At 49.3% G+C, this 104,536-nt stretch carries 117 protein-coding genes and 1 pseudogene; 73 read left to right on the top strand and 45 right to left on the bottom strand.

Going from position 1 to position 104,536, the window contains the following annotated elements; all coding sequences use genetic code 11:
* Positions 1 to 1,160 (bottom strand): Re/Si-specific NAD(P)(+) transhydrogenase subunit alpha (gene pntA, locus IQ217_RS04015; RefSeq protein ID WP_194018991.1); only part of this gene is annotated, 1,160 nt, incomplete at its 3' end.
* A 119-nt stretch (positions 1,161 to 1,279) separates the two neighbouring features.
* On the opposite strand from pntA, the gene IQ217_RS04010 reads away from it, so the two are divergent.
* Together IQ217_RS04010 and menB are read left to right on the top strand one after the other, a co-directional pair.
* Entirely contained in the window at positions 1,280 to 1,663 is a 384-nt protein-coding gene (locus tag IQ217_RS04010) for a zinc-ribbon domain containing protein (RefSeq protein WP_194018990.1), read from the top strand.
* Between the two features lie 150 nt (positions 1,664 to 1,813).
* The gene (menB, locus tag IQ217_RS04005; protein ID WP_194018989.1) at positions 1,814 to 2,641 is read left to right on the top strand and encodes a 1,4-dihydroxy-2-naphthoyl-CoA synthase; all 828 of its coding nucleotides are present in this window, start codon (positions 1,814 to 1,816) and stop codon (positions 2,639 to 2,641) included.
* 84 nt (positions 2,642 to 2,725) lie between these two features.
* Here menB and IQ217_RS04000 read toward each other — a convergent pair whose 3' ends face one another.
* From IQ217_RS04000 to IQ217_RS18795, 4 genes are all read right to left on the bottom strand, one after another.
* Positions 2,726 to 2,989 (bottom strand): hypothetical protein, encoded by a 264-nt coding sequence (locus IQ217_RS04000; RefSeq protein WP_190599435.1) that lies wholly within the window; start codon positions 2,987 to 2,989, stop codon positions 2,726 to 2,728.
* A gap of 364 nt (positions 2,990 to 3,353) precedes the next feature.
* On the bottom strand, positions 3,354 to 4,316 hold the full coding sequence (gshB, locus tag IQ217_RS03995) for a glutathione synthase (RefSeq protein ID WP_194018988.1): 963 nt from the start codon (positions 4,314 to 4,316) through the stop codon (positions 3,354 to 3,356).
* A 79-nt stretch (positions 4,317 to 4,395) separates the two neighbouring features.
* Positions 4,396 to 4,659 carry a glutaredoxin 3 gene (gene grxC / locus IQ217_RS03990; RefSeq protein WP_190599433.1) on the bottom strand — a complete coding sequence of 88 codons (264 nt, stop codon included), beginning with the start codon at positions 4,657 to 4,659 and terminating at the stop codon, positions 4,396 to 4,398.
* A 111-nt stretch (positions 4,660 to 4,770) separates the two neighbouring features.
* Positions 4,771 to 5,076, bottom strand: a complete 306-nt coding sequence (locus IQ217_RS18795) for a hypothetical protein (RefSeq protein WP_228023917.1) — start codon at positions 5,074 to 5,076, stop codon at positions 4,771 to 4,773.
* Between the two features lie 6 nt (positions 5,077 to 5,082).
* Between IQ217_RS18795 and IQ217_RS03980 the strand changes: the two genes are divergently transcribed.
* The 3 genes from IQ217_RS03980 (at position 5,083) to mazF (ending at position 7,085) form a co-directional block, all read left to right on the top strand.
* Entirely contained in the window at positions 5,083 to 5,973 is an 891-nt protein-coding gene (locus tag IQ217_RS03980; RefSeq protein ID WP_194018987.1) for an alpha/beta fold hydrolase, read from the top strand.
* A 501-nt stretch (positions 5,974 to 6,474) separates the two neighbouring features.
* A complete protein-coding gene (gene mazE, locus IQ217_RS03975; protein WP_190599430.1) occupies positions 6,475 to 6,741 on the top strand; it encodes a type II toxin-antitoxin system antitoxin MazE in 267 nt (88 codons plus the stop codon).
* A complete protein-coding gene (gene mazF / locus IQ217_RS03970) occupies positions 6,738 to 7,085 on the top strand; it encodes a type II toxin-antitoxin system toxin ribonuclease MazF (RefSeq protein WP_190599429.1) in 348 nt (115 codons plus the stop codon). Before mazE ends, mazF begins: the two co-directional genes overlap by 4 nt.
* Positions 7,086 to 7,106: 21 nt before the next feature.
* Here the strand turns inward: mazF and IQ217_RS03965 are convergent, their stop codons facing one another.
* Positions 7,107 to 8,477 (bottom strand): cytosine deaminase, encoded by a 1,371-nt coding sequence (locus IQ217_RS03965; RefSeq protein ID WP_194018986.1) that lies wholly within the window; start codon positions 8,475 to 8,477, stop codon positions 7,107 to 7,109.
* 152 nt (positions 8,478 to 8,629) lie between these two features.
* Between IQ217_RS03965 and IQ217_RS03960 the strand changes: the two genes are divergently transcribed.
* From IQ217_RS03960 to IQ217_RS03950, 3 genes are all read left to right on the top strand, one after another.
* Positions 8,630 to 9,058 (top strand): GtrA family protein, encoded by a 429-nt coding sequence (locus tag IQ217_RS03960; protein WP_190599427.1) that lies wholly within the window; start codon positions 8,630 to 8,632, stop codon positions 9,056 to 9,058.
* A 35-nt stretch (positions 9,059 to 9,093) separates the two neighbouring features.
* Positions 9,094 to 10,536 (top strand): hypothetical protein, encoded by a 1,443-nt coding sequence (locus tag IQ217_RS03955; RefSeq protein WP_194018985.1) that lies wholly within the window; start codon positions 9,094 to 9,096, stop codon positions 10,534 to 10,536.
* A gap of 618 nt (positions 10,537 to 11,154) precedes the next feature.
* Positions 11,155 to 11,331, top strand: coding sequence for a (2Fe-2S)-binding protein (locus IQ217_RS03950; protein ID WP_190599425.1), 177 nt, complete (start codon positions 11,155 to 11,157; stop codon positions 11,329 to 11,331).
* A gap of 71 nt (positions 11,332 to 11,402) precedes the next feature.
* Here the strand turns inward: IQ217_RS03950 and IQ217_RS03945 are convergent, their stop codons facing one another.
* From IQ217_RS03945 to IQ217_RS03915, 7 genes are all read right to left on the bottom strand, one after another.
* On the bottom strand, positions 11,403 to 11,945 hold the full coding sequence (locus IQ217_RS03945; protein WP_194018984.1) for a DUF192 domain-containing protein: 543 nt from the start codon (positions 11,943 to 11,945) through the stop codon (positions 11,403 to 11,405).
* 36 nt (positions 11,946 to 11,981) lie between these two features.
* A complete protein-coding gene (locus IQ217_RS03940) occupies positions 11,982 to 12,863 on the bottom strand; it encodes an alpha/beta fold hydrolase (protein WP_194018983.1) in 882 nt (293 codons plus the stop codon).
* A 45-nt stretch (positions 12,864 to 12,908) separates the two neighbouring features.
* The gene (locus IQ217_RS03935; protein ID WP_194018982.1) at positions 12,909 to 13,253 is read right to left on the bottom strand and encodes a histidine triad nucleotide-binding protein; all 345 of its coding nucleotides are present in this window, start codon (positions 13,251 to 13,253) and stop codon (positions 12,909 to 12,911) included.
* A gap of 51 nt (positions 13,254 to 13,304) precedes the next feature.
* On the bottom strand, positions 13,305 to 13,472 hold the full coding sequence (locus IQ217_RS03930; RefSeq protein WP_190599421.1) for a PCP reductase family protein: 168 nt from the start codon (positions 13,470 to 13,472) through the stop codon (positions 13,305 to 13,307).
* Between the two features lie 134 nt (positions 13,473 to 13,606).
* Complete coding sequence (locus tag IQ217_RS03925) at positions 13,607 to 15,334, bottom strand: succinate dehydrogenase/fumarate reductase flavoprotein subunit (RefSeq protein ID WP_194018981.1); 1,728 nt, start codon at positions 15,332 to 15,334, stop codon at positions 13,607 to 13,609.
* Positions 15,335 to 15,510: 176 nt separating this feature from the next.
* Positions 15,511 to 15,774 (bottom strand): DUF6761 family protein, encoded by a 264-nt coding sequence (locus IQ217_RS03920; protein ID WP_199309817.1) that lies wholly within the window; start codon positions 15,772 to 15,774, stop codon positions 15,511 to 15,513.
* 129 nt (positions 15,775 to 15,903) lie between these two features.
* Positions 15,904 to 16,440: an SH3 domain-containing protein gene (locus IQ217_RS03915; RefSeq protein WP_194018980.1), complete on the bottom strand. Its 537-nt coding sequence runs from the start codon at positions 16,438 to 16,440 to the stop codon at positions 15,904 to 15,906.
* Positions 16,441 to 16,593: 153 nt separating this feature from the next.
* Here IQ217_RS03915 and IQ217_RS03910 point away from each other — a divergent pair, with 153 nt between their 5' ends.
* Entirely contained in the window at positions 16,594 to 17,598 is a 1,005-nt protein-coding gene (locus IQ217_RS03910) for an NAD(P)/FAD-dependent oxidoreductase (RefSeq protein ID WP_194018979.1), read from the top strand.
* On the opposite strand, the gene IQ217_RS03905 is transcribed toward IQ217_RS03910, so the two are convergent.
* The 5 genes from IQ217_RS03905 to purC all read right to left on the bottom strand — a co-directional run bounded on the left by IQ217_RS03905 (position 17,584) and on the right by purC (position 25,313).
* Complete coding sequence (locus IQ217_RS03905; protein WP_194018978.1) at positions 17,584 to 18,447, bottom strand: universal stress protein; 864 nt, start codon at positions 18,445 to 18,447, stop codon at positions 17,584 to 17,586. The two genes, IQ217_RS03910 and IQ217_RS03905, sit on opposite strands and share 15 nt — an antisense overlap.
* 99 nt (positions 18,448 to 18,546) lie before the next feature.
* A complete protein-coding gene (locus IQ217_RS03900) occupies positions 18,547 to 20,043 on the bottom strand; it encodes a SulP family inorganic anion transporter (RefSeq protein WP_194018977.1) in 1,497 nt (498 codons plus the stop codon).
* 48 nt (positions 20,044 to 20,091) lie between these two features.
* The gene (gene prfC, locus IQ217_RS03895; RefSeq protein ID WP_194018976.1) at positions 20,092 to 21,735 is read right to left on the bottom strand and encodes a peptide chain release factor 3; all 1,644 of its coding nucleotides are present in this window, start codon (positions 21,733 to 21,735) and stop codon (positions 20,092 to 20,094) included.
* Between the two features lie 114 nt (positions 21,736 to 21,849).
* A complete protein-coding gene (locus tag IQ217_RS03890; RefSeq protein ID WP_338116525.1) occupies positions 21,850 to 24,333 on the bottom strand; it encodes a BamA/TamA family outer membrane protein in 2,484 nt (827 codons plus the stop codon).
* Positions 24,334 to 24,566: 233 nt separating this feature from the next.
* Positions 24,567 to 25,313, bottom strand: a complete 747-nt coding sequence (gene purC, locus IQ217_RS03885) for a phosphoribosylaminoimidazolesuccinocarboxamide synthase (RefSeq protein WP_194018974.1) — start codon at positions 25,311 to 25,313, stop codon at positions 24,567 to 24,569.
* Between the two features lie 165 nt (positions 25,314 to 25,478).
* Here purC and IQ217_RS03880 point away from each other — a divergent pair, with 165 nt between their 5' ends.
* Positions 25,479 to 26,225: an HAD family hydrolase gene (locus IQ217_RS03880; RefSeq protein ID WP_194018973.1), complete on the top strand. Its 747-nt coding sequence runs from the start codon at positions 25,479 to 25,481 to the stop codon at positions 26,223 to 26,225.
* On the opposite strand, the gene spkF is transcribed toward IQ217_RS03880, so the two are convergent.
* The 3 genes from spkF to thyD form a co-directional block, all read right to left on the bottom strand.
* Positions 26,222 to 27,709 carry a serine/threonine-protein kinase SpkF gene (gene spkF, locus IQ217_RS03875; RefSeq protein ID WP_194018972.1) on the bottom strand — a complete coding sequence of 496 codons (1,488 nt, stop codon included), beginning with the start codon at positions 27,707 to 27,709 and terminating at the stop codon, positions 26,222 to 26,224. The genes IQ217_RS03880 and spkF overlap by 4 nt on opposite strands.
* A 150-nt stretch (positions 27,710 to 27,859) precedes the next feature.
* The gene (locus IQ217_RS03870) at positions 27,860 to 29,086 is read right to left on the bottom strand and encodes an ATP-binding cassette domain-containing protein (protein ID WP_194018971.1); all 1,227 of its coding nucleotides are present in this window, start codon (positions 29,084 to 29,086) and stop codon (positions 27,860 to 27,862) included.
* A gap of 77 nt (positions 29,087 to 29,163) precedes the next feature.
* Positions 29,164 to 30,087 (bottom strand): thylakoid membrane protein ThyD, encoded by a 924-nt coding sequence (gene thyD, locus IQ217_RS03865; protein ID WP_194018970.1) that lies wholly within the window; start codon positions 30,085 to 30,087, stop codon positions 29,164 to 29,166.
* 174 nt (positions 30,088 to 30,261) lie between these two features.
* Here thyD and IQ217_RS03860 point away from each other — a divergent pair, with 174 nt between their 5' ends.
* Complete coding sequence (locus tag IQ217_RS03860; RefSeq protein ID WP_190599409.1) at positions 30,262 to 30,783, top strand: bifunctional nuclease family protein; 522 nt, start codon at positions 30,262 to 30,264, stop codon at positions 30,781 to 30,783.
* A 140-nt stretch (positions 30,784 to 30,923) separates the two neighbouring features.
* Positions 30,924 to 33,305 carry a DNA helicase PcrA gene (gene pcrA / locus IQ217_RS03855; RefSeq protein WP_338116526.1) on the top strand — a complete coding sequence of 794 codons (2,382 nt, stop codon included), beginning with the start codon at positions 30,924 to 30,926 and terminating at the stop codon, positions 33,303 to 33,305.
* A gap of 43 nt (positions 33,306 to 33,348) precedes the next feature.
* Here the strand turns inward: pcrA and IQ217_RS18790 are convergent, their stop codons facing one another.
* From IQ217_RS18790 to IQ217_RS03835, 4 genes are all read right to left on the bottom strand, one after another.
* The gene (locus tag IQ217_RS18790; protein ID WP_228023915.1) at positions 33,349 to 34,284 is read right to left on the bottom strand and encodes a hypothetical protein; all 936 of its coding nucleotides are present in this window, start codon (positions 34,282 to 34,284) and stop codon (positions 33,349 to 33,351) included.
* 311 nt (positions 34,285 to 34,595) lie between these two features.
* Positions 34,596 to 35,549, bottom strand: a complete 954-nt coding sequence (locus tag IQ217_RS03845) for a PRC-barrel domain-containing protein (protein WP_190596196.1) — start codon at positions 35,547 to 35,549, stop codon at positions 34,596 to 34,598.
* Positions 35,550 to 35,770: 221 nt separating this feature from the next.
* Positions 35,771 to 36,199 carry an urease accessory protein UreE gene (locus IQ217_RS03840; RefSeq protein ID WP_194018968.1) on the bottom strand — a complete coding sequence of 143 codons (429 nt, stop codon included), beginning with the start codon at positions 36,197 to 36,199 and terminating at the stop codon, positions 35,771 to 35,773.
* 151 nt (positions 36,200 to 36,350) lie between these two features.
* Positions 36,351 to 36,827, bottom strand: a complete 477-nt coding sequence (locus tag IQ217_RS03835) for a DUF4168 domain-containing protein (RefSeq protein ID WP_190596193.1) — start codon at positions 36,825 to 36,827, stop codon at positions 36,351 to 36,353.
* Between the two features lie 147 nt (positions 36,828 to 36,974).
* Between IQ217_RS03835 and rsmH the strand changes: the two genes are divergently transcribed.
* Positions 36,975 to 37,877: a 16S rRNA (cytosine(1402)-N(4))-methyltransferase RsmH gene (rsmH, locus tag IQ217_RS03830; RefSeq protein ID WP_194018967.1), complete on the top strand. Its 903-nt coding sequence runs from the start codon at positions 36,975 to 36,977 to the stop codon at positions 37,875 to 37,877.
* A gap of 113 nt (positions 37,878 to 37,990) precedes the next feature.
* Here the strand turns inward: rsmH and IQ217_RS03825 are convergent, their stop codons facing one another.
* Together IQ217_RS03825 and ctpC are read right to left on the bottom strand one after the other, a co-directional pair.
* A complete protein-coding gene (locus IQ217_RS03825) occupies positions 37,991 to 38,677 on the bottom strand; it encodes a Uma2 family endonuclease (protein ID WP_194018966.1) in 687 nt (228 codons plus the stop codon).
* A 45-nt stretch (positions 38,678 to 38,722) separates the two neighbouring features.
* Positions 38,723 to 39,994: a carboxyl-terminal processing protease CtpC gene (ctpC, locus tag IQ217_RS03820; RefSeq protein ID WP_194018965.1), complete on the bottom strand. Its 1,272-nt coding sequence runs from the start codon at positions 39,992 to 39,994 to the stop codon at positions 38,723 to 38,725.
* A 114-nt stretch (positions 39,995 to 40,108) separates the two neighbouring features.
* Here ctpC and IQ217_RS03815 point away from each other — a divergent pair, with 114 nt between their 5' ends.
* The 3 genes from IQ217_RS03815 to IQ217_RS03805 all read left to right on the top strand — a co-directional run bounded on the left by IQ217_RS03815 (position 40,109) and on the right by IQ217_RS03805 (position 42,888).
* Entirely contained in the window at positions 40,109 to 40,918 is an 810-nt protein-coding gene (locus IQ217_RS03815) for a cell division protein FtsQ/DivIB (RefSeq protein ID WP_194018964.1), read from the top strand.
* A 248-nt stretch (positions 40,919 to 41,166) separates the two neighbouring features.
* Positions 41,167 to 42,459 (top strand): cell division protein FtsZ, encoded by a 1,293-nt coding sequence (ftsZ, locus tag IQ217_RS03810; protein WP_194018963.1) that lies wholly within the window; start codon positions 41,167 to 41,169, stop codon positions 42,457 to 42,459.
* A gap of 156 nt (positions 42,460 to 42,615) precedes the next feature.
* A complete protein-coding gene (locus tag IQ217_RS03805; RefSeq protein WP_190596205.1) occupies positions 42,616 to 42,888 on the top strand; it encodes a septal ring lytic transglycosylase RlpA family protein in 273 nt (90 codons plus the stop codon).
* On the opposite strand, the gene IQ217_RS03800 is transcribed toward IQ217_RS03805, so the two are convergent.
* The gene (locus tag IQ217_RS03800; protein ID WP_190596181.1) at positions 42,885 to 43,529 is read right to left on the bottom strand and encodes a histidine phosphatase family protein; all 645 of its coding nucleotides are present in this window, start codon (positions 43,527 to 43,529) and stop codon (positions 42,885 to 42,887) included. The genes IQ217_RS03805 and IQ217_RS03800 overlap by 4 nt on opposite strands.
* A 188-nt stretch (positions 43,530 to 43,717) precedes the next feature.
* On the opposite strand from IQ217_RS03800, the gene IQ217_RS03795 reads away from it, so the two are divergent.
* The 7 genes and pseudogenes from IQ217_RS03795 to IQ217_RS03765 all read left to right on the top strand — a co-directional run bounded on the left by IQ217_RS03795 (position 43,718) and on the right by IQ217_RS03765 (position 53,058).
* A complete protein-coding gene (locus IQ217_RS03795) occupies positions 43,718 to 44,767 on the top strand; it encodes an anthranilate phosphoribosyltransferase family protein (RefSeq protein WP_194018962.1) in 1,050 nt (349 codons plus the stop codon).
* A gap of 135 nt (positions 44,768 to 44,902) precedes the next feature.
* A complete protein-coding gene (locus IQ217_RS03790; protein ID WP_190596177.1) occupies positions 44,903 to 46,243 on the top strand; it encodes a CmpA/NrtA family ABC transporter substrate-binding protein in 1,341 nt (446 codons plus the stop codon).
* 93 nt (positions 46,244 to 46,336) lie between these two features.
* Positions 46,337 to 47,164 carry a nitrate ABC transporter permease gene (gene ntrB / locus IQ217_RS03785; RefSeq protein ID WP_190596175.1) on the top strand — a complete coding sequence of 276 codons (828 nt, stop codon included), beginning with the start codon at positions 46,337 to 46,339 and terminating at the stop codon, positions 47,162 to 47,164.
* Positions 47,165 to 47,237: 73 nt separating this feature from the next.
* A complete protein-coding gene (locus IQ217_RS03780) occupies positions 47,238 to 49,250 on the top strand; it encodes a nitrate ABC transporter ATP-binding protein (RefSeq protein ID WP_194018961.1) in 2,013 nt (670 codons plus the stop codon).
* A 79-nt stretch (positions 49,251 to 49,329) separates the two neighbouring features.
* Positions 49,330 to 50,157, top strand: a pseudogene (locus IQ217_RS03775) (nitrate ABC transporter ATP-binding protein); the annotation flags it as partial.
* 263 nt (positions 50,158 to 50,420) lie between these two features.
* On the top strand, positions 50,421 to 50,690 hold the full coding sequence (locus IQ217_RS03770; protein ID WP_190596171.1) for a DUF1830 domain-containing protein: 270 nt from the start codon (positions 50,421 to 50,423) through the stop codon (positions 50,688 to 50,690).
* A 217-nt stretch (positions 50,691 to 50,907) separates the two neighbouring features.
* Positions 50,908 to 53,058, top strand: coding sequence for a molybdopterin oxidoreductase family protein (locus IQ217_RS03765; protein WP_194018960.1), 2,151 nt, complete (start codon positions 50,908 to 50,910; stop codon positions 53,056 to 53,058).
* A 140-nt stretch (positions 53,059 to 53,198) separates the two neighbouring features.
* Here IQ217_RS03765 and IQ217_RS03760 read toward each other — a convergent pair whose 3' ends face one another.
* Positions 53,199 to 53,639 (bottom strand): DUF29 domain-containing protein, encoded by a 441-nt coding sequence (locus IQ217_RS03760; RefSeq protein WP_228023914.1) that lies wholly within the window; start codon positions 53,637 to 53,639, stop codon positions 53,199 to 53,201.
* A 67-nt stretch (positions 53,640 to 53,706) separates the two neighbouring features.
* Here IQ217_RS03760 and IQ217_RS03755 point away from each other — a divergent pair, with 67 nt between their 5' ends.
* Complete coding sequence (locus tag IQ217_RS03755) at positions 53,707 to 54,195, top strand: nitrate reductase associated protein (protein WP_194018958.1); 489 nt, start codon at positions 53,707 to 53,709, stop codon at positions 54,193 to 54,195.
* 53 nt (positions 54,196 to 54,248) lie between these two features.
* Here the strand turns inward: IQ217_RS03755 and IQ217_RS03750 are convergent, their stop codons facing one another.
* The gene (locus IQ217_RS03750) at positions 54,249 to 56,729 is read right to left on the bottom strand and encodes a hypothetical protein (protein ID WP_228023913.1); all 2,481 of its coding nucleotides are present in this window, start codon (positions 56,727 to 56,729) and stop codon (positions 54,249 to 54,251) included.
* Between the two features lie 164 nt (positions 56,730 to 56,893).
* On the opposite strand from IQ217_RS03750, the gene IQ217_RS03745 reads away from it, so the two are divergent.
* Entirely contained in the window at positions 56,894 to 57,802 is a 909-nt protein-coding gene (locus tag IQ217_RS03745; RefSeq protein WP_194018956.1) for an FkbM family methyltransferase, read from the top strand.
* A 209-nt stretch (positions 57,803 to 58,011) separates the two neighbouring features.
* Positions 58,012 to 58,968: a glycosyltransferase gene (locus IQ217_RS03740; protein ID WP_194018955.1), complete on the top strand. Its 957-nt coding sequence runs from the start codon at positions 58,012 to 58,014 to the stop codon at positions 58,966 to 58,968.
* Between the two features lie 67 nt (positions 58,969 to 59,035).
* Here IQ217_RS03740 and lysS read toward each other — a convergent pair whose 3' ends face one another.
* The 3 genes from lysS to def all read right to left on the bottom strand — a co-directional run bounded on the left by lysS (position 59,036) and on the right by def (position 61,600).
* The gene (gene lysS, locus IQ217_RS03735; protein WP_194018954.1) at positions 59,036 to 60,568 is read right to left on the bottom strand and encodes a lysine--tRNA ligase; all 1,533 of its coding nucleotides are present in this window, start codon (positions 60,566 to 60,568) and stop codon (positions 59,036 to 59,038) included.
* Positions 60,569 to 60,621: 53 nt separating this feature from the next.
* Positions 60,622 to 60,819, bottom strand: coding sequence for a hypothetical protein (locus IQ217_RS03730; protein ID WP_194018953.1), 198 nt, complete (start codon positions 60,817 to 60,819; stop codon positions 60,622 to 60,624).
* Positions 60,820 to 61,036: 217 nt separating this feature from the next.
* Positions 61,037 to 61,600, bottom strand: coding sequence for a peptide deformylase (def, locus tag IQ217_RS03725; protein WP_194018952.1), 564 nt, complete (start codon positions 61,598 to 61,600; stop codon positions 61,037 to 61,039).
* Positions 61,601 to 61,729: 129 nt separating this feature from the next.
* Here def and surE point away from each other — a divergent pair, with 129 nt between their 5' ends.
* From surE to ftsH4, 4 genes are all read left to right on the top strand, one after another.
* Positions 61,730 to 62,407: a 5'/3'-nucleotidase SurE gene (surE, locus tag IQ217_RS03720; protein WP_194018951.1), complete on the top strand. Its 678-nt coding sequence runs from the start codon at positions 61,730 to 61,732 to the stop codon at positions 62,405 to 62,407.
* 240 nt (positions 62,408 to 62,647) lie between these two features.
* Positions 62,648 to 63,289, top strand: coding sequence for a Uma2 family endonuclease (locus IQ217_RS03715; protein ID WP_194018950.1), 642 nt, complete (start codon positions 62,648 to 62,650; stop codon positions 63,287 to 63,289).
* 44 nt (positions 63,290 to 63,333) lie between these two features.
* A complete protein-coding gene (gene hypE / locus IQ217_RS03710; protein ID WP_194018949.1) occupies positions 63,334 to 64,371 on the top strand; it encodes a hydrogenase expression/formation protein HypE in 1,038 nt (345 codons plus the stop codon).
* Between the two features lie 131 nt (positions 64,372 to 64,502).
* The gene (ftsH4, locus tag IQ217_RS03705) at positions 64,503 to 66,389 is read left to right on the top strand and encodes an ATP-dependent zinc metalloprotease FtsH4 (RefSeq protein ID WP_194018948.1); all 1,887 of its coding nucleotides are present in this window, start codon (positions 64,503 to 64,505) and stop codon (positions 66,387 to 66,389) included.
* 108 nt (positions 66,390 to 66,497) lie between these two features.
* On the opposite strand, the gene IQ217_RS03700 is transcribed toward ftsH4, so the two are convergent.
* The 5 genes from IQ217_RS03700 to IQ217_RS03680 form a co-directional block, all read right to left on the bottom strand.
* The gene (locus tag IQ217_RS03700; protein ID WP_194018993.1) at positions 66,498 to 67,478 is read right to left on the bottom strand and encodes an ATP-binding cassette domain-containing protein; all 981 of its coding nucleotides are present in this window, start codon (positions 67,476 to 67,478) and stop codon (positions 66,498 to 66,500) included.
* 59 nt (positions 67,479 to 67,537) lie between these two features.
* Entirely contained in the window at positions 67,538 to 68,179 is a 642-nt protein-coding gene (locus IQ217_RS03695) for a DUF3386 domain-containing protein (RefSeq protein WP_194018947.1), read from the bottom strand.
* Positions 68,180 to 68,323: 144 nt separating this feature from the next.
* Positions 68,324 to 69,055 carry an urease accessory protein UreF gene (locus tag IQ217_RS03690; protein ID WP_476718264.1) on the bottom strand — a complete coding sequence of 244 codons (732 nt, stop codon included), beginning with the start codon at positions 69,053 to 69,055 and terminating at the stop codon, positions 68,324 to 68,326.
* A gap of 49 nt (positions 69,056 to 69,104) precedes the next feature.
* A complete protein-coding gene (gene argB, locus IQ217_RS03685) occupies positions 69,105 to 69,998 on the bottom strand; it encodes an acetylglutamate kinase (RefSeq protein ID WP_190596141.1) in 894 nt (297 codons plus the stop codon).
* Between the two features lie 282 nt (positions 69,999 to 70,280).
* Complete coding sequence (locus tag IQ217_RS03680; protein WP_194018946.1) at positions 70,281 to 71,582, bottom strand: ABC transporter substrate-binding protein; 1,302 nt, start codon at positions 71,580 to 71,582, stop codon at positions 70,281 to 70,283.
* 181 nt (positions 71,583 to 71,763) lie between these two features.
* On the opposite strand from IQ217_RS03680, the gene IQ217_RS03675 reads away from it, so the two are divergent.
* Entirely contained in the window at positions 71,764 to 72,126 is a 363-nt protein-coding gene (locus tag IQ217_RS03675) for a c-type cytochrome (protein WP_190596137.1), read from the top strand.
* Between the two features lie 79 nt (positions 72,127 to 72,205).
* On the opposite strand, the gene IQ217_RS03670 is transcribed toward IQ217_RS03675, so the two are convergent.
* Both IQ217_RS03670 and IQ217_RS03665 read right to left on the bottom strand, forming a co-directional pair.
* Entirely contained in the window at positions 72,206 to 72,598 is a 393-nt protein-coding gene (locus tag IQ217_RS03670; RefSeq protein WP_194018945.1) for a DUF1823 family protein, read from the bottom strand.
* Between the two features lie 91 nt (positions 72,599 to 72,689).
* Complete coding sequence (locus IQ217_RS03665; protein WP_228023911.1) at positions 72,690 to 73,667, bottom strand: metallophosphoesterase family protein; 978 nt, start codon at positions 73,665 to 73,667, stop codon at positions 72,690 to 72,692.
* On the opposite strand from IQ217_RS03665, the gene IQ217_RS18785 reads away from it, so the two are divergent.
* Both IQ217_RS18785 and IQ217_RS03660 read left to right on the top strand, forming a co-directional pair.
* Positions 73,666 to 73,845, top strand: a complete 180-nt coding sequence (locus IQ217_RS18785; protein WP_228023910.1) for a hypothetical protein — start codon at positions 73,666 to 73,668, stop codon at positions 73,843 to 73,845. The two genes, IQ217_RS03665 and IQ217_RS18785, sit on opposite strands and share 2 nt — an antisense overlap.
* Positions 73,846 to 73,862: 17 nt before the next feature.
* Positions 73,863 to 74,471: a chorismate lyase gene (locus tag IQ217_RS03660; RefSeq protein ID WP_190596132.1), complete on the top strand. Its 609-nt coding sequence runs from the start codon at positions 73,863 to 73,865 to the stop codon at positions 74,469 to 74,471.
* 31 nt (positions 74,472 to 74,502) lie between these two features.
* Here the strand turns inward: IQ217_RS03660 and IQ217_RS03655 are convergent, their stop codons facing one another.
* Positions 74,503 to 74,973: a Dps family protein gene (locus tag IQ217_RS03655; protein WP_190596130.1), complete on the bottom strand. Its 471-nt coding sequence runs from the start codon at positions 74,971 to 74,973 to the stop codon at positions 74,503 to 74,505.
* A 496-nt stretch (positions 74,974 to 75,469) separates the two neighbouring features.
* On the opposite strand from IQ217_RS03655, the gene rplC reads away from it, so the two are divergent.
* The 33 genes from rplC to rplY all read left to right on the top strand — a co-directional run bounded on the left by rplC (position 75,470) and on the right by rplY (position 94,013).
* Entirely contained in the window at positions 75,470 to 76,111 is a 642-nt protein-coding gene (gene rplC, locus IQ217_RS03650) for a 50S ribosomal protein L3 (RefSeq protein WP_190596128.1), read from the top strand.
* A gap of 39 nt (positions 76,112 to 76,150) precedes the next feature.
* Entirely contained in the window at positions 76,151 to 76,783 is a 633-nt protein-coding gene (gene rplD, locus IQ217_RS03645) for a 50S ribosomal protein L4 (RefSeq protein ID WP_190596127.1), read from the top strand.
* On the top strand, positions 76,776 to 77,081 hold the full coding sequence (locus IQ217_RS03640; RefSeq protein WP_028947551.1) for a 50S ribosomal protein L23: 306 nt from the start codon (positions 76,776 to 76,778) through the stop codon (positions 77,079 to 77,081). The genes rplD and IQ217_RS03640 overlap by 8 nt, the downstream gene beginning before the upstream one ends.
* Before the next feature lie 42 nt (positions 77,082 to 77,123).
* Positions 77,124 to 77,954, top strand: coding sequence for a 50S ribosomal protein L2 (gene rplB, locus IQ217_RS03635; RefSeq protein WP_190596123.1), 831 nt, complete (start codon positions 77,124 to 77,126; stop codon positions 77,952 to 77,954).
* 32 nt (positions 77,955 to 77,986) lie between these two features.
* Positions 77,987 to 78,265, top strand: coding sequence for a 30S ribosomal protein S19 (rpsS, locus tag IQ217_RS03630; protein ID WP_010871975.1), 279 nt, complete (start codon positions 77,987 to 77,989; stop codon positions 78,263 to 78,265).
* 15 nt (positions 78,266 to 78,280) lie between these two features.
* Positions 78,281 to 78,646, top strand: a complete 366-nt coding sequence (rplV, locus tag IQ217_RS03625) for a 50S ribosomal protein L22 (protein WP_190596121.1) — start codon at positions 78,281 to 78,283, stop codon at positions 78,644 to 78,646.
* A 29-nt stretch (positions 78,647 to 78,675) separates the two neighbouring features.
* The gene (gene rpsC / locus IQ217_RS03620) at positions 78,676 to 79,398 is read left to right on the top strand and encodes a 30S ribosomal protein S3 (RefSeq protein WP_190596119.1); all 723 of its coding nucleotides are present in this window, start codon (positions 78,676 to 78,678) and stop codon (positions 79,396 to 79,398) included.
* Positions 79,399 to 79,450: 52 nt separating this feature from the next.
* Positions 79,451 to 79,870, top strand: a complete 420-nt coding sequence (gene rplP / locus IQ217_RS03615; RefSeq protein WP_028947555.1) for a 50S ribosomal protein L16 — start codon at positions 79,451 to 79,453, stop codon at positions 79,868 to 79,870.
* A gap of 1 nt (position 79,871) precedes the next feature.
* Complete coding sequence (gene rpmC, locus IQ217_RS03610; RefSeq protein WP_190596117.1) at positions 79,872 to 80,093, top strand: 50S ribosomal protein L29; 222 nt, start codon at positions 79,872 to 79,874, stop codon at positions 80,091 to 80,093.
* Positions 80,094 to 80,100: 7 nt separating this feature from the next.
* Positions 80,101 to 80,346 carry a 30S ribosomal protein S17 gene (gene rpsQ / locus IQ217_RS03605; protein WP_010871970.1) on the top strand — a complete coding sequence of 82 codons (246 nt, stop codon included), beginning with the start codon at positions 80,101 to 80,103 and terminating at the stop codon, positions 80,344 to 80,346.
* Between the two features lie 23 nt (positions 80,347 to 80,369).
* Entirely contained in the window at positions 80,370 to 80,738 is a 369-nt protein-coding gene (gene rplN / locus IQ217_RS03600) for a 50S ribosomal protein L14 (RefSeq protein WP_010871969.1), read from the top strand.
* Complete coding sequence (rplX, locus tag IQ217_RS03595) at positions 80,739 to 81,086, top strand: 50S ribosomal protein L24 (RefSeq protein WP_190596115.1); 348 nt, start codon at positions 80,739 to 80,741, stop codon at positions 81,084 to 81,086.
* A gap of 97 nt (positions 81,087 to 81,183) precedes the next feature.
* Positions 81,184 to 81,726 (top strand): 50S ribosomal protein L5, encoded by a 543-nt coding sequence (gene rplE / locus IQ217_RS03590; protein WP_190596113.1) that lies wholly within the window; start codon positions 81,184 to 81,186, stop codon positions 81,724 to 81,726.
* Between the two features lie 91 nt (positions 81,727 to 81,817).
* A complete protein-coding gene (rpsH, locus tag IQ217_RS03585; protein ID WP_190596111.1) occupies positions 81,818 to 82,219 on the top strand; it encodes a 30S ribosomal protein S8 in 402 nt (133 codons plus the stop codon).
* Positions 82,220 to 82,278: 59 nt separating this feature from the next.
* Complete coding sequence (gene rplF / locus IQ217_RS03580; protein WP_190596110.1) at positions 82,279 to 82,818, top strand: 50S ribosomal protein L6; 540 nt, start codon at positions 82,279 to 82,281, stop codon at positions 82,816 to 82,818.
* A gap of 3 nt (positions 82,819 to 82,821) precedes the next feature.
* Positions 82,822 to 83,184 (top strand): 50S ribosomal protein L18, encoded by a 363-nt coding sequence (gene rplR / locus IQ217_RS03575; protein WP_190596108.1) that lies wholly within the window; start codon positions 82,822 to 82,824, stop codon positions 83,182 to 83,184.
* 39 nt (positions 83,185 to 83,223) lie between these two features.
* Entirely contained in the window at positions 83,224 to 83,745 is a 522-nt protein-coding gene (gene rpsE / locus IQ217_RS03570) for a 30S ribosomal protein S5 (protein WP_190596106.1), read from the top strand.
* A gap of 68 nt (positions 83,746 to 83,813) precedes the next feature.
* A complete protein-coding gene (gene rplO / locus IQ217_RS03565; protein ID WP_190596104.1) occupies positions 83,814 to 84,257 on the top strand; it encodes a 50S ribosomal protein L15 in 444 nt (147 codons plus the stop codon).
* Positions 84,258 to 84,358: 101 nt separating this feature from the next.
* Positions 84,359 to 85,687: a preprotein translocase subunit SecY gene (gene secY / locus IQ217_RS03560; protein ID WP_190596102.1), complete on the top strand. Its 1,329-nt coding sequence runs from the start codon at positions 84,359 to 84,361 to the stop codon at positions 85,685 to 85,687.
* A 165-nt stretch (positions 85,688 to 85,852) separates the two neighbouring features.
* Entirely contained in the window at positions 85,853 to 86,416 is a 564-nt protein-coding gene (locus tag IQ217_RS03555) for an adenylate kinase (RefSeq protein ID WP_190596100.1), read from the top strand.
* A 119-nt stretch (positions 86,417 to 86,535) separates the two neighbouring features.
* Positions 86,536 to 86,763, top strand: coding sequence for a translation initiation factor IF-1 (gene infA, locus IQ217_RS03550; protein WP_010871959.1), 228 nt, complete (start codon positions 86,536 to 86,538; stop codon positions 86,761 to 86,763).
* A 137-nt stretch (positions 86,764 to 86,900) separates the two neighbouring features.
* The gene (rpmJ, locus tag IQ217_RS03545; protein WP_010871958.1) at positions 86,901 to 87,017 is read left to right on the top strand and encodes a 50S ribosomal protein L36; all 117 of its coding nucleotides are present in this window, start codon (positions 86,901 to 86,903) and stop codon (positions 87,015 to 87,017) included.
* An 82-nt stretch (positions 87,018 to 87,099) separates the two neighbouring features.
* Complete coding sequence (gene rpsM, locus IQ217_RS03540) at positions 87,100 to 87,483, top strand: 30S ribosomal protein S13 (RefSeq protein ID WP_010871957.1); 384 nt, start codon at positions 87,100 to 87,102, stop codon at positions 87,481 to 87,483.
* A 48-nt stretch (positions 87,484 to 87,531) separates the two neighbouring features.
* Positions 87,532 to 87,924 (top strand): 30S ribosomal protein S11, encoded by a 393-nt coding sequence (rpsK, locus tag IQ217_RS03535; protein WP_010871956.1) that lies wholly within the window; start codon positions 87,532 to 87,534, stop codon positions 87,922 to 87,924.
* A 108-nt stretch (positions 87,925 to 88,032) separates the two neighbouring features.
* Positions 88,033 to 88,977, top strand: a complete 945-nt coding sequence (locus IQ217_RS03530) for a DNA-directed RNA polymerase subunit alpha (RefSeq protein WP_190596096.1) — start codon at positions 88,033 to 88,035, stop codon at positions 88,975 to 88,977.
* A gap of 77 nt (positions 88,978 to 89,054) precedes the next feature.
* Positions 89,055 to 89,405: a 50S ribosomal protein L17 gene (gene rplQ, locus IQ217_RS03525; protein WP_194018943.1), complete on the top strand. Its 351-nt coding sequence runs from the start codon at positions 89,055 to 89,057 to the stop codon at positions 89,403 to 89,405.
* A 17-nt stretch (positions 89,406 to 89,422) separates the two neighbouring features.
* Positions 89,423 to 90,250: a tRNA pseudouridine(38-40) synthase TruA gene (gene truA, locus IQ217_RS03520; RefSeq protein ID WP_190596093.1), complete on the top strand. Its 828-nt coding sequence runs from the start codon at positions 89,423 to 89,425 to the stop codon at positions 90,248 to 90,250.
* 64 nt (positions 90,251 to 90,314) lie between these two features.
* Positions 90,315 to 90,770, top strand: a complete 456-nt coding sequence (rplM, locus tag IQ217_RS03515) for a 50S ribosomal protein L13 (RefSeq protein WP_010871952.1) — start codon at positions 90,315 to 90,317, stop codon at positions 90,768 to 90,770.
* The gene (rpsI, locus tag IQ217_RS03510) at positions 90,770 to 91,183 is read left to right on the top strand and encodes a 30S ribosomal protein S9 (protein WP_010871951.1); all 414 of its coding nucleotides are present in this window, start codon (positions 90,770 to 90,772) and stop codon (positions 91,181 to 91,183) included. The genes rplM and rpsI overlap by 1 nt, the downstream gene beginning before the upstream one ends.
* Positions 91,184 to 91,229: 46 nt before the next feature.
* Complete coding sequence (rpmE, locus tag IQ217_RS03505; RefSeq protein WP_190596091.1) at positions 91,230 to 91,475, top strand: 50S ribosomal protein L31; 246 nt, start codon at positions 91,230 to 91,232, stop codon at positions 91,473 to 91,475.
* Between the two features lie 387 nt (positions 91,476 to 91,862).
* Positions 91,863 to 92,042, top strand: a complete 180-nt coding sequence (locus IQ217_RS03500; protein ID WP_194018942.1) for a DUF2949 domain-containing protein — start codon at positions 91,863 to 91,865, stop codon at positions 92,040 to 92,042.
* 296 nt (positions 92,043 to 92,338) lie between these two features.
* A complete protein-coding gene (locus tag IQ217_RS03495; RefSeq protein WP_190596088.1) occupies positions 92,339 to 93,670 on the top strand; it encodes an adenylosuccinate synthase in 1,332 nt (443 codons plus the stop codon).
* 46 nt (positions 93,671 to 93,716) lie between these two features.
* A complete protein-coding gene (gene rplY / locus IQ217_RS03490) occupies positions 93,717 to 94,013 on the top strand; it encodes a 50S ribosomal protein L25 (RefSeq protein ID WP_041425930.1) in 297 nt (98 codons plus the stop codon).
* A 457-nt stretch (positions 94,014 to 94,470) separates the two neighbouring features.
* Here rplY and bfr read toward each other — a convergent pair whose 3' ends face one another.
* A complete protein-coding gene (gene bfr / locus IQ217_RS03485; RefSeq protein ID WP_194018941.1) occupies positions 94,471 to 94,944 on the bottom strand; it encodes a bacterioferritin in 474 nt (157 codons plus the stop codon).
* A gap of 188 nt (positions 94,945 to 95,132) precedes the next feature.
* Between bfr and sipA the strand changes: the two genes are divergently transcribed.
* The 7 genes from sipA (at position 95,133) to IQ217_RS03450 (ending at position 101,534) form a co-directional block, all read left to right on the top strand.
* Complete coding sequence (gene sipA, locus IQ217_RS03480; protein WP_194018940.1) at positions 95,133 to 95,378, top strand: regulatory protein SipA; 246 nt, start codon at positions 95,133 to 95,135, stop codon at positions 95,376 to 95,378.
* A 36-nt stretch (positions 95,379 to 95,414) separates the two neighbouring features.
* Positions 95,415 to 95,840 (top strand): hypothetical protein, encoded by a 426-nt coding sequence (locus IQ217_RS03475; RefSeq protein ID WP_194018939.1) that lies wholly within the window; start codon positions 95,415 to 95,417, stop codon positions 95,838 to 95,840.
* Between the two features lie 209 nt (positions 95,841 to 96,049).
* The gene (acpP, locus tag IQ217_RS03470; RefSeq protein WP_190596080.1) at positions 96,050 to 96,283 is read left to right on the top strand and encodes an acyl carrier protein; all 234 of its coding nucleotides are present in this window, start codon (positions 96,050 to 96,052) and stop codon (positions 96,281 to 96,283) included.
* Positions 96,284 to 96,479: 196 nt separating this feature from the next.
* Positions 96,480 to 97,730 carry a beta-ketoacyl-ACP synthase II gene (gene fabF / locus IQ217_RS03465; protein ID WP_194018938.1) on the top strand — a complete coding sequence of 417 codons (1,251 nt, stop codon included), beginning with the start codon at positions 96,480 to 96,482 and terminating at the stop codon, positions 97,728 to 97,730.
* A gap of 122 nt (positions 97,731 to 97,852) precedes the next feature.
* The gene (gene tkt / locus IQ217_RS03460; RefSeq protein ID WP_194018937.1) at positions 97,853 to 99,865 is read left to right on the top strand and encodes a transketolase; all 2,013 of its coding nucleotides are present in this window, start codon (positions 97,853 to 97,855) and stop codon (positions 99,863 to 99,865) included.
* Between the two features lie 156 nt (positions 99,866 to 100,021).
* Positions 100,022 to 100,849 (top strand): TPM domain-containing protein, encoded by an 828-nt coding sequence (locus IQ217_RS03455; protein ID WP_194018936.1) that lies wholly within the window; start codon positions 100,022 to 100,024, stop codon positions 100,847 to 100,849.
* A gap of 55 nt (positions 100,850 to 100,904) precedes the next feature.
* Complete coding sequence (locus tag IQ217_RS03450) at positions 100,905 to 101,534, top strand: Uma2 family endonuclease (RefSeq protein ID WP_228023909.1); 630 nt, start codon at positions 100,905 to 100,907, stop codon at positions 101,532 to 101,534.
* Positions 101,535 to 101,617: 83 nt separating this feature from the next.
* Here IQ217_RS03450 and IQ217_RS03445 read toward each other — a convergent pair whose 3' ends face one another.
* From IQ217_RS03445 to IQ217_RS03435, 3 genes are all read right to left on the bottom strand, one after another.
* Entirely contained in the window at positions 101,618 to 102,130 is a 513-nt protein-coding gene (locus tag IQ217_RS03445) for a hypothetical protein (protein WP_194018934.1), read from the bottom strand.
* A gap of 98 nt (positions 102,131 to 102,228) precedes the next feature.
* Positions 102,229 to 104,034, bottom strand: coding sequence for an ABC transporter ATP-binding protein (locus tag IQ217_RS03440; RefSeq protein WP_194018933.1), 1,806 nt, complete (start codon positions 104,032 to 104,034; stop codon positions 102,229 to 102,231).
* A 179-nt stretch (positions 104,035 to 104,213) separates the two neighbouring features.
* Positions 104,214 to 104,351, bottom strand: coding sequence for a hypothetical protein (locus tag IQ217_RS03435; RefSeq protein ID WP_194018932.1), 138 nt, complete (start codon positions 104,349 to 104,351; stop codon positions 104,214 to 104,216).
* Positions 104,352 to 104,536: the final 185 nt, after the last annotated feature.

Genomic DNA, 104,536 nt, shown 5'->3' with positions numbered 1-104,536 from the left:
GGCCAGGTAACTTTGCCTTCATGGGAGACTAAAGCTCCCCGGATTACCTCGTCTTCCACATCCACCTTAAAGTCTTCCGAGCCCCCCATGTCCTTGAGCAAATGCCAAAGATTAGTGCCATACAGTTGGCTGGATTGACTGGCCATGCGACTGGGTAAATCGGTGTAGCCAATGATGGTTACGCCTTGGTAATCGTAAACCTCACCGGGTTTAGTAACTTCACAATTTCCTCCTTGCTCCGCCGCTAGATCTACCACGACGGAACCGGCCCGCATGGATTTCACCATTGCTTCGGTAATTAACTTGGGAGCAGGACGGCCGGGAATGAGCGCTGTGGTTATGATAATGTCCACCTCCTGGGCCTGGGCTGCAAATAACGCCATTTCCGCCGCAATGAATTCTTCACTCATGGTCTTGGCGTAACCCCCCTGCCCCGTGCCATCTTCCTTAAAGTCCAGCAGAAGAAACTCGCCGCCTAAACTTTCCACCTGTTCTTTGACCACTGGGCGGGTATCAAAGGCCCGTACGATCGCCCCTAAACTTTTGGCCGCCCCGATCGCCGCTAGACCGGCCACCCCGGCCCCAATGACTAGAACTTTGGCCGGGGGAACTTTCCCTGCCGCGGTAATTTGCCCGGTGAAAAAGCGTCCAAACCGATTAGCCGCTTCAATTACAGCCCGATAACCGGCAATGTTGGCCATGGAACTAAGGGCATCTAGCTTCTGGGCCCGGCTAATACGGGGCACCGCATCCATGGCTAGCACGGTGATATTTTTAGCGGCCAATTGCTCCAGCAGTTCTGGACTCTGGGCGGGCCAAATGAAACTAATTAGGGTTTTACCCTCCGGCAACTCTTCCACTTCCTCCGGAGCAGGGGGACGCACCTTGAGAATAATATCCGCTTGGTTAAATAACGTTTGGCGATCGCCAACTATTTGACAACCGAGGGCTTCGTAGAGTGCATCAGCAAAATCAGCCCGACTGCCGGCCCCCGTTTCTAGCAGGAGGTCAAAGCCCAACTTTTGTAGCTTTTTCGCGGTGTCAGGGGTCATGGCCACCCGACATTCCTGGTCAAAGCACTCCCTGGGCACCCCAATCTTTTTCGGGGCTGGGGCAGAAGTAAGGGGAGCAACAGCAGTGGCTGGGGCGGCAATGGTCATGGAAAAAAAATTGGAATAAACACTGGGTTCCTAACTTGCATACTAAAGCGATCATCAAAGTTTTGGGCCAATTTCTTAGAATTGAACAGTTAAGATTGTTTGACAACCAAGTTTTAGCCATGACTAGGCGTAAGGCAAAAAAGCAAAAATTGGAAGCCGCCAGACTCCGTCGAGTTAAGCAAAGAGGCCCCATAAATCCCTGTGATCCCAACGTTATCCCACCGGCGGAAGCCATCATGGCCAATCCCCAGGCATTGAGCCATAACAACACCTATGGACCCATGCCCAGATTCTATGTGGACCAATTGGTGCAATGTCGTCAGTGCGGCAAAGAAGAGGTCTGGAGGGCCGAGGCCCAGCAATGGTGGTACGAAGTGGCCAAGGGCAATATCAATTCCAAGGCCGTACTCTGTCGAGCCTGTCGAGCTGTGGAACAACAAAGGAAAGCAGAGGCCAGAAAGGTACACCAAAATGGCTTAGCCCTGAAGGAAAAACTTGATTAGCCTGATTTTAGGATTGGGCGCAATGGTCATGGGGTATATTGATTGTCGCTTCAGATTCCCTATTACTATCCAACGGCGATCGGGCACAAGGAGAGTGAAACCTTCACCCTGCAACCGTAAGATAGGTAAGGATTGCTCAGGAGGGAACCCATGGATTGGCACGTTGCAAAAAATTACGAGGATATTCTCTATTACAAAGCCGGTGGCATCGCCAAAATTGTCATCAACCGTCCCCATAAACGCAACGCCTTCCGTCCCCAAACCGTTTTTGAACTCTATGATGCGTTTTGTAACGCCCGGGAAGATAGCCGCATTGGTGTAGTGCTACTAACCGGATCTGGGCCCCACAGTGATGGCAAGTATGCGTTTTGTTCCGGTGGTGACCAATCTGTCCGGGGGGAAGGGGGTTATATCGACGATCAAGGCACTCCCCGCCTCAACGTGCTTGATTTGCAACGGTTAATTCGCTCCATGCCCAAGGTTGTCATCGCCCTAGTAGCTGGCTATGCCATTGGCGGTGGCCACGTTTTGCATCTGGTGTGTGACCTAACCATTGCTGCGGATAACGCTGTTTTTGGCCAAACTGGGCCGAAAGTCGGTAGTTTTGACGGAGGCTTTGGTTCCAGTTACTTAGCTCGTATTGTCGGGCAAAAAAAAGCTAGGGAAATTTGGTATCTCTGTCGGCAATACTCAGCCCAGGAAGCCGAACGCATGGGCATGGTCAACACCGTTGTCCCCGTCGATCGCCTGGAGGAAGAAGGCGTCCAATGGGCCAAGGAAATTCTGAGCAAAAGTCCTTTGGCCATCCGTTGTCTCAAAGCCGCTTTCAACGCTGACTGTGACGGCCAAGCTGGGCTACAAGAACTAGCTGGCAATGCCACCCTGCTTTATTACATGACCGCCGAGGGTAGTGAAGGCAAACAAGCCTTTTTGGAAAAACGCTCCCCTGATTTTAGCCAATATCCCTGGTTGCCCTAACTCCCACAATGAACGTTCCGCGCCATCGGTCCCAAGCTATCTAGTAAGTCCTAACCAACCCCGCCATACCCAAAAACGTCTTGCCTAGGCCGCTTCGGCCGTGATCATAGTTTCTGAGGGCTCTTCCACCGCATCGTCCTTGGTGGTGAGGGCATAGGCATGCTCCAAATGAACCACATCTTCAAGGTTTTCCCAAGAACCAGCAAAGGGCCTTGCCGCCAGAGCACAAGCTTTCCATTGGGCCTGTACTGGCACATTGAGTTGGTTACAAATGCCGCCCCGCCTACCTTCAGCTTGGTAGTAACGGCAATAGCGGCAGGAAGAAGTGACAAAATTGGCAGTTTTCATGGGGGTGCGTGGGGAAATTAGGCAGTTATTAAAGTGTTTGAAAAATATCAGCTCGAACTTTCTAGATGTTTATATTTTGCCCTATTCAACCGAGGGGGCAGATCTCGATTAAACTGTTACCCTGTCTGCGTTTACCTGCCCAATGGGAGCAAATTCTCTTCAGGTTGTCTTAATATTCGTTTTACAAATCGATACGTTTGGCGCAGTGCCCAGCCTTAGCGGGTAACAAAATCTTTAAATAATCAAATAGGATGGAACAAAAAAAGACGGGGATCAAGAAAAAACAAGACTAAAATGACTGGTTGCCCAACCAATAATCTTTTTTTAATCAAACTTACTGAGATTGAGCTATCTCGATCCCAGGCTAAAATTGCTTTTCTAACCAGTAAATTACCTTTTCCCCCAGGCACACTCCTTCGAGGCGGTCGATCTCCCGGATTCCCGTAGGACTCGTAACATTAACTTCTGTTAGGTATCCTCCGATAACATCAATGCCGACAAGATATAGACCGTCGGCCTGCAATTTGGGTTTTAGTAAAGCGCAAATTTCTGCTTCCCTGGGGGTAATGGTGGTGGGGGCAACTCGACCACCGACTGCCATATTGCCTCGGAATTCCGCCCCACTGGGAATGCGATTGACGGCACCAATGGGATCACCATCCAGCAAGATAATCCGTTTATCACCGTCCTTGGCAGCAGGTAAAAAACGTTGCACCATTACCGGTTCCCTACCCTGTTGAGTACTAATTTCCACCAGGGAGTTAAAGTTACGATCGCCAGGATCTAGGAATAAAATTCCCTCCCCAGCCTTACCGCCCAAGGGTTTTAACACCGCCGCCCCCTGCTCTTCCAAAAATTGACGGATCAGACCCTTGTCCAAACTAACTACTGTGGGGGGCATCACCGCCGCAAATTGCAGGGTGTACATTTTTTCGTTGGCTTCCCTTAGTCCCTGGGGAGAATTGATCACCATGGTTTCAGTAGGGGCCAGTAATTCCAAAATAAAAGTGGCATAAAGGTACTGGACTGTTACCGGGGGATCCTTACGCATAAACACCGCTTGGCATGCGGTCAGGTCCATCCACTGGGAATCAGACACTTCGTACCAAGGTTGGAAGACTTGCCAGTGGCCATCCACCAAACTCACCGGCTGAAGACGGACCGCCGCCAACTTAGCCCAGGCCTGGCCATTGATAACTGCCAAATCTCCCACTGATGTGACGAAGACTTCATGACCCAATTTTTGGGCCGCCTCCATCATGGCCACGGTGGAATCATGGCCCGGATCGAGTTTTTCTAGGGGATCGACAATAAAAGCCAGTTTCACAGTGGAAATATCCTTGGGATGGGGGCAGAAGCCGTAATGATTAAAGTCAAATAGTACAAATAAAGATTGGCTCGCCCAACTATTGGAGCAGGGGGTCTAATTTGCCGGCACTTTCCAGGGCATAGATATCATCACAGCCGCCAATGTGTTGGTCGTCAATAAAAATTTGGGGCAAGCTCCTTCTACCGTTGGCCCTCTCTGCCATGGCCTCTCTCGCTTCGTTATCGCCGTCAATGCAATATTCTTGAAACTCTACCCCTTTGCGTTTCAATAGCGCCAGGGCTCTCATGCAAAAGGGGCAGGTGCTCCATGTATAAATTTCAACTTTTGCCGAAACAGCCATGGCCATGCTTAATGTAAAGATTTGTACAGTTCTGATTATAGCTGACCCCGTTCGTGGTTAGTGGGGAGCGACAAGCAATAATTGACTGACTCCCATGGGCTATGCTCAACATCAAGGTAACAATGGGCCGTTGGCGATCGCCGCAATGTGGGAAAGCAGACCCATGGTCTCCATTGGCGCTGGCACCATTTCCCCGCGAAAGTCGAGAATTTGTACTAAAACCAGATAGGCCACAGCTAAAATAATCGAGATGGCACCGGTGACAATGGCCACAATTTTGCCTGAATCCATAGTGAGCTCCGCCCCAATTTTTCTGGAGAGATCATTTTCGCCTGATCCTACCACGGGTTCCCCAGAGGGTTTTGGAGCAGACTTGTTCATCCCTAACCACCGATCGCCACTTTTGGCCAGCACCATTTGACTATGATTTCTTCCTTAACCCTCCCCGTACCGGCATTTACCGAAGCAACGTCCTGGGAATGTTGGCGACAAATGCAACAGGTTTCTGTTACCATCTCCGGCCCCAGTCAGTCCAGTGCCATAGCGGTGGATACCAACTTTATCGATCAAGGGCAGGGGGAACCCATGGTTTTTCTCCATGGCTTTGACAGTTCGGTGTTGGAATTTCGCCGCCTACTACCCCTAATAAAAAAAGATTTTCGGGCGATCGCCGTTGATCTGTTGGGATTTGGCTTCACAACTAGATCTAAAACATTAGCGCCCACCCCAGCCAACATCAAAATTCACCTAGACCATTTTTGGCAAAAAATTATTCAAGAACCCATTACCTTAGTGGGGGTATCCATGGGGGGAGCAGTGGCCCTAGATTTTTGCCTCAGCTTTCCCGAACGGGTCAAAAAACTAGTGCTAATAGATAGTGCTGGTCTAGCCAAGCAACCCTTTGCCAGTCGGTTAATGTTTCCACCGGTGGATCGCTGGTTAACTAAATTTTTGGCCAATCCTAAGGTGCGACAAAGCATTGGCCAGGCCGCCTATTACGACCGGAGTTTGGCCAGTGAGGATGCTCGCCGCTGTGCAGAAGCCCATTTAGCCTGTGCCGGTTGGAGTGAGGGACTGATTGCCTTCACCAAAAGCGGTGGCTATGGCTCCTTTTCCCAGCAGTTGGGGCAAATTACCTCACCGAGTCTGATTATTTGGGGTAAACAAGACAAAATTTTAGGCACTAAAGCCCCGGAACAATTCCGTCGCCTGTTGCCCCAGAGCCAACTACTCTGGCTTGATGCCTGTGGCCATGTGCCTCACTTGGAACAACCGGAAGCTACCGCCGCTGCCCTCAGACAATTTTGTCTATGACCACCAAGATCTAAGATCTACTCCCTGGTTTTTAGAATTGAGATCAATAAAGGATAACTGCATCCAGCCGGGGGGATTTTCTTTAGGAAAGAATGGAAAAGGAGTATTATCGTTTACTTTGGTTGGTGCCCCATGCTGGTTCAAAACTTGGAACAAAATTAATTTACAAGTGAACTTATCACCCCAATTATCATCTTCAAGTAATGATTTTTACTAGTACATACTTTGCTCGTTGTCTGGGGTTGAAGAGCCTGTGCAATAAAGGTTTTCTAAACATTGACAATACATGGTCTGACTAATTATGGTTGTCGAAGTTAAAAACAATTATAAAGGTGACTATCCCCACGAATTGTTTACTTTTCTGCTAATATGTCCTATATCCGACCAAAGATTATTTTCTCTTCAGTATCTATTTTGCACTGGTTCATCATTGCCTAAGATAATGTTGAAAATTTAAAATTCTTTTGGTTGCCAAGGGTCCACATTTCACACTGCTACATAATGTCTATCAATGCTTACAAACTAGCTACGACATTGACAGAAGATGGCACGCTCCTGCTCCAGGATTTGCCGTGTCCAGCTGGTACTTCCGTAGAAGTTATTGTGTTGGTTGCTCCCCAGGGAATGGTTCTTCCCCAAGCTGAGAGGGCCCAAGGCCCTGCCCCCGGCAAAGTGGGGGAATCTGGGGCTGACTATATGGCCGCCACCGCCGACACTATGACCGAATGGAATTCTGAAGCTGATAATTCTGCATACCGACACCTATGAACACAATTTACGAACAATTTGACGTCGTCATTGTCCCAGTTCCCTTCACGGATAGGCAATCTGATATTCGTCGCCCCGCTTTAATTTTGTCCGACGCCTCCGCTTTTAATAACCGCATTGGTCACAGTGTTATGGCTATGATCACTTCGGCTAAAAATGCGCCTTGGCCCCTCGATACTCCCATTGAAGATACCCGTTCAGCGGGCTTATTCACTCCTTCGGTGGTGAGAATGAAACTGTTTACTCTGGAACATAAGTATATTCTTGACTGCGTTGGTTCCCTCTCCAAGCAAGACCGCTTGATGGTTAAAAGCGCCTTTCCCCACGTTTTTAAGCTTAATTAAGTTAATCAATTCATCGGGTTTTTATGACCCCACTGCCCCAAACCCCATCAAATCATCCAATTCTTGGTATTCCGGTGGGCGATGATGGGTGGGTTTTCCCCTGCGTATTACTAGGCGATCGCCTTGGGAGCGGGAGAAAAGCTCACTGAAGTAACGGGCTGGAAAGATGACAAAATCCGCTGGGCCATCCACAGCAAGGCAACCTTGGTCTGCCAGGTCCATTAATTGGGCCGGGGTGCGATTGACGGTGGCACACCAACGACCGTAGGGGGGATCCAATTGGCCAATGCGTACGGATTGGTTCAATACCTCCAGGCCATCATGGTCACCAAAGGGAAAAAACGGATCTCGACAATTATCACTGGCAAATACAAGGGGAATGCCCTGAGCTTGAATGTCATGAACTTTGGTAATGCCCCGCCAGGCCGGTTTCTGGGGCTGATCGCGGCCCTGGAGATACAGGTTGCACAGGGGCAAACTAATGATGGCAATATTGGCCTGTTTGACTAAATTCAAGGTTTGCTGGACTTGCTGGGGGGATTGCACATCCAAACTGCAACAGTGCCCACAGACAATTTGACCGGTGAAACCAACTTTTAAGGCGATGGCGGCTACTTGATGTAACACTCGAGAGCGGCGATCGCCATTTTCATCAACGTGGAGGTCAATGGCTAAATTCCTGGCCTGGGCAAGGGTAAATAGGCGCGTCAACTGGGCTTCCACTTGGGGGCAAGCATAGGCCACTCCCCCTAAAATCCCTCCCCACTCCGCCATCTGATCGGCCAATTTTTCTGCCTCTGGAGTGAGGTAATAGTCGGTGCTTACCATGGCTACTCCCTGCAAAGTCAGGCGATCGGCCCAGGTCTGGCGTAGTTGACGAAAAACTTCCCAAACCATTTGCCCCCTCTGCCCTGCCGATTCTAGATGAGTCCGCACCGCCACTGTGCCATGGGCGTAGCTACACTGGAGACCAAATTCCATTCTGCGGTAAATATCCTCCGGTTGTTGATGGTGGGCCGCATCCCGTTCGGTGCCGGCAATGGCCCCGGCAAAGGTTCCATCCCCATTAGGCGATCGCCCCCAGATATGCCCCTTATCCAGGTGGGTATGCATATCCACAAAACAGGGCAGGATCATCCTTTGCTTCAGATTCAACCTGGGTATGGCGTCATCTTTAATAACTTCATTAACGTTTTCCCTCTGCCCAACAGCAATAATATTTTTGATTTTGCCGTCGGCAATTTCTAGATGATAAAGTCCTAAATCTTCCCAGAGCCTAGGAAAATGAATTTCTTGGGGGTAATTTACCCTAGTTTTGATTAAATTGGGGGGAATGTGGGCATTTTCAAGCCAATAATGGCTGTCACTGGGGAAAACCAGAGGGGAAGACATAAAAACAATAATTAGTTTGCCGTTGGATCAACTCAGGGCTTTGCGTTATCCTCCAAGGGAAAAATTCAGCTCCTGTTTGAGATTAGATACCAATTTTCCTAGAACATTGACCAGTATAATAGCCGGATTATCTGCCCTTTACTGACTTTGCCATGATTACCAGGGAAACTTTGCCCATTTATCTACAACGCCTGTGGCGGAATGCAATGGTGCGCTGGTGGATCATCGGCATTATCGCCATGGTCTTTAACGTTGTCCTGCTGGATTGGTTTAAGGTGTCCCTCGGCATGACCCTCACCTGGGCTTCTGTCCTCTCTGCTGAAGTTATTACCATCATTCGTTACGGGGCGATCGACTTGTGGGTCTTTCGTAATCCCAGCCTTTCTTGGCAACGCTGTTGGGAATACCATGTGGCCAACTTTAGTGGCTTTTTTCTCTGGAGTCTAATTATTGTGATTTTGGGCAATAAGCTGGGCTGGGATCATAAAATAGCGGCGATCGTAGCCACCATGATTACCGTTTTTTGGAGTATGGCCACCAACTTTCTTTGGGTCTGGCGTAAACCAAAAAAGAAAGCTTAATTTGGAACCCATTGGTGTGATGGAAGGGATAGATAATGGTAGGTAAGATTTTTTACTTCATTAACGACGAGAAAAACCTTAAATACTGCTTTTTAATTGCAATAGCTGTTACTTTAGGGATTTTTTTGCTCAAGTTCTTTGTCACTGGCTTTGGGGTGTACGGTGATGGATTAGGCTATTACACCCCCTTGAGGTCTTTATTATTTGATGGCAACCTCAGGGTAGATAACGAATATAGTTATTACGCTGAAACCGCAGGCCAATTCAACAGCAGTCCCCGGGTATTTGGACCCATTCCAGAATACAGCAAATACACGGTGGGGCTAGGCATTGTTCTGTTACCGTTCTTTGCCTTAGGCCATCTTGTTGCTCTGATTTTACATCAGTTCAATAACGCCATTCCCGTCAATGGTATGTCCTGGCCATACGAGTTATTTTACTGTTTAGGAAGCGTTGGTTTAGGCATCGCTGGTTTAGCTTTAAGTTATTTATTCGCCCGGCGTTATTTTTCCCATCTCAGTTGTTTATTGGCGGTTACAGGAGTTTGGTTTGCTTCACCATTGAGTTACTACCTATTCATAGAAGTGTCCATGTCCCACGCCGTTTCTGCTTTCCTAATTGCCTTATTTTTATATGGCATATTCACCAAACCTTGGTTAACCAATGGCCGTTGGCAAATTATTCTCGGGCTGGTGATCGCCTTTGCCGCTTGGGTACGGCCCCAGGATGTACTGTTTTTTATCGCACCGATATTGGTGGCGGCAATCGGTTTTGAAGGGGAATTATCGAATGAAAAAGAAGATAATTTAACAACTATTAATTGGAGAAAAAGAAGTCAAACTATTTTTAGAAATATTACTCAGGTAAAATTTTGGCAACCGCTGCTAGTGATTCTGACAGTGGCGGTAATAATGCAAATTCCCCAGCTATTAATTTATCTTTGGCAGTATGGCGGCATTGACCGCATTCCCTATTTAGAAGAGGGGCAAGCTACAGGCCATGGGGGCAGCTTTAATTGGTTGCAACCATCCCTTTGGCAAGTGTTATTCTCCGGTCATCGGGGCCTATTTATTTGGCATCCCATAACCTTACTAGCTGTAGTTGGCTTAGTGCTGGGTTGGCAACTATTGCCCCGTTTAAACACCATTTTTTTGGTAACTTTCCTAGCTCAAGTTTATTTTATTGCCGCTTGGTGGTCCTGGTGGCAGGGAGCTAGTGTGGGGGGGAGAATGTTTAGTAATTGCACTTTTTTATTTGTGTTTGGGATTGCCAGTTTTTGGCAGAAGTTTCCCCGTCAACGCTGGCAGAAATGGGCAGTTTTTGTCACAGCTCTTTTTGCTTTTTGGAATCTGCTAATTGTTTTGCAGTATCAGTCCGGCATGATTCCACCAGAAGCTCCGGTCACGTTGGTAGAGCTATATCAAAATCAATTTAAGGTGATTCCTTTCTTTGTTAGCCATCTTCTGGAAAAATTTTAATTATGAATAATAGCAGAAGGTCGTTGATTAGTTAAGTATAATTAAAAAGTATTACAGCATATTGAGTGGCATCGGGGTTACTGAGTCATGAAAGTTATGATTTGCAACGGTTGAAGAATTTGCCTGGGGGACACCGTAAAAAAAGAGCAGATTCTGGATCGCCCGATAATTTTGGCGTGGCTAATCTCTTGCACAGACCAAATGCTTGTCAGGCAAGGGATTGAGCAAGTTTAGTATTTTCCCTAGAAATGGGCTCTGAAGCTTTGGCAGGCAGCCTTTCTTCATAATGGGAGGGCAATGGAAATCCTTCTTGAGAATTTTAAGATACTCAGCCTGGAAATTTGAGCGGGCTATATCAAGGAAAAACCCAGTCTGGGAACTTGAAACGCAGCAAAAATTTGCAAATAATTTAATTAATTATGAAGCCTTATAAGCCATAAATATTCCTATTCATAGAGATAAATTTAACTAGGGATACCACGTTTTAATTTAAATTTTTCTGCGATCTATGAAAAATAACCAACAAAAAATTGTTTTTTCTGCCTTCTTGGGGCATAATGAAAATAATTTGCAATAGTCTTTGTTAAATCTCTTATAACAGTTCACAGAAGAACCCTTATGTACATCTGCGTTTGCCGGGGTATCAGCGATAAAGAAATTGAAGCCGCCGCTCAACGGGGCATAACCTCCCTGGAAGAATTGTCCGAGTCCACGGGAGTAGGGGCTGATTGTGGTGTGTGCCAGGGCCATGCTTGCCAGGTGCTAGAGGCGATCGCCAGAAGGAAATTAGCTTAGGTGGGAGTCGGGATAAATTGAGTATTAAGTTGAAAAAATACAAATACTAACGATAAGCTTCAATCTACAAACTATTTGACGGGTACATCCCCAGATAAGGGCAGAAATTCCAGTACTTGGTTAACTTCCAAACCCAGTTCTTGAGCCCTTCCTGCCTTCAGTTCCAGCACCTGATTAACCTCTTGGCCGAGGGGGCCGTAGTTGGGACAGGGGTCCGCTTTGCAGGGAGGCACGTTGGGAATAATTTGTTTAATCTGCCCATCCCGCAGAAAGATCATATCCAAGGGAATCAAGGTATTTTTCATCCAAAAACGGGCAATTCTTGGCTCAGGGAAAGTGAATAACATTCCCCGATCGCCAGCTAATTCAGTGCGAAACATCAAACCTTGGGCCTGTTGGGTGGGAGTTGTGGCCACTTCTAGCAAAATTGTTTCCGAGCCAATCGTTACCTGCGCCGTCAGGGGCAAAGATTCCACCACCGGCGATCGAGAGTAGCTAGGACTACACCCCACCGTCCCCATTGCCAATCCAACACCAAAGCCAATGGTTACCAAAGTCCGCAGAATAGATTGGGCTTTAGATTGACCTAAGTTACGGAAAGTCAACGGGGTCATGGCAAACGATGGGGATCAACCCCAAGGGATAGGGGACTAACCAATGGTAGCTAACCAATCCCGCATCAGCCGATTGACGGTGGACGGATCTTCATCGTGGGGACAGTGCCCTGCTGGTAAAAAATGTTCCGTTAACTGGGGATAATGTTGCCGAAACTTGATGCTTCTTTCCTTGACCCGCATCCAGGGATCCCCCTCTCCCCAAATGACCAACAGGGGCGCTTGCAACTTAGCCAGCAATTTGTCCACCATTTCCCCCTGGGGAGATTTGAACACTGAGGCAAACACCTGGGCTGCCCCCGCATCGCAGGAAGGACGGTAAATTTCTTCCACCAGGCGATCGGTCACCGCCGTTTGATCTACGTAAACTTTTTGTAGGGTCTTCCGAATGGTGGGTTTGCGGCGCAAATATTGGAATAGCAAATAACTGGGTAGGGGCTGGAGCATCAAACTTTGGATCATTTTTTGCGCCAAATTGATACTGCGCTCACTAATTTGATCCCCAAATGGCCCGGCGCTGTTGAGCAAGACCACCCCAGCAATTTTGTCGCCACCTTTAGCCGCCGTACAGAGGGCAGCGTAGCCCCCCAGGGAATTGCCCGCCACCACCGTTTTTTCGCCAATCACCTGGTCAATAAAATCCAGTAACTGTTGTTCCCACAGTTGACCACTATATTCCTGGGCGGGTTTAGCCGATCGCCCAAAGCCCAACAGATCAATGGCCCACACCTGGAATTGCTCCTGGAGTTCTTCAATGTTTTTACGCCAATGGTCAGTGGAGGCGCCAAAACCGTGCACTAGCAGTAAAGAGGGCCGATCCGGCTGGGGTTGTCCTGCCCGGACATAGTAAATTTGGTGCCCTTGCCATTGCCAATAATTACCCGTTGGTGCGGTGATCTGGGGCGAAAAGGACTGCATCTTGTTAAGAATTGTTAAGTGAGCTTATTTTCCCATCATAACCCTTTAGCCCGGAGGCCAGCTAAAAGGGCGATCGCCGAGGATATGGAGGTGGAGATGGAACACAGTTTGTCCCACTTCGGCCCCGTTATTGATGACCAGCCGAAACTGATCGCCAATGCCTAAATCCGCCGCCACTTCCTTCGCCTTCAGCAAAAGATGTCCCAGTAGGGCATGGTCTTCCGGGGTTGCCGCCGACAATTGGGGCAGAGGCTTTTTGGGAATTAGGAGCACATGGACTGGAGCCTGGGGGTTAACGTCCTTAAAAGCTAGACAAAGGTCATCTTCATAGACGATTGCCGCTGGAATTTCCCGACGAATAATTTTGCCAAAAATGGTATCTTCTGCCATGGTTTGAACCTCAACTGCCACCATTCAGATTAACCCACTACCAGGGCATAGCTAATTGAATTTTTGTTTAGCCTGTTCATAAACGGCTTCCGTTATCTCTGTGATTCCCGCTTCCCTAGCAAAATTTTCTATTTTCTTGCGGGCGGCAGGACGAACGAAAAAGGGAATTTCCTTTAAACGACTGGTAGCTTCGTCAGTCCAGATAATGGGATCACTCATTGAAAAAACGGGTTTAAAACTTCGCCCTTCAGGACGACTTGACAGGCACATTCTAACCCAGAGGCTTGGCCAAGACTATGCCCAGTAAAACTTAAGTGCAATCTGGCACTAGCCCTAATCTTGGCCGTTAGTAACTAATATTTACGCTCCTTGGGCTCAAAGCGATTAATCACCACCAGCATATAGTCAACTTTGATTTTTTCTCCGTCAAAACTAGCCAAAGTGTGGCGTAGAAATTGTTCATCGTCCCGACTGGAAAAATCTTCCCTGGCATGGGAACCCCGACTCTCCTGCCGTTGAATGGCAGAAGTTAAAATCAATTCCCCCACCGCCATAATGCTTTGCAGTTCCAAAGCTTCAATGATTTCCGTATTCCATTGCGGCTGTTTATCGTCCAAAAAGATTTGCTCGTATTGGGCCTTAAGATTTTGCACCTGGGCCAATCCCTCCGCCATGACGGATTCAGAACGGAAAACCCCGCAATGGTTAGTCATGCAATCCTGAAAAGCTTGGCGCAAGGCACTGATACGCACCGTACCCTGCTGGTTAAGAAGTTGCTCAATGCGGGTTTGGGCCTCGGTTTTATAAACGGTTTCGTCAATGGTCGGGAGCGGTCGCCCTTGGACATATTTGGCAATGCTGCGACCAGTACGACGGCCATAAACTACACATTCCAAGAGGGAGTTACTGCCCAAACGATTGCCCCCATGGACGGAAACACAGGCACATTCCCCCGCCGCAAAAAATCCTTCTGTTAACTCGTTGGCATTTTTCCTCACCCGACCATCGGTATTTACCGGAATGCCCCCCATGCAGTAATGCACCGTCGGCCGCACCGGCATTGGTTCTTCCACCGCGTCAATGCCCACTAAACGATGAGCTTCTTCCCAACAAAAAGGAATACGGCTCATAATTTTCTCCCGCCCCATGTGGCGCAGATCGAGGTACACGTAAGGCCCTCCAGCACTGCCATCGGCATTCACGCCCCGCCCCGCTCGGATTTCCAAGGTAATCGCTCTGGAAGTAATATCCCTGGGGGCCAACTCCATGCGACTGGGGGCATAGTCTTCCATAAACCGTCGCCCCTCACTATTAATTAAATAGGCCCCCTCTCCCCGCACCGCCTCGGAAATCAGTACCCCCACCGGATATAACCCTGTGGGATGGAACTGGACAAATTCCATATCTTCCAACGGTATTCCGGCGATCGCCGCCATGGCCAAACCATCTCCAGTGGAAGCGTAGTCATTGGAAGTGGTGTTATAAACCCGACCGTAGCCCCCCGTGGCCACCATCACCGCCTTGGCCCGGACAATTTCGATGCGGCCAGTGGCAATTTCATACATTACTAGGCCCTTAGCCTGGCCATCTTCATAGATGAGTTTCATCACATACCACTCATCATAAATTTCCACCTTATTGCGGCGCAGGTTATTAACCAATTCATGCAAAATGGCATGGCCGGTTTTATCGGCGGCATAGCAAGTGCGGTTGTGGGAGTGGCCGCCAAAGGCCCGCTGGGCAATTTTGCCGTCCGGTAGGCGGGAAAAAAGAACGCCCAAATGTTCTAGTTCGATAATTACTTCCGGTGCTTCCTTGGTGAGAATTTCCACCGCATCCTGATCCGCCAAATAATCCGACCCCTTCACCGTGTCAAAGGCATGGGCCTCCCAGGAGTCCTCCGCATCGACGTTTTTCAGGCTGGCTGCAATGCCCCCCTGGGCTGCCACAGAATGGGAACGGATGGGATGGGTTTTCGCCACGATCGCCACTTTGGTATCGGGGGCCAGGCGCTTAATTTCCAGGGCTGCCCGACAACCGGCTAAACCCCCACCAACGATGACAACGTCCTGTTCAAGCATGGAAAAACCTTCAAAGAAGCAACAACGACAATCCCCTTGGGCCTGCCTTTCCTAATGCTGAATCATTTTTGGTGATTGATCAATTTTTGCTTGTCCTACTTGTGTATATTTTTCTAACTATTTTTAACTGCAGACTATCTAGGCGAGTAATTGATCAACGAATTAACCGAATTTTTTTAAAAATAGTCGTAGTCTTTTTCCGTTTCAAAAGCAGAGTAACTAAAGTTGGAAGGGTCTCTTAAAAAAGCAAAGACTTCCTCCTCCAGACGGTGGATCAAGTAGGGTTCGATTTGATTGCTATAACGCAGACAGGCAATAAACCCATCCACATAGAGGCGGATTTCCTCCATCGAACGGCTACGGTTCCATAAATCCACCATCGCATCGGTTAACTTCTGATAAAAACGAATGAGTTGGGGGTCTTGCAACATTATGGACATGGTTATGATTCACTGACTATTTCAAGCATTATCTCTGATTCTAACGAGACGGGAATACCTTTGGAAAGTTTTGTTGATCCCCGCTAGTTTAAGCAATGGTCAGCATCAACCGCCAATCTCCGTCTTTATTTACGGGCAAACATAACGTTCCGTCACCCAGCCCCTCATGCCATTCATGGTTTCCACCAAGAAAAAACCGTTACTGTAACCTTCGGTGCTAACCGCAGTGCCATTGCTCAGGGTACGGTTGGCATTTTGGCTGGCATTACTGGGGCGAGCGCGCAAATATACCCGTCCGGTTTCAGCGCCGCAAATATAGGCCGGAGAGCCACCAACGGGGGAACCGCCACAGAGATAGCGTTCTGTGACCCATCCGGAGGAACCATCGGCAGTTTCCACAAACACAAAGCCGTTGCGGTATTCGTATCCTTGCACAGGGGTGCCATTGCTAAGGGTGCGGTTGGCATTTTGGCTGGCATTACTGGGACGGTTCCGTAAATAAACCCTTCCGGTCTCCGCTCCACAGACAGTGAGGGCATTTTGGCTTAAGGCAGGACCCTGCAAGCAAAAAACTTGCCCCAACAGACCAAACACTGCCATCAAGTTAATGAGTTTGAAGATACGGTGGGGAGCAACTTTTGCTGTGGCATTGATGGGACCTTGCATGGTGAGTCACCATTGAATTCGATAAAAATCCTGAAAAGATTTTGATTTCCATCTAACATTATAGTTGACTAGTTGTTGCGGCCTTACCAAAGGGTTAACTAGTTCGACAAATGAAACAATTAGGTAATCAAAATTAACAAAAAGTTAACAGAAATGAAACAAATATCCGTGGTTATTGTGGGTGGTGGTCTCTGCGGTTTAATGGCGGCGGTGGTGCTTCAACGTCAGGGCTTAGAAGTGACAGTGCTGGATAAGGGCAAGGGCGTTGGGGGCAGATTAGCTTCCCGGAGATTACGCCATGGAGAAGCAGTGGGCTGTTTTGATTTTGGGGCCCAGTACTTCAAGGCTCAAGATCCTCTCTTTCTTGCTTGGGTAGAGGATTGGCTCAATGCCGGGGTGGTCAAGGTTTGGGCAGAAGGCATGGGTACGGAAACCGGCGCAATCCGTAGTCAGGGGGTCAAGCTATATCGGGGGGAACCAAGTAATCGTAGTTTGGCCCAATACCTCGCCCAGGATTTGAGGGTGGTTAATCAGGAAAGGGTTAATTCTTTTCACTGGCAAGATGATGTTTGGCAAGTTCATTGTGATTCCGGACAGGTTTACCAAGGCGATCGCCTGGTGGTGACAGCGCCGTTACCCCAAACCTTAGACCTATTTGAGACTTCGGCCATTAAGTTGCCGGATTATGCCCACCAAACCTTGGAGGCCGTGACCTATGACCCTTGTTTTAGCTTGTCTTTACTGCTGGAACAGCCCAGTTTAGTGCCTGACCCCGGTGGTCTCTGGTTATCGGGGGAACCCTTAGCTTGGATGGCTTGCAGCACGAAAAAGGGCATTTCTCCCCAAGGCTACGGGGTGACGGTGCAGGCGGGCCCGGAGTTTAGTCGTCATCATTTAGAAACCGATGCCGCCCAGGTAATCCAGTTAATGACCGAAGCGGCCCAACCCTGGTTAGGCTCAGCGGTGTTGGATTCCCATTTACATCTCTGGCGCTATAGCCATCCCCAAAATCCCCTGGATCAACCTTTTCTCTTTGGGGATTTTCCTGGCCCAGTTTACTTTGGGGGAGATGCTTTCCATGGTGGCAAAGTGGAAGGGGCAGCCTTATCCGGATTGGCGATCGCCGAACATTTGTTGAATTCCCTAGCGAAAGGTTAGAACGGGAATGGAAGTTTTGCGTAGAACTTGAGCGGTGGTACTGCCGATGACCAAATGGCGAATACGGCTATGGCCATGGGCCCCCATTAACAATAAATCAATGGCGTTATCTTCCTGGTAACGAACAATGGCTTCTTCCGCATGTCCTACCAACAATTCCGCCTGGGGCTTAAAACCAGCTCTTTCCAAGACTTTTTCCGCTGTACCCAAATTGGCGATCGCCTGGGTATCGTGATTAGTTTTGCCCACGGTGACAATGTGCAGCGGTAAATCAGCTAATAGGGGGGAAATGGTCAAAAACTGCAGAATTTTTTGGCAACTGGCGCTACCGTCATAGGCAAAAAGAACTTTGGTAATGGTTTGAAACTGTTTTGGAGTGACCAAACAGGGCTTGGGAATACTGCGAATAATTCTTTCCATATTAGCTCCCAAATGACCCTGGGCAAATTTAGCTGTTTCCCCTCTTTTACCAAGGATAATTACATCAAAATCGCCCTTTAAATCTTCTAGACAATCCAATAAAAAACCTGTTTTGTGCATAACCTGCACTGACTCTATGCCAACTTGCTGGAGGGCATTTTTCGCCGTTGCCAGGAGCAGTTTCGCCTTTTGGTGATTAAGCTTGGCTTTAGTATGTTCTAAATCCACCAATTGTTTTAATAATTCTTCAGAAGTTCCTAAGCCAATACTGCCACTTAAGTTGACCGATTCCACTGCTTTTTGAGCCCGAATATCAGTGACGTATAAAACCTTGATATTGCCACCTAATTTACTGGCCAACCAAGCGGCATAGGGATAACTTTGCTGGGCGAAATCCGATCCATCAGTGCAGAGTAAAATATTTTTCACAATGGTAGCATTCCCAAAAAATAATTAGTGATATGTAAGTTATAAAAAAGCATGGCCACTTCTCCCAATTTCGTCCTAGTTAAGTACCGATACTAAGTCTTAATTTTTAGCAGAAGAATTGATAAGTTTTAGTTCCGGTTCCTTGGTCAACTTTTGCCAAAGGGTCGCACTAGCTTCGTTTAAGCCCACCAATTCCACATCAATGCCATTGCGCCGGAACTTAGTCATAATTTGCTCCACTGTGCCCACTGCCCCTTGGTCCCAAAGATGGGCATGGGTTAAATTGATAGTAACCCGGTCTACCAATTCGTCAAAATCAAAGGCTTCAAGAAACTCTTCTTTGGAAACGAAGAAAATTTGACCAGAGACATGATAAATACGATGGTTTTCGTCCTCTGTTAAAACCCTATCCACAAAAACAAGTTGGGCAATTTTACGGGTAAAAAAGATCGTGCTCATAATAATGCCCGCCGCCACCCCTAGGGCAAAGTTACGGGTGATAATAATTAGCCCCATGGTGGTAAACATAACAATGTTTTCGCTCTGGGGAATTTTGCGAAAGTCCCGCAGGGAAGACCAACGAAAAGTTCCAATGGAAACCATAATCATCACAGCTACTAAGGTTGCCATGGGCATTTGTTGCACCCAGTTTTTTAATCCCAAAATGGCAATTAGGAGAAAAATTCCCGCCGCAAAGGTGGATAACCGGCCCCGGCCGCCGGATTGCACATTGATGACTGATTGGCCAATCATGCCACAGCCCGCCATGCCACCAAAAAAGCCAGTGACAATATTGGCAATGCCTTGTCCTTTGGCTTCTCGGTTTTTGTCGCTGGGAGTATCAGTCAATTCATCCACTAAAGATGCAGTTAAAAAGGAGGCGAGCAACCCAACGATTGCCAGAGTGAGGGAGTAAGGCAGAATAATTTGTAAAGTTTCAAAGTTAAGGGGAATTTGGGGTAGTAAAAAAATTGGTAAACTTCCAGGTAACTCCCCCATATCTCCCACGGTGGGCACATCTAATTGCAAGAAAATCGTGGCATTGGTCATCACAAATAAAGCCACCAATGGAGAAGGGAAAATCGTGGTAAACCTGGGCAGAATATAAATAATTGCTAGGGAACAGGCCAGGATTAGATAAACTAACCAATATTGACTAACCTTAGTCGGGTCTAGCTGGGGTAGCTGAGCCAAAAAGATCAACACAGCCAAAGCATTGATGTAACCCAACACCACCGCCCTGGGGACATAGCGCATTTGCTTGGCAACTTTGAAAACCCCCAACAATACCTGGAAAATTCCCGTCAGTACGGTGGCAGCCAACAGGTATTGCAAACCGTGGTCTTTGACCAAATCCACCATTAATAGGGCCATGGCCCCCGTCGCGGCGGAAATAGAGCCCGATCGCCCACCGAAAAAGGCCGTCAAGATGGCAATGGTGAAGGAAGCATAGAGTCCCACCTTGGGGTCAACCCCAGCAATAATCGAAAAGGCGATCGCCTCGGGAATGAGGGCCAAACCCACCACAGCCCCGGCTAATAAATCTTCCTTCGTATTGCGAAACCACTCCCGCTTTAATATTGTCCAATTGATCATTATTTCGGTCTAAAACTTAGTCTTTTACAGGATTTTTCGCAAGAATTTTTATAAGGAAGGAGGAATGGCGATCGCGCTCAATTTTAAATCGGGACAATCCCCTGCCACCTGTTCCAAATTCCACTGATTTTTAAACAATAAAACTGGGGCATCCCAGCGGTCTTTGACCACCACCGTATTGAATAAACGTCCCGCTTTTTCTAGGGCATCCCAACCTTCCACCACCCAGCGGGCAAGGGAAAATCCCAAAGGTTCCAGGCGGGTTTCTACTCCGTATTCTTCCTGCAAACGATACTGCACCACCTCAAATTGTAATTGCCCCACCGCGGCTAAAATGGGATCTCGTTTACTTTCATCCAGGGATTGGAGAATTTGCACCGCCCCTTCTTCCTGTAGCTCCGCTACTCCCTTTTTAAAGTTTTTATACTGACTAGGATCGGTGGATTTAAGGTAGGCAAACAACTCCGGGGAAAAGGAAGGAATGGGAGGGTAAACTAATTTTTCGCCAGTGTGGACCGTATCACCAATGGTGAACGCCCCTGGATTATTTAAACCAATCACATCCCCCGCATAGGCAATGTCCACGGATTCCCTTTCCTGGGCAAAAAGTTTTTGGGGCCTGGATAAACGCACCGTTTTTCCCGTTCGGGGATGTTTTACCACCATGTCTTTTTCAAATTTGCCGGAACAGACCCGCAAAAAAGCAATGCGGTCCCGGTGTTTGGGGTCCATATTGGCCTGGAGTTTAAACACAAAACCAGAAAATTCCGGATAGGTGGGCTCAATTTTTCCTTGGTTACTATCATGGGCTTCGGGCTTGGCCGCATACTGCAAAAACGCTTGCAAAAATAGTTCCACCCCGAAATTGTTCATGGCACTGCCAAAAAATACTGGGGTCATTTCTCCGGCATGGACGGCGGCCAAATCAAATTCGGCTCCCGCTTCTTCGATTAATTCCAACTCATCTTGAAATTCGGCGTACACATCACTACCCAGCAAGGCTTCCAGGGCTGGATCATCCAGAGCCATGGTCTGATCCGCAGCCTTTTTACTACCGTGGGTGCCCGTGCGTTCAAACAAATGAATGGTTTTAGTTAAACGATTGTAAACGCCCCGAAACCGATCGCCAGTGCCAATGGGATAGTTCACTGCATAGGTGGTCATGCCCAATTCCTGCTCAATTTCGTCCATCAATTCCAGGGGGGTCAAGCTGGGGCGATCGAGCTTATTGATAAAAGTAAAAATGGGCAGATGGCGCAGGCGACAGACTTCAAACAGTTTGCGGGTCTGGGTTTCTAAACCCTTAGCAGCATCAATTAACATCACCGCATTGTCCGCCGCTGCCAGAGTCCGGTAGGTATCTTCACTAAAATCTTGGTGCCCGGGGGTATCGAGTAAATTGAGAATTTTGCCCCGGTAGTCGAACTGCAGCACGGTGGAAGTGATGGAAATACCCCGCTGTTGCTCCATGGCCATCCAGTCAGACGTGGCACTGCGCTGAGTACGGCGAGCTTTCACGGCCCCTGCTTCTTGAATTGCCCCCCCATAGAGCAATAATTTTTCCGTTAGGGTAGTTTTCCCTGCATCGGGGTGGGAAATGATCGCAAAATTACGACGGCGATCTACCTCTTTCAAAAGATCGTCCAGGGCTTTGTCCGAAGACGGCGCCGTTGAAGATAGGGAAGTTTGCATGCGATGGGAAAAAATAGGCGGGCATTAGCAACGGGCCCACTCTTTCTAGGCTCTAGCTGGAAGTATTGTCTCAAGTTAGCGGCGGATCTGTCCAATAGTGGGTCGAGTTTTGCCCTAGAACTTCTCACCAATGCCGAAGTTAATGCGGGATTCTCCCTCTCCAGTAAAGCCGAGGTCAATGCGGATGGGGCCCACCGGGGACTGGATTCTCACTCCGAAGCCATAGCCTACTCCAGAACCCGGTAAACCCCGGACGATGGCCGGAAAGCCTGGTACTGCCCCCTGGGAACCAAGGTTAGAGCCGTAGTCCACAAATAGGGCTCCTCCCACCGCCGCAATAATGGGGAAGCGGTACTCCGCTGTGGCCTGGAAGAAGCTGCGACCATTGCCCAGTTCCCCTTCCTGGTAACCCCGCACCGAGTTACTGCCCCCTAAAATAAACGCTTCATAGGGAGGTAAATCCCCTAACACAGTCCCCGCTTGCACGTTGAAAGCCACCGTTTGGGGTTGGGTGGACTCCACAAAGCCAAAGCCCGTCAAATCCAGCCAGTTAACCGGGATGTAGTAGCTATAACTACCCCGCAACCGGGTCATCATAATATTGCCGGTGCCAACGGGAATGGTTTGTTCTGCCCCAAAGCGCACTAGGGAACCACTGGTGGGTTGCAAAGCATTGTTGCGGTTATCTTGGGAAGCGCCAAAGGAGAGGGTGAACAGCTCATCTACCCCGTAGTCGCTAAAGGAGAGGGGCTGGGAATTAAAGCCATTTAAAGGCGCGGAAAAGGGAGACAGGGCACCAGCGGCATTCTCAATGCGGACATTCTGGTAACCAAAACCCGCTGACAAACGCCAATCCGGAGGGGAAAACACATCATCGGCGATCGGTCTAAAAAAGGTTAGTCCTAAACCAGTACGCACTACCCTGGGACTGTCAAAGCCGTTAAAGGTACGAATGGAAGAATCGGCCCCGTCGAATACGAGGGAAATGGTCCGACGGCGGAAAAGGTTGGCAGTGTAGGAAGTACGGAATGGATCGCCCCCAATCCACGGGTCGGTAAAACTGACATCAAACAAAAGCTCCCTTTGACCCACTTGGGCTTCCACCCCAATGGTTTGGTTGTTACCCCCCAGATTTTTTTCCTGGTAACTAATGGTACCAAACAGCCCACTGGTGCTACTGATACCCCCTCCAGCGGCGATGGAGCCCGTATTACCTTCCACCACATCGACGTTGACAATTACCTCCGTGGGATCGGTACCAGGGTTAAAAGACAGCCTGACATCTTCAAACAGTCCGAGGCTATACACCCGCTGTAAATCCGTTTGGGCGCGATTGCGGTTAAAAACGTCCCCCGGCTTCAGGCGCATTTCCCTGGTGATAATGAAATCCCTGGTTCTGCCCTCCACTGGCTCGTCTTCCGAGTCAAAAAATCGCACTTGGATATTTTCCACAATACCCTCGGCAATAACCAGAGTGACTTGGCCATCGGCTCCCACCTGGGGAGACCCCACTACCTGGGCCAGGTCATAACCCTGGTTGGAATACCATTCATTGATGGTTTTAATCCCCTCTTGTAATTCCCGCAGGTTGAGGATTTTGCCGTACTGGTCCCCAAAGGTTTCGTCCACTACTTCCTGGGGCAGAATTCGTTCCTTCCCTTCGGCCACTTCTGGCACTGTGCGTATATTCAAGCCGGTGAAGACTGGGTTGGCCTGCACTTCAAAGGTCACCCTCACCCCCAAGGGTGTATCACTGGGAGCTACCCGCACATTACTAAAGTAACCGGTGGCATAGATAGCGTTGACATCCTCTTGCAACTGACTGCGGGTAGTTGTGCGGCCGGGTTGGGTACGAATGGCGTTATAAACTAACAGCTCCAGTTCCGGGGTGGTGCCGGTAACTAATACTTCACTGACCAATACCCTTGGTTCGTCCTGGGCCGGGGCTGGAGTGGTGGTGCTGGGGCTGGCCGAAGGGGTAAAACTGGGTAGGGTCTGGGTCGGCCCCGGAGTACCTTCGGTGGTGGTGGGAGGAGCATCGGGGGTGAAGGTAGGGGCTTCCTCCACCGTTTCTTCTTCAATGGTGGTCTCCATTTCCACCTCTTCTACCTGCTCTTCCACAGGGGCTTGGGCCATTAATGGAGAGTCGTTCCCAAGCTGGTCTATGGGACTAGTTGACGTCGCTGTTGTTGCTACAGATTCCTGCTCACCCTGGGCCATGGCGGGGAGGGATGCCGTATCTTTGACTGCCTTGACGGACTCAATAGATGCTATGGAAGCAAGATCATCCACCGCTCTATCCAAATTTCCAGCCCCAACCTCCATATCTGCAGTTTCCGGGGGCAGAACCTCGATCGCCGTATTGGTCGCATCAATGGGGGAGACAATTTCCTGGGGGGAAGACGATCCAAAGGCCTCCGATTCGGAAGTGGGGCCGGGAAAATTAAGTTCCGGAGATGGGGAAACCAATAGCTCCGTGCTGTCCCCGTCGGCCAACATATTGAGGGGGGAAAATGGCTGAGTTGCCTGGGCTGGAGATGCCCCCAGAACAAGACCACTGGTTAACAAAAGAAGTCGATAGTAAGGAGAAAGAGTCACGCTTTTGTTCTGGTTTGACACGTCCTGACACCCAATTCAAGCCATTGATATTGATACAGACACAGGGGGTACGAAAAAATACCCAAAAACAACGCCGCGATGGCTAGGGATTCGCCGCGATTGCTTGCCCATTATCGAGTCCCGTCGGTTTCCTGACAAGCCGTTTGTGCAAGGTTTTAAACTGGTAGGTTGACCCAGACCCGTTGGAAAGGTTCCAAACCAAGCAAGGGCGATCAGGAGGCACCTATTTGGGACTGCAGGCGCTCAATTTGGCTTAAAACCCGTTTTTCCACCGTTTGGTAAGCGGATTCAATTTCGCCCAAATCCCGCCGGAAACGATCTTTGTCCAATACCCTGGCCTGGGGATCGGTCTGGGTGTTATCCCACAAACGACAGGTATCCGGACTAATTTCATCGGCTAAAATAATCCTCCCCTGGCGATCGCCGCCGAATTCTAACTTGAAGTCCACCAGGGTAATGTCGCACTGGGCAAAGAATCGTTGGAGATGCTGGTTAATATTTAGGGCCAAGTCCTTGAGGGTCTGCAATCCCGCTTCATCGGTGACCCCCAAGAGCAAGGCCCGCTCCCAGGTCAGCAGGGGATCCCCCAGGGCATCGTCTTTTAAATAGAACTCCACCAACGGGTTGCCCAAGACCAAGCCTTCCTTCAAACCCGTTTGCTTACAAAGACTACCGGCGGCAATATTACGCACCACCACTTCCAGGGGAATAATGTCCACTGCTTTCACCAACATTTGGTCATTTTGGGGGCAGTCAAGGTAATGGGTGGGAATCCCCAGGGTTTCTAGCCAACGGAATAGGGCCGCTGAAATGGCGCAGTTAATGGCCCCTTTGCCCTGGATTTGACCTTTTTTTTGGGCATTAAAGGCGGTGGCGTCGTCTTTAAAAATAGTTAGCAGTACATCTGGATCCTCTGTGGGGTAAAGGATTTTAGCCTTGCCTTCGTACAGTTTTTCCATGGAAGAGTTACCAAAATTGACAGCGAACTAACCTTGGGGCTGACCTGACCCTGAACCGATTTTAGCGGAGATGGGTATTAATACTTGGCTCCGGCAAAGGAAAGATTACCATGGTGGTGTGGGGCGCCAGTCCCGTCGGCCCAGGGAGCAAGAGGAGACCATCAAATGTTAAAGGCAGTGTTATTAGACTTCAATGGCGTGGTGATCAACGACGAAGCCATTCACCGGGCCCTAATTGACGAGTTGCTCCTCACCGAGAATTTGCGTCCCCTCACCCCGGCCGATTACCAACAGTTTTGTTTAGGCCGCAGCGACCGGGCCTGTTTGGTAGATTTGTTTGAGCATCGGGGTCGGGGGTTAACGGAAGCCTATCTGCAAAAGTTAATTGACCGCAAAGCGGAGAGTTACCATCAAAAACTGGTGGCCCTGGAAACCCTACCCATCTATGACGGACTGAAGGATTTTCTGGAAAAGTTGCAGTTACAACGATTGGCGATCGCCTTGGTGACGGGGGCTGTGAGGGCGGAAGTGCAATATGTCCTAAACCGGTCTGGGCTAGCATCGTACTTTCCGGTCATTGTGGCGGGGGATGATATTACTGCGAGCAAACCCCAACCGGACGGTTATCAACTGGCCATCACCAAACTCAATCAATGGCGTCAAAGCCAAGCGGTGGCCGATAGCCTATTGGATGATACCGCTCCCCTCTTGCCGGAAAATTGTCTGGCGATCGAGGATACCTTTGCTGGCATTGAAGCGGCGAAAAAGGCCGGCATTGCGGTAGTTGGCATTGCCCACACCTACCCCTATCACTTCATGCAACGGCAAGCGAACTGGGCCGTGGACCGCTTTGATGAGTTGGATCTAGACCGTTTACAGGTAATTTTTTCTCGGCCCAAGGTGGCAGTTTAAACCTTACTTAAAACCGCAAATAACAATTTGAGAATTAGCAAAAACAGAGCAATGGTGGCCATAACGGCGATCGCCCCGGCCATGGCGGCAATAATGACCGTGACAAGGACGGGAAAATCCAATTGGGCCGCCAATTCGACGATCACGGGCCAGCGGCTCAAACCCGGCACGGCTAATAAAGCCAAAATGGTTAGGGTATTGAGGCTCAACATTTCTGTTACTTCTAACCAGCGCTTAAATTGGGCAAAAATTATTCCCGCCACCACCATGCCCAAAATACCTAAACTAATATTGGTTTGGGGAAAGAGGGTGACAGCAATAATGCCCCAAAAAACTACGACGGAACCGGTTAAAGCCCCTTGGAACAGAACTTTGATAACCGGCAAATTTTGCACCGCTTGGCTAATTTTACCCGGGGTTTTGGGGGGGGCTGGAGTTGGAGCAGAACCTGCTGGGGTTGGTTGAATTTGGGTATTGGCACCTTGGGGAGTGGATGCTACGGCCACCGGTGGAGATTTACCCTGATTGCCCTTACCGCCGTTGAGAACTGCCAAAACCTCCTCGGCACTGGCGTAACGGTCCTTGGGGGTGGGTAAAAGCAAACGATCAATTACATCGGCCAAAGGTTGACTAACCTGCAAACCAGGCGATCGCCAATTCCATTGGTTATGGTAAGCGTCATACAAATCCTGGGCCGTTTTGCCCGTTAACAGATAAAGACAAGTTACAGCCAAAGCATATAAATCCGTGGCGGGATAAACCTGGTTGCCAGCCATTTGTTCCGGCGGCGCAAAACCCATGGAGTAAATCCCCGTGGAACTTTCGTTGCTTGTCCCCACCCCGGCGGTTGCCTGCTTCACTGCCCCAAAATCCAACAGGTACAATTTGCCCTCTTGGTCCCGCATTAAATTAGATGGCTTAATATCCCGGTGGATCGCTCCGGTGCCGTGGACGAAACTAAGAATTTTGAGCATTTCCGTCAGCACCCACAGCACTTCTGCTTCCGCCATGGGACCGTGTTTTTCAACGGTTTTTTCCAAATCCTGACCGTTAATAAATTCCTGCACCAAATAAAAAAATTGATCCTGTTTCCCAGTGCGGGGATCGTCCACCAACAGAGGAAAATAGGCAAACAAATCGGGAATCTGATCATGGCGATTGCCCAACTTTTCCAACACCACCGCTTCCCGTTCAAACAGGGATAAAGCTAAATCCAATTGCTCTTGATTTAAATTCCCCGACGGTTGAAATTGCTTAACCACGCAAAAACGCATGGTGGGGGTAAACCGGTCCAGGGCAAGATAGGCGGCCCCAAAACCACCCTGTCCTAAAAGTTTCACCGGCAAATATCTACCGGCTAAAATCAGCGGCATCCGACAACTGGTGCAAAACCTTTGTTGCACTGTTTGCAAGGTGTTGCGATTATCCAGGTCAGGAAAAGAATTTAAACGGGCACAACCGGGGCGGGTGCAGAGCAGATCCATTGGCTGGTAAGGGTCTGATAGGTTTGGGCGGACTCAGCCCCAGTTTATCTTGTTTTTTTATTAACCTCGGCTGAATGGTGGGAAAATTGGCTTTGGCTGATAGTCCGTTTTGTTTCCTTTTCAAGTCCACTTTCAGAATCGTTAATCTTCCTAGCGTTGATTGATCGCCTGTTCAGTTTTCGCGTCAAACAGATGAATTTTTTCAGGGTTGATCGCCAACCAGAGTTGTTCCCCCACCTGGAGCAGATGATCAGGGGCAATGCGAGCCTGTAGGGTTAGCTCCGGTTCCGTCACTAAATGGGCATAGATAAAAGTATCGTTACCGAGGGCTTCCACCAAATTTACTTTCACAGGGAAAGCGTCGGATCCTTCGGCGCTAAGGACAAAACTTTCTGGCCTTACTCCCAAAATTAGGGAACGACCCACGTAGGGAGCCACTAGTTCGTGCCATTTTGCCGGCAGATTTAGGGCAAAGGCGGGATGTTGCAGCACTGTAGCCGATGCCACTTTGAGGGTAAAAAAGTTCATGGGAGGAGAACCGATAAATTCCCCCACAAAACGGTTGGCGGGCTGATTGTACAAAGTTAAAGGGGGCGCAATCTGTTGGATTACCCCTTGGTTGAGCACTGCTATCCGATCGCCCATGGTCATAGCTTCGGTTTGGTCGTGGGTGACGTAAATGGTGGTGATGCCCAGTTGCCGCTGAATTTGCACAATCTGACTGCGGGTTTCCGCTCGCAATTTGGCATCCAGGTTGGACAGGGGTTCATCCATCAAAAAGACCTGAGGATTCCTGGCGATCGCCCGACCGAGGGCCACCCGTTGCTTTTGCCCACCGGATAATTGTTTGGGCAGACGGTCTAGCAAATGATCAATTTGCAATTGTTGGGCCACTTGGCTGACCCGTTGAGCCAACACCTTTTCCTGGGCTGACAAATAATGCAAAGACTTGGGCAACGGCTTAGTAATACCCCGCAAACTGTCCCCTACCCAGCGGGGTAATTTATCCGCGGTCTGACTATTTTCCCGATCAGGCATGCGCCGCAAACCAAAGGCAATGTTGTCGTAAACGCTCAGATGGGGATAGAGGGCATAGCTTTGGAACACCATGGCAATGTCCCTGGCCTTGGGGGGTAAATCATTGACCCGGCGATCGCCAATGTAAATTTGGCCCCCTGTCACAGTTTCTAAGCCCGCAATTAACCGCAGGAGAGTACTTTTGCCACAACCGGATGGCCCCACCAGGACCATAAATTCCCCATCGGCAATTTCTAGGTTAATGGCCTTGAGCACATTTACCGGAGCCCCTTCCTTAGCCTGATTTTTGCCTTGGGGAGGGAAACTTTTGTAGAGGTTTTCGACAATTACCTGGGCCACAGCGGAAACCGAAATCAATGGGCATCAGAGCATCCTAGCACCTTAATTAGGCTTATCCCTGCTGATAGATATGGATATTAACTTGCCAAAATTTGCCGCAGACTGGTTTCTAGGTCTGGCGCTTGGAATTGAAAATCTGTTTTGGCGATCGCCTCTGGTAAAACCTTTTGTCCTTCCAGCACCAACTTGGCCGCTTCTCCTAGGAGTAATTCCAAAGCAATATCCGGCACCGGCAACCAGGAAGGACGGGCTAACACTTTCCCCAGGGTATGGCAAAATTCCTTCATCTTGACCGGATTGGGCGCTGTGGCGTTAAAGGTGCCCCGCAGTGATGGGTCAGTTAAGGCCTTGTCAATCAGAGCAACCAAATCCCGGCGATCAATCCAGGAAAACCATTGTTCTCCACTGCCCAGAGGTCCCCCTGCAAATAATTTAAACGGTGGCAACATTTTGCCCAACGCACCGCCATCGGCCCCCAGTACAATACCAATGCGCAAGATCACCAACCTAACCCCCAATGACTCTACTGAGTGGGCGGCATTTTCCCACGCCTGACAAACTTCGGCCAGAAAATCATCCCCCGCTGGACTCCTTTCCGTAAAAGTCTCTGTTTCGCTAGTGCCGTAGTAGCCAATGGCTGACCCAGAAATCATTACCTGGGGCCTCCGTTCTGCTTTGGCGATCGCCTCCACCAACTTTTCCGTACCTAGTTTCCGACTATCAAAAATTGCGGTTTTGTAAGCTTCCGTCCACCGTTCCGAAATGGGTTCCCCCGCCAGATTAATCACCGCATCCTGGCCATTGACCTGTTCCTGCCAGGGACCACTCTCCGTTGCTTCATAGGCGATCGCCTTTAACTGGGGAAAACTGCTGGGGGGAAATAACCGTTGGGCCTTGGGCACACTACGCACCAACAAAGTTAGCTCATGGCCCTGTTGGTGTAGCAGGGGCACCAAAGAACGCCCCACAAAGCCCGTCACCCCAGTCAAAATAATTTTCATTAATGTACGCCTCCCACCACCAGCAGTAATATGCCATTGCCAATCTTTCCCATCTTAGGAGGAACTGCCCACGCTGACCAACCTACTATCAATGCCATTGCCCAGGCGGGAGAGGGAGTGGGTTAAAATAAAATCCTGCATTGTGCTGTCAATGTTCCCCAGAGGATCTACCCAATGATTGAGATGAGAGTAGCTGGCATTGCCCTCGATGCGGTAAGTCGCAGTCCCATCGTATTGCTCAAGGATGGATCTGAACGGCGGGCATTACCTATTTACATTAGCCAAGACCAGGCCCGTTCGATTATCGGAGCCTTAGAAAATCAAAAACCTAGTCGCCCCCTCACCCATGACCTGATGGTTAATCTCCTCACCACCTGGGATGTGGACCTTAAAAAAATTATCATTCATTCCCTGCAGGACAACACCTTTTACGCCGTACTCTGCTGTGTGCAGGGGGATCAAATCAGAGAAATTGACTGCCGCCCCAGTGATGCCATTTCCCTTGCCTTGCGGATGGATAGTCCCATTTGGGTGATGGAAGAAGTATTAGCCGACGCTTCCATTCCGGTGGATCGGGATGCGGACGAAGAGGAAAGACAAGCTTTTCGCAATTTTCTCGACAATGTTAGCCCCGAAGCCTTGATTAAACAGGCTCGCCTCAGTTCCGATAGCTTTGAAGCGGAATCCGATAGCTAGGGGCGATGTTAGTTCAGATTGGCAGATTGTGGCGTAGACCTATCAACAACAGGCAGTGGAAATAGAAAAGGACGACAGCAAAAAATAATTTCCCTTGGTTGATTGCTAAACTTAATTGTTGATTGAACCTTGAGCTTAGTGTGCCCATGACTGTTGTCCCCGACTACCTTGCCCATCTTAATCCCTCCCAAAGACGGGCGGTGGAGCATTTTTGTGGTCCCCTCCTAGTAGTGGCCGGGGCCGGCTCGGGGAAAACCAGAGCACTAACCTACCGCATTGCCCACCTCATTCGTCAACATCGTATCAATCCGGAAAATATTTTGGCGGTCACCTTCACCAATAAAGCCGCCAAGGAAATGAAGGAACGGTTGGAAAAGATCTTTGCCCAAACCTGGGCCCAGCAGGAATTTAATCAACGCTGGGAATTGTTGGGGGAATATGAACAAAAACAGTTGCTTTCCAGGGTGTACAAAACAGTTACGAAACCCCTCTGGATTGGCACTTTCCACAGTCTATGTTCTCGTATTCTCCGCTACGAAATTGATAAATATCAGGACACCAGTGGCCGCCGTTGGACAAAACAATTTTCCATTTTCGATGAAAGTGACGTGCAAAGTTTATTTAAGACCATTGTCACTAAGGATATGGATCTAGATGAAAAACAGTTCAATCCTAAAAGTATTCGCTATCAGGTCAGTAATGCTAAAAACCTCGGGCAATCACCGGAAATTTATCTGCGGGAAAATCGCAGCTATAAAGGCAGAGTGATTGCGGAAGTTTACCAAGCTTACCAAAACCAATTGGCGGCCAATAATGCCCTAGATTTTGATGATTTAATTCTCATTCCCACCCGTTTATTTCAACAAAATGAATCAGTTTTGGGCTACTGGCATCGCAAGTTTAATCATATTTTGGTGGACGAATACCAAGACACTAATCGCATTCAGTATGATTTAATTCGCTTGCTGAGCACCAATGGGGAAGAACGACGGTCGGAGTGGGATTGGCGGGGACGCTCCACTTTTGTCGTGGGGGATGCGGACCAATCCATTTACAGTTTCCGCATGGCAGACTTTACCATTCTGCTCAATTTTCAGGATGATTTTGGCGATCGCCTGGTGGATGAACAAACGAGCACCATGGTCAAGCTAGAGGAGAATTACCGTTCCCGGGAAAATATTCTCCAGGCGGCTAACCATTTAATTGAACATAATAGCCAACGCATTGATAAGGTGCTAAAGGCTACCCGCAGCGGCGGGGATGATATTATCCTTTACCAAGCCGATGATGAACGGGATGAGTCCCGTTTCGTAATTAATAAAATCCTAACTTTAAAGAAAAATAATCCCGAACTGAACTTTGGCAGCTTTGCCATTTTGTATCGCACCAATGCCCAATCCCGGGCCTTTGAAGAGCAGTTATTAAATAACAATATTCGCTACAACATTGTCGGTGGTTTTCGCTTTTATGATCGCCAGGAAATCAAAGATGCTATTGCTTACCTCCGGGTATTGGTGAATCCGGCGGATACGGTCAGCTTGTTACGGATTATCAATACTCCCCGACGGGGCATTGGTAAGTCCACCATTGAGGGTTTCGTCAATGCCTCCAAAGAATTGGACATTCCCCTGTGGGAAATTATCACCGATGAAACTTCTGTGAATACCCTAGCCGGGCGATCGGCCAAGAAAACGCTGCAATTTGCCCGCATGCTCCAGGAGATCCAAAGCCAGATTGGTGACCTTTCGGCGTCGGAAGCCCTCAATTTGGTATTAGAAAAATCCAACTATGTGGAAGATCTCAGGCAAAAAAGCACAGAAGAAGCGGATAATCGTCTAGCCAACCTGGGGGAATTGGACAATGCCGTGCGACAGTTTGAAGCGGAAAGTGAAGATCCTAGCCTAGTGGAGTTTTTGGCTTCGGCATCCCTCACCTCCGACCTCGATAACTTGGAGGAATCCGGGGATGAAGTTTCCCTCATGACGCTCCATTCTGCCAAGGGCTTAGAATTTCCAGTGGTCTTTTTGGTGGGGTTGGAGCAGGGCACCTGTCCCCACGCCCGCAGCTTAAACGATCCTTTGGATCTGGAGGAGGAACGTCGTCTATGCTACGTGGGCATTACCCGGGCCCAAGAAAATCTCTTTTTAACCCATGCCCGCATGCGTTACGTTTGGGGTTCTTTGGAAACAAAAATTCCCTCTCAATTCCTCCAGGAATTACCTCCGGATTTACTGGCCGATGGCTCAACGGGTCGAAAAAATAGTCGCCATGTCCCCGCCGCCGATCCCAAGGGCCCTTCCATTGCCCAAAAACAGGCCCGGAAACCAGCCAGTTCCCAGTCCGCCAAACCGGCCAAAGAACTGATCTGGAACGTTGGCGATCAGGTCATGCATAACAATTTTGGCGAAGGCACTGTAACCCACATTTTAGGCAAGGGCCACAAGGCTAATTTGGCCATCAAATTTCCCGGCATTGGGGTGAAAATCATCGACCCCAGTTTCGCCCCTCTACGCCGCCCTTAACTTCCAAAATTTTTCCGTTGCTAATACTAAGCCATGCTCCACCTCAAGATTCTTGAGACCCTTGTCTTGAAGGCTTTTCGTCCGAAACTGTAATTTTTTGTTCAAATGCGCACGTTGGTTCTCTTAGAAACAGCAACCATTTAACCCTTGCCAGAAGGTAGCGGAGAGTCCAACAATTGAGATAGGGACTGAGAAAGTGCCATCCTTCCCGATGGACTCGCCTGTGATAAAAAACCAGCGTGTAAGCAAAATCGCGAATTCTTCGTCCCCAGTAGATCCGCTGAATGCCACCGAGATCAAGGCGAATGCCATGACGACTGTAGTTGGCGTAGTTGAGAGGATTAAGGGGTGTGAGTTGCTGCTGTTGAGCTAGACTATCATAGGAGCGTCCAGGGCGAGTTTTAGGACAATCGTCCGGTTCGATCCATTCACACAGCATCCAGGTGAGTCCAGCGGCATGGAACTGCGCTACGTCACGGGTGACATGCTGGGATTGCAAATATATTCCTACTGGTATCTCCGACCAAACGCCATGTTGCCAGACGAAATCCGGCTCGAAAAAGGCTTTAAATGCCCAGGAATGCGTCTTCTCCCCGTATGTTATATCAAGCCTAACTACCTGTCCGATCATTCCACTTCCAGCATGGCTGATGCGAAGTTCCAGAGTACCTTGCAGACTCTGAAGGTAGAGAGTTGTTTTTGGGAAGGGCTGCGCTGATCTCCCTACACTCTGTGCTAAGCGATCAAAAAAGGCAAGAAGCAGTGGTTCTGGCAAATAATCACAGAAAATAGAAGGCAAATGACCGAAATACAAACGCTCATACCCATTTTGCTGGCAAATGTTGCAGACGTAGCGGTAGAACTGCCAGGGAGAAAGAAGGGTTGTCCGGGCAAGGATATCGAGCTCGGTAGGGTCACAGGGCGAAATTAAAGGGTTAGAGGCGGAGGATTGAAAACGCTTCCAGAAGGTGAGAGTCAATGTAGTCGTTCGAGCGCAAAGACACTGGGGTTAATATTTAACGTGAGTTCGCGTTAAGCCGATCCTTAGAAGTATTGCTCTGACTGCAATGGAGGTTTTTTCGCCAGCTACACTGGAGAATTTGGGGCTTCAGGACCTCAAAAAAATCACTTGTGAGGATGCAAAAACACAAATCACGAGTCTGATGTCATTCCCGAATGTATTGATCTATAGAGCTTGTAGCCTATTGTCAGTCATCTTTCTTATCCCGAACTCACGTTACTTACAATACGAATGACCGAACAAAGGTGCAAAACTAGTTAAATCAGAGACTATTCTTCGTAATATTCAGGCATTTTTTCCCGGCGGGTTTCCGGAATATTCACTCGGGGAGGACTGTAGGGGGCAGCGGCCTCATCGTCGTCCCAGACATCGCCAGCCACTTCATCTTCGTAGCCATAGTCCGGTTCTGAAGCGGAGGAACGAGGAACCGCCTCTCCCCAGTTGTCCACTTCATAGTCATCTTCGTATTCCGGCTCTGGATAGCGCAGGGGGGCCACTTCCCGACGGGGAGGAGGGGCAGGGCGACTATCTTGCCAATCGTCTTCGTTCCAACGTTCTTCCAATACGGGTTCCGGTTGACGGACTTGTACCGGTGGCCGCACAGGAATGCCACTGCCCAGTTGGTTTTCGGGACGGGTGGTGGGAGGATAATACAAATCTTCTTCCATGCGCTCCCAGGAGGGTCGGCCAATACCAAGCCGTTCTAGCAAACCTACACTGAGTTGATTTAATCTTTCCTCTGCTCCTTCAAAAACGATCAAACGGTTAGGACCACTACTTACCACTTCGTCAATGGAAAGCTCGTAGGTGCTGATTAGTTGTTCAGGGATTTGGGGCAGACCCAGGGAAGCGATGATAATGGAGGAAACTTTCCCCGTGGCGAGGTCAAACTGAAAATCCCTTACCCGACCCAGAGGTTCCCCCGTTTCGGTCACCACTTCGCTATTGACCAGGGGGGAATAGAGATCAACTTCCACCAGTTCAAAAACGTCATCGTTTTCCACCAAGACCACGTCCCCGGTTTGGACAATGCTGTTCAAATAGAGATATTGGGGCATGCCCGTCAGGGATAAAAAGTTGTCCCGCAGCCCCAGGGCGACAATTTCTCGCTGATCGACATCGACTAGCACTTCTTTGACTACCCCAAGTTTTTTGCCACTACTGCGGGTAATAACTTCGGTGTTAATAAATTCGTTTCTAAGACGGATGTTATCAATTGTCATTTTGGTTTGGCGATCGCCGTGGTCAGAGGGAAAAAACTGGAGCTGGAAGGTTTAGGGGTCGCTTAATCAGGTTACCGAAAGCATGGAAAACAGCAGAAGAAAAAGTCAACGGGATGTTGTTGCCAGTCAGTTTACTTTACTTCATGAAAACATTGTAGCGAATGGCTTGATTTTCTTGGGCAAAATTGCTAAGAGCCCGTGGGCCAAGTGATAATTTTCCCCTAATGATGGTGGAAAGCACCCCGTTCTGGAAAAAATGGTGCGGTTATTTCCTCCACATTGACTCCTAAACTCCCGAGCATATCAGCCAAGACCGGATCCGGCGCCAATCTTAAATAATCTAAGTTCACTTCCAGGGGCACATGGCGATTACCCAAATGATAGGCGGCCTTCAAGAGGGTAAGGCGATCGCCGCTGGTGACATGGAGGAGGGGTTCTGCCGCTGCCAGAATGGCCAGGGTTTCTCCGGTGGGGGAACCAAGGCAATCTCCTGGGTGCAAAAAACTGCCTCGAGGTAACTGGATAAATAGGGCAGGAAAACCTAGTTTGTCAAAACGATAACGGGTGCGACTCCGTTCCTCGGCGGTGAGGGGGATTTCCCAAGTGGTGGCGTCAGGGACTTTTTCTAGGCGACGATCAAAAATCACCATGGCGGCTTAAATCAGAATTTACAGGACTGAAGTGAAATTAACGGCAATTTATGGGCAAATTTACGCTTTTTTCCCGACTAGAGCCTAAAATTGACTAGTTGATCACCGATTTTAGCTAATCTAAACAACTAACCAAAGTTTGACCCCGGCATTAACGGCGGAGATTAATAATTGCCCTTTGAATTTGGGCTTTAAGGTTGGCGTTATTCCTGGCCGCTTCGGTGATGCGATTAAATTCCCCCGGTTTGAGGCCACTTTCTTCGGCAATTTGTTTGGAACGATTGCAGAAATTGACGGCGATCGCCTGGGCATTGCGGGGTAACTTACGGATGCTGTCCCGATTGGTGCAGGTAAGTTGGGGCGGAACCCGGCCAATGAGGGTTTGAATTTCCTCGAAGGCCTTTTTTCGTTCTACTTCGATCGCCAACACCGCCTTTGCATAGTGATTAATGCTATCGGGGGAAAATTCCTGGGAATAGGCTGACCAACGAAAGACGAGGGCAGTTGGTTGCCAACTCACCTCCGGCACCATTCCCCCGAACACACCGAGGAAAGCGAGAGTATTGGCAATAAAAAGTCGACTCAGAACACCGTTCAAGCCGCTTAAGGGACGTGAGCTAATAACCATGCGCCTAGTCGCTTTCGGGTGAATAGGATGACAAAATTCTAATGGTTTGCATTTCCTGTTTGAATTACTTTGCCGGGGATAAGTTCCGTGGGGGCTGGTACCCTGGGAGAGCGGGATCTTGCGGGGGCTCAAAGGAAAGCCAAATCCATGGAAGGAATTAATTTAGAAAAGACTGTTACAGAAGGCTTTCACCACATTAGCGTTTTGCCCACGGCCCTGGTGGAAGGATTGGCGCCAAAGCCCGGAGGTCATTACCTTGATGCCACCGTGGGAGCTGGGGGCCACAGTGAAAAGTTGCTCAAATTGGGCATTCCCCTCTCCCTGACTATGATCGACCGGGACACCCAGGCGATCGCCGCTGCCGTACAACGTTTGGAACCCCTAGTTACGGATCGAGAGGGCATAACAATTAACACTTGGCACGGAAACTTTGCTGATTTTCCTGGGCGACCAGACCAATTTGACGGCATCATTGCCGATTTAGGCGTAAGCTCTCCCCAACTTGACCAAGGCGATCGGGGCTTTAGTTTTCGCCACACTGCCCCCTTGGATATGCGCATGGATCAAAGCCAGGATCTGACCGCTGCTGAAATTATTAACCATTGGTCCGAAAAGGATTTAGCCCGCATTTTCTATGAATACGGCGAAGAACGGCTTTCCCGACGTATTGCTCGACAGATTGTCGAACAGCGCCCCTTTCAAACCACTACCGACTTAGCCGAGGCGATCGCCCGTTGGGTGCCGGGGAAATATCGCCATGGCCGTATCCATCCCGCCACCAGAACTTTCCAGGGTTTACGTATTGCCGTCAACGATGAATTGGGTTCCCTGGAAACATTCATTGCCCAGGCTCCCCATTGGCTCAAAACCGGCGGAAAGTTAGGCATAATTAGTTTCCACAGTTTGGAAGACCGCATTGTCAAACACCGTTTTCGGGAAGCGGAAAATCTGCGGGTGTTGACCAAAAAACCCATTATTCCTGGGGAAGAAGAACAAATGGAAAATCCCCGGGCTCGCTCCGCCAAATTACGCTGGGCAGAAAAAATCTAGGTAATCTGGAGAAAGTCGAACTAAAACCCTCCATCTTTTCCACGACCTGTTTGACTAACTACTAAACGATCAGGGTTTAAACACTGGCTAATAATCTTTATCGATTCATTTCTTCACAGCGTAGAAGGATCAATACCCAATTCCCGCAATTTAGCAAAGGCTCGATCCCGTTCTTGCTCCGCTTGATCCAGTGCTTGTTTAGCTCTATCCCTTTCCTCAAAAAGGGTTTCCGGATCTTTAAATGGCTCCCCATCGGGAAAAAAAAGTTTCAAACCATCGGCAAACATCTCAAAACGAACTCCCAAGATAGGGGAAGTCCAGGGAAAATTGAGGGGGGTAATGGTTTCAAATTCCGCATCTGCATGGGAACGCACCTGCCCCCAAAAGTCGTGGGACTCTGGATCGTAAAAGAAAAGTTCTAATACCCCGTAGCGCCGATAAAAAGTTTGTTTGTGGAGCATTTCCCTGGCACTGTTGCTCTCAGAAAGAATTTCAAACACCACTTGGGGGGCAACATTGTCCTCTTCCCATTGTTTGTAACTGCGTCGCTCGCCGTCAGGCCGCCCCAAAACTACCATGGCATCGGGAGCCTGGCAGGGAGAGGGGGGAGATGTCACTTTTTCTGGATACCAGAGTAAATCCCCGGCCACAAAGACTGTTTTTCCCTGAAATAAGTGTTTGAGATTGGTCACCAAACGGACAATCCAATGGTACTGCAGAGTATTATCAGCCATGGGTTTACCGTCGGATTCCGGATATAAATCGGGAAAGTCGAGGGGAACCAGGGGAAGTTGAACCATAGACTTCTGCCAGGTGGAATTTCACGAGCTTATCATTCAACCTACTTACTTAGAAGCGGTTTTGTTGACCTGTTGCATCAACACTTCATAGGCTTTGGCAAATTGCGGGTCTTCTAGGGTACCTACCTTTTCCCGGTTTTGCTGTAGCTCTTTGCGCTGGGCGTCGGTTAGTTCCACTTCCACATCGGGGTCAATGCCATGTTTATTAATGTCCCGGCCGTTGGGAGTCAAATATTTGGCGATCGTCACTGCCATACCCGAGCCATCCCCTAGTTCTCGCACCGATTGCACCAGCCCCTTACCGAAGGTTTTTGTGCCCACAATGACCGCCCGTTGATTGTCCTGTAGCGCTCCGGAGACGATTTCACTGGCACTGGCGGAACCACCATCCACTAACACCACCAAGGGACGGTTACTCAACTGCCGTTTATTCGCACTTTGTTGTTCCACTTCCCCTCGGCGATCGACAGTGGAGACAATACCTCCCTCATCCAGCCAAATGCGGGCGATGTCCACACTGGAGTAGAGTAAGCCCCCTGGATTGGAACGGAGGTCGAAAATGTAACCGATTACATTGTCTTTCTCCAACTTTTGCACCGCTTGACGCATTTCTTCTGAAGCTTGGGCGCTGAACTGATTTAAACGGATATAACCCACCTTGGCACCATTAATGTCTTCTACTTGGGCCCGTACTGGGTGAATTTCGATCAAAGTCCGGGTTAGGGGATATTCAATTGCCTGGCCTTCCCGTTCAATGGTGAGGACCACACTAGTGCCTGGTTTACCCCGGATCAATTTAACCGCGTCGTCCACTTCCATGCCATCAGTGGATTTACCATCAATTTTGGTAATTACATCTTTAGAGAGAATGCCAGCGTTGTAGGCAGGGGTATCTTCAATGGGCGCCACCACCACAATTTTCTTCGTATCCTGGTCTTGGGTAATCTGAATCCCTACCCCGGTTAATTCCCCGGAAGTATCGATGCGCATCGACTGGAATTCATCGGGGGACATGAAGCGAGTATAGGGATCGTTCAGCTTCTCCAGCATTTCCCGGATAGCTGTGTAGGCTTCTTCTTGGTTGTTGTATTCCCGCTTGAGATAATCTTGGCGAACAGCTACCCAATCCTCACCGTTGAAAGTACCATCTACATAGGTGCGGTTGACAATCTGCCAAACTTCGTCCACCAACTCCTTCGGGTTGTCCTGCAAGTAACCCTGGGAGCGGGCCAATCGCAACCCAATTCCAGTCACCGCTACCGTTGTGAGTAACAGAGCTGTAGTTCCCAAAATCAGACTGCGCTTTTGTTTAAACATGGGATATGCCGGACAGTTGGTGAAGATTGATTAAGAAAATAAACTCTGGGGAAGTCCTTAGAGTCCTTGATTCCTAGGTTATAACATTTCAGTGATGATGGTTATTGAACTCCCATGACGGATTTAGTTGTGTCTGACTCCCTGAAAAATCGCCGGGAACAACTGATGTGGCAGAGGCGTTGGAGACGTCTACGGTCCTGTTGGCAGTTTGTGTGTGTGTGTGGTTTGACCGGGGGCATGATCTGGGTAATGAGCTGGCCCGAATGGTCCATTCGCTCCGATCGCCAAGTGGAATTTGTGGGCAATAAACTAGTTGGACGGGAAACGTTATATAAAAATCTAGACCTTGCATACCCCCAGGCGATTTGGCAACTTTCCACCCAGGCCTTAGGAGATGAATTGACCAAAAATCCAGCCCTCCTCAGAGTAGAAGTGACAAGGCAGTTGTTTCCGGCCCAGGTAAATGTGGCGGTACAGGAACGACAACCCGTGGCGATCGCCGTGGCAGATCAAGGTCTGGGCTATTTAGACGAGGAGGGAAATTATATTCCGGCCAACCTCTACGGCCAGGCTATCAGAAAAACTTTGCCCCAAACCCCACAGTTTTTGGGCTATGGTCCCCAATACCGCAGTTTTTGGCAGACCCATCAAATCCAGATTAAAAAGTCCCCTGTCAATATTCGGATTATTAATGGCAACAACCCCAGTAACATCAGTTTGACGACGGATTTGGGGTTGGTTTTCCTCGGTTCCGACCTTTCTCGCTTCGAGCAACAGGTGCAGGTTTTAGAAAAAATGCAGAATTTACCCAGTCGGGTGCCCAAGGAGCGTTTACTATTTATTGATCTAACTAATCCAGACAGTCCCAGTATCCAACTTCGTCCCCAAGCCCCCAAGGAAAAAGCCGCCGTCAACAAGCCTTAACATTTCTACTCTCCACCTTAGTCATTCTCCCTAGGCATGGGAAAAAAGCTCAGATTCACATTGACAAATTTGCTCAATATGCCTAGTGTAGGGACGATAGACCGCTGGGATTTGTGCTTGGGCGAGGGGGTCTCTGTCGTCGTAAAAAGGCTTCAATACCCTGCTGCCTCGGAAGCTTTCTTCTCCCTGTGGTTGCTTTTGCGCCTTAAGAATTGCCCATTTTGATCCCCTAATACTTCCCCCCTGCAATGACGCTCAATAATGATTTACCTCTAAACAACATAGGTTTCACCGGTAGTGGTCTCGATGATGGGACGGAGGGGTTAGATGACTTATTTTCGTCCTCCATCGTTGAAAATGAACCGTTGGAGGCTGTGGTAGAAGCGCCCGCTTTTGCCAGCCCTAGTCCTAGCCTAAAAAGGGATCAGATTGTGCCTAGTAACATTGCCAAAATTAAAGTGATCGGAGTTGGGGGAGGCGGTTGCAATGCCGTCAACCGTATGATTGCCAGTGGGGTGACAGGCATTGACTTTTGGGCAATTAATACCGATTCCCAGGCCTTAACCAATACAACAGCCCCGGATCGAATTCAGATTGGCCAGAAACTCACCCGCGGTTTGGGGGCCGGTGGTAATCCGGCGATCGGGCAAAAAGCGGCGGAGGAATCCCGAGATGAAATTGCCCGTTCCCTTGAAGGCACGGATTTAGTCTTTATCACCGCTGGCATGGGCGGCGGCACTGGTACTGGGGCGGCCCCCATTGTGGCGGAAGTCGCTAAGGAAATGGGCTGTTTGACGGTGGGCATTGTCACCCGTCCTTTTACTTTTGAAGGCCGACGGCGGGCGAAACAGGCGGAGGAAGGTATTAGTGCTCTCCAGTCCCGGGTTGATACCCTGATTGTGATTCCCAATAACCAACTGCTGTCAGTTATCCCTGCCGAAACTCCTCTCCAGGAAGCTTTCCGCGTGGCTGACGACATTCTCCGCCAGGGGGTACAGGGCATTTCAGACATCATCATCATCCCAGGTTTGGTGAATGTGGACTTTGCTGACGTGCGGGCTGTGATGGCCGATGCGGGCTCAGCGTTAATGGGCATTGGGGTGGGCTCTGGTAAATCCAGGGCTAAGGAAGCGGCCACTGCCGCCATCTCTTCTCCTCTGTTGGAATCTTCCATCCAGGGAGCCAAAGGGGTGGTATTTAATGTCACCGGTGGGACGGATTTGACCCTCCACGAAGTCAATGTTGCCGCAGAGATTATCTATGAAGTGGTGGATGCCGATGCCAATATTATCTTTGGGGCGGTGATTGACGATCGCCTGCAAGGAGAAATGAGAATTACCGTCATTGCCACGGGCTTCAACGGTGAAAAGGAAAAACCCCAGGCAAAAACCGTCAGTAAAAGCACTATCAGTGGCCCACCGGCCGGAGTAGAGAAGGTGGAATCAACAACTGCTCCGGAAGATCCCCTAGGGGAAATCCCCATGGCCCCCGAGTTAGATATTCCTGATTTTCTCCAGAAGCGACGTTTTCCCCGCCGTTAGGTTCCCCGAAATTGCTGGTTGGAGCCACCTAATTTGACCAAGGAAGTTTCCTGGGCTACACTGTTAACCTCGAATTGTTGTTTCAAGCTAAAGAGGTTGATTGATTTGCGCTTTTTGTTTGCTAGCCTACTAATTCCCTTGGTATTGCCCTTGCCAGTGCTGGCCCAATCCGCCACTTTCTATGGCAATCAATTTGTAGGGCGGAAGATGGCCAACGGCCAGGTCTACAACCACGGTCGCATGGTGGCGGCCCATCCCAGTCTGCCCCTAGGCACCAGAGTTAGGGTGACCAATCGTCGCACGGGAAAATCGGTCGTAGTGACGGTGAGTGACCGTTGCAATTGCTCCATCGACCTCAGTCGTGCGGCATTTCAACAAATTGCTAATCCCCGCAAAGGCCGGGTTCCCGTGAGCATTACCCGTCTCTAGGTGCTGGGTAAACTGCGCAAATAGGGACTAAGGTGGGAGCGTTCCGCAATACAGTGGAATAGCGGTCCCCGGGAGGATAATTCCACCACGCTCAGTCCGGTGACGGGCATGGCAAAACGGTCTCGGTAACGACCCACATCGATGCCCAATAGACAGCAGAGTAGGATGCGGATGGTAGCTTTGTGGGAAACCAATAACACATTGCCATCCTCGAAGCGGTCCTCAATTTCCTCTAGCACCCTAGTGCTCCTGCGGGCAATGTCAATGCCCCTTTCCCCTCCCGGCGGGGAGTTCCAGGCGGGATCGGTGAGCCATTGCATATAAAGGTCGTGGTCCCGTTGATAGACCTCGTCCGGGTGGAGTCCTTCCCATTCCCCATAGGCCACTTCCCTTAGGCCAGGGCGGATTTGCATTTCAATGCCCAGGCGATCGCACAGGGGTTTGGCTGTTTGTCGGGCCCGCTGCAACGGACTGACATAGACTGCCTGCCAAGGGTGTTGGGCGTAGGCCTCGGCAAATTCCTTGGCCATTAAAACTCCTTCTGGGGTCAAGCCGGGGTCATTTTCCGGGGTACCGCAATAGCCTCCGGTGGCGCTGTAGGCGGTTTGTGCGTGGCGCAGAAAATAAAGTTTGAGGGCCATGGGCGAGTTGAAAAGCAGCAACATTACAGAGGAGGGGGCTTAGACCTGTCCCCCTTCATTGTACGTAAATACTCTGTTTTTTCGCGTCCACAAGTTGATTGGTAGCCAAAATCACCTTTGTTCCCTAGCCAAAAAGTTATAAAAAATCTTTGCGAAGCCATACTTAAACTGCCCATTTTTGCGGAACTATGAGCAAGGAATTTCGAGAGCTGTTGAGAAAAGTGGGTAGTGGTCCCCATACCAGCAAAAATTTGAGTCGAGGGGAGGCTTGTCGAGCTCTGGAGCTGATGCTAAGTCAGGAAGCGACTCCGGCCCAGATCGGCGCTTTTTTGATTGCCCATCGCATTAAACGCCCCACCGGCACTGAATTGGCAGGGATGTTGGATGCCTTTGAGCAATGGGGACCAAAAATTCCAGCCCTTAGCTCCGGGCAAACGGTAGTTGTGCTCAGTCAACCCTACGATGGTCGAGATCGTACCTGCCCCTTGGGACCCCTCACAGCCCTAGTGTTGGCAACGGCGGGTTGTCCCGTCATTCAACATGGCGGTGATCGAATGCCCACCAAGGAGGGAATTCCCCTGGTGGAGTTATGGCAAGGCCTTGGAATAGATTGGCGATCGCCATCCTTGGCGGCCATGCAGGATATTTTGGAAAAAACTAATATGGGCTTTGTTTATCTGCCCAAATATTTTCCCGAGGCCCAGAAGTTAGTCATTTACCGGGAAGAAATTGGCAAACGCCCTCCCCTGGCAACCCTGGAGTTAATTTGGGTTCCCTATGCTGGGAAACACCATGTGGTGGCGGGATTTGTCCATCCCCCAACGGAAAATATGATTGCCGAGGCTCTCAGCCAGCGGGGCGTCCCTGCGTTCACCACGGTTAAGGGGTTGGAAGGGAGTTGTGATTTGCCCCAGGAGCGCACTGCCATCATTGGTCTGTACGACTTAACCAAAGCTGAAGATTCCCTCGCCCGTTTGCGGCTCCACGCCGCCGATTTTGGTCTAGGGGGAAAAAATCCAGTCTGGACTGATTTGGCCGATTATCTTGACTTGGCCCAGGCTACTTTGAGCGGGGAACAAACCCCCCTGCGGCCAGCTTTAATTTGGAACAGTGCTTTTTACCTCTGGCAACATACAGATGCCCCCAATCTGGAAACGGCGATCGCCACAGCAGAAAAGCTCATTGATGACGGCCTAGTCAAACAACAATGGCATCGACTGCAGTTATATGCAAAATAAGCTAGCAAAAATGCATTAACCGCATGAAATTTAATTATTAGTTACAAACTATACAAATATTTACAAGGAAAAAATCCAGTCTAGGAATGTGATCGTCAGCAGTTGCCCTTTCTGGCTTTAGTTATTGCCTAAACTATGAGTAATTTTTCCCGAAGCACCCGTCGTAAGTTCATGTTCACCGCTGGGGCCGCCGCCATTGGAGGAGTGGTTCTCCATGGTTGTACTTCCCCCACCACCACATCCACAGGGACTGGGTCCGGGTCCGGCACGGATCAAGCCATTAGTCCTTTGGTTGAAGGGGAAAATGCCCCGGAAGTAACCACCGCCAAATTGGGCTTTATTGCCCTAACCGATGCGGCTCCTTTGATTATTGCCAAGGAAAAGGGCTTTTACGCCAAATATGGCATGCCTGACGTGGAAGTGCTGAAGCAAGCGTCCTGGGGCACCACCAGGGATAACCTCGTATTGGGTTCCGCCAGTGGGGGTATTGATGGGGCCCATATCCTCACCCCCATGCCCTACCTAATTACCATGGGCACTGTGACCGACGGGAAACCAACCCCGATGTACATTTTGGCCCGCTTAAATGTCAATGGCCAAGGTATTCAGTTGGGCAATAATTACAAAGACTTGAAAGTAGGTACTGATGCTTCTCCCCTAAAGGAAGCCTTTGCTAAAGTAACAGATCCCAAGGTAGCCATGACCTTTCCTGGCGGCACCCACGACATGTGGATTCGCTATTGGTTAGCCGCTGGAGGCATTGAGCCCGGTAAGGAAGTTTCCACCATTGTGGTTCCACCAGCCCAGATGGTAGCTAACGTTAAGGTCAATGCGATGGAAGCGTTTTGCGTTGGGGAACCTTGGCCGTTGCAAACGGTGAACCAAGGGGTGGGCTATCAAGCATTAACCACCGGTCAACTGTGGAAAAACCATCCAGAGAAAGCGTTTGGCATGCGGGCCGATTGGGTGGATCAAAATCCCAAAGCCGCCAAAGCCTTATTAATGGCGGTGATGGAAGCTCAACAATGGTGTGACCAGGCGGAAAATAAAGAAGAAATGTGTCAGATTTTGTCAAAACGGGAATGGTTTAAGGTGCCCTTTGATGACATCATTGACCGCTCTAAAGGAGTGTACAACTTTGGGGACGGGGAGACGGTTTTCGATGACCCTGATTTAATGCAGAAATATTGGAATGACAATGCTTCCTATCCCTATAAAAGCCATGACCAATGGTTTTTAACGGAAAACATTCGTTGGGGCTATTTGCCGGCCAGTACGGATACGAAAGCCATTGTGGATAAAGTCAATCGCGAAGATCTATGGCGAGAAGCGGCCCAGGCCATCGGGGTGCCAGCGGATCAAATTCCCACCAGTCCTTCCCGGGGGGTGGAAACTTTCTTTGACGGCATAACCTTCGATCCGGAAAATCCCCAGGCCTATCTGGACAGTTTGAAAATTAAGACCATCAAAAGTTAGTGCTTAGCTGTGGCGCTCTAGGCTAGCCCCCTGGGCTAATCTTTCCCTTGCTCTGATTACTCCAGTTCATTTCATCATTATCAGGTAAAAATTATGGCTAGTTCCACCGCTGGGCTCCGTCCCCGCCGTAAAAAAAATCCCCTCAGTTTCATCTACGCCCCTAAAGTTATCCGTCCCGCCGTGGCGATCGCCGTTTTGTTGGTGGTTTGGCAAATTCTTTGCTCCGGGGAAGGCTCTAACTTACCTAGTCCCGTGCAGGTACTGGAACAGACCTATCCCTTGATTCTCAATCCCTTTTTTGATAATGGCGGCACCGATAAAGGTTTGGGTATCCAAATTTTTGCCAGTCTAACCAGGGTGGCCGTGGGCTTTAGTGCGGCGGCGGTGGTGGGCATTGCCCTGGGCATTTTAATTGGCAGTAGCAAATTTATGTACGATGCCCTAGACCCAATTTTTCAGGTCTTAAGGACTATTCCCCCCTTGGCTTGGTTGCCCATTGCCTTGGCGGCTTTGCAGGAGGCGGAACCTTCAGCCATTTTCGTCATTTTTATTACGGCAATTTGGCCCATTGTCATCAACACCACGGTGGGGGCCCAGCAAGTGCCCCAGGATTACCGCAATGTTTCCCGGGTTCTAAAGCTTTCTAAAAGCCAATATTTTTTCAATATTCTATTTCCGGCGGCAGTGCCCTATATCTTCACTGGCCTACGCATTGGCATCGGTCTTTCCTGGCTGGCGATCGTCGCTGCAGAAATGCTGATTGGTGGTGTGGGTATTGGCTTTTTTATCTGGGATGCCTATAACAGTTCCCTGATCAGTGAAATCATTATTGCCTTAATTTATGTGGGCATTGTCGGTTTATTGCTAGATCGTTTTATCGCTTTTCTGGAAAGTTTGGTGGTACCGGCGGAGCAAAAATAACCAACATCCATAGGCCGGCCATTTTCCCTAGGTATTACTTCTCCATTTTTGATTTGTCACCCCCGGACTAACTATGATGCCCTTTATTGAAATTGATCATGTTGATCGTATTTTTCTCCTCCCCGACGGGGGACGTTACATTGCCCTCAAAAACATTGAGCTGAAAATTAATCAGGGGGAATTTATTTCCTTGATTGGTCACTCTGGTTGCGGCAAATCTACCCTTTTGAACATGATCTCTGGGCTAGATAAGCCTACGTTTGGCGGGGTCATCATGGAGGGGAAAGAAATCACTGAGCCTGGTCCTGAACGGATGGTGGTTTTTCAAAATTATTCCCTGTTGCCCTGGTTGACGGTGCGGCAAAATATCGCCCTGGCCGTGAATCGAGTGCTGCGGAATTTGCCCAAGCCAGAACAAGAAAAAATTATTGACGACAACATTGCCCTAGTGGGGTTGCAACGGGCGGCCCATAAACGGCCAGGGGAACTGTCCGGGGGCATGAAACAGCGGGTGGCGATCGCCAGGGCCTTGGCTACTCGACCAAAAGTCCTACTGCTGGATGAACCCTTTGGGGCCTTGGATGCCTTGACCCGGGGAAATTTGCAAGAGCGGCTCATGGAAATTGTCCAGGAAAGCGGCGTGACCTGCATTATGGTGACCCATGACGTGGATGAAGCCCTGTTATTGTCAGACCGGGTGGTGATGTTAACCACGGGGCCCGAAGCTCACATTGGCCAAGTTTTAGAGGTGCCCATTCCCCGGCCCCGTCACCGCTTGGAAGTGGTCAACCATCCCAGTTACTACGCCCTGCGGGGGGAAATCGTCTATTTCCTCAATCAACAAAAACGGGCCAAAAAGGTTGGGGCCGTCAGTCAGTTTGCCGGAGCCATGAGTGGCAATGGTTTGGAAAAAATCAACCTCAATTTGGGTTTCATTGCTCTGAGCGATTGTGCACCGTTGGTAATTGCCAAAGAAAAAGGTTTCTTCCAAAAGCATGGATTAGATCAGGTTAACCTGGTGAAGGAACCTAGTTGGCAGGCGATCGCCGACGGTATTCGGGAAAGACGCCTAGATGGTGCCCCCATGGTGGCCGGTATGCCCCTGGCCCTCACCCTAGGTATGGGGGGAAAAACCCCTCTACCAATGATCACCGCCCTAGTGATGGGGCGCAACGGTAATGCCATTACCCTAGGGAAAAAGTTTGCCGAAGCGGGGGTTAAAAACCTAGAAGATTTAAAGACTAAACTGACAGAAACTCCCGATCAAGTATCCACCTTGGGTATGGTTCATCCGGCTTCCATGCAGAATCTTTTACTGCGCTATTGGTTAGCTTCCGGGGGGATAGATCCTGACCAGGATGTTAATTTAATCCGCCTACCGCCTCCCCAAATGGTAGCCAATTTAAAAGCAGGAAACATTGATGGTTTTGCTGTGGGGGAACCGTGGAACTCCTACGCAGTTAAGGAAGATTTAGGTTATGTCATTGCCACCGATTTGGACATTTGGGATGGCCATCCTGAGAAAGTTTTGGGGGTGCGGGAAGAATGGGTCAATAAATATCCTGCAACCCATTTGGCCCTAGTTAAAGCCCTGCTGGAAGCCTGTGAATATTGCGACGATCGCCGTCATCGTCGGGAAATAGTCGATTATCTGGCCCAGCCCCAATACCTGGGGGTAGCAGCGGAATATATCAGCCCCGGCTTCATTGACGCCTATGACAAAGGTAACGAGACTGAGCCGGAAATGTTGCTGCAATTTAACCAATTCTACGTTCAACAATCCAACTATCCTTCCCGTAGTGAAGGGCTCTGGATTCTGACCCAATTAGCCCGCTGGGGATACATTGATTTTCCGAAAAATTGGCTAGAAATTATCGAGCGGGTGCGGCGTCCCGATTTGTTTGGAGAAGCTTGCCGCCAATTGGGCTGGCCCGATTTGGAAGGAGACCACCATAACGTTAATTTGTTTGATGGCATGGTTTTCACCCCCAATGATCCCGTTGGTTACATCAAACGCTTTACCATCCACCGGGATATTCGAGTGGCAGAAATAATGATCGATCCAGTGGACTCCCCTAGTAAATAGTTCGTTGCTTAATTATTTTCAGTGATTTTTGTTTTAACGATTTACTGATCTTTAACTATCCACTATTGACCCTATGACTATGCAAACAATGAATGTCAATGATCCTACCCTAACTCAAGAGAAAACGGCTTTTTTAGCCATTGAAAATGTTAGTAAAGTCTATCCCACTGCCCAGGGATCCTATACGGTATTAGATGGGGTTAATTTAGAGGTCAAACAGGGAGAATTTATTTGTGTAATTGGCCATTCAGGCTGTGGTAAATCTACCCTTTTGAATATGGTTTCTGGGTTTAATCAACCCACGGGCGGCACTGTTAAGCTGAAAAATCAGTTAATTACTGCCCCTGGTCCAGACCGGATGATGGTTTTCCAAAATTATTGTTTACTACCTTGGAAATCTGCCTATGATAATGTTTCCCTAGCGGTGGAATCGGTTTATCCAGACAAATCCAAAACAGAAAAAGAAGAATTGGTTGGCCACTACCTTGAAATGGTGGGTTTGACAGAAGCCGCCCAAAAGAAGCCTGGTCAAATTTCCGGGGGGATGAAGCAACGGGTGGCGATCGCCAGAGCTTTAGCTATTTCTCCAGAGGTTTTGATTTTAGATGAACCCTTTGGGGCGTTGGATGCTATCACCAAAGAAGAACTACAGGAAGAATTATTAAAAATTTGGCGAGAAAATAATCTAACTGTGTTGATGATTACCCACGACATTGACGAAGCCTTATTTCTAGCCGATCGTCTAGTGATGATGACCAATGGTCCCGCCGCTAAAATTGGTGAAATCCTGGATATTCCCTTTGACCGGCCCCGTAACCGCAGTCAGATTACCGATGATCCCAAATATTATCAACTGCGGAATTATGCCCTGGATTTTCTTTACCATCGCTATGCCCATGATGATGACGATGACCTCAAAGAAGATAAACCCAATGCCGGTTTGTTGTTCAAAAAGGTTATGGCTGGAGCCCTAGGACTGGCGGCGATCGCCTTGGTGGGCATTGGCTTAGTACAAACCTTTGGTCCCAGAGGAAATGGTGGACCTACTCCCGCAGTGGAATCTTCCGAAAACTAATTAACCCGCCTAAATTATCTCAAGTTTTACCTAGTTTACCTAGTGCTTATTGCTCCTCTGCTTAGGCCCAAGGTTCACAATTAGCATCTAAGACAATGGCAACCATCAACGACTCTAATAACTCCCTCACCCCGGCCGTGCATACTTCTAAAGACGGCAATGATCAACTTTGTTACTATCGCAATAGTGGCAATAAGTTACAACAAATAATTATTGATGGCACCTGGAAAAAAGAAAAACTAATTTTTCCTGGAGAACAATTATTGTTTTGGGCCCAGCCCCAGGATCAATTAACTGTTAAGATTTTCCAATCTGATCAAGTGCTGGTTGATTCCATTACCTGCGACCGTCTTTTGGTGCACTGATGCAGAGCTGTTAAGCTTGACTAACTTGGATGCCTTTGGCCAACTTTTAATCTATCCTCTTGGCCTTCCCACTCAAGCTCCGATTGGGGTGGGTAGACTGTGAACTTTTCTGCCGTCAGCGGTGAGTTCTCTGCAACCAGTCTAAAAACGGGGAATTTTGGGGGCTCTTCAAACCTATTTTTATTTACATTTATCTCAATTAACTGTTGATACTTTAATGGATGCTTTAGCCATTCTTCCCCCCACCAGAACCCTTTGTCCTTACTGTGGGGTTGGCTGTGGCTTGGAAGCCGTCGCTAGTCCCCAGAAATCAGCGGTTCAGTCCCACAATAGCTATAAAATAAGAGGCGATCGCCAACATCCTTCTAGCCAAGGCATGGTCTGTGTCAAAGGGGCCACGGTAATGGAGTCGATGGATAAACAACGCTTACTTTACCCCATGTTTCGGTCAAGTTTAGACCAGCCTCTGCAAAGGATTAGTTGGGAAAAGGCTCTGGAAATTATCGTCGATAAAATTCAGCAAGTTAAGCAGACTTTGGGTGTGAGTGGCTTGTGCATGTATGCCTCTGGGCAAATGCAAACAGAGGACTACTATATCGCCCAGAAGTTATTTAAAGGTTGTTTGGGTACTAATAATTTCGACACCAACTCCCGTCTTTGCATGTCTTCAGCGGTCTCAGCCTATGGTTTGAGCTTTGGTTCCGATGGTCCTCCCTGTTGTTATGAAGATTTAGAATTAACCGATTGCGCTTTTTTAATTGGCACCAATACCGCCGATTGCCATCCCATTATTTTTAATCGTTTACGCAAACATCATAAACAAAATCCCCACGTTAAATTAATTGTAGTGGACCCCCGTTGCACTGCCACCGCCGAAGTGGCTGATTTGCATTTAGCGATCAATCCAGGCACTGATATTTCTTTGCTCCATGGCATCGCTTATTTACTAAAAAAGTGGAATTTAATTGACCAAAAATTCATTGATAATCATACCCAAGATTTTGAGCAGTATTGTCAAGTTATTAGCCATTATCCCCCGGACAAAGTTACCCAAATTTGTGGTATTAGTTTGGAACAATTGGAAACCGCTGCTCGCTATTGGGGCAATGCCAGAACAGTGCTTTCCCTTTGGTCCATGGGTCTGAATCAATCATCCCAAGGCACCGCTAAAGGTCGTTGTTTAATTAATCTCCATTTACTTACTGGTCAGATTGGCAAACCAGGCAGTGGGCCTTTTTCCCTCACTGGCCAACCCAACGCCATGGGGGGTAGGGAAGCTGGGGGACTATCCCATCTATTGCCTGGTTATCGTTCCATTCAAAATGCCCAACACCGCCAAGAAGTGGAACAACTCTGGCAAATTCCCCTCGGCCGCATTGATGCTCAGCCCGGTTTATCGGCCTGGGAAATGTTTATGGCACTGGAAAATCAACAGGTTGGCTTGCTGTGGATTGTGGCCACCAACCCAGTTGTCAGTATGCCAGATTTAGAAAGGGTTAAAAATGCCCTGCGGCAATCAACCTTTACGATCCACCAGGATGCATATTTCCCCACCGAAACAGCGGCATATGCCCATTTAGTCTTACCAGCAGCTCAATGGAGCGAAAAAACGGGTACGATGACCAATTCAGAACGGAGAGTTACCCTTTCTCGTGCGTTCCGTTCTCCCCCAGGGGAAGCCAGACCTGACTGGGAAATTTTTGCTGAAGTCGGGCGCAGACTGGGTTTTGAAGAGCAGTTTAACTTTTCCGATTCAGCGGCTGTCCATTCAGAGTATGTGCAATTAACCGCCGGTAGATTGTGCGACCAATCGGGCATTAGTTACGGCGCTTTGGAAAGATTTGGCCCCCTACAATGGCCCTGCCCTAGTGCTGAGCATGAAAAGGAAGTTTCAAGTCCCAAAAGACTATACACGGACCATAAATTTTGCACAGAAACTGGTCGGGCGAACTTTTGCTTAGACCACAGTCAAGGATTAGCTGAACCGGTCGATCCTGACTATCCTTTTGTCCTCACCAACGGTCGTCTTTATGGTCATTGGCACACCCAAACCCGTACTGGCCACATTGAGAAAATCAAAAAAATGCATCCCAAACCCATATTGGAAATGCATCCTAGGGACGCAGAAAAATTGGGCATTAAAAGCCAGGATTTAGTGGCGATTAAGTCTCGGCGGGGCACTGCTCAACTAGAAGTTTTAGTTACCAAGGCCATTGCCCCTGGCACTGTTTTTATGCCCATGCACTGGGGCTTTTTATGGCAAAATAACGCAGAGGTTAATAGTTTGACCCATCCCATTGCTTGCCCCATTTCTAAACAGCCGGAACTGAAAGCCTGTGCTGTTAGTGTGACACCGATTTATCGTTAGTTGAGGTCGAACCGCTGCAAGATGATCTGCTGTCAAGTGTTCCAGTGGAGTACCTTATTTTGCAATTTTACACAACTTCATTTTAACCTAAGATAAATTAACTAGTAAATTTAGCTTTTCAACTATAATTCAAAGATTGATCAGTTATCGGGGTAAAAATTTAAGTTTAAAATTTGGTCAGGAACGTATGGACATTGTTGGGGAAATATTTCTTCTGGCAAGTTAGTTTCTCCCATGGCTATATCTCTACCATTGTCATAGGCATCTAGTATGGTCTCTAATAAATGGGCTTTTAAGCTAGGATTTTCCTTAATCAACTTTAAAATATCCCGTCGTTGTACCCGAATTGTTGCCAGCCAACTACGACTTCTTTGTTCCGATTGATATTGCCATTTGAGGAGGTGACCAAGCAAAATTGCTAGACGGCTTCTTAATTCCTGACGTTGTTGTCTCCCCAAACTCTCTATTTCCTCGATCAAATTTTCAACATCTAGTTTATGCCATTGCTGGTTACTTAGTATCTCAGTTTGTTCTTTTGTCCAGGCATAAAAATCGCTGTGATAAGTACTGGGGGAAGACATCGAATTATATCCTTGCTCAACATCAAATGCTAACATTATAGGCTAAATTAATTTAACTGCAACAACAATGTTTTTTCAATTTGAAACTGATTTTGTCGATTCTCTGCGCTGTATTCCCATGGTTGTCCGCTATAAACTAGACACCTGTGGCGTTAAATTAAAATTAAGTCATTGGCATCAACTGAGTTTGGACCAAAGGCAGTATTTAACTGAAGCTAACTGCAAAACACCGGCAGAAGTTAGCCAATATGGTGAAAAGTTGCAAAACTGGGTGACGGAATTAACTGGTCAGCCGGCTTCTACATTGTCAGTCCCGGCCTTACCCGAATGGTTAAATGCTGATCAAATTCCAGTTCAGATATTAACGGAGTTAGGTAATAAGTTACCCTCTCTAGCATCTCCCAGCATAACCCTGAGTCAATGGCAAAGTCTCACTCCTTTACAAAGATTTGCGCTGATTAAACTAAGTAGAACTGGGCACGAAAATCGTAACTTCCTACCGGCAATCAAAGAGTTTGGTCTTATGCCAAGTCAAGAAAAAGTTACAATTAGTTAATTTGCTTCTCATTAAGTTAGTTAAGATCAACTAGTGCGTATTGAGTTACCTATTTACTTGTAAATTCCTTGCTCCGATTTGCGTGGATAAAATTTCAAGGCGATCGCCATAGTGATTAATGCTAACCAAGCAAGAAAACTGATCAAGTTGGCCCAGATTAGGCCGGTGAATTTGACTTGGATTTGGTGTTTGCCCGGACTTAAATTAAGGCTGAGTAAATTAAAGTCTCGATAATTAGTAAAAAATCCTGCCGTCGGTTGATTGTCTACTACAACTTGTTGCATTGCAGGATAGTACAGAATAGGCAACTGCACTATGCCAGCTTCTGCGGTCATTTCAACTTCGCAGTTAGTCACAACTCCCTTTTGGTTACACATTTCCTTAGTTGCATGGACAGGTAGAAGGGTATTTTCGGCGGAAAAATCATCAAAGTATAGATGGTCCATTCTGATATAGAGAGGATTCCCATCTGTGGTTTCCCCATCGACAATAAATTTTAACTCAAAGGCATTGCCAGCCAATTTAACGTCAGCGAAAGGAATTTTTACTTTTAATTCTTCCTGGGTCAACGGAATGGAAGTTAGGGGCTGTTGATCAATAAAAATGATCAAATTAGCTTGGTTTTTAATTTTATCCATGGGAACCTTACCCTGTAAAACGAGAGTGGGTTTTTCTGTTTCTGGCCAGGCAGGATAGGGAATATCTACGTCAATGGGTAGGGGGCCATTAATAAACACATCCCAGGAAAGATAACCAGGAATCCAGTCGGGATGAAGTAGTTGCAACTCAGCTTTTCCATATATTTTTTCCACCGCTGGTTGGGATTTTGTGCTCACGGGAACGGATTTGTTGGGCAAGCGATAGAGATAATCCAAAGCGCCGGAATAACGAAAGAGGGGATCTTGTAATAACTCTTCCACCGTCACTGTGCCCCGGGGAATGGGTAACCAAGGACGGCTGGCAATCACAATAATTAATATTCCTAAAATTAAATGGCGACTGCGTAATCTTTCTCGGAAAATTAGCATAATGGCCAATGTAGTTAACAGTGCGCCAGACCACATCACATGGGTCAAAAAACGGAAAGTAAATTGGGTGACCCACAACTGTCTCGGTAAAAGATTCCAAATGTTAATGGGACTCCAAGTGAGAAATAGAGCTAGTATAAATACGCTCAGTAGAGGAGTCAGCCAGGGTTGCGATCGCCATAGGCGTCGGGGTAAGGATTTACCAGCAAAAACAAAGTAAATTACCGTACCAAAACCAGCTAGAAGAATCCAACCGACAGCGGGATGGAAGCCATAGGTGGGAGCAATCCCCAGTTCCGTTGGTTGATGGGGGAGGGAGTCCGGGGCTAGTAAATTGGCGATCGGGGTGATATCAGTGGTGTTGAAAGGATTAATGGCTTGAATTTGACGACGAATGGCCAAACTACTAGATTCCAAAGCCACAGGAGCTAAAAAGTACAGCGCCAGCAACCAGGCCCAGATGTAACTTAAGCTAATGTAAATAGTTCCCTGTTGCCAATGGCTTGGCTTATTTTTGACTAAGAAAATACCGCCCAATAAAGCAATGAAAATAGTCGTGTAAACAAAGGTAATAATGTGGGTTAATCCCAGGGCACACCAGGCTATAGCCCCCAAAATTAAATGGCGATAATGGGGATAATAAAAAGTTTGAATAACGTAAAATAAAACGATGGCTAAAATTCCCTGGGCGATCGCCTCGGTGAAGGCTCCCCTAGCATGGACATTATTGAGAAAGTAGGGGGCAGACATATAGGCCACTCCCCCCAAAATGGCAGCAATTTGGGAACGGGTGAAGAAAAACCCCAGACGATAAATGAAAATCCCCCCTAACCAGAGAGCAGACCAAAGCAAAATTTTATAGGCAGTGTAGGGATTGGTGGGAGTCAAAAACTTGTAAATTATTGCTCCAAAAAAATAGGGCAGTTGACTATAAAATTGAAAACCAGGATAGCGGAAACCAAAATTTTCTAGGGGGGCCACCCGCAGGGGAAATTGTCCTTCCTCTAGGGCCATTCTGCCTTGGACAATGTAACCAATATGGGAAGTGTGGTCGTTAATGGAAAAAATTATCTTTGCCGATGCCATGGGGGCCATCCAAGCCAAAGCAATCAGGCCGAACAAAATATAAGTGAGAATGGCAATGCGATTTCTATAGTTAAAAGTGCCAATTTTTCGCCAAATTGCCATGGTGGTAACGGGCTTGATCCAATTAAGCAAATACTGACGAAAAGTTACTCCGAAAAGTAATAGGCTGAGAATAACTAAGTTACGTCTTAAAGCTTGCAAATCGGCCGCACTGAGCTTCGGTTCTAAGATGCCCCAATAGCCTACTAATCCCAAGGCTAGTCCTAAAACAAGGCATAATAAAGCCAGGATAAAAAAGGGATTATTTTTCTGAATAATAAGGAATTTTAAGTTTTTAAAAATGCCAACTTCTTGATAGAGCAAAAAAAATCCAATCAATAAAATAACAGCTAAACCAAAGCCGATTACAGGAATTAGCATTAGATCCAAGAATGACTCAGTTGGGGGTATTTGGGGCGACCAATAACGCCACATAATATCACAGGGGATTGCATTTTTTAGCTGGCCCTAGATGGGGCTGATTTTTGTGGGAGAATGTTAGCCAACCTGAGGATAAACCATCGGATTTTTTGGGAAACGCCCCTATGCAAAAATTTTTCAAACAATTACGTCGCAAGCTTTTTGGCCTAGATGAGCAGGAAGCGGCCATGATCAAAGCCATTGCCGACACCAACGATTTAATTGCCGGTTTGCAAAAATCCTTTGACCACCTCCATCTGGACTACAGCCGTGCTTTGGTGGAAGTTGTGGCCCAAGCCCAACCCCAGACTATCCTAAGCTGTGAAATCAACGGAGTCCCCCTCAGGGTACCGGTGGAAATTTTACGGGCCTATGCCCATTGTTTGGAAACTTCCCAGGAGTTTAGTTTCACCTATTGCATAGAAAGTCACTGCGTCCATTGGTTGGGGCAGCATCTACGGCCGGGGGATGTGTTTTTCGACGTGGGGGCAGCCTATGGGGTAATTAGTATTCCTTTAGCTGAAATTGTGGGTAGTACGGGGCATATTTATGCCTTTGAACCGGCTCGTCAAACCCGCCATAGCCTGGAGCAAATTATTGGGGGTAATCACCTGAACCAGATCACGGTACTTCCCCTGGCGATCGCCGACGAAACGGGAGAAGCGGAATTCATTGAATACAGCACCGATAACCGTTTTTCCTGGGCGGCGGACACATCTACCCTAGCTAAGGACGTGGAGCCGAGCTTGGATAACTATGCCACCTATGAGGTGGAAATCACCACCATTGATAAATTTGCCAAGGAAAATAATCTCCGTCCCAAGGCGATCAAAATTGATATTGAAGGCTTTGAACTGTACGCCCTCCAGGGGGCCATGGAAACCTTGAAAACCTGCCGCCCCTATCTTTGCATTGATATCCATGCCGATGTGAAAACCAAAAAATCAGCCCTATTAGGAGTTCGACCGCTGTTGGAAGGCCTGGGTTACCGTTGCGACAGCGATGGCCATACCCTTTTCGCTAGTCCGGCGTGATGATGGCATCTCGGCAAGACGTGGGGTCCATATCCTTTGTATGCGGGGCAAACTTGCGGAGGGACAACCGGCCAGATAGAATTAGCCCCAGTTCTGAGAACCGCCTCAGCAGGCCTTAATCAATACCCTAAATTGTCCGGGTTGGGGAAAATTGGCACTCTGCGACGTTCTCTCAGCCCATTTTTACCAAAATTTTAGCTAAATTAACGGTGTCAACCTCCTTTTCCAGTGCCTATCGTTTGGCGGTGCTAGTTCCTTGCCGTAATGAAGCGTTGACCATCGCTCAGGTTGTGACTGATTTTCGCCAGCAGTTGCCCCATGCCGCTGTCTACGTTTATGACAATTGTTCCACCGATGACACCGCCACCGTCGCCCAGCAAGCAGGGGCCATTGTCCGTTACGAAAAACAACCGGGCAAAGGCAATGTGATCCGCCGCATGTTCGCCGATATTGAAGCGGATATCTACATTTTGGTGGATGGAGACAATACCTACGAAGCCGGCGCGGTGGGTCGCCTAGTCGATCGCCTGATTAATGAGCAATTGGATATGGTGGTGGGGGCCAGGCGATCGGAATTTAAGGATAAGGAAGCCTACCGTTTTGGTCATCGCAGTGGCAATCAGTTCCTTAAGGGCATTGTGGAGTTACAATTTGGAGCCCGGCTGGACGATATGTTATCGGGCTACAGAATTTTTTCCCGTCGCTTCGTCAAGTGCTTTCCGGCCATTTCTAACGGCTTTGAAATTGAAACGGAATTAACCATTCATACCCTGGAGTTACGGTTGCCCTTCGCTGAGGAGCCGGTGTTGTACCAATCCCGCCCTTCTGGTTCTGAAAGCAAGTTAAACACTATTAGTGATGGTTTTCGGGTTTTGGGCACCTCATTTTTGTTGATGAAGGAAACCAGACCGTTCTTGTTTTTTGGTGTTTTCTTTGCCCTATTTTCCGGAGCGGCGATCGCCTTAATGTTACCGGTGTTGTGGACTTATCTAGAAACGGGGCAAGTGCCTCGATTTCCCACTCTGATCATTGCCGCTTCTCTGATGTCCCTAGGCTTTGTATTTTTTACCTGCGGCTTAATTTTAGATTCCGTTGCCCGAGGACGGCGGGAACTGAAGCGCATGGCCTATCTCAGAATTCCCAGGGTGGAAATTAAGGAAATCTAGGGGCCAATTAGTTAACCAAATCACCTCAGCCATTAGCCCCGAGGAAAAAAATTGCGTTGGCCAGAGATCAACCCTCGGCGCTGGCTTCCTGATTTTTCAATAACGGGAAAGCAATGACATCCCGAATGCTGGGGGAATCCGTTAGCAACATCACCAGGCGATCGATGCCAATGCCCAAACCACCGGTGGGAGGCATACCATATTCCAAAGCAGTGAGAAAATCTTCATCAACGCTGTGGGCTTCTAAATCCCCTGCCGCTTTTTTGGCCGCCTGAGCTTCCAAGCGTTGACGTTGATCAATGGGATCTGTCAACTCAGAAAAGCTGTTGGCCAATTCCCGACCGTAAACAAAGAGCTCAAACCGTTCCACCAGTCCTGGCTTACTGCGATGGGGTTTGGCCAAGGGGGAAATTTCCACTGGAAAATCGGTAATGAAAGTTGGTTGCATTAACGTTCCTTCCACTTTTTGCTCAAAGGCCTGATTTAACAAATGCCCCAGGGAAGGACAATCTTCTGGCACGCCAATGCCTGCTCCGGCGGCGGCCGTTTTCGCCGTTTCTAGGTCAGTGAATTGACTAAAATCTACCCCCGTTGCTAACTTCACTGCGTCGTGCATAGTGATGCGTTTCCAGGGAGGGGTGAGGTCGATTTCTTCCCCTTGGTAGGTAATTTTCAGTGTGCCTAGTACCGATTGGGCGGCGGTGGTAACGAGGGCTTCCGTTAAAGCCATCATCTCGTTGTAATCCACATAGGCTTGATAGACTTCGATGGAAGTAAATTCAGGATTATGCCTGGTGGAAATCCCTTCGTTGCGAAAAATACGACCCAGTTCAAAAACCTTTTCAAAGCCCCCTACTACCAGTCTTTTCAGATGTAATTCCGTGGCAATGCGGAGATACAGGGGCATATCCAGGGTGTTGTGGTGGGTGATGAAGGGTCTTGCTTCTGCGCCGCCCGATTCCCCTTGCAAGACTGGAGTTTCAATTTCAATAAAGCCCTGTTCATCTAAGTAACGGCGGATGGCGGCGGTAATCTGGGCCCGACGGCGGAAAGTCTGCCGTACGGTGGGGTTAACAATTAAATCCACGTAACGTTGGCGATAACGCTTTTCCGTATCGGTTAAACCGTGCCATTTGTCCGGTAGGGGCAATAGGGATTTAGTGAGTACGGCATAGGTTTGCACATAAACCGATAATTCCCCTTTTTCCGTACGCTTCAGGGTACCCGTCACCCCTAAAATATCCCCCACATCGGTAATTTTCTTCAGCAAATTAAAAGCGTTTTCCAACTCCGGCATGTGTTCCGTCAGCCGTTGCTTTTCCAAATAAAGTTGGATAGTACCGCTTTCATCCTGGAGGGTAAAAAAGGCCAATTTTCCCATGACCCGCCGCGCTAAAATTCGACCGGCGATCGCCACTTTGAGGTCTACTTCTTCACCATTGGCCAGGTCTTGATAGGCTGCTTGAAGTTCCTTTGCTTGGTGGGTAGCATCCCAGGTATAGGCGTAGGGATTAAGGCCGAGTTGTCGTAATTGTGCCGCTTTTTCTAGGCGGGTGGCACGGATTTCTTCGAGGCTGGAGTGGGAATGGGAATCGGCCATGGTGACGCAAACGGGAAAAATTAGAAATTAAATACTTTTGAATTATTTGTTGGTTATTTCATGTTGGCCCTAGTGTCCTGCACCGCAATCCAAAAGAAGATGGCCGTCAGGGGAATGCTACCCAGCAAAATGGCCGTGGTAGTGGCACTGCCTAATTCCGGTTGCCCCGATGACAGTTCAAATACGCAGCCCACAGCGGCGATCGCCGACACACAGGAAAGGAGCAAAAGAATACCACTTTTAGGAGTCACAGAAAATCAACCTCCGGGACGAATGAACAGTCAACAGTCCAGTTTACCGTTAAGGGGTTGTCGGAAAGGTCTTAAATTTCCCCTCTACGCAGCGGTCAGAGGTCTGGAAAGAGGGCAAATCCCCATCGGCTTCCCTCCCTATCTAAAGTTACGGAGACCTGAAAAAATAGACCCCCAGACAAAATGGAGTCCATTAGGCTATGTTTACAGGGCCAGGCTAGGCCATGGGCTTGACGGCCTGCATGGAAAAACCTTCTTTCTTCAAAGATTCCGCCAAAGCCAGGGGATTGTCCACCCGGTCCACAAACATAACACCATTGAGGTGGTCCATTTCGTGTTGAATTACCCTAGCGGTTAGCTCAGCAAAAAGGCGTTTTTGGGGGCGGCCATGCTCATCCTTGTAGGTCACTTCGATCGCCCTGGGTCGGGTAACATCCATATAAACATTGGGCACACTCAGACAACCCTCTTCCACTACACAAAGTTCTTCGCTAGTGCGGGTAATCTGGGGATTGATCATAATTAGGGGCGGTTCATCAGGCTTATCCTGTTCACAATCCACCACCAATAATTGTTTGTTAACCCCCACTTGGGGCGCAGCTAAACCAATGCCGTTAGCACTGTACATGGTCTGCAACATCTCCTTGGCCAATTTGCGGATGCTGTCATCTACCTTGGCAATGCGCTTGGCCGGTTGTCGGAGCACCTTATCTCCCAGGTAATGGAGTTCCAAAGGGGGACGATCAACTTTTTGCTTTTCAACGAGGAGGGTGGCAGTCATGGACGTTCTACGGGCCTATCTCAACAATGGGGTCTCAGACTACATCTTAACAAAATCACGGCCTGGACAATTTTCGCTATGGTTTAAAGGGCTTGTTTAGCTTTGCCAGTTTGATTAGTGCTTTATCCTATGAATTTTTTGCTCACCAATGACGATGGCATTGATGCCCCTGGTATTGAAGCTCTCTACGAAGCCCTTGGTAAACGGGGTGTGTGGGTAGCCCCCAAAAATCAACATTCCGGCTGTGGCCATAAGGTGACCACAGACCAGGCGATCGCCGTGGAGCAGAGGGGCAAAGACCGTTACGCAGTGGACGGCACTCCGGCGGACTGTACCCGTTTAGGGGTGGTTCATTTTTATCCAGAAGTGGACTGGGTCATTGCGGGCATTAATGCGGGGGGCAATATGGGCATCGACTCCTATCTCTCCGGCACAGTGGCGGCGGTACGGGAGGCCGCGATCCTTGGCCACAAGGCGATCGCCATTTCCCATTGGATTAACAAACCCCGCACCATTGATTGGGTCTGGGCTTCCCACTGGGCCAATGCTGTTTTTAATACCCTTTGGCAAGAGGATTTACCCCCCCAACATTTTTGGAACGTTAACCTACCCCATTGGCAAAGCGGCGATCCGGAACCGGAATTGATTTTTTGTGAACCCAGTCGAGATCCTCTGCCCGTAGCCTTCACCATAGAAGGGTCAAATTTCTTTTACCGGGGAGAATACAGCCAGCGACCACGACAACCTGGATCCGACATTGACGTTTGCTTTTCCGGCAACATTGCCATCACCCAGCTCAAAATTTGATTGGGTCAGTCCCAATATCGAGAAAATGGTCAACGTATTTAGATGGGAACTGGTTTAGTAGGTTGTGCCCAGCCCCTTAAATTTTTGCCCTAAAGCTCTAGGCTACTCTGGGGTTATCCCCTTTGAATTAGGGGTCAGGGGGATTCTTGAAACACATTCTGGGTAAATCGCCAAACGCGGCTCCTAGGGATTTCTGAGTAAAATACAGGGGAAGTTGCCCGTTTTAGGAAACTTAAGCAAATGGTTATAGCTCCCCATCGCACCATTATTTATCCCGACAGCGACGGCCAACCCATGGCGGATAATACAGAACAGTTTCAATGGATTGTTTTACTCAAGGAAAATCTGGAATGTCTTTTTGGCCAAGATGCCAACATTTTTGTGGCGGGGGATTTACTCTGGTATCCGGTGGAAGGGCATCCTGAAATTCGTGTGGCCCCCGATGCCATGGTGACCTTAGGGCGACCCAAGGGAAAACGAGGCTCCTATCGGCAATGGGAGGAAGATAATACTGCTCCCCAGGTAGTCTTTGAAATCCTCTCTCCCGGTAATCGTGCCAAGGAAATGATTCGTAAATTACAATTTTATGAACGCTACGGAGTGAATGAGTATTACGTTTATGACCCTGATGACAACGAATTAACTGGATTGCAGCGGGGAGAAAACGGATTAGAGATGATTGAGACCATAGAAGATTGGACTAGCCCCCTCCTGGGCATTCGTTTTCTACTTACCCCCGATACCCTAGAAATTTATTATCCTGACGGCCGCAAGTTCCTGACTACGGTGGAGTTTAATCAAGAAATGGCTAAGGAAAAACAACGGGCCGATCGCCTGGCGGCCAAACTAAAGGAATTGGGCGTTGATCCTGAGGAAATTTAAGTTCTTGGCCGTGATTTTCCCTCCCATAAAGAGATTAACTTCTAGTGAACTTAGCCTGCCCTATTCCCCTTGAACGTTATCCCCAGGTGCTGTTGGCCCACGGTGGGGGCGGTAAGTTGAGCCAACAATTACTCAAGCAAATTTTTCTACCGGCCTTTGGCGCTTCCGAAACAGGCAGCCATGACGCGGCGGTGTTTACGGTTAACCCTGGATCCTGGGCCTTCACCACCGATTCCTACGTGATTAATCCCCTCTTTTTCCCCGGAGGTGATATTGGTTCTTTGGCAGTCCACGGCACTGTTAATGACCTGGCCATGGCCGGCGCTACTCCCCGTTACATTAGCGTTGGTTTTATCCTGGAAGAAGGATTGTCGATGGAAACCCTCTGGCGGATAGCCCAATCCCTGGGGCAAGCGGCGAAAAATTGTGGCGTGGAAATTATTACTGGCGATACCAAAGTGGTGGACCGGGGTAAGGGGGACGGCATTTTCATCAACACTAGTGGCATTGGTTCCCTTGACCATCAACAAACTATCCATCCCAATCAGGTACAGGTGGGCGATCGCCTAATTATCAGTGGGGATTTGGGTCGCCACGGCATGGCCATTATGGCGGTGCGTCAAGGATTGGAATTTGAAACCACCATTGAGAGTGATTCAGCCCCGGTTCATCGGCAAGTGGAAGCTTTATTGTCAACAGGAATACCGATCCATTGTCTGCGGGACTTGACCAGGGGGGGGCTGGCCAGTGCGGCGAATGAAATTGCCCAAACCGCGGGAGTGACCATGGCTTTGCGGGAAAATTTGATTCCGGTGGAGACAGAAGTGCAGGCCGCCTGCGAACTATTGGGTTTTGACCCCCTTTATGTAGCCAATGAAGGACGATTTTTAGCCATTGTGCCCCCAACAGCAGAGCAAAAAACCCTAGAAATTTTGCAAACTTTCCATCCCCAAGCCACGGCGATCGGTACAGTTACAGGCAAAAGTGCACGGGCTTTGGGGTTAGTCACCCTAGAGAGTCGCATTGGTGCCCCCCGTTTACTGGACATGATCAGTGGGGAACAATTGCCCCGTATTTGCTAGATTGCCAGCCCCCAAACCCTAGGCTGAAAGCCATAGCGCAGAAATATCACCTTGGGTTAGGGATATGATGGGGAAAGGCCGATTGACTAGATCGCCAGATTTTTTTTGTTTAGTTACTCTCCTCCAAACCCATGGCCATCAAACCCCAACCCCAATGGCAACGTCGCCTTGCTAGCGTTTTGCTGTGGGGTGCCACCATTTACCTATTGGTGAACCTGCTTGCCCCAACATTATTTGGTTCCCAACCCCCCCAAGTACCCTACAGTCTTTTCATTGACCAGGTGGAAGGGGACAAAGTTGTCAGTGTTTATGTGGGCCAAAACGAGATTCGCTACCAACTTAAGCCGGAGTTAGGGGATGAGGGCAAGGAAAAAGCGGCCGATGGACAGATTTTAAGAACCACTCCTATTTTTGATCTGGAGTTACCCAAGCGCTTGGAAGCCAAGGGCATTGAATTTGCCGCCGCTCCCCCAGCAAAAAATTCTTGGTTTGGCACCCTTTTAAGTTGGGTCATTCCCCCGCTGATTTTTGTTGGTATCTGGTCATTTTTCTTGAACCGTAATAATAATGGTGCCCCCGGCGGGGCTTTGGCTTTTACTAAAAGTAAGGCAAAAGTCTATGTGGAAGGGGATTCCACCAAAGTTACCTTTGACGATGTGGCCGGGGTAGAAGAGGCCAAAACAGAACTGAGCGAAGTGGTGGATTTTCTCAAATTTCCCCAACGTTACACTGCCCTGGGGGCAAAAATTCCTAAGGGTGTCTTGCTAGTGGGGCCTCCCGGCACAGGTAAAACCCTGCTCGCTAAGGCCGCCGCGGGGGAAGCAGGGGTGCCATTTTTTATCATTTCTGGTTCTGAATTTGTCGAACTCTTTGTGGGGGCAGGGGCCGCCCGGGTAAGGGATTTATTTGAGCAAGCCAAAAAGCAAGCCCCTTGCATTGTCTTTATTGACGAATTGGACGCCATTGGTAAATCCCGAGCCAGCGGTGGTTTGATGGGGGGCAACGATGAGCGGGAACAGACTCTGAACCAACTGCTGACGGAAATGGATGGGTTCAGTGCGGCGGGGGCGACGGTGATTGTGTTAGCTGCCACTAACCGCCCAGAAACTTTGGACCCAGCTTTACTCCGTCCTGGGCGTTTTGATCGCCAGGTGTTGGTGGACCGGCCAGATTTGGCAGGCAGGCTGAAAATTTTAGAAATTTATGCCAAGAAAATTAAATTAGACAACGAGGTGGAGCTAAAAAATATTGCCACCCGTACCCCTGGTTTTGCCGGGGCTGACTTGGCTAATTTAGTCAACGAAGCGGCACTGCTAGCCGCCCGCAATAAGCAAAATAGCGTTACTGAAGCCGATTTCCGCGAGGCGATCGAACGAGTGGTGGCCGGCTTGGAGAAGAAAAGTCGGGTGCTGTCGGATAAGGAGAAAAAAATTGTTGCCTACCATGAAGTGGGCCATGCGCTAGTGGGGGCAGTGATGCCCGGCGGTGGTCAGGTGGCGAAAATTTCCATTGTGCCCCGGGGGATGGCCGCCCTGGGTTATACCCTCCAAATGCCCACAGAAGACCGCTTTTTGTTAAACGAGTCTGAACTACGGGATCAAATTGCCACCCTGCTAGGGGGAAGGGCCGCCGAAGAAATTGTTTTTGACAGCATCACCACTGGCGCGGCCAATGATTTACAACGGGCCACGGATTTAGCAGAGCAAATGGTCACCACCTACGGCATGAGCAAGGTTTTGGGACCCCTCGCCTACGATAAGGGTCAGCAAAATAATTTTCTGGGGCAGGGCATGGGCAATCCCCGGCGTATGGTCAGTGATGACACTGCCAAGGAAATTGATCTAGAAGTCAAAGAAATTGTTGAGCAGGGTCATAACCAGGCTTTGGCAATTCTCGACCATAATCGCGATTTACTGGAGGCGATCGCCGAAAAAATCCTCGAAAAAGAGGTCATCGAAGGGGAAGAACTGAATCAGTTTTTAGGCCAGGTACAAGCTCCCGCCACCGTAGCGGTGTAAAAAATTTTCTTGCTTGCCATCTTTAACCTTTACAAGCAAACACTATCCTTCCTCATCGGCAGATTTGCTGCTACAAGCAGGGAGGAGTAGTTCACCACTGGTTAAAGATCAAAGTTTATTGTCCAAATTACCCTGGGAAAATAGACGACCAATGATTTCTTCGATGGGGGGGTCAGACACACTTAAATCTGATACCGGCAACTCTGCTAACAGCTTGGCGATCGCCGTAGTTAGGCTTTCCCGTTTGAGCAAAAAGCGCACCAGTAAACCCTCCACACTCTCCACTTCCCCATAGATCTCTAATTTTTCCAGAGTTATGGGAGTAGATAATTCCACTGCCACTTGCCGGTAAGGGGAAAATCTTTCTACCAGGGCTTCCAGATCACCGTCATACATCAATTGTCCCTGGTGAATCAATAGCACCCGCTCACAAAGGGCGGTGATGTCTGCCATGTAATGGCTGGTCAGTAACACGGTGGCCTGGTAACGCTGGTTGTATTCCTGTAAAAACTGCCGCACCGCCACTTGGGCATTAACATCCAGCCCCAAAGTGGGTTCATCCAAAAATAAAACGGTGGGATGGTGGAGCAGAGCGGCCAACAATTCCGCTTTCATCCTTTGCCCCAGGGAAAGTTTCCGCACCGGTTGCTTCAATTCCGTAGTTAGATCGAGCATTTCGCTCAATTCCCCTAGCCGTTGCTCAAAGATTTGGTCAGGAATTTCGTAAATTGCCCCATTGATGCGGAGGGAATCCAGGGTAGGTAAATCCCAGATTAATTGTTGCTTTTGCCCCATCACTAAACTGGTGCACCGTAAAAAAGCCGTTTGTCGACGGAAGGGATCAAAGCCCGCCACCCGCACTTTTCCTCCGGAGGGCTTAATCAGCCCTGTAAGCATTTTCAATGTGGTGGTTTTGCCGGCTCCATTGGCACCGAGGAAGCCCACCATCGCCCCAGGGGGAATGGTAAAGGAAATATCCTGCACCGCAAGAATTTGGCGGTAACGTCTCTGCCAAAAATGTTGCAATGTTCCCTTCAGACCAGGGGATTTGAGGGCAATGGGATAAACCTTGCTCAAATTTTCCACCACAATGGTGGGGGCAGACGTTGATACCAATGGAGTTGCTAACCTGGACAAAGCGCTGTCACCTATGCCAAAAGTTCTAAATTGGTGAAGCTGAAATCGGTAAAGGTTTTTTCTCCACCAGCGGCGATCGCCTCTACGGTCTGTTGACTGGGCAGATAATAACCCCCTAGTTCCACATAGGTTTCGGTGAAGTCCCTTTTACCTTTGAGGGTATCAGTTTTAGGATCTTTGAAAATAGCGTTATATTTAACGGCAATGTAGCCGGAGCCGGTATCCAAACTTTCTTCAGTGTTAATGGTGAAAGCCACAGGCCCCATCACTCGACTGACCTGGCAAATTTCCGTACCCCGGATTTTATAGTTCGATCCCATGGCATCTCCCTTCACATCAATGGCGATCGCCCCGGAAGCATCGGTTTCCCCAAAGCTAAACTGATTCTTACCATGGGACTTTTCAAAATTTCCCTGTTTACGGTGGGTAACAATGTCTCGCATTTGGTTATAAACGCTTTCCTGCACAGTTCCGTCGCTGAAACCAGTAACGGTAACGGTGTAGTCCGCCTTCACTTCCACTTCCCCTGTGTAGCGTTCATCCCCTTGGGTAACGGTGAGGTGGGCTCGATAACCGGGAAAATCTTCGTCCCAGGTGTAGCGGTTTTCATAGGCAGCTCGGAAAGCTTCTTGGGCAGTAACAGTGGCAGTCATAGGATGAGGTAAGAGATTAATTAAGCTATAACCAGCATTACATAGGAGCCGGTACTTTGTGCAAAGGGATATATCCGGGTCTAATTGGCTATGACTCTCCCTGCAACCCCACAATGCTTTGCATAGACGATTACTTATCTACTCCTAACTGCGGAATAGTCTGGTGTATTGACTTTCATGGCCCATGCTAGCCAGAGCCAACCCCCAGCTGCAACTGTACAGATCATCATCCCCCAGTAATAAAATTCTCTGCCATTGATGCAAAATGGTGGGTGTTAAATGCAACAACAGTTTTTGACCTGCCGTTTGTCCCAGCGGAATCAGTCTTATCCCGGCTGAAATCAAGTTATTAGCCCAACTGTGGAGATAGCCCAACCCACTCTGATGGAGATCAATGCCCCAAAAAGCGGCCCCTATTCCAAAGGCGATCGCATAGTTACAGGGTTGTGTGGAGGGAATCGGCTCAAACCAAGCCTGCACAGCCGGGTCTAAATCCACCAACAATTTTCGCAGGGAGCCTCCCATTTGCAAGCTCTGCTCTCTTAGTTCTCGACTCTCCCTAGTGGCCGTTAACCATTGATTCCAATAAGATAAATTTTTAACAGTGGGGTTGGGGACAACATCAGTTGGGGCAAGTTGGCCAGTAAGTCGATGGGCCCGAGCCATGATAGCTGTGTCCACTGCAATGGAACCCTGGCCTAACTCTTGGGTAATCCATGCCCCCAGGGTATCAGCATTAGTAATATTTCCCCGTTCGATTAACCATTCCAAGCCTTCAGAATAGTTGTAGGCTCCCACCGGCAAGGTCGGGCTGACCAATTGCAAAAGTTTTAACTGGGCAGATCCTGACAGCAAAGGTAAAAAGTTATCAGCCAAAATGATTGCTTAATCCATTGTTGAAGGAGTTGAAAAAATCTCTTCCGCCTCAAAGATCATAGCCCGAAGCCACAATCATCGAACCAATGCCCAAATCAGTGAATACTTCCAGCAACAGGGCATGGGGCAAACGGCCATCAAGGATATGGGCTGCTCTCACCCCTTGGGCTAGGGATCGCACACAACAGTTGACTTTGGGAATCATGCCCCCCGCCACTATGCCGGAGCCAATCAATTCCCGCGCCTGTTGAATATCTAACTTGTGGATTAGGGTGGAGGGGTCTTGATAATCTCGCAAAATACCTCTGGTATCGGTGAGGAGGATTAATTTTTCTGCCCCTAGGGCCGCCGCCAATTCTCCAGCACAGGTATCAGCATTAATATTGTGGGCTTGACCGAATTCATCCGCCGCCACACTGGAAATGACGGGGATGTAACCGCTTTTTACCAAGGTTTCCACCACCCGGGCATCAACGGAACTCACTTCCCCCACAAAACCAACGTCTTTATTGGTCATGGTGCGGGCAGTCATTAATTGGCCGTCTTTGCCGCAAAGTCCCACCGCTTTGCCGCCGGCTTGGTTAATTAAGTTGACCAATTCTTTGTTAACCCTACCCACCAGCACCATTTCAACAATATCCATGGTGGCCGCATCGGTGACCCTTAATCCATCTTTAAATTGGGGTTGAATGCCTACCTTATCCAACCAAGTGTTAATTTCTGGCCCTCCGCCATGGACCACCACCGGGCGAATGCCAACGGAGGCCATAAAGACGATATCGCGGATCACCTTGTCTTTGAGGTTGCTGTCCTTCATGGCGGCTCCCCCATATTTGACCACCACAGTGCGGCCAGCAAAGTGTTGGATGTAGGGCAAAGCTTCACTAAGGATTTTGACTCTGGTGGCGGCTTCCTCGCCGATATAATCTTGGGTACTGCTCATGGCGATCGCTAGGTGAATGGTCGAGATGGGCTTTAGCTCCGGGGAGCAAAACTGCCTGTCAGTTTAAATGCTAAAGGCAATGTGAAAACTGTTCAGGGCTAACAGTTGCCTTGGAGGGGCGAAAATTTTTGGCCATGCCCTTGGGGATCGGGCCGGGTTATAGGTAATCAATCGGTGCAGCAGATGTACATGATGATTATCTCCTTCTATCCTGATCAACACGACAGGTAGATGGCGACAACGACTTGCCAATGAGGGGCACTTGACTGCAACTACCCTGGTCTAGCCTTTCAAGTTATCGTTCCAGACTTGTTCCGCATCCTGTAGGGCCTGGTCTACAGTTTTGTTGCCCACCATTGCCGCCCCAAGGTTTTCGTAGATGATGCGCTTGAGCTGATTGAGGTTGGCCATGGGGGGAATTAAAACCTCCGCTGTGGGCAATTGTTCCAATGCGACCCGACGGGCATTTTCCAAGGAACTGGCGTTGCTGATTTTTGCCAACTCTTCTCGATACTTATCGACGGCACCAATGGTTGAGGGTAAGACATTGGCCTGTTTGATAAAGGTAAATTGATTGTCCGTGTTGGTGACAAATTCGGCAAATTTAATTGCTCCGGTGGGATTTTGGGTGCTCCGGGGAATGACTAGATTCATCACTGCCACATTTCTTTTACCAGTTTCCCCGACAATTTGGGGCGCGGCCGCGGAAACTTTCGCAATGCTGGGGGCATTTTTTTCCAAACTAGCTAATAGCTCTGGCCCCGCTGATAAAAAGGCGATCGCCCCGGACTGATAAAGGTCTCCGGCCCGACGATGTCCTTCGGTTAAGACTTCCGGTGGCAGTAATCCCTGCTGATACAGATCTACCCAATATTGAAAGGCCACTTTGCCGGCGGGACTGTTAAAGGCGGCTCGGCCGTCATTGTCCACCAACCGCACTCCCATTTGCACTAGACTTTCTAGGGCCTCGGCGGAATCGGAGGGGGAAAAAGTGATGAAAAAACCATACTTACCGGTGGTTTCCCGAATTGCTTTGGCAGCCACAGCTAACTCCGCAAAGGTGGCTGGAGGGGCGGACAACCCCGCCTGTCGTAGTAGGTCCTGGTTATAGATGGTGATGCGGGTGGTGAGATACCAGGGGAAACCAAACACCTCCCCTTCCCTAAGACTGTTGGCTTGCCAAATACTAGGCAGATAGCGGGCCTTAACTTCGGGGCTCACCTCCTGTTCCAAATTGAGCCAGGCATTTTTACTGGCTAATAAAGAAGCAAAAGTGGGGTTGAGGTTTACTACGTCGGGGGCTGTGTTAGCCGAGACAGCGGTGAGAATTTTGCTCTCCATGGCATTCCAGGGAATATCCACCCAATTTACCTGCTCCGGTGGATTTTCTCTCTCAAAGGTACCAATCAATTCGTCAAAATACTGGTTAAATTTTGGTTGTAGTTGCATGGTCCAAAAGCTGACTTTCCCCTCCATGCTCTGGGGTTGCTTACCCTGGCAACTGATTAACCCACTGAGCAACAGTCCCAGACACGCAAACAGAAACCAACGTCTTGGCGATCGCCATCGGCACCATGAAACCATCGTAAAAGCTGGGGAAATTATAAAAAAACGGTGGGCTAGGAATGGGACTGCCATGGCCCCTCCATAAACCTAGCCAATTCTAGCTTGACCATAACTTTGACAGATTGTCTTTTGACTTTGTTTTGATCGCCTCCCATAATACCTTCGCGTCTTGAAGACTTTATCCTTGAAAGGAGAACTAATGTTTAAATTGTTCAACCAAGCTAGCCAGATTTTTTGGGGCATTGCCCTTCCCTGTCTAATTTTCCTGGGGGGTATTTTTTCCCTAGGTAACACCGCCTTAGCCGCTGACCTGGCCCATGGTAAAGCTATTTTTGCCGGCAACTGTGCCGCTTGCCACAATGGGGGGCTCAATTCCATCAACCCCAGCAAAACCTTGAAAATGGCCGACTTGGAAGCCAATGGCAAGAACTCCGTGGCAGCAATTGTTGCTCAAATCACCAATGGTAATGGAGCTATGCCCGGCTTTAAGGGTCGCATCAGTGACAGCGACATGGAAGATGTGGCGTCCTACGTGCTTGACCAAGCAGAAAAGGGCTGGTAGATATCCCAGTTTCTAATGGTTTGATCAGGGAGAATCGGGGGCTGGTGAGCGGAATGGGTCTCCCTGGCCCATTTCTTTGTCAATGCAATGGGAGCTTGTGGATAGCCATGTAACTGAGCAACCAATTAACCGCTGTGGCTCTGCGGGTGTGGCGGGGGGTGAACTCGCCAATTTTATAACCAGTAAAATCCAACTGTTCCTTGAGCAATTGTTTATTTTCCGGAGGAATGGACCGGGTCAATTTGACTGTGGGGGGACGATTTTCGATGAAATTGGGCGGTTCGGGATACTCCTGGGCCCAGCTTGACTCCACTTCTCCCAGTTCCCACCGTTGGCGATCGCCGTCGAATCGATAACCGAGATAATAGGCTAGGAGGGCGTTGACCACCTCATCACTGATTTCCTGGTGAATGATGGCCCAGAAGGTGGCTTTGTTGAGGGGAGGGAGATTGTTGGGGGTAACGGCAGCCATGGTCTGAAAGAAAATCGGCAAGTCTGGGGACAAATTCCCATGGTAGTTTTAACTGGCCATTGATGACTAAGCATCCCCACTACTCAATTGCTCACCTAACATTGCACAGGGCCAAGCCCAAACTTGCGCCACAGGCCTGCTGCTCCGCTGGGGTCAAATTTGCTTCCCTCAGGTCTCGGCGGATTACCCGGCCATTATGGCCCAAGAGAAACCGGGGTAAGGATTCCAGTCCCACAGGGCTCAAATCCTTCATATCGTAGGTGGTGTATTGCACTTGATCCGGTTGATCAAACGTGACATCTAAAATGGTTAACGTCTTCGGCGATCGCCGTTCTTGGCCAATTAAAACTCTGGGGCCTGCCCCCAAAATACCAGTGTGCAGTAACTCTAAATTACCCCGCCGGCCAGGATAGTAAGCGTGTTGGTGACCGCTGATATAGGTATGGACTTGGTACTTTTCCAACAAAGCCCTTAACTGTTCAGCATTGGCCATCACTTCCCCCGGTTTATTGCGACCTTCCGCCACACCATAGAGGGGTAAATGCCCGATCGCCATTCGTAACTTGGCATTTTGGGCCGGGGCACTGGCCAGGGCCCTTTCCACCCAAGCCAATTTTTCCGGGGGAATCCGGTGGGTTGACCCATCCCACACCAGAAAAAAAACACCATTTTGACTAAAGGTGTAGTAAAAAGGAAAATCACTTTTATCCAGGAAAGTTATGCCTGGATCATGGGCTGGGTTACGCCAATAACGAGCCGCCAACTCCCGTTCATTTTGGAAACGAAAACGACGATTTTGATCCAGGGCACCGGAAGCATCGTGGTTCCCTAGGGTAAAACCAAAGGGAATCCTGGCTTGCCGCAGGGGTTGGGTCACCACCCGGTCAAAGGCGTCCCACATCGCTTGAATTTGGGCACTGGTTAATTTGGGACTCTGCCCCGCCACCATGTCCCCACTACAAAGAACAAGGTCTGGTTGCAAATTGGGGATAAGCTCCAACGCTTTGTGTACCTCTGGCTCATAGCTGGTAGAACCATAGGCGCTGTTGAGGTCACTAATCACGGCCATGCGTAAGTCCCCCCTGAGCGGAAGAGTTTGTCCCAGACCCACTGATCCCCCTGGAGAAGTCAACCACGACCCGGTAATGATCCCAACAAAAACGGCGATCGCCAGGAAACAGAAAGCCCACCTCCTTAGCTTGAGTTTGTTATCATCGAAAAAGTCACGAAAATGTAAAGTTTTGTAACGCACAGGCAACTCCCCTTGAACCTTTCTCCGGCCGTTTCCCCTTCCCTTGCTTGGCATTCACTGGACTTACTCTGGCAGGGGGATCAACACGACGTTAGGCATGGTCTGCCCCACAGCATCCTGCCCCCCCCATGGCAAATCCTCATCCTTGGGGACGGTTCCCCCACCAGGCACCTGCAACTACTCACCGGGGAGAAGACAGAGGTAGATGTGATTGACATGGCCCCGGTGGGCCCCAGGGATGACGGCGCCCCCCCCCAAATTAACACTGTACCCAGTCCCCATCTGCGGCGACAGGTGTGGCTGAGGACCCAATCTGGTCAAAGGCTAGCCTATGCCGTTTCCTGGTGGGATGCCAGCCATGTGGACGAATATTTGCAAAATCGCAATTTACCCATCTGGGACAGCCTTTCCCGATTGCATACCGAGTTGTATCGGGATATCCAGGCCATATACTGTGGCCACAACCGTGCCTTAGCCGATGCCTTTGGCCAGGAAGGGCCTTTTTGGGGTCGACATTACCTTTTCTGGCATGACCGTAAACCCCTAACCCTAATTTACGAAATTTTTTCTCCCTACCTATCCCGCTACCTGGGGGAATTGCCCAGGGCGAAATTCCAGTAAAGTTTCAGCCAGGAATAGGTAAAACTGCAGCCTATTTATTCATGGCACGCAACATCCAAGCCGTCTTCTCATGGACCCGCATCCGGTCCGAAGCCAAGGCAATGGTGGATTCATCATCAGCGGGTTGGGAAAACTTGAGCACATCCCGACAGGACTGGACAATGGTTTCGTGGCCCTTGGTCAAAATGTCGACCATTTCTTTGCTGGTGGGGATGCCATCCACTTCTTGAACAGAACTCAGCTTGCTAAATTCCTTATAGGTGCCGGGGGCAAAAACATCCAAACTGCGGATACGTTCAGCAATGTCATCCACCGCCAGAGCCAACTCATTGTACTGTTCCTCAAACATGAGGTGTAGGTCGCGGAATTGGGGGCCGGTAACATTCCAGTGGAAGTTATGGGTTTGTAGATAAAGGGTGTAGGTATCGGCCAACAGTTTTTTCAGGGACTCTGCAATTTTGACGCGGTCCGCTTCAGGAATGCCGATATTAATCGTAGCCATACAGGAATATCTCCATTTAACAAAATTTAACACAGTACCATTTTAACGAAATTTGCGCGTCAGCGAAAGAATGCTTGTTCTTACACCTCCGAGGAGATGCCCTGGCAGGAAAATTAGTTTGACGGGGGTTCCCTTTATGGCTATGATGGTTAATCGCGGTCAAAACTGGATATTAGATCGAGTAATATCAAAACGTTAAACTGCTATTTTTGAAGACCCCCTGCAGATACTGGAATGCCATAGGGTTTCTAAGTCTGACCAGGAACTAGGGTTATCCACCTTCTGGGCCCATGTAGGACTAACTCTCCCTACCGCTAGGACACAAGGTGGTCTCTCAAGCCAAGCTTGATTGAAACGCTCCATCGACGTAACTAAATCAGTTATTTATCGGGCTCAAAGCCATTGACCAGAGGCATTTGTCTGGGGTCTCTGCTTTATGTCTGGAGTGTTTCCTGTTTGTTTATTCACATTAATTATTTAGTGCAGAGGGTTGACCGTGTCTATCGGTATTTTAGGAACTAAGCTGGGCATGACCCAGATATTTGATCAAGAAAGCGGCATTTCCATTCCTGTGACGGTGGTGCAAGCCGGGCCCTGTCCCGTTACCCAGGTTAAAACCCAGGACACTGATGGCTACAATGCCGTACAGGTGGGTTTTTTGCCCGTTAAAGAAAAGGCCTTGTCCAAACCCGAACTGGGCCATTTGAAAAAATCCAACACTGACCCTGTCCGCCATTTGAAGGAGTACCGTTTGACGGAAGCTCCCAGTCTACAGGCTGGGGATGCGGTCACAGCGGACATTTTCCAAGCTGGAGACCTGGTGGATGTGGCTGGCCAGAGCATGGGTCGCGGTTTTGCCGGTTACCAAAAGCGCCACAATTTCCGTCGGGGTAACATGACCCACGGTTCTAAAAACCACCGCTTGCCCGGTTCCACTGGGGCTGGTACCACCCCTGGTCGGGTCTATCCCGGTAAAAGAATGGCCGGTCAGTATGGTGCGTCCCAGGTTACGGTGCGCCGTTTAACGGTGGTGCGAGTGGATGCGGAACGGAACTTGCTGATCATCAAAGGGGCCCTGCCCGGTAAGCCCGGCACTCTTTTGAATATCACCCCCGCTAAAACCGTTGGTCGGGGCTAGGTTGCCTTTTCTATCCGTCACTGCTGAAGGAACAAAACTATGGTTGATTGTATTGTAAAAAACTGGCAGGGGGAGGAGGTAGGTAATGCCTCCTTGACCCTCAAGGTTGCTAAGGAAGAAAATGCGGCCCACATTGTTCACCGGGCCTTGGTGCGACAACAGAATAATGCTCGTCAAGGTAATGCCTCCGCCAAAACCCGAGCTGAAGTCCGGGGGGGCGGTCGCAAACCCTGGAAACAAAAAGGTACTGGTCGGGCCCGGGCGGGTTCGATCCGTTCTCCCCTCTGGCGGGGTGGTGGGGTAATCTTTGGTCCCAAACCCCGGGACTATAGCCAAAAAATGAACCGCAAGGAGCGGCGTTTGGCCCTGAGAACGGCGATCGCCTCTAAGGCAGAAAGCTTTGTGGTGGTGGAAGCCTTTGGGGACCAGTTCAGCCAACCCAAGACTAAAGAGTTGGCTACGGCCTTGACTCGCTGGGGTGCTAAACCTGAAAAACGGGTGTTGTTAATCCTGGATGAAATTCCGGAAAATGTGTTTCTTTCTGGGCGCAACATTCCCTATTTGAAAATTTTACGGGCAGATAACCTCAATATCTACGACATCCTCGTTGCAGACACCATTGTGGCCACCGCCACTGCCCTCGAGAAAATCCAGGAGGTTTACGGTGAGTAAGGTAATTGACCAACGTCGTTTGGCGGACTTAATTATTAAGCCGATTGTGACGGAAAAGGCCACCCTACAGCTCGAAGACAATAAATATGTCTTTGACGTGCGCCCCGAAGCCACCAAGCCGGAAATTAAAGCGGCGATCGAGCTACTGTTTGACGTCAAAGTAACAGGCGTTAATACGGCTCGCATGCCCCGCAAACAAAAACGGGTGGGTCGTTTCATGGGTTTTAAAGCCCAAGTAAAACGGGCCGTTGTCACCCTCAAAGAAGGGGATAGCATCCAATTGTTCCCCGACGTGTAAGCCACGTTTAGACCACCACTGCATTAACTGTTATCTAAACCCATGGGTATTCGCAATTATCGGCCAATGACACCAGGAACTCGGCAGGCAAGTGTCTCCGATTTCACTGAAATTACTAAAAGTACGCCGGAAAAGTCATTAACCACTAACCGCCACGACCATAAAGGTCGCAATAATCGCGGGGTAATCACCAGTCGGCACCGGGGGGGAGGCCATAAACGCCTTTACCGGATTATCGACTTCAAACGCAATAAGCAAAATATTCCGGCCCGGGTAGCGGCGATCGAATACGATCCCAACCGCAATGCCCGCATCGCCCTGCTGTTCTACACCGATGGAGAAAAGCGCTATATCCTCGCCCCCGCTGGACTACAGGTGGGGATGACCGTGATTGCCGGGGAAGATGCTCCCTTTGAAGTGGGCAATACCTTACCCCTGAGCCGTATTCCCCTGGGTAGTGAAGTACACAATGTGGAATTGGTAGCCGGTCGGGGTGGCCAAATGGTGCGCTCCGCCGGAGCTTTTGCCCAAGTGGTGGCCAAGGAAGGGGACTATGTGACCATTAAGTTGCCTTCTAAGGAAGTACGCATGGTTCGGAAAGAATGTGTGGCCACCCTTGGTCGGGTGAGCAACGCCGAATTCCGTAACCTCAAACTTGGTAAAGCTGGTCGTAAGCGTCACCTAGGTCGTCGTCCCCATGTCCGGGGTAGCGTGATGAACCCCTGTGACCACCCCCATGGTGGTGGAGAAGGCCGGGCTCCCATCGGTCGTTCTGGCCCCGTATCCCCCTGGGGTAAACCGGCTCTGGGTGCTAAAACCCGCAACAAGAAGAAGCGCAGTAGTGCTCTGATTGTCCGTCGCCGCACCAAATAATTATTTTTGTTTTTATTCGTTGGAACTGAACTATGGGTCGTTCACTAAAAAAAGGTCCTTTTGTGGCAGCTTCCCTGCTCCGCAAAATTGACAAGCTCAATGACAAGGGGGATAAGCAGGTGGTTAAAACCTGGTCCCGGGCTTCGACAATTCTTCCCCAGATGGTGGGCCATACCATCGCCGTCCACAACGGTCGCCAGCATGTGCCAGTGTTTGTCTCTGAACAAATGGTGGGGCATAAGTTAGGGGAATTTGCGCCGACTCGCACCTTCCGCAGTCATTCTAAAAGCGATAAAAAAGCGCGTAAGTAACCAGAGGTAAGCAGTATGACAAAACTTGATACGACGGCCGAGGTCAAGGCGATCGCCCGTTACGTGCGGATGTCTCCCCTAAAAGTGCGGCGGGTGCTAGATCAGATCCGGGGGCGCTCCTACCGGGAAGCCCTCATCATCCTGGAATTTATGCCCTATAAAGCCTGTGAGCCGGTGCTAAAAGTACTGCGTTCCGCCGTGGCCAACGCTGAGCATAACGAAGGTTTGGAACCCACGGATCTAGTTGTTAGCCAGGCCTTCGCCGACGGTGGCCCCAGTTTGCGACGTTTTCGCCCCCGAGCCCAGGGTCGTGCCTACCAAATTCGCAAGCCCACTTGCCACATCACCGTTGCCGTTGCCCCGGCCTTGGCAGATAACTAACATCGCTGTTCACGTCACGCATACAAAACATGGGACAAAAAATACATCCAGTTGGCTTCCGCCTCGGCATTACCAAAGACCATAAATCTTGCTGGTATGCCGACCCCAAGCGCTACCCAGAGCTTTTGCAGGAAGACTACAAAATTCGTCAATATATTGAGAAAACCCTCAATAATGCTGGTATTTCTGATATCCGCATTGAACGTAAAGCCGAACAGATCGAATTAGGCATCCACACCGCCCGCCCTGGGGTAGTGGTAGGAAGAGGTGGCTCCGGTATTGAGCAACTACGTACCGGTCTGCAAAACCTCCTTGGGGGAGCCCGGCAGATTCGGGTCAACGTCATTGAAGTACCCAATGCTGATGCCGATGCGGCTTTGATGGCCGAGTACATCGGTCAACAGTTAGAGCGTCGGGTTTCCTTCCGCCGAGTGGTGCGCCAAGCATTGCAAAGGGCAGAAAGGGCTGAAGTTAAAGGTATCAAAATCCAAGTTAGCGGTCGCCTGAACGGGGCAGAAATTGCCCGGACAGAATGGGTACGGGAAGGTCGGGTGCCCCTTCATACTCTGCGGGCGGACATTGACTATGCCTATCGTACGGCCCTCACCACCTACGGCATTTTAGGTATTAAGGTCTGGATTTTTAAAGGGGAAATTATCCCTGGGCAAGAAGCGGCCGTGGTCGCTCCCCCCAGCCAACCCCGTCGCAAATCCCGTCGACAACAGTTTGATGACCGTTCCAACGACGGTTAAGCTCCATTCCTTTGGCGATCGCCAATCATTAACGCCTATTCGTTAACGCACTATGTTAAGTCCTAGAAGAACAAAATTCCGTAAACAGCAACGGGGCAGGATGCGGGGTCTAGCGGAGCGGGGCAGTACCCTCAACTTCGGTGATTTCGCCCTCCAGGCCACCGAACCCTGTTGGATCACCTCCCGGCAAATCGAAGCCGCCCGTCGAGCCATGACCCGTTACATCCGTCGGGGTGGGAAAATCTGGATCCGTATTTTTCCCGACAAACCCGTCACCATGCGTCCTGCTGAAACTCGGATGGGTTCCGGTAAGGGGTCCCCGGAATATTGGGTAGCGGTGGTTAAACCCGGTCGGGTCATGTTTGAACTAGCTGGAGTCTCCGAGGAAGTGGCCCGGGAAGCCATGCGCCTCGCCGCCCAGAAATTGCCCATTAAGACTAAATTTATTACCCGTCAGGAGGATTACATTTAACATGGCTCTTCCCAATATTGCGGACGCAAGGAAACTCGGCGACGAAGAACTGGGCACGGAAATCCTCGCTACCAAGCAAAGATTATTCCAACTCCGGTTCCAACAGGCCACCCGTCGTCCCGAAAATCCCCATGAATTTAAACATGCCCGCCATCGCTTAGCCCAACTATTAACGGTGGAAAGGGAACGACAACTTGAGAACAGTCCTTCCGAGGAGGAATAGAAACACCATGGCGATTAAAGAACGTGTGGGCATTGTGGTCAGTAACAAAATGGATAAAACCGTCGTTGTTGCTGTGGAAAGCCGTTCTCCCCACCCCAAGTACGGCAAGATTGTCGTCAAAACCAAGAAATTTAAAGCTCACGACGAAGAAAACCAGTGCCAAGAAGGGGACAAGGTTCGCATCCAAGAAACCCGCCCCCTGAGCAAAACTAAGCGCTGGCAAGTAATCAACATTATGAGCCATTCATCCTAGTCTGATTTTTTTAGGAAAACGCCGTGATTCAACAACAAACCTATCTCAACGTCGCGGACAACAGTGGGGCTCGCAAGCTCATGTGTCTGCGGGTTCTGGGCACGGGGAACTGCACCTATGGTGGTATTGGCGACCAAATTATTGCCGTGGTGAAGGATGCCCTGCCCAACATGCCGATCAAAAAGTCCGACGTGGTACGGGCGGTGATTGTCAGAACCAAACAGCCTTTGCGCCGAGCCAGTGGCATGAGTATCCGCTTTGACGACAATGCCGCTGTGATCATCAACGCTGAAGGTAATCCCCGGGGTACCAGGGTATTTGGCCCCGTGGCCCGGGAACTGCGGGACAAAAACTTTACCAAAATTGTTTCTTTGGCTCCGGAGGTGCTCTAAATGACTAAAACCAAACAAGCTCCCCACCGGGTGAAGATGCACGTCAAAAAAGGCGACACCATCCAAGTAATTTCCGGCAAAGATAAGGGCAAAGTGGGGGAAGTCCTGCAAACCATTCCGAGCCAAAGTCAAGTGGTGGTCAAAGGAGTTAATATCCGCACCAAGCATGTTAAACCCCGTCAAGAGGGGGAATCGGGGCAGATCAGTAGCTATGAAGCTCCCATCCATAGCTCCAAGGTGATGCTCTATTCCACTAAGGAAAAAATTGCTAGTCGCATTTGCTACACCGTCACTGACGATGGTCGTAAAGTGCGGATGCTGAAAAAAACGGGAGAAATCATTGACTAAAGGCTGGTGTAGTTGCCCCCTGGCCGACCCCAGACTTCAGCTTGATGTGCCCGGTTCATTTATTTCTCTGACCAAGCCCAGAGACCCTGTAAATACCATGACTCAACGACTTAAAACCCTCTACCAAGAAACCGTTCTTCCTAAGTTAAAGGAGGAGTTTGGCTACAAAAATATTCACCAAGTTCCCAAATTGACCAAGGTTACTGTCAACCGGGGATTAGGGGAAGCTTCCCAAAATGCCAAGGCTTTGGAGTCTTCCCTGGCGGAGTTGGCCACCATTACAGGGCAAAAGCCGGTAGTGACCAGGGCCCGCAAGGCGATCGCCGGTTTTAAAATCCGGGAAGGTATGCCAGTGGGGGTGATGGTTACCCTCCGTTCCGAGCGGATGTATGCCTTTTTGGATCGCTTGATTAACTTAGCGTTGCCCCGCATTCGGGACTTCCGTGGCATCAGCCCTAACAGCTTTGACGGCCGGGGTAACTATAGCTTAGGCATTCGCGAACAACTAATTTTTCCCGAGATTGATTACGACACCATCGATCAAATCCGGGGCATGGACGTTTCCATCATTACCAGCGCCCAAACTGACGAAGAAGGCCGTGCATTGCTTAAAGCTCTGGGCATGCCCTTTAGAAGTTAATTTAGTCGCGGCTCAGGGTGATTGATCAGTAACAAGTTTCCATCAATCCACCTGAATCATCATCCCTTAGGAGAATCTACCAGCAGGAATAATGGCTTCAACAGACACAATTTCCGACATGCTCACCCGCATCCGCAATGCCTGTGCGGTGAGACATAGCACTACCCAGGTGCCCACCACTAAAATGACCCTGAGCATTGCCAAGGTGCTCAAAAGCGAAGGGTTTATCGAAGACTATGCTGAAACCGGCGAAGGCATTAGTCGTACTTTAGTGCTCACTTTAAAGTACAAAGGCAAGACCCGCCAGCCCCTGATCAATACCCTCCAGCGGGTTAGTAAGCCCGGTTTGCGAGTGTATGCCCCTTCCAAAAAAATTCCCCGGGTGTTGGGCGGCATTGGCATCGCCATTGTTTCCACCTCCCACGGCATCATGACCGATAGGGAAGCCCGTCGCCAGGGCATTGGGGGCGAAATCCTTTGTTACATTTGGTAGTCCTGGTCGAAGGCTACTATTGTATTACTACTTAAACTTAACTTTACAGAATTAATCCTATGTCCCGTATCGGAAAACGCCCCATTCCCATCCCAGCGAAGGTCAGCGTAGATATTCAAGGCACCCATCTGAGTGTGAAAGGCCCCAAGGGTTCCCTGGCAAGACATTTACCGGAAAAGGTAGTTGTGGCCCAGGAAGGGGAAACCATCACCGTCACCCGCCAGGACGAGTCCCGCGCTGCCCGGGAACGCCACGGTCTGGTGCGTACCCTCGTTGCCAATATGGTGGATGGGGTGGCCCAGGGCTTTGAGCGTCGTCTCGAAATCCAAGGGGTGGGCTATCGAGCCCAGGCCCAGGGCAATAAGTTGACTCTGAATGTCGGCTATAGTAAGCCCGTGGAAATGACCATGCCCGCAGGCATTGAGGTCAAAGTTGAAAATAACACCCAGGTAATTGTCTCCGGCATTGACAAGGAACTCTTGGGGAATACAGCGGCCAAAATCCGGGCTGTGCGGCCACCGGAACCCTATAAGGGTAAAGGTATCCGCTACCAAGGTGAATATGTCCGTCGTAAAGCTGGTAAGACAGGGAAAAAATAAACCATGAAAAGTACTCGTAAATCTGCCACCCAACGTCGTCACCGTCGGCTGCGTCGCCACTTATCTGGTACCAGCGAGCGGCCCCGTTTGGCGGTTTTTCGGTCCAATGACCACATCTACGCCCAGGTGATCGATGACGTGGCCCAGCACACCCTTGCGGCGGCTTCCACCCTCGACCCCGATTTGAAAAAGTCCCTCAGTTCCAGCGCCACCCAGGATGCTTCCGCAGAGGTGGGCAAGTTGGTAGCCCAACGGGCGATCGCCAAAGGCATTAACCAAGTAGTTTTTGACCGGGGTGGTAAGTTGTATCACGGACGGGTAAAAGCTCTGGCGGAGGCGGCCAGGGAAGCCGGTCTCGATTTCTAACAACGTTAACCAAACCCATTAACATCCAAGGAAATTACTATGGCAAAGCGTCGTAAAACCAGCCGTGAAAAAAAAGAAGACACCAACTGGCAGGAACGGGTTATCCAAATCCGCCGAGTCAGTAAGGTGGTCAAAGGCGGTAAAAAACTTAGCTTCCGGGCGATCGTGGTAGTCGGTAACGAAACTGGCCAGGTCGGTGTGGGAGTGGGCAAAGCTGGGGACGTAATCGGAGCCGTCCGTAAAGGGGTGGCCGATGGCAAAAAACAACTGATCGAGGTGCCCCTGACCAAATCCAATTCCATTACCCATATCACCAATGGGGTTTCCGGGGGAGCCAAAGTGGTGGTTCGTCCCGCCGCCCCTGGTACCGGGGTAATTGCCGGTGGCGCTGTTCGTACTGTGCTAGAGCTGGCCGGAGTTAAGAATATCCTAGCTAAACAACTAGGCTCCAATAATCCTCTAAACAATGCCCGGGCTGCCATCAACGCCCTGGAAACTCTGCGCACTTTCTCGGAAGTGGCGGAAGAGCGGGGAGTTGCCGTGGAGCATCTCTACACCTAAGCCCAAGGTCCTAAGCCTTTGGTAGGTGAAAATTCCATCTCCTGTGAACTTAATTTTTGATATTAGCCATGAATTTGAGCGAACTCTCTCCCAATGACGGTGCTAAAAAACGCCGTCGCCGTGTTGGCCGGGGTATTGCGGCAGGGCAAGGCGCTAGCTGTGGTTTTGGTATGCGGGGCCAAAAATCCCGTTCCGGTACCGGTACCAAAGCTGGTTTTGAAGGGGGACAAATGCCCCTCTACCGTCGTCTGCCTAAATTAAAACACTTTCCCCTCTACAACCCTAAGCATTTTACTGTGGTTAACGTCGGTAAGTTGGCCGGTCTAGCCCCCAACACCGTGGTCACCCTGGAAAGCTTAATGGAAGCGGGTATTGTCACTAGTAACGACGGCCCTTTAAAAATCCTGGGCAACGGAGAATTAGCCGTAGCTCTCACCGTCCATGCTCCCTGTAGCAAAGCGGCCCAAGCCAAAATTGAAGCAGCCGGTGGCAGTGTGGTGGCGCAGGGCTAACAATGGTAACCAAAATCCTTCCCCATCGCCGGGGAGAAGGGGATAATAGGTTAATTCATTGTTTTGCTTCATCCCTCGCACTTTTACTCAGGTATAAATAAATGGTCGTAAGTCGAGACAAAGCCCCCTCTGCCCAGGAAACTTTCCTGCAGATGGCCCAAGCGGCTGGCCTTAGGGGTCGGCTGCTTATTACTATTGGGCTACTAATTCTAGTCCGGGTGGGAATTTTCATCCCGGTACCGGACATTGATCGCCAGGCCTTTAGCCAGGCCATCAACGATAACTCCGTTATTGGTTTTTTAAATATTTTTACCGGGGGTGGTTTATCCACCGTGGGAATTTTTGCCCTGGGCATTTTGCCCTACATTAACGCTTCCATCATCATGCAACTGCTAACAGCGGCCATTCCTGCCCTGGAAGATTTGCAGAAAAATGAAGGGGAAGCAGGGCGGCGGAAAATTTCCCAATACAGCCGTTATATTGCCTTTGGTTGGTGCATTATCCAAGGTTTGGGTTTGACCATTGGTTTACTGCGCCCCTATGCCAACAACTATGGCCCCCTATTTATTTTTCAAACGGTTTTAGCCATCACCGCCGGCTCCATGTTTGTGATGTGGATTTCGGAGTTGATTACAGAAAGGGGTATTGGTAACGGTGCTTCCCTGTTGATTTTTGTCAACATTGTGGCCACCCTACCCCAAACCTTGGGTCAAACCATTGAGTATGCCCAGTCCGGGGGCAGGCAGTCCATCACTGCGGTGGTACTGTTGATGCTGGTTTTCCTGGTCATGATTGTGGGTATCGTCTTTGTACAGGAAGGCACCAGGCGCATTCCGATTATTTCTGCCCGTCGTCAGGTGGGTAAAAAGCTCTATCGGGAGCGCACTAGCTATTTGCCCCTACGCTTGAACCAAGGGGGGGTAATGCCGATTATTTTTGCCTCCGCTGTGCTGATTTTGCCTTCTTCCCTGGCTGGTTTTGCCACTGGCAATGAAGGTTTAGGCGGGTTTGGGGAAATTCTCGTCCAAATTTCCAACGCTTTGCGCCCCGGTACTTGGGTCTATACCGTGGTTTATTCCTTGATGATTTTCTTCTTCAGTTATTTTTACGCCAGTCTGATTGTTAACCCAGAGGACGTATCAAAAAATCTGAAAAAGATGGGTTCTAGTATTCCTGGTATTCGCCCTGGGAAAAAGACTGAGCAATATCTAGAAGGAGTGCTTAACCGTCTCACCTTTTTAGGGGCAATTTTTCTCAGTTTTGTGGCTACTCTGCCCATTTTTGTGGAGCAGGCTACCGGAGTGACTACTTTCCAGGGTTTGGGGGCCACATCCCTGTTGATTTTGGTGGGGGTCGCCATTGATACGGCAAAACAAATCCAAACCTATGTCATTTCCCAGCGTTATGAAGGCATGATCAAACAGCCCTAGGGTGTCCTTGGGCATTGATGGGAACGAATTGGTAACGATGGATCGTGCATCAATGGAGCAATTTTGTTGATCACATCGTTAAACAAATGGTGCGGTTGGGGGAAGTTGGCACAGACATTTCCTTGACCGCTTTTTATTAGTAATTTTCTGGAGTTTTTAAGGACTATGGCCATGGCTAAAGGTTTAATTTTTCTAGGGGCCCCTGGCTCTGGTAAAGGTACCCAAGCGGTGGGTTTGGCGGACACCCTTGCTATTCCCCATATTTCCACTGGGGATATGTTGCGCCAGGCGATCGCCGATGGCACAGGGTTGGGGAACCAGGCCAAGGGTTATATGGATAGGGGAGAACTAGTGCCCGACCAGCTAATCCTGGGGTTAATTGAAGAGCGATTGGGTCATAAAGATGCCAAAGCTGGCTGGATTTTGGATGGCTTTCCCCGTAACGTTAACCAAGCAATTTTTCTCGATGAGTTGTTGGTTAATATTGGTCACCGCACCCATTGGGTCATTAACCTTAAAGTTCCCGATGAAGTGATTGTGGAACGCCTGTTGGCCAGGGGGCGGGCGGATGATAACGAAGCCACCATTCGTAATCGGCTGCTGGTTTACACAGAGCAAACTGCTCCCCTCATGGCCTATTACCAGGAACAAGGCAAACTTTATTCCCTCGACGGCAACCAGCCGGTGGAAGCCATCGCCGCCAGCCTAGAAAAACTGGTCAAACCCTAGGAAGAAAATGTCAAGCCAAGCATAGGTTGGCCAATGGAGCAACCTAGATTTGTTATGATTAAAAATGGCGCTTTTTTCGATATTTTATTCCATTCTATTTTTAGGAGGTCATTAACCGCTTGTCTAAACAAGATTTAATTGAGATGGAAGGCACGGTGATGGAGTCATTGCCCAATGCCATGTTTAGGGTCGACCTTGACAATGGTTTCAACGTTTTGGCCCACATCTCCGGCAAAATTCGTCGTAACTACATCAAAATTCTCCCCGGCGATCGGGTCAAGGTGGAATTAACCCCCTACGACCTCACCAAGGGGCGTATAACCTATCGTCTTAAAAATAAAAAGTAATCATTAATTTGACGATGGCAAAGGCTAAAAATTAATGCCTCCCCTCGGCGGGGAAAGCTGATTTAATATTTGCCATGACACGGGCACGATAACTTGTTATAATTAAGAGCTTGCAGTGTTGCCAAAGAAAATCAGGCATGAAAGTTAGAGCTTCCGTTAAGAAAATGTGTGATAAGTGCCGCGTTATTCGTCGGCGCGGTCGTGTGATGGTCATCTGTTCCGCCAACCCCAAGCATAAACAGCGTCAAGGTTAGCAGTTCCCCTAGTGATTACCATTCTGGTCTGTCTTAAACCCTACTCCATAAATTTATTGAACTTATTTAGAGGAAAATCAACGTGGCACGCATAGCTGGTGTTGACCTGCCTCGGGATAAGCGTGTGGAAATCGCCCTCACTTATCTGTACGGTATTGGTCTGTCGCGCTCCCATGAAATTCTGGACGCAACCGGGGTTAGTCCCGATGTCCGAGTCAAAGATCTCAGTGATGAAGATGCGCTGAAGTTAAGAACCTACATCGACGAAAATTATGAGATCGAAGGTGATCTCCGTCGTTGGGAGGCCATGAACATCAAACGTCTTGGAGACATCGGCACCTATCGTGGTCGTCGGCATCGCCAAGGCTTACCAGTGCGGGGACAGCGTACTAGAACCAACGCCCGTACCCGTCGGGGCCGCCGCTTGACCGTTGCCGGCAAGAAAAAGACCCCAGCGAAGAAATAATCTTCCCCCCATCCCTGTCCTGTTTATTGAAGCTTTCAAGCAATCATTATGGCGCGTCCTACCAGAAAAACTGGGCCCAAAAAAGCAAAAAAGAATGTCCCTAGCGGGGTGGCCCACATTCAATCTACTTTCAACAACACCATTGTTACCATTTCCGACATTCGCGGTGATGTGATTTCCTGGGCTTCCGCTGGTTCTAGCGGTTTCAAAGGAGCTAAAAAAGGCACTCCCTATGCCGCCCAAACCGCTGCTGACTCCGCCGCCCGTCGGGCCATGGAACAGGGCATGCGGCAACTGGAGGTAATGGTGAGTGGCCCCGGCGCTGGTCGGGAAACTGCCATCCGGGCCCTCCAGGGAGCTGGTTTGGAAATCACCCTGATCAGGGATGTTACCCCCATCCCCCACAATGGTTGTCGTCCCCCCAAACGCCGTCGGGTCTAGGACAGTTAGATTTTTTGCTAACAGCTTTTTTGAGCAAATCGTAATTTCCTCTGACTGAGATAGCGTCGGTCAAGCTATTTACACGGAGATATAAGGGAGGTCGCGTTAGTGGCGCAGTTTCAAATTGAGTGTGTGGAATCCAGCACCAGAAAAAATCAACAGCAGTACAGTAAATTTTCCCTTGAACCCTTAGACCGGGGCCAGGGAACGACGGTGGGAAATGCTTTGCGACGGGTGTTGTTGTCCAACTTGCCCGGAGCCGCGGTAACGGCTATCCGCATTGCGGGGGTTAACCATGAGTTCGCCACTATTCCAGGGGTCCGGGAGGATGTTCTGGAAATTATGCTGAACATGAAGGAACTTGTGCTCAAAAGCTACACCGATCAGCCCCAGATTGGCCGTTTAACGGCGATCGGTCCGGGGACGGTGACAGCGGCCCAGTTTGAGGTGCCTTCGGAAGTGGAGGTTATTGATCCCAACCAATACATTGCCACTTTGGCAGAGGGAGCCAAACTGGAAATGGAATTCCGGGTGGAACGGGGCGTCGGTTATCGGATTATCGAGCGGGGCAAGGACGAAAATTCATCCCTGGATTTTCTCCAAATTGACTCGGTGTTTATGCCGGTGACCAAGGTCAATTACACGGTGGAAGATATCCGAGCCGATGGCATGAGTCCAAAGGATCGGCTGATTCTAGACATTTGGACCAATGGCAGTATTCAGCCTCGGGAAGCGCTGTCGGAAGCCTCTGACATTATTGCTAATCTTTTTATCCCCCTTAAGGATCTCAATGAGCTGGAAGCGGCCCATAGCGATTACCAGGACGAGGTTAACCCAGAAAGTCAAATTCCCATTGAGGAGTTGCAACTTTCTGTCCGTGCCTATAACTGCCTGAAGCGAGCCCAGATTAATTCCGTGGCGGATCTACTGGAATATAGCCAAGAAGATCTACTGGAAATTAAGAATTTTGGTCTCAAATCCGCGGAAGAGGTGATTGAGGCACTGCAAAAACGTTTGGGTATTACCCTGCCCCACGAAAAGGCTAAAGCTTAACAAGCTCAATGGGTTTGACTACTGCTTCTGGCCTTGGAGTAACCCCCTGTTGTTAATTTTTTAGGAGTTCAGTTACCATGCGACACAGATGTCGAGTGCCTCAGTTGGGGAAGCCCGCTGACCAAAGAAAGGCCCTCCTGCGGGCTTTGACCACAGAGTTGATCCGCCACGGGCAAATCAAGACCACTAAGGCTAGGGCTAAGGCGGTGCGTTCCGAGGTGGACCGCATGATTACCTTGGCTAAGGACGGTTCCCTGGCTGCCCGTCGTCGGGCCCTAGGTTACATGTACGACAAGCCCACAGTCCATGCTCTATTTGTGGATGCTCCCAGCCGCTATAAGGATAGAGATGGTGGCTATACCCGCATTATCAGGACTCTGCGTCGCCGGGGTGACAATGCGGAAATGGCTGTGATTGAATTGGTCTAATTAGACGGTTTGTATTGATGCCTTCCTCTCCGTCTGCTGGTAAACAAAGGGTGGCCTTGGTGATGCAATATCTGGGCACCCGTTTCCATGGCTGGCAACGTCAACCTAATTTTTCTTCTATTCAGGAGGAAGTGGAGTTGGCGATCGCCAAAGTGGTGGGTCAGCCCGTCACTCTCCATGGGGCTGGCAGGACGGATGCCGGGGTCCATGCGGCGGCCCAAGTGGCCCATTTTGACGACCCGGTGGGACAAATTCCTCCCCACCGTTGGAGTAAAGTCCTGAATGGTCATCTTCCCCAGGACATCTTAGTGAGAGGGTCAGCGGCGGTGGATAGCCGTTGGCATGCCCGCTTTTCTGCCCTGTGGCGACGGTATCGTTACAGCATCTATACGGATCAGTGGCCCAATCTGTTCACTGATGCTTACAGTTGGCATTACTACCGTTTTCCCCTCCAGGAGAAGACCATGCAGGCGGCCATGGAACCACTGCTAGGAAAACATCACCTAGCGGCTTTCCACCGAGCCGGTTCAGCCCGGACCCATTCCTGGGTGGAAGTGCAGGAGGTTGACTGTTACCGTCGAGGCCCCATGGTCTATCTAGAAATCCAAGCCAATGGTTTTCTTTACGGCATGGTGCGCTTACTGGTGGGCTTGCTGGTGGAGGTGGGCTCTGGACAACGAAGTCTGACTGACTTCAATAATATTTGGGTTAATCAGCGGCGGGATTTGGTTAAATATGCTGCTCCCGCCAAGGGTTTATGCCTACTGCGGGTCGGTTATGAAAATTTTCCCTTGCCTGATTCCCTTTGGTTTGATAGTCAGCCTCTGTGGCAATTCACTGGCTAGCCGAACCAAATTAGCAAGGCAAATAATTATGCCCCGTTATTAAGCGGGGGTATTTTTGAAAACTATGAACAAAACTGTATTACCAACCATCGACAACCTAGACCACAAATGGTACGTAATTGATGCTGAGGGTCAACGCCTTGGCCGTCTTGCCACTGAAGTAGCCACTATTTTACGTGGTAAAAATAAGCCCACCTTCACCCCCCACATGGACACCGGTGATTTTGTCATTATTATTAATGCGGAAAAAATAGAAGTTACCGGCAGAAAACGGGAGCAAAAGTTATACCGTCGCCATTCCGGCCGCCCCGGGGGCATGAAGGAGGAGACCTTTGAAAAACTCCAAGTTCGTTTACCGGAAAGAATTGTCGAAAGTGCTGTCCGGGGAATGTTGCCCAAAAATAGCCTCGGCCGTAAGTTGTTCACTAAGCTGAAAGTCTATGCTGGCCCTAGCCATCCCCACGCAGCTCAACAACCCGAAACCCTTGTTATCAACACTATTCCTGCAGGAGCTAACTAATGCAAGCCAACGATTCCAGCAATAAAGTCGTCTATTGGGGCACCGGCCGTCGTAAAGCGGCGATCGCCAGGGTTCGTCTTGTGCCCGGTCAGGGGGAAGTAATTGTTAACGGTAAGCCTGGGGAAATTTACTTCAACCGCATTGCCAACTACATCCAAAGCTTGAAAGCCCCCCTAGAAACCCTTGGACTGGAAGGGGAATACAATATTTTGGTCAATGCCCACGGTGGCGGCCTAACAGGGCAAGCAGATGCCGTGAAGCTAGGTGTGGCCCGGGCCCTGTGCCAACTTTCCCCGGAAAATCGTCAACCCCTAAAAGCGGAAGGCTATCTCACCAGGGATCCCCGAGCCAAAGAACGGAAAAAATACGGTCTCCATAAAGCCCGTAAGGCCCCCCAGTACTCCAAACGTTAATTGGAGATTTGGATTTACCACTCTATTGGAATTATTAGGACTGACCATGCCAAAAGCTGACATTCACCCCACCTGGTATCCCGATGCCAAAGTCACCTGTAACGGAGAGGTGATTATGACCGTTGGTTCCACCAAGCCAGAAATCAACGTAGAGATCTGGTCCGGTAACCACCCCTTCTACACTGGTACCCAAAAAATTATTGACACGGAAGGCCGTGTTGACCGCTTTATGCGTAAGTATGGCATGAAGGAAAAAACTGCCGAAGACAAACAAGATAAGAAAAAGAAATAAGTAAGCCAACTTTTTCTTTACTGCCAAATTCCCTCTGAGTATGCCTTTGGGAAAACTAAACCTTAACTTAATAACTTTTTTGAGTTTTTTTGAGCCAGGCCCTTTGATAGTCTGGCTTTTTGCTGGCCAGAAAAGATCTGCCCAAGGTCGGTAAATACCCCATTGCAGATTATGAGAGGAACCGATAGGATTGTTAACATAAGTTTACAAAGTGAATTGTATGTTAATTGCCGTCTGCGCTTTCTTGGTCCTAGGTTTTGCCCTGCTCCAACAACTCCAGCCCAGTTCCGCCCCCGAGGCGATCGCCGTTAGGGTAAGACACACTGACCGTCGTTACTAGAATTGTGAACAAAAATTAAAAATTAATTCTTTCCCCGGGAGCAGTCCATGGTCGTGTCCAAAAATCTGATTCAACTATTAAAAAAGGAATTTTCACTGTCAGCGGATCAAATTGCCTGGGGACTGAAACAAACCGAGGCTATGCCCTCCTATCTGCCAGTTATTTTTTGGCAATATGGTCTAATTGATACCTCTCAGTTGGATCGTCTTTTGGATCATTGGGGTTAGTGCCCCACTGTTAGGTACAAGTCGTCAAGAATTTTTCAGAGTGGTGCCCGGCCTTATCATGGGCAAACATTAGAATGAAAATGAGATGACCTATCTATTGAATCCCATTGCTTACTGGGTTCCATATCTTTTGAGATATCAATTTAAATTAAAGTGATCACAATCTTTCTCATCCGACCTTGGTTATAGTAACGGACAGGAAGATTTATCTAAAAGAACAAGACTGCAAATATTGACACCAAACCCCAAAAGTGTGATAGTGATAGTTTGTGTGAACTTTCTTATAATAAAAGCTCTTGGCTAACGTTATTGTTATCGGCGCTCAGTGGGGCGACGAGGGAAAAGGTAAAATCACCGACTTATTAAGTCGATCAGCGGATGTGGTGGTGCGGCCCCAGGGGGGCGTAAACGCAGGCCACACGATTGTAGTTAACGATCAGACTTTTAAGCTCCACCTCATTCCTTCGGGTATTCTCTATCCAGATACAGAATGTATCATCGGTTCGGGGACGGTCATTGACCCCAAAGTCCTATTGCAGGAATTTGACCAGTTGGAAGCGTTAGATGTTTCCCTCGATCGCCTGTATATTTCCCAGACTGCCCATGTGACCATGCCCTTCCACCGCTTGCTAGACCAGGCATCGGAAGAAAAAAGGGGAGAACATAAAATTGGCACCACTGGGCGAGGCATTGGCCCCACCTACGCTGATAAATCAGAGCGCATGGGAATTCGGGTGGTGGATCTAATGAATCCCGAAATTCTCCGGAAAAAATTGCTTTGGACCGTTGAGTATAAAAACGTTGTTTTAGATAAACTCTACGACCTGCCTCCCCTGGATCCGGAAACGGTGATTGCGGAATACACCACCTATGCCAATCGCCTGCGGTCCCATGTGGTGGACAGTTCCCTGAAAATTTACGAGGCCATACATCAAAGGAAAAATATTCTCTTTGAAGGAGCCCAGGGCACCCTCCTGGACCTAGACCACGGCACCTATCCCTACGTCACCTCCTCCAACCCCATTGCAGGGGGAGCCTGTGTGGGCGCTGGCATCGGCCCTACTATGATTGACCGAGTCATCGGTGTCGCTAAAGCCTATACCACCCGAGTGGGGGAAGGCCCCTTTCCCACAGAATTGGATGGGGAACTAAATCAACATCTCTGTGACCGGGGAGCGGAATTTGGCACCACCACTGGTCGGCGGCGACGCTGTGGCTGGTTTGATGGGGTGATTGGGCGCTACGCTGTGCGTATTAACGGTTTAGATTGTTTGGCCATTACCAAACTGGATGTGCTGGACCAACTGGAGGAAATTAAGGTTTGTGTTGCCTATGAATTAGATGGCAAAACCTGTGATCATTTCCCCGGCAACGCAGCGGAATTTGCCCGGTGTCAGCCCATTTATAAAACCCTCCCTGGGTGGCAGTGTTCCACAGAGGAATGTCGCACCCTGGAGGATTTGCCTCCCCAGGCCCTGGATTATTTAAAGTTCCTGGCGGAATTGATGGAGGTGCCGATCGCCATCGTTTCCCTAGGGGCCAGTCGGGATCAGACAATTATTGTCGAAGACCCCATCCATGGGCCAAAACGAGCCTTGCTCCATGCCAACGGCGACCCAGTGGCTTAGGTTTGCCCCTTTGTTAACCCTGATTATTATTTTTACGAGTATTACCATGGCCCTTTCCATTGAATGTCAACAACGTCCCGAAAAAGTCAATCCTAGAGCTTTGCGTCGGGAAGGTTTAATTCCCGCCACCCTCTATGGTCACAATGGCGCTGAGTCCATTTCCCTGGTGGTAGACCACAAAACAGCTATCACCATGTTGCGGAGTGTCACCGTCAAGGAAACCCCCATCGAAGTTAAAATTCCCCATCTTTCCTGGGAAGGGGAAGCGGTGGTGCAGGAAATTCAGTGCCATCCCTGGCGCCGCAATCTTTATCATTTAGCTTTCTTTGCTGGCAAAAAGTAACGATATTCCCTCAGCTCCTGGGGATAGGGAAACACTTTAGAAACCAATGGTTGGGGAGATTAGCGGACTTTGTCCAAATTTAAATTTCGCCCCTGAATTTGCAACTCTCCTTAGTCGACTAGATTTAAGGAGAGCTTTTTATTGGTATAGCGGATTCAATGAAAAGCACAGCGGAGCAGCACACTAAAATACTTGCAACACAATTTTTTTACAAAAGATTGCCACCTCAATTTTATTTTAAGTAGCTACAACTTATTGATTTTTGAAAACATTTTGGTTGCGCAGAACAATGAAGCCGTGCCGAACTAGACCACCTAGGAAAGGCGAAGAAGAGAATGGTTTCTGGGAAAAAGATCACCAGCCGCAAAGGTCCCCCAAGCCCATGTTCGTACTTGGACAGGCTTGGACAGGCACGATGAAAGGAGAGATGCCCTATCCATAGTGCCCATATCTTGGTTTAGTCTTCGCCCATCATGGATTGGAGATAATTTTCTAGTCCAGAATTGCTGATCAGCCATTGTTGGGACTCTAACCAATCAATTTGTTCTTCGGTTTCCTCAAGAATTTCCGACAACACATCCCGGCTTACATAGTCCCGTCGGGTTTCAAAGAAGGCAATACTGTTGACTAAGCCTGCCCTAATGCCCTGGTTCATGGTCAGATCATTGTCCAGGATTTCCGGTACCGTTTCGCCGATGAGAAGTTTTTCTAAATTCTGGAGATTGGGCAGCCCTTCTAAAAATAAAACGCGCTCGATCAGGCTATCAGCCTGTTTCATTGCCTTGATGGATACTTTGTATTCGTACTTATTGAGGTGATTTAGCCCCCAATTTTTGCACATGCGGGCATGGAGAAAATACTGGTTAATGGCGGTAAGTTGTAATTTCAGCGCTTGGTTGAGGTGTTGTCTGACTTCTAGGTTGCCTTCCATGCTGTTATCCTCTGATGTGGGGTTTCGGTTAATGTTGTTGTTTCCATTTTTACCCATTCACGGCACAGTGATGGGCTTCTTTACCCCAACAGCAACAAATTGTTTAAATTATTCTAATGTTTTGCCCCCGGAAAAATTGCCTTTCTCTCCAAGGCAGCGTCCCCCTCTGACCCTAAACTGAATCAATTATGGCTGATTTGTTTGTCGGTGCCTCAGTTCGTTTAATTGCCCGCCCCCCCTATCTGAAAACCGCTGACCCCATGCCCATGCTCCGGCCTCCGGACTTGTTGGCGATCGCCGCGGAGGGAATGGTGGTGGATCGCCGACCGGCGGGGTATTGGGGGGTGAAGTTTGATCGGGGTATTTTCCTTTTGGAAAGTCAGTATTTGGAGGTAATTACGCCCCAAGAAGAGCAAACTGAAGTTTCTGGTTAAATGATGCGGATAAATGCCCAAATTTAATCTAAAGATATGGCTTTAAGTGCGAATCACTTTTTGGGGACGATTTTAACCATATCTGGCTTCAGCATTAGTGGAGGTTATGGCCAGGTTCCTGGGGCGATCGCCGCTCAGCCTTGGCCATCGACAGCGCCAGTACCTAATCCTCTAGATAAAATTCAATTTCCCCTAGGAGCCATTGACGTTCATGGATTGGTTGGTCCAGAGGATGGTAAACGTTCCCAGGGCTATGAGTTTTGCATTGTACCCGCGAAAAAAAGTGAAGTTTTGATGATTGATCCTTCATTAACATTTTCCTCCAGCCCTGGCCGCATCGGCTGCCCCCAGGGACAATTACTTTCCCTAGGAAACACTCAGCAAAAAAATTGGCTGGCCATTCTGTTTGCCCTGGCTCGATTGAGCTACATAGAAAAAATTTTGCCCCACTGGGGAGAATAGGACCCCTTGTTAGGAACTGTTTTGTGCCCATGGGCAAGGAAAGCATCTAGTGCAAGGGATACCTTTCCGTTAAGATAGTTAACGCTGAACAATTGAGTGCATTGCTAACCGAGCGGCCCTGCGACAGCCCCCAAGCTGTCCCCCGTTTTGCTGGCGATCAGCCGTTGACCCAGCTCGAAAACTCTTCTTCTATAGTTAAAGGTATTGTAATGAATCAAGAAATTTTTGAAAAAGTAAAAAAAATCGTCGTGGAACAGTTGGAAGTGGATCCCGATAAAGTGACCCCCTCCGCCACCTTTGCCGAAGATTTAGGAGCTGATTCCCTCGACACAGTGGAATTAGTCATGGCCCTAGAAGAAGAGTTTGATATTGAAATTCCCGATGAAGTGGCAGAAACCATTGATACCGTGGGTAAAGCCGTTGAGCACATCGAAAGTAAATAAATTTCGGTCATAGCCCCGACTCCCCCATAGGCCTTTGTAACCCAGTTCCCAGACAGTTTAAGCTACTGTTTGGGGTGGTTCCGATACCGGTTTGGGACCGGCTGGTTTGCTCCCTGGGCCAGGCCCCGACCCCATCGCTATATCGTTGCGGAGAACCCTAGGGGAGTCCCCTCCCCGATTTTATCTATTAAGTACCATGGCAAATTTGGAAAAGAAACGTGTTGTTGTAACGGGATTGGGAGCCATCACCCCCATTGGTAATAACCTCCAAGATTATTGGCAAGGCCTAATGGAGGGTCGTAACGGCGTTGGCCCCATTACCCGTTTCGATGCCAGTGACCAAGCCTGTCGCTTTGGGGGGGAAGTTAAGGGCTTTGACGCGACCCAGTTTCTTGACCGCAAGGAAGCCAAGCGCATGGACCGGTTTTGTCATTTTGCCGTTTGTGCCAGTCAACAGGCCGTTAATGATGCCAAGTTGGTGATTAACGAGCTCAATGCCGATGAGATTGGGGTGTTAATTGGCACGGGCATTGGTGGTTTGAAAGTGTTGGAAGACCAGCAAACTATATTGTTAGATAAGGGCCCTAGTCGTTGCAGTCCCTTTATGATCCCGATGATGATCGCCAACATGGCTTCGGGGTTAACTGCCATTAACCTAGGTGCCAAGGGTCCCAATAATTGCACTGTTACTGCCTGTGCAGCAGGCTCCAATGCCATTGGGGATGCATTCCGTCTGGTGCAAAATGGCTATGCCAAGGCGATGATTTGTGGTGGTACGGAAGCGGCCATTACTGCCCTTAGCTATGCTGGCTTTGCTTCGGCTCGGGCTTTATCCTTCCGTAACGATGACCCCCTCCATGCCAGTCGTCCCTTTGACAAGGATAGGGATGGCTTTGTAATGGGAGAAGGATCGGGCATTTTGATTCTGGAAGAATTGGAATCCGCCTTGGCCCGGGGAGCAAAAATTTACGGGGAAATGGTGGGCTACGCCATGACCTGTGACGCTTATCACATTACAGCGCCAGTCCCAGACGGTCGGGGGGCCACCAGGGCGATCGCCTTGGCTTTAAAAGATGGGGGCTTGAAGCCGGAAGCAGTAAGTTATATCAATGCCCATGGCACCAGTACCCCAGCTAACGATGTGACGGAAACCAGGGCCATTAAACAGGCTTTGGGCAATCATGCTTACAATATTGCTGTTAGCTCTACCAAATCCATGACCGGCCACCTGTTGGGCGGCTCTGGGGGCATTGAAGCGGTGGCCACTGTGATGGCGATCGCCGAGGATAAGGTACCTCCCACCATTAACTTAGAGAATCCCGACGCGGAATGTGATTTGGATTATGTGCCCGGTCAGAGTAGGGTCCTAAAAGTAGATGTGGCTCTGTCCAACTCCTTTGGCTTTGGGGGCCATAACGTCACCTTAGCCTTCAAAAAATATCAATAGCCCACCGAAAAATTTCCCGAACCGTGGGAAGATGGTAGCAATTTGGCCTGCCTTGGCCCCTACCATTACCGCCCCCCGGTGGATATTGACCCAATTATTGCTAGTTTATTTTCCCAAACATTATGGTCGTTGCTACCCAGTCCTTAGACGAACTTTCTATTAATGCCATTCGCTTTTTAGCCATTGACGCCATCGAAAAGGCCAAATCTGGCCACCCTGGTTTGCCCATGGGAGCGGCTCCTATGGCCTTTACCCTGTGGAACAAGTTCATGAAGTACAATCCCAAGAACCCGAAATGGTTCAATCGGGACCGCTTTGTGTTGTCCGCCGGCCATGGCTCCATGTTGCAGTATGCTCTGCTCTATTTACTGGGCTATGACAGTGTGACCATAGAAGACATTAAACAGTTCCGTCAATGGGAATCTTCTACCCCCGGTCACCCGGAAAATTTCCTCACTGCTGGGGTGGAAGTCACCACCGGCCCCCTGGGTCAAGGTATTGCCAATGGTGTTGGTTTGGCCCTGGCGGAGGCCCATTTAGCCGCCACCTACAATAAGCCCGATGCCACCATTGTGGACCATTACACCTATGTGATTTTGGGGGATGGTTGCAATATGGAAGGTATTTCCGGGGAAGCCGCTTCCATTGCGGGGCACTGGGGCTTGGGTAAACTAATCGCTCTCTACGACGATAATCATATTTCCATTGATGGCTCCACCGATGTGGCTTTCACCGAGGATGTGAGCAAACGCTTTGAAGCCTACGGCTGGCACGTGCTCCATGTGGAAGATGGCAACACTGACTTAGCGGCGATCGCCAAGGCCATTGAAGAAGCGAAGGCGGTAACCGATAAGCCCACCATGATCAAGGTCACCACCATCATTGGTTATGGTGCGCCCAAGAAATCTGGTACTGCGGGCATTCACGGGGCGGCGTTGGGGACTGATGAAGTGGCCGCCACCCGCAAAAACCTGGGTTGGGACTACGCTCCCTTTGAAGTGCCCCAGGAAGTGTTGGACTACACCCGTAAGGCGATCGGCCGGGGAGCCAGCTACGAAGCGGAATGGAACCAAGCCTTTGCCCAATACAAAACCAAATATCCCGCCGAAGCGGCCGCCTTTGAACGGCAACTGAGCGGCAAACTACCCGAAGGTTGGGACAAAAACTTAGCCAGTTTTACCCCGGACCAAAAAGGTTTGGCCACCCGGAAATACTCTGAAGAGTGCCTCAACGCCTTGGCCCCCGTGTTACCGGAATTGATCGGCGGTTCGGCGGATTTGACCCACTCCAACTTGACAGAACTCCACTGCTCAGGCGATTTTCAAAAAGGAGCTTACCAAAACCGTAACGTCCACTTTGGGGTGCGGGAACACGCCATGGGCGCCATCTGCAACGGCATTGCCCTCCACAGCTCTGGGTTACTGCCCTTCGGTGCTACTTTCCTAATCTTCACCGATTACATGCGGGCCGCCATTCGCCTTTCTGCCCTTTCCGAGGCGGGGGTAATTTGGGTGATGACCCACGACTCCATTGGCCAAGGGGAAGATGGTCCCACCCACCAACCCATTGAAGTGTTGGCTTCCCTGCGGGCTATTCCCAACTTGACCGTCATTCGTCCCGCCGATGGCAATGAAACCTCCGGGGCCTATAAAGTGGCGATCGCCAAAGCCAAGGAAAATGCCCCTACTCTCCTGTCTCTCACCCGGCAGGCCGTGCCCAACCTAGCGGGAACTTCCCTGGATGGAGTGGCCAAAGGAGCTTACACCATTGTTGATTCTGAAGGGACTCCTGAGTTAATCTTGATAGGTACGGGTTCCGAAGTACAACTTTGTGTGGCCGCCGCTGAAAAGTTGGCCGCCGAAGGCAAAAAAGTCCGGGTAGTTTCCATGCCCTCCTGGGAACTGTTTGAAGCCCAAGACGCCGCCTACAAAGAGTCAGTGTTACCGAAGGCTGTCACCAAACGTCTCTCCGTAGAAGCCGCCACCAGTTTTGGTTGGCACAAATATGTGGGCACGGAAGGAGATACAGTCAGTATTGAAACATTTGGTGCCTCAGCGCCCGGCGGGGTTTGCCTGGAGAAATTTGGTTTCAGCGTTGATAATGTGCTGGCCAAAGCTAAAACTCTCCTGAGCTAAGTCCTCGCCCCCAAGCTTAAAACTCCTCACTGTCCCCTCTCCTCATTGTTAGGGGGCTTTTTTTTGTCCAGAAAAGATCGACCAGTGTGAAAATTTAACGGAGGCAATACCTTAAAATAAGGTAAACAACTGTGAAGAAACTTAAAGAAAAACTCTATGGCTGTCCATTTGCCGTCGTCTGCTACCCGTTTCAGCAAAAATTTTGCCTGGCTTTTGGCCGTTAGTTTATCTTTAGTGTTGTGGTGGGCACCGGTAAGCCCTGCCCAGGCGGTGAATAACCCTGAGTTGTTGCCAGAGGAAAAAACTCCGGTGGTGGACCTGGCCAACTTTTTACCGGAAATCCAAGAAGCTCAGTTAATTGATGATCTAAACAGCTTTGAGGTGGAAACGGGATGGAAATTGCGGGTCTTAACCCAATACGACCGTAGTCCGGGACGGGCAGTGATTCCTTTTTGGGGTCTGGATGATAAAAGTATTTTATTGGTGGCCGATGGCAGGGGGGGGAACCTATTGGCCTTTAGCATTGGAGATGAGGTGTATGAGTTGATGCCCCGCACCTTTTGGATTGAGATGCAGGCTCGCTTCGGAAATATGTACTATATTCGGGATAATGGAGAAAATCTAGCCATCACCGAGGCCCTGAATACCGTTAAGGGCTGTCTGGTCAAAGGGGGTTGTAACGTTGTGCCGGGATTACCCAGGGAGCAGTGGATTTTAACCCTGGTAACTTCCATTGTGGGGGGATTGATTTTTGGTTTTGCGGCCATTCCCCGATCGCCGAATCAGACTTTTGCGTGGCAATGGGTATTGATTATGTCTCCCCTGTGGGGAATTTTAGTGATCGCCTTTGGCATTGGCCCTGTGGTCACCCGCACCAGCGACTTTTTACCTCTGTTCCGCAATTTAATGGGCTTTAGTCTCGGGGTTTTAGTAGCTTACCTTTCCCCTATGTTTAGTCAAATCAACAATAATCCCCAAACCTAACCATTCAACTAGGGTGACTATGATGGAAAAAACGGAAGTTATAGCGCATTCCCCCATGGTCACCACCAATTCCCCCGCTCCCATTCCAATCCTTGAAAATGGCGATCGCCTCAGTCGTCAAGAATTTGAACGAATTTACACAGCTTCTGGCATTAAGAAAGCTGAGCTAATTGAAGGAATTGTCCACGTGGCCTCTCCCCTCCGTCATACCTACCATGGTCAACCCCATAGTGCCATAATCACCTGGCTAGGAACTTACCAAGCCCAAAGAAATGACCTGGCCGTTAGCATTGAAGCCACAGTGCGACTAGATGACGAAAACGAACTCCAACCCGATGGGATATTATTTCGACTAGAGGGTAGCGCCCACATAGATGAAGATGAATATATTAGCGGTGCTCCAGAATTAGTGCTGGAAATTGCCGCTAGCACTGCCTCCTACGACCTCCATAGCAAAAAACGGGTTTATGAAAGTCATGGGGTAAGAGAGTATATTGTTTGGCGTACCCTCGACCGAGAAATCGATTGGTTTGTGTTATCGGATGGGAAATATGAACGCCTGAGTCCAGACGATAATGGCTTAATAATCAGTCAGGAATTCCCAGGCTTAGTGCTTAATACTCCAGCTATGCTAGCCAATAATATGGCAGAGGTTATTGCCACCATTAACAACTTTTCCAGTTAGGCTAGACAGTAAAATTTCAGTAACTAAAAGACTTATACCCCTAACCCTCAAGAACAATTATTGCCTTTTTAAACAGGGAAAAATTAAGGGCAAAGTTGTCCCGGCTCTGCCCAAAAACGCCCCCGGCAATGGCTTCTTTCTCCTACCCAATCCACCTGCCATCGATCGCCTACCGGAACAAAATCTACCCTGGTTTGGTGCCCACTGACGGAATCATCACAACTCCCCATTTGGGTGAGCAATACAGTCACGGATTCCTGCCCCAATAGCGTAGCCGTGGCAGTCTTAGAACGGAAACAACCAAAATCCCCTTCCCCTAAGTGCTGGGGCAACAAGGGCTGGCTATAAAACTGTTGAATAAGCTGGTTTGGGTTAGTCAGGGTGTTGAGATTAGGCCACTGCCAAAATGTCCGCCGGGGTAGTTCCGTAAAGGGAATCACAGCAAACGCCTGGCGATCGGGCAGACTGATTTGCCCATCCCATTGGTTGCCGGGGCTTTGGTCAGCTTGGGCAACCGGGGTTAAAGACAGGGCAAGCATACTAGCCAGACCAAGGGAAAGCAATGGTTGGGAAAGGGTAAAAAATTTCATATCCATGGCAATGATTGGACAATTTCACTGAATTTGTCGGAAAATTCATCAACAAAGTCAGTGGTGTACCAATGATGATACCAGGGAAATTCCCGATGGGATAATTAGCCCCCCAGCATTTGTAACTGGTACAGACTGGCGTAGAGTCCCTTCAGGGTCAACAGTTGGTCATGGTTCCCGGTTTCAACAATTTCCCCATGTTTAAGCACAAAAATGCGGTCCACATTGCGGATAGTGGATAAACGGTGGGCGATGATGATGGAAGTGCGATCTTGGAGCAAATGCAACAACGCTTCTTGAATGGCCGCCTCGGTGCGGACGTCTAAACTAGCGGTGGCTTCATCCATAACCAGCACGTAGGGTTCCCGGATGGCCACCCGGGCAAAGGCTAACAATTGTTTTTGTCCACCGGATAGGTTACTGCCCCGTTCCCGCAGTTGGGTGTGGTAACCCTGGGGCAATTCTTCAATCAGGCGATCGACACTGGTTAACTGGGCCGCCCGTTGCACTTCTGCCAAACTGTATTCTTCCCCTAGGGTAATGTTGCGTTTCACGTCCCCCGCAAACAGGAAACTGTCTTGGAGAATGACGCCAATGAAACGACGTAGCTGTTGTTGGGACAGTTCGCGAATGTCAATGCCATCCACCAAAATACGACCCTGGGACGGATCATGGAGACGACAAAGGAGGCGAATAATAGAGCTTTTGCCAGCTCCCGTGGGGCCCACTAGGGCGACTTTTTCTCCGGGTTTGATGGTGAAGTTCAAATTTTTGAGCACATATTCGTTTGGTTTATAGCCAAACCACACGTTTTCAAAGCAAATTTCCCCGTGACTGCCCCGCAGAGCGCTGTTGATTTCAATGGGGGTGATAACCGCCTGGTCTTTGATTTCCACCGGTTCTTCCATTAATTCCCCAATGCGCTCGATCGCCGTGAAGCCGGATTGAAACATGGTGAATTTATCCGCAAATTGCCGCAGGGGATTGAATAGCCGTTGTCCGTAGAGAATGAACGCCGCCAGCACCCCAAATTCCATGTTATTGCGCAAAATCAGCCAGCCCCCCAGACCCAAAACTCCGGCGATCGCCACTAAACTAATCCATTCCAAAGTGGCCGACACAGCGGAGTCGTGGAAGATGGTCTTATCCACTGCCCGACGATACTTCTCATTCACCCGACGAAAGGAACGACTGTTCAACTCTTCTCGACGGAATAATTGCACCACATTAATGCCGGCCACATTTTCTTGAAGCTGGGAATTAAGGTGGGACAATTCCTCCCTAGCTTGGTAGTTAGCTTTGCGATATTGTTGCTGGAAATAAATGATTAACACAGTCACAGGCACCAACATCCCCACCAGTAGTAGCGCCAATTGCCATTGCACCCAAAAAATGGTCACGATAATGGCCAGAATGGAGACAATGTCACTGACCACACCGATCGCCCCACTGGCAAATACTTCTCCCAAGGCCTCCACGTCACTGGTGATGCGGGTGACCAAACGACCAACAGGAGTGCGATGGAAAAAATTTACCGACAAAGAAGTGACGTGCTCAAATAAGTCCTGGCGCACATCGGCGGTGATTTCTTGCCCCATTTTTTGCACAATGAAGCCCTGTAGCCCCAAAAACAGCAACCGAATGACAATGGTGACGGCCAGGATAATCACTAGGGTATGCAAAGCCCGATCCAACGGCATGGCCTGCAAAAAGCCCCAGGCCCTCTCCTCCCGCAATAGGGAAACGGCTTGCCCGATAATGAGGGGTTGCACCGCCCCCGAAAAAGCCACCGGGACAAGCAAAATTAATGCCGCCGCCAGTTCCCTGGGATAGCGCTTGACGTAGGGCAGCAGACGCAATAACAAGCGCCAATCATTATCGGATGGGGGAGCAGCGGGGGAACGGGTCATGGAGGAATAAATAATCGACAGGAAAACTGATTAATGCGTTCAAATGGAGAGATTTCGTTGCGAGAAACCCCGATCTACACTTAGTCAAAAAAGTTACACAGGCCCTAAAAACAAGCGACTATGGCCTAAGTATCCATGACTCAGGCAATGGTTGAGCAAGGCAGAAGGCCATTGTACCTTCACAAATCTAACCCATCTTTCCCCCTAGGGGTGGAGGCGATCGCCCAACGTTCCTGCTGAGCGGCTGCAAATAGCCCTCGCAACACAACCAAGATCTCATGCCAGTTCACTCCAGCCAGGTTGTTAGGTTGCAACATATATATTGACCTAGTACTCATCGGCATAGGCAATTTCCAAAATGTTTGAGGCGAAGTACTGATTGACTGACAAAAGAAGTGAAAAGCAGTCTAGGTGGGGATTGTAGAAAAGAGGGGAGGTCACGTTCTAGGATTAGATACCACTCAAAACCTGGAACGCGATGCATAATCACTCCCCCCTCTAC

The sequence above is a fragment of the Synechocystis salina LEGE 00031 genome (assembly GCF_015207985.1).
Classification (GTDB): Bacteria; Cyanobacteriota; Cyanobacteriia; order Cyanobacteriales; family Microcystaceae; genus Synechocystis; species Synechocystis salina.
This window is presented reverse-complemented; position numbering and strand designations above follow the sequence as displayed.

Bases quoted from the DNA above. Each gene is read 5' to 3' on its own strand.
- rplP (WP_028947555.1), top strand. From the start codon at position 79,451: ATGTTAAGTCCTAGAAGAACAAAATTCCGTAAACAGCAACGGGGCAGG.
- ctpC (WP_194018965.1), bottom strand. From the start codon at position 39,994: ATGTTTAAACAAAAGCGCAGTCTGATTTTGGGAACTACAGCTCTGTTA.
- IQ217_RS03435 (WP_194018932.1), bottom strand. From the start codon at position 104,351: ATGTTGCAACCTAACAACCTGGCTGGAGTGAACTGGCATGAGATCTTG.
- IQ217_RS03455 (WP_194018936.1), top strand. From the start codon at position 100,022: ATGGCTGTCCATTTGCCGTCGTCTGCTACCCGTTTCAGCAAAAATTTT.
- IQ217_RS03675 (WP_190596137.1), top strand. From the start codon at position 71,764: ATGTTTAAATTGTTCAACCAAGCTAGCCAGATTTTTTGGGGCATTGCC.
- IQ217_RS03790 (WP_190596177.1), top strand. From the start codon at position 44,903: ATGAGTAATTTTTCCCGAAGCACCCGTCGTAAGTTCATGTTCACCGCT.
- rplE (WP_190596113.1), top strand. From the start codon at position 81,184: ATGACTCAACGACTTAAAACCCTCTACCAAGAAACCGTTCTTCCTAAG.
- acpP (WP_190596080.1), top strand. From the start codon at position 96,050: ATGAATCAAGAAATTTTTGAAAAAGTAAAAAAAATCGTCGTGGAACAG.
- prfC (WP_194018976.1), bottom strand. From the start codon at position 21,735: ATGCAAACTTCCCTATCTTCAACGGCGCCGTCTTCGGACAAAGCCCTG.
- IQ217_RS03655 (WP_190596130.1), bottom strand. From the start codon at position 74,973: ATGGCTACGATTAATATCGGCATTCCTGAAGCGGACCGCGTCAAAATT.
- IQ217_RS03925 (WP_194018981.1), bottom strand. From the start codon at position 15,334: ATGCTTGAACAGGACGTTGTCATCGTTGGTGGGGGTTTAGCCGGTTGT.
- IQ217_RS03935 (WP_194018982.1), bottom strand. From the start codon at position 13,253: ATGGCAGAAGATACCATTTTTGGCAAAATTATTCGTCGGGAAATTCCA.
- IQ217_RS03825 (WP_194018966.1), bottom strand. From the start codon at position 38,677: ATGGTTCAACTTCCCCTGGTTCCCCTCGACTTTCCCGATTTATATCCG.
- rsmH (WP_194018967.1), top strand. From the start codon at position 36,975: ATGGAAGGAATTAATTTAGAAAAGACTGTTACAGAAGGCTTTCACCAC.
- IQ217_RS18785 (WP_228023910.1), top strand. From the start codon at position 73,666: ATGCGTAAGTCCCCCCTGAGCGGAAGAGTTTGTCCCAGACCCACTGAT.
- rpsH (WP_190596111.1), top strand. From the start codon at position 81,818: ATGGCTTCAACAGACACAATTTCCGACATGCTCACCCGCATCCGCAAT.
- ftsH4 (WP_194018948.1), top strand. From the start codon at position 64,503: ATGGCCATCAAACCCCAACCCCAATGGCAACGTCGCCTTGCTAGCGTT.
- IQ217_RS03950 (WP_190599425.1), top strand. From the start codon at position 11,155: ATGTACATCTGCGTTTGCCGGGGTATCAGCGATAAAGAAATTGAAGCC.
- rpmE (WP_190596091.1), top strand. From the start codon at position 91,230: ATGCCAAAAGCTGACATTCACCCCACCTGGTATCCCGATGCCAAAGTC.
- surE (WP_194018951.1), top strand. From the start codon at position 61,730: ATGAATTTTTTGCTCACCAATGACGATGGCATTGATGCCCCTGGTATT.
- IQ217_RS03980 (WP_194018987.1), top strand. From the start codon at position 5,083: ATGATTTCTTCCTTAACCCTCCCCGTACCGGCATTTACCGAAGCAACG.
- IQ217_RS03440 (WP_194018933.1), bottom strand. From the start codon at position 104,034: ATGACCCGTTCCCCCGCTGCTCCCCCATCCGATAATGATTGGCGCTTG.
- IQ217_RS03445 (WP_194018934.1), bottom strand. From the start codon at position 102,130: ATGGATATGAAATTTTTTACCCTTTCCCAACCATTGCTTTCCCTTGGT.
- IQ217_RS04000 (WP_190599435.1), bottom strand. From the start codon at position 2,989: ATGAAAACTGCCAATTTTGTCACTTCTTCCTGCCGCTATTGCCGTTAC.
- IQ217_RS03800 (WP_190596181.1), bottom strand. From the start codon at position 43,529: ATGGCCCTCAAACTTTATTTTCTGCGCCACGCACAAACCGCCTACAGC.
- rplY (WP_041425930.1), top strand. From the start codon at position 93,717: ATGGCCCTTTCCATTGAATGTCAACAACGTCCCGAAAAAGTCAATCCT.
- rplD (WP_190596127.1), top strand. From the start codon at position 76,151: ATGGTTGATTGTATTGTAAAAAACTGGCAGGGGGAGGAGGTAGGTAAT.
- rpsS (WP_010871975.1), top strand. From the start codon at position 77,987: ATGGGTCGTTCACTAAAAAAAGGTCCTTTTGTGGCAGCTTCCCTGCTC.
- rpsC (WP_190596119.1), top strand. From the start codon at position 78,676: ATGGGACAAAAAATACATCCAGTTGGCTTCCGCCTCGGCATTACCAAA.
- bfr (WP_194018941.1), bottom strand. From the start codon at position 94,944: ATGGAAGGCAACCTAGAAGTCAGACAACACCTCAACCAAGCGCTGAAA.
- IQ217_RS03555 (WP_190596100.1), top strand. From the start codon at position 85,853: ATGGCCATGGCTAAAGGTTTAATTTTTCTAGGGGCCCCTGGCTCTGGT.
- IQ217_RS18795 (WP_228023917.1), bottom strand. From the start codon at position 5,076: ATGGTGCTGGCCAAAAGTGGCGATCGGTGGTTAGGGATGAACAAGTCT.
- mazF (WP_190599429.1), top strand. From the start codon at position 6,738: ATGAACACAATTTACGAACAATTTGACGTCGTCATTGTCCCAGTTCCC.
- IQ217_RS03750 (WP_228023913.1), bottom strand. From the start codon at position 56,729: ATGCTAATTCCTGTAATCGGCTTTGGTTTAGCTGTTATTTTATTGATT.
- IQ217_RS03795 (WP_194018962.1), top strand. From the start codon at position 43,718: ATGAGCAAGGAATTTCGAGAGCTGTTGAGAAAAGTGGGTAGTGGTCCC.
- tkt (WP_194018937.1), top strand. From the start codon at position 97,853: ATGGTCGTTGCTACCCAGTCCTTAGACGAACTTTCTATTAATGCCATT.
- IQ217_RS03940 (WP_194018983.1), bottom strand. From the start codon at position 12,863: ATGCAGTCCTTTTCGCCCCAGATCACCGCACCAACGGGTAATTATTGG.
- IQ217_RS04010 (WP_194018990.1), top strand. From the start codon at position 1,280: ATGACTAGGCGTAAGGCAAAAAAGCAAAAATTGGAAGCCGCCAGACTC.
- mazE (WP_190599430.1), top strand. From the start codon at position 6,475: ATGTCTATCAATGCTTACAAACTAGCTACGACATTGACAGAAGATGGC.
- IQ217_RS03450 (WP_228023909.1), top strand. From the start codon at position 100,905: ATGGTCACCACCAATTCCCCCGCTCCCATTCCAATCCTTGAAAATGGC.
- rplV (WP_190596121.1), top strand. From the start codon at position 78,281: ATGACAAAACTTGATACGACGGCCGAGGTCAAGGCGATCGCCCGTTAC.
- purC (WP_194018974.1), bottom strand. From the start codon at position 25,313: ATGGAAAAACTGTACGAAGGCAAGGCTAAAATCCTTTACCCCACAGAG.
- rplF (WP_190596110.1), top strand. From the start codon at position 82,279: ATGTCCCGTATCGGAAAACGCCCCATTCCCATCCCAGCGAAGGTCAGC.
- IQ217_RS03960 (WP_190599427.1), top strand. From the start codon at position 8,630: ATGATTACCAGGGAAACTTTGCCCATTTATCTACAACGCCTGTGGCGG.
- rpmC (WP_190596117.1), top strand. From the start codon at position 79,872: ATGGCTCTTCCCAATATTGCGGACGCAAGGAAACTCGGCGACGAAGAA.
- rplQ (WP_194018943.1), top strand. From the start codon at position 89,055: ATGCGACACAGATGTCGAGTGCCTCAGTTGGGGAAGCCCGCTGACCAA.
- rpsE (WP_190596106.1), top strand. From the start codon at position 83,224: ATGGCAAAGCGTCGTAAAACCAGCCGTGAAAAAAAAGAAGACACCAAC.
- ntrB (WP_190596175.1), top strand. From the start codon at position 46,337: ATGGCTAGTTCCACCGCTGGGCTCCGTCCCCGCCGTAAAAAAAATCCC.
- ftsZ (WP_194018963.1), top strand. From the start codon at position 41,167: ATGACGCTCAATAATGATTTACCTCTAAACAACATAGGTTTCACCGGT.
- IQ217_RS03500 (WP_194018942.1), top strand. From the start codon at position 91,863: ATGGTCGTGTCCAAAAATCTGATTCAACTATTAAAAAAGGAATTTTCA.
- IQ217_RS03845 (WP_190596196.1), bottom strand. From the start codon at position 35,549: ATGACAATTGATAACATCCGTCTTAGAAACGAATTTATTAACACCGAA.
- IQ217_RS03955 (WP_194018985.1), top strand. From the start codon at position 9,094: ATGGTAGGTAAGATTTTTTACTTCATTAACGACGAGAAAAACCTTAAA.
- rplB (WP_190596123.1), top strand. From the start codon at position 77,124: ATGGGTATTCGCAATTATCGGCCAATGACACCAGGAACTCGGCAGGCA.
- secY (WP_190596102.1), top strand. From the start codon at position 84,359: ATGGTCGTAAGTCGAGACAAAGCCCCCTCTGCCCAGGAAACTTTCCTG.
- IQ217_RS03945 (WP_194018984.1), bottom strand. From the start codon at position 11,945: ATGACCCCGTTGACTTTCCGTAACTTAGGTCAATCTAAAGCCCAATCT.
- lysS (WP_194018954.1), bottom strand. From the start codon at position 60,568: ATGGCCGATTCCCATTCCCACTCCAGCCTCGAAGAAATCCGTGCCACC.
- menB (WP_194018989.1), top strand. From the start codon at position 1,814: ATGGATTGGCACGTTGCAAAAAATTACGAGGATATTCTCTATTACAAA.
- def (WP_194018952.1), bottom strand. From the start codon at position 61,600: ATGACTGCCACCCTCCTCGTTGAAAAGCAAAAAGTTGATCGTCCCCCT.
- IQ217_RS03665 (WP_228023911.1), bottom strand. From the start codon at position 73,667: ATGGCCGTGATTAGTGACCTCAACAGCGCCTATGGTTCTACCAGCTAT.
- rpmJ (WP_010871958.1), top strand. From the start codon at position 86,901: ATGAAAGTTAGAGCTTCCGTTAAGAAAATGTGTGATAAGTGCCGCGTT.
- IQ217_RS03715 (WP_194018950.1), top strand. From the start codon at position 62,648: ATGGTTATAGCTCCCCATCGCACCATTATTTATCCCGACAGCGACGGC.
- IQ217_RS03910 (WP_194018979.1), top strand. From the start codon at position 16,594: ATGAAACAAATATCCGTGGTTATTGTGGGTGGTGGTCTCTGCGGTTTA.
- IQ217_RS03765 (WP_194018960.1), top strand. From the start codon at position 50,908: ATGGATGCTTTAGCCATTCTTCCCCCCACCAGAACCCTTTGTCCTTAC.
- IQ217_RS03475 (WP_194018939.1), top strand. From the start codon at position 95,415: ATGGCTTTAAGTGCGAATCACTTTTTGGGGACGATTTTAACCATATCT.
- IQ217_RS03930 (WP_190599421.1), bottom strand. From the start codon at position 13,472: ATGAGTGATCCCATTATCTGGACTGACGAAGCTACCAGTCGTTTAAAG.
- IQ217_RS03915 (WP_194018980.1), bottom strand. From the start codon at position 16,440: ATGCAAGGTCCCATCAATGCCACAGCAAAAGTTGCTCCCCACCGTATC.
- rpsK (WP_010871956.1), top strand. From the start codon at position 87,532: ATGGCGCGTCCTACCAGAAAAACTGGGCCCAAAAAAGCAAAAAAGAAT.
- truA (WP_190596093.1), top strand. From the start codon at position 89,423: ATGCCTTCCTCTCCGTCTGCTGGTAAACAAAGGGTGGCCTTGGTGATG.
- IQ217_RS03680 (WP_194018946.1), bottom strand. From the start codon at position 71,582: ATGGTTTCATGGTGCCGATGGCGATCGCCAAGACGTTGGTTTCTGTTT.
- IQ217_RS03695 (WP_194018947.1), bottom strand. From the start codon at position 68,179: ATGACTGCCACTGTTACTGCCCAAGAAGCTTTCCGAGCTGCCTATGAA.
- IQ217_RS03920 (WP_199309817.1), bottom strand. From the start codon at position 15,774: ATGTCCATAATGTTGCAAGACCCCCAACTCATTCGTTTTTATCAGAAG.
- argB (WP_190596141.1), bottom strand. From the start codon at position 69,998: ATGAGCAGTACCCAAGATTATATCGGCGAGGAAGCCGCCACCAGAGTC.
- IQ217_RS03880 (WP_194018973.1), top strand. From the start codon at position 25,479: ATGTTAAAGGCAGTGTTATTAGACTTCAATGGCGTGGTGATCAACGAC.
- sipA (WP_194018940.1), top strand. From the start codon at position 95,133: ATGGCTGATTTGTTTGTCGGTGCCTCAGTTCGTTTAATTGCCCGCCCC.
- rplR (WP_190596108.1), top strand. From the start codon at position 82,822: ATGAAAAGTACTCGTAAATCTGCCACCCAACGTCGTCACCGTCGGCTG.
- IQ217_RS03815 (WP_194018964.1), top strand. From the start codon at position 40,109: ATGACGGATTTAGTTGTGTCTGACTCCCTGAAAAATCGCCGGGAACAA.
- IQ217_RS03745 (WP_194018956.1), top strand. From the start codon at position 56,894: ATGCAAAAATTTTTCAAACAATTACGTCGCAAGCTTTTTGGCCTAGAT.
- rpsI (WP_010871951.1), top strand. From the start codon at position 90,770: ATGCAAGCCAACGATTCCAGCAATAAAGTCGTCTATTGGGGCACCGGC.
- IQ217_RS03670 (WP_194018945.1), bottom strand. From the start codon at position 72,598: ATGGCTGCCGTTACCCCCAACAATCTCCCTCCCCTCAACAAAGCCACC.
- IQ217_RS03770 (WP_190596171.1), top strand. From the start codon at position 50,421: ATGGCAACCATCAACGACTCTAATAACTCCCTCACCCCGGCCGTGCAT.
- rpsQ (WP_010871970.1), top strand. From the start codon at position 80,101: ATGGCGATTAAAGAACGTGTGGGCATTGTGGTCAGTAACAAAATGGAT.
- rplO (WP_190596104.1), top strand. From the start codon at position 83,814: ATGAATTTGAGCGAACTCTCTCCCAATGACGGTGCTAAAAAACGCCGT.
- rplM (WP_010871952.1), top strand. From the start codon at position 90,315: ATGAACAAAACTGTATTACCAACCATCGACAACCTAGACCACAAATGG.
- IQ217_RS03965 (WP_194018986.1), bottom strand. From the start codon at position 8,477: ATGTCTTCCCCTCTGGTTTTCCCCAGTGACAGCCATTATTGGCTTGAA.
- IQ217_RS03840 (WP_194018968.1), bottom strand. From the start codon at position 36,199: ATGGTGATTTTTGATCGTCGCCTAGAAAAAGTCCCTGACGCCACCACT.
- IQ217_RS03835 (WP_190596193.1), bottom strand. From the start codon at position 36,827: ATGGTTATTAGCTCACGTCCCTTAAGCGGCTTGAACGGTGTTCTGAGT.
- IQ217_RS03860 (WP_190599409.1), top strand. From the start codon at position 30,262: ATGATTGAGATGAGAGTAGCTGGCATTGCCCTCGATGCGGTAAGTCGC.
- thyD (WP_194018970.1), bottom strand. From the start codon at position 30,087: ATGAAAATTATTTTGACTGGGGTGACGGGCTTTGTGGGGCGTTCTTTG.
- IQ217_RS03760 (WP_228023914.1), bottom strand. From the start codon at position 53,639: ATGTCTTCCCCCAGTACTTATCACAGCGATTTTTATGCCTGGACAAAA.
- IQ217_RS03900 (WP_194018977.1), bottom strand. From the start codon at position 20,043: ATGATCAATTGGACAATATTAAAGCGGGAGTGGTTTCGCAATACGAAG.
- fabF (WP_194018938.1), top strand. From the start codon at position 96,480: ATGGCAAATTTGGAAAAGAAACGTGTTGTTGTAACGGGATTGGGAGCC.
- spkF (WP_194018972.1), bottom strand. From the start codon at position 27,709: ATGGATCTGCTCTGCACCCGCCCCGGTTGTGCCCGTTTAAATTCTTTT.
- grxC (WP_190599433.1), bottom strand. From the start codon at position 4,659: ATGGCTGTTTCGGCAAAAGTTGAAATTTATACATGGAGCACCTGCCCC.
- IQ217_RS03755 (WP_194018958.1), top strand. From the start codon at position 53,707: ATGTTTTTTCAATTTGAAACTGATTTTGTCGATTCTCTGCGCTGTATT.
- rplX (WP_190596115.1), top strand. From the start codon at position 80,739: ATGACTAAAACCAAACAAGCTCCCCACCGGGTGAAGATGCACGTCAAA.
- IQ217_RS03780 (WP_194018961.1), top strand. From the start codon at position 47,238: ATGATGCCCTTTATTGAAATTGATCATGTTGATCGTATTTTTCTCCTC.